Source organism: Bacillus sp. SRB_8 (assembly GCF_003264205.1).
Classification (GTDB): Bacteria; Bacillota; Bacilli; order Bacillales; family Bacillaceae_G; genus Bacillus_A; species Bacillus_A mycoides.
Genome location: NZ_NADT01000018.1, coordinates 884,297 through 996,430, shown reverse-complemented (window position 1 = coordinate 996,430; position 112,134 = coordinate 884,297). Strand labels below are relative to the sequence as shown.

Below are 112,134 nucleotides of genomic sequence, written 5' to 3'. Positions count from 1 at the left end.
ATTAATAATCGATTTGGTTATTATGATTGGGTATCAGAAACTCAAGTAGTAAAACAAAGTATAGGATCGTTTGTCGGTATGTTCGGTGGCTTAATTATGGCTGTTATACCAGCCGTATTAATCGGTACTGCTACAATCTCGAACTACAGAGTATTTACTTTTGGAGTTGTTATAGTACTTACGATTGTTACTATTTTCTTGTATAAGAACGAGTCGAGAAGAAGTATAAAATAAAGTTAATGTCATATTCGTATTTTGATTGTAAAGAAGAAGTTAAAATAAAAAAGCTACTGCTCCTTTCAAAGGAGCAGTAGCTTTTTTATTTTAGGGAAATTTGGATCTAGACATTATTTCTTCAAAACCGGTATCCAAATTTCACTTTTGAAGTTTGGAGAAGTTACATCTTTCTGTTCATTCCACAATATTTCCGGTCCTTCTGCTAGTTCGTAGTTCGAAGAAGGGAACCATTCGGAATAAATACGTCCCCACACATTTTGTAATGCATCAGGAAATGGACCGACAGCTTCAAATATAGCCCATGTTGAAGCAGCGACTTCAAGTTGCGCAAATTGCTCTGGGCAATCTTTCGTTGTGGCTACTCCAATATAGTGATCGAGTTCGCCTTTTTCTTCCATTCTTCCTTCAGAAAAGTTAGTGGAGGCACTAATGATTCCATTTGGGTTCACATTTGAAAGCATCTTTAATGTTTGAATGGACTGTGGGGTTAAACTTTTCCACATAGAAGCAATTTCTTCGTTTACACCGTTAAAAACAATCGGTACTCGTTTTTGTATGCCAATGATTTGAAATGGCTCTTTTTCTTCAATTCGATAGTTCATTTCATTTCCTCCTTGAATGGATAGTTGGAAGGTCATTGATGAATAAGCCTTCAAAGAACGAATTGTATTTCGAGCTTCTGAAGGCGTTATTCCGTGCAAATTTTGAAATGCACGTGTAAATGAATCTGGTGAGTTGTATCCATATTTTATAGCGACATCAATGACTTTTGCATTGCTATCTTTTAGTTCAAAGGCAGCAAGAGTAAGACGTCTACAGCGAATATATTCTGATAGTGATATGCCAGCTAAAAAAGAAAACATTCTTTTGAAATGATATTCGGAGCAGAAAGCTATTTTTGCGACTTCTTTAAAATCAATTTCGTGTGTAAGGTTGTCTTCAACATACTGCATTGCCGCATTCATATTTTTAAGTGAATCCATACTATGACCTCCTTCGTATATAGAATAGCAAGAATGAAATAGCTCCATCCGACATTTCATGCACAACTTTGTAGGGTGTATTTTTAACCTTACAAAAATGTAATGTTCCTGTAAGGAGAATGAATGGATGGCATGATATCCCAATGTTATAGTAACAAAGTACTTTAGCTCACTAGGTTAAATTCTGACTCCTCTGCTTATGTGCCTTACATAACTGTCATGTTTGTGTAAGAAACATCGATAGTGGCAAGAGTAGAGAGTGTATATAGTTGAAAATAGAGAATAGAAGAAATGAGGGATGTCGAGATGAAAACAGTGTTAGAAGCAAAAAATATTGAAAAAGTATATGACACAGGTGGTAATAAATTTGCAGCTTTAAAAGGTATTAACTTACAAGTAAAAGAAGGGGAGTTCGTTGGAATTATGGGACCTTCTGGTTCTGGTAAGACGACTCTTTTAAATGTCCTTTCTACAATTGATAATGCGACGAACGGTGAAATTTTAATTGATGGAAAAGATATCGTGAAGATGAATGATGATAAGTTGGCGTTATTCCGCCGTGATCATCTGGGATTCATTTTCCAAGATTATAACTTATTAGATACGTTAACGGTAAAAGAAAATATTGCTTTGCCACTTGCATTATCAAAGGTGAAGGCGAGTGAAATTGATCGCCGTGTTCTTGAAATCTCGAAGAAGTTCGGTATTGATCATATTTTAAGTCAGTTCCCATATCAAGTATCTGGTGGACAGAAGCAGCGCTGCGCAGCATCGCGTGCGATCGTTACAAGTCCTAGTATGATTTTCGGAGACGAGCCGACTGGAGCACTTGATTCAAAATCGGCAACAGACTTACTAGAAAGTATGAAGTCGTTAAATGAATATGATAACTCTACAATTTTAATGGTAACGCATGATGCGTTTGCCGCAAGTTACTGTAAACGAGTTATTTTCATTAAAGACGGTGAGTTATATAAAGAATTGCACCGCGGCGAATCAACACGTAAACAGTTCTTCCAAAAAGTCGTTGACGTAATGTCTTCCATTTCTGGAGGTATGGCCGATGACCTTATCTAGCATTGCCCTCCGCAACATACAGCGGAACTTTAAAGACTACTTTGTATATTTTGCATCTATGATATTTAGCATCGTCATTTATTTTACATTTAAGGCGTTGCAGTATAATTCACAAATGGAAAAAGCTGCGGAAGGTTCTAAAAAAATTAGCGGAGCGTTCCAAGTTTCCAGTGTAATGCTTATCATCTTCGTAGCGGTGTTCATTATATATTCAAACGGATTCTTTACACGTAAACGTAAAAAAGAAGTTGGATTATATTCGTTACTTGGTATTCGTAAAAGACAGATCGGTAAAATGCTCTTTTATGAAAATATGTTAATGGGATTAATGTCTTTAATTATAGGGATTGCGATTGGTAGCGTCCTTTCAAAATTATTCCTTGAGTTATTAGTAAGTATGATGGGATTAAACTTAAATGTTCATTTTGAAGTGCCGATGGCTGCAATTGTTGATACAGCAATTATTTTCTTTGTGATTATATTGTATACATCACTTCAAGGGTATCGTTTAATTTATCGATTTAAGCTAATTGAACTTTTCCGCGCAGAACGTGAAGGAGAAGAAATGCCAAAAGGATCAGTAATTATGGCATTAATTTCAGTTTTCTTAATCGGTTCAGGTTATTTCTTAGCATTAATGTATGTGAAAGCACTTAAGTATGCCGACTTTATGGTAGTCGCACTTTACATTTTACTGGCGACAGTAGTAGGTACGTACTTACTATTTATGTTCTTTACAGTATTCGTATTGAAACGTGCAAGAAATAATAAATCATCGTTTTATAACGGTATGAATATGGTAACGACGTCACAGTTACTATATCGTATTAAAGGAAATGCAAAGTCACTTGCGACAATTTCTATTTTAAGTGCAGTGACATTAACAGCGGTTGGTACGTCAGTTACGATGTATTACAACACATTTACGCAATCAAAAGTAGCTGCGCCGTACAGTTATTCTTATGAGAAAAAAGATGAAGAGCTTGATAAGAAAGTAAATGCGATTTTTGCTGAAGAGAAGGCGAATCACCCTGTCAAAGATCAATTTGAAATTGAGACGGTTCCTGTAAAAGGGAAGTTTGAAGGGGATAAAGTGGACTTCATTCTTAATCTAAACTACACGATTTCAGAGAAATATCAGTTTATGTCTCAGTCCGAATTTAATAAACTTGCAAAAAAAATCGATGCAGAAACAGTGAACGTAGCTACTGGTGAAGCATTTATATATGATAGCTCTTATATTGAAGGGTATGAGTTTAGCCCTCAATATAAAGGAAGTGAAGCAGTATTCCAAATTGGCAATGAAACGAACACATTAACGATTCAAGGTGCAAATAATACAGCAATTACGAACTTAGGTGAATTAGTGATTGTCGTTTCAGATGAAATGTATGAACAGGCGAAGCAAGCATTTGGAACACGTGCTGTAAAAAATATTGATGTAAAAGATGAAAGAAACAGTAAAGTATTAACAGAAAAGTTAGCAAAAGTGATGCCAGTTGGTGAATCAGAAATGGTACCACTATTTAGAGATTTCTATACTGGTTTCCAGACGGGGCTTGAAGGAACGGGACTCATGATGTTCATCGGAATGTTCTTAGGACTTGTATTCTTACTAGCAACAGGCTCTATTATTTACTTTAAGCAATTAACTGAAGCAAATGCAGATCGTGAGCGTTACGTTGTACTTCGTAAAGTTGGTGTAACGAAACAAGAAATGAAAAAAGCTATTGCAAAACAAGTAAGCTTTATCTTTGCGATTCCGTTAGTAATCGGAATTCTGCATAGCTTATTTGCACTAAAAGGTTTAGCAAACTTATTACCATTCGAAATTATGATTCCGCTCCTAATTAGTATCGGAGTATATGGCGTCATTTACATCGGATATTACTTCTTAACAGTTCGATCTTATTATAAGATTGTGAGCGCGAAGTAATAGACGGTAGCTGTAAGGAAATAAGAACTAAAAAATAGTGATTCACCTGATTTTTTAGTCAGGTGAATCACTATTTTTTGTTTTGATAAGCGCTAGTGAGAGATAAAGTTTCACTTTATATAATGAAGAAATTATGGCGAATTAGCTTAGCATTAAAAAAGTAACAAATTTATTAACTTATTTATAGTAATTTATTTGTCATTATTGTACTTTTTTGAAGGGGATAGAACTTTATTAAGATTAAGGAGAATAAAGTTCTAGCTCCTTGAGAGTAGTGTAAAAGGTTAGAACAAAAAGAAGGAGAGTTATTTTGTAGAATAACTCTCCTTCTTTTTAATGTAATAGTTTCTCATTAGATAAATCAGGCTTTGTTTGAAAAAAGATTATATAAATGGTTAATATAATTGTATCAACTAGATTGGCTAATATAGTTATTAAATCACTTGATGGCATGATGATAACAAAGGTTGAAAGTATGGCAGAAACAAGAGGAATGAACTTTTGTAGAGTAGTTACCTTTCCATCTTTATGAAGCTTTGAAGACATAAAGAAGCTAATTAAGAAAACAAAAGATGTAAATAATAATCCTAAATACCCCCAACCATCTTCAATATACCAAGGTAAAAAGCTCATTCGTGATGTGAAAATAAAAAGGTTTAATATTAACATGCTAATCATTAACGTATTTAATATAGTGGTAGTAGTCTGTTGTTTCATTTGAATTACACTCCGATGTTTATTTTTATTTTCGGATTATGAGTAAATGAAAATAGTGATAAAGTTTTTCAAAAAACGAAAGAGAGCATAGTGAAAATGATGTTCTCTTTCGCTTTTTTAGTTAAAATGAGGTGTACATAACAAGGATATTTTAAATGGAGTGTTATATTTGGGAATTCTTATTATAGTAGGATGTCTATTAATAGGCATCATTTTTATTGGTTTAAGTATGTATAGGTTTGTAAAAGAAATAAAAGAAAAAAATTCAAAAAAAGATAAATGGACAGTAGTGGCACAAAATATTCTAGAGCTAGTTTGTGATCCGCTGCACGGAGCACCGTTCTACTTTTTAGTTGGTGCGCTCTTTTTTGTAGTGGGGCTTTTATTGCTCTCTATGGGAATGGGCTGGGTTGAAATTGATTAGTTGGCGTTAGAGCATTAATTATATACAAGTATGTAAGAGGTATATTAGTGAAAATATTTTATAGTCGTAGTATTAAGAAGGAGAGAGTAAATGCCAATTATAAGAGATATCCAATTAAGTTTGCTAAAAAGAAAAGAGCATATAAGTAGTTTAGAGATATTAAAATTAACATCCTCAAGCAACTATGATGAGGAGCTATCTTTTTTAAAAGAAACGAGCTGTATTACTTCTTTATACGAGCGACATATGTCAAAGTTAAGAACAGACTATGAAAAAGTTATTTTGATTTACTGTGTGGATGATATTTCATTATTAAATCAGTGGGAGAAGAAATATCGAATTTTTCCTGGATATATGAATGTGTTTGTAGAGTATGGGAGTGTAAATGATTTTCCATATTTATCAGATAGAGAAAAAAAAGAATTAGCCCTTCAAATCGTTCATACTGAAATGAAGAGTTTAGCTGTGGAATGTGATTGGGATATAGAGATGTTAGAAAAAGCATACAATAAGGTACTGGATTTGGATTATAAAAATGAACTTGTATATATAAAGAAGAGTAGTCCGAATAAAAAATATGTATGTAGTATAATTTGGCAGTATGAAGTGGCTTATGCTGATATGTACTTAGAAATAAGGGAGTATAGAACGAGACGATTAATCAAAAAGGAAAAGCTTATGAGAGAAGAAGATATGTATAAAATGTCTAATTATGTTAGTGACGTGGCTTGGAAGTTAAACCATAAAGTGATGTTGATGAACGACAAAGGAAAAACTATGTGGATGTTAACCTTTTTAGAGAAAAACAATCCAGATAATTTAGTTTGGAAGATGGAAAGAATTGAGGAAAGTTGATAAAAAAGAGCTTGAAACCATTCAAGCTCTTTTTTATTACTATTTATGTCCTAAAATACGCTCAACCTCATGCACACTTAATTTACTTGCCTTAGTAATCGTTTCAAGTGGTATACCAAGATCATACATATTTTTAATCATTTGAATTTTCCCCTGCTGAACCCCTTCTTTTCGACCCTTTTCAATGCCTTGTTCAATCCCTTTTTTTATTCCTTGTTCCATTCCTCTTTTTATTCCTTCTGTCTCTGCGTGGGCGAATTTTGCTGCTTCATCCATTAAAACTTTCTCCCTTGCGTCATAGGCTTGTCGGAAAGAAGAATCTTGACTCATACGTTCCCATTTATTTATCGCTTTTTGTAAAATAGGATCTTGGTTCATAGCAATATCCTCCAATGTTTTAGTTAAGTGCTCATCCTCATTTGCTGAAAGTAATAAAAGCCAACGAACAAATGGATCTTTCCACGGATTTACTTTTTCTTCATGCCATTGTTCTGTTAACTTTGGGATTTCTACAATGTGAATTTCTATGTCGTCACTTAGGAGTTTCTGTTGTTGTGTATTCCATAATATACTCGTTGAATGGAAGGCGTTTTGTTCTGAAAACATTATGAAGTTTAATAAATTTATGGTGATGGTTTTATGCAGTGAGCTATATGGCATGCCCTTTTGTAATTGGGATGTGTATAATTTTCCCCAATAATATAAACTACGTTTTATCATATCGTGATTATTATTGAGGTCGGGTAAGTCGGAGTCCTCACGGACTCTTTCTCCCCTAAGAACCGGACTTGTCCGTTTCCAAACATCCGGCTCAAGCCTTCTTTTTATTCCAAACAGCTAGTCGTTCGTCATCCATCATACGCCATTCTATTACCTGAATTCTTTCTCGAGGCGTTAATGAAATATGCTTGTTCACTTTCTTGTAAATATATGCTCTCTCTCGGCAGATAGGATGCTTTTGATGGAGTTGAATATGACAAGATGTATGTAGAAGTTGAAGATTACTATATTCATTTGTCCCCCCATAAGCTTTAGGAACTTTATGATGTACTTCTAATGCTTCTCCGTTTTGTAAAGCCTCTTTACACATTGAACAGATATATTTCTGTTTCTTTGCGATTTTAATTCGAGTTAGCGTATTATTGTTATCAAAATCTTTTTTATCTCGTTTAGCAAAATAGTCAGAGAGTTCGGGATTGTCTGGGCTGTTCTTATATTTTATTCCAATATGTCTTGCAATAGGAGTCCAAATCATTTTATAGATTTGATACTGTGTCTTTGGACAGGTGAGAACCCACTTATCATGTCCTCCATGTTTGGGCTTTCGAAAATATTGTTTTACAATCCATTTCCAACTTTTCTTTGGATGCAAATGTTTTACATGTCGTACAACATTTCCCCATATAAAGTAGTCCATGGATGAGAACACCCTTTTCGATACTACATGCCTCCAGTAATACACATACCCCCGGATTACTGAATTTAGGTTTGTTAATAGCGTATAAACAGATTTTCCTTTCAATTTTTGGAAAGTTGTTTTTATTTTCTTTTTGGCTTTTTGAATACTTGTTTTTGACGGTTTAATTAACAATTTATTCTTGTCTTGCACATATTGTTTAATGTGAAAACCTAGAAAATCAAAACCTTCAGTAATGTGAGTAACACGGGTTTTATCTGTTGCTAATGTAATTCCGCGTTTCTCAAGATATGGTACTAATTCTTGATACAAAGCTTCCGCTTCTTCTTTTGTTTGACAAGTGATGATAAAATCATCTGCGTAACGAACCATTGCCTTTGTGCATTTGACATGAATATTATAGGTAGTACCTTGTCTTTTTGTGTTACTCTTACTGTATTTAATACCGAGCTCTTTCTCCATACCATGTAAAGCGATATTAGCCAAGAGAGGTGAAATCACTCCTCCTTGAGGAGAACCCGATGTTGTAGGATGAAACACTTCATTATCTACATACCCGGATGTTAACCATCTTCTAACAACCTCTTTTGCTGGGAAGTTTTGAATTTTCTCTAAGATATGGTCATGGTTTAAATTATCGAAACATCCGGCAAAATCTCCTTCAAATACCCAAACTTTTTTACTTTTGGAGTTTAGTTTGTTAAAGATATTCGCTATGGCATCATGTGCACTACGCTTCGGACGGAATCCGTACGAAATGGATTCGAATTCTGCCTCCCACTCTGGTTCCAGAGCGTTTTTGGCGATATTTTGCCAAATTCTATCCTTAACTGTTGGAATGCCCAACGGGCGTAATTTCCCATTTTTCTTTGGAATGTGTATGCGCTTTACTGCTCTTGGACGATGTGATGAAATATTTTGGTGGCTCATTTTCTGAAACAATGCCATCCTAGACCTAGGTGTCAATATACGTTCTCCATCGATACCCGCTGTGCGCTTCCCACGGTTTATTTGTGTAACTCTTTTAATTGATAACAATAGATTCGCTTTGCTTCGAAGTATAAGGCGTTGTAATTTTCTCACTCTTCTACTTTGATTTTGGTGTTTGGCACGAAAAATTCGTTGTCGTAACTTCCTTACATACCTTTCGATTTCTTTCCACTGGATTGTAAACCAATCTGTAAGTGAAGGAATAGCCGACGCCTTGTGAGCTGTATCCATAACTAGATTCCTTCCTTTCCGCAAAAGTTTCTTTCCGCTTTTTTTCGTGTTGAAGACCTGTTGGAAGTCTGCACCCTTTCGGGTTGCATCATTAAGGTTTTTTTTCCTTGAATGCTATTCGCACAGTTATGAGTTCCTGTTATCTTTCGACTTTGCGACTTTCGCTTTTTCCAACATCCCATACCCTCTATAACGTCATTCTGCCTTACGACATCCTTACTGTACAACGTACAGATTATATAGGGCTTACCAAGTTCCACTTCTAATAGATACGATGAGGGAAGGTATCTTCTACTACTCCGGCGGATATGTAGGTTGTCCCTCAGCGGCATACAAAGTCCACTTTTCTCATCCGCGATCCCAATGTATCAACGTCTTTCATTAGGTTCATAGTAACGAAGCTTAAGAAAATTCACTGTCGTTTACCTTTCTCATCTTTCCCTAGCACGGATTGAATGTACGTTCATCGCTTCCTTATGCATCCCCTCATGCAACCAACCCTGCCATTACTAGCAACGCTGTTTCGGGTGGAAATATTCTTGACAACTAGAATAGCGTATCCCTATGGATACGCACTATTATGAAGCGACTTCTTGTCGCGCCTGTATTTCTACATTTACTTTTGTTCCTGTGTTTAATGTCGCTGAAATGTCTAAAATAGATAACTTATCCTCTTCATATTCCCGATGTAAATGTGGATCTTCTAGTTGTAGAGAAGCAATGGGCGACTCTAAAGACTCTTGTAACATAGCGTTTAAAAATGCAATTAGAATATCTTCACTACCATTCGTACCAAACAATTGTTTAAATGCAAAATCAATGCGTAAATTAACTAACTGTTGGTTGAACACAGTTTTTTCTCTCCCTTGTATCAGGTTGCTTCTTTCCTTCATTGTATCTAAAAAGAACTGGGGCATGCAAACAGACCCTTCTGCTATTTTATTAGTAGTATTATTAGAAAATAAAAGGCAAGTATGTCTATGTTATACTCTAGTGAAATTGAATTTTTTCAATCAGTAGCTGCTACAATAGAGAAGAAAGATCCAAGTGTTATTGTGAATAAGGATTCTAATACACATTGGAAAAATTGGATGGATTTTGAGTGTGAATGAAATTTAAAGGATAGGAGAACTCATAATAGATGAAAAGAAGAAAAAAATCCGGAGAAAAGATACAAATGAACCGATTTACATTCCCTTTATGTTACGGAAGTGAAGCACCATCTTATTACTACGAGGTAGCGGCTCATGAAAGAGAGGGACGCTTCCATTTAACATCAGATCTTTGTGTAATGGACGATGAACATTATTTTATTAGAGGCTGTTTAGAGATTCCTATAATTGATTACCACGAAAATTTCATCTGGGCTGTGTGGGTCTCACTTAGTAAAGAAAGTTTATGATAAAGTACTAGAAAAGTGGGATGAAAGAGGGCGAGAAAATAGCGATCCTCATTTTGGCTGGTTATCTGTAGAAATACCAGTTTATCCAGAAACACTAAATTTAAAGAAAAATATACATATAAGAGAAGTTGGAATGGTGCCGTATGTTGAATTAGAGCCAACCAATCACCCTTTAGCGATAGAACAAAGAAATGGAATTACTTTGGAGAGAGTGAAAGAAATACAAGAAATTATACAACGATATAATTAGATTAGAAGAGAAAAAACGAGTGATATCACTCGTTTTTTTCATTACACAATATTAGGATTATAAATCATCGTAAAGTGTCCTTGTAACAATTCAATATGACACGGTGTATGAAGTGAGCTTTCTCCATCTGTATCTACTTCTTTTTCTTCTTCTGTTTCAATATGAATGGATTTCGCTTTTACATGGAAGATGTCATTTTCATTTGAGTCTTCAAATAGTTTTTTTCCGATATAATCTTTAAACGCTTGAATGCCTGTTGATTTGACTACGAAAATATCAAGTGTTCCGTCATCACATTTTACGTTCGGAATAAAGGATGGGATACCCCCGAGATATTCACCGTTTCCAACCATAACAAGGACAGCTTCGTCTTCATATACTTGTCCGTCGTAAGTTATTTTTACTGGGAATGTTTCAGCGTTTTTAACAGTTCGAATGGTGCTTAAATAGTAACCGATTTTACCAAGCTTTGCTTTCTCTTCTGCATCAATATTGTTTGATACTTCAGATACGAGTCCAATGCCCCAGAAGTTTAAGAAGTGCTGTCCGTTTGCTTTTGCGACATCAATTGGTTTTACATGTCCTTTTGTAATGAGTTTCGCTGCTTCTGCAATATTTTGCGGAACACCAAGTGTGCGAGAGAAGTCGTTGCAAGTTCCGCCTGGAATGATTGCAAGTGTAGGTCTAGTTTCAAGAGGGGCTAAGCCATTAGTGCATTCAAATACAGTTCCGTCACCACCAAAGACTATAATTAAATCTACTTTACTAGCAAACTCTTGGCAATATTTTGTTGCATCACCTTGTTTTTTCGTATGAAGGATATGCAGGTCAGGAAAAGCTGCCGCAAGAGGTGGTACGATTTTTGTTAAGTTCGTATGTAAATCGCCTTGTCCTGCTTTCGGATTTACGATGAGGAGTACTTTTTCAAATTTTGTCTTTGTCATTTTTATTCTCTCCCTTTGTCTTTTACGAATCGTGATAGAAAATAAACTTCCATCAATAATTGATGGAAGTTTACTCTATTTATATTACTCCGTTACAACTGAAGCGATAAATGGTAAGTTACGATATTTTTCTGCGCAGTCGATACCGTAGCCAACGATAAATTCGTCTGGAATTTGGAAGCCAACATACTCAGCTTTTAAGTCCACTTTACGGCGTTCAGGTTTATCAAGTAACGTACAGAACTTCAATGCTTTTGGTTTATGCATGAAGAAGTGATCTTTTAAGAAGTGAAGTGTTAAACCAGAATCGATAATGTCTTCTACGACAATTACGTTTTTTCCAGTAATGTTTACATCGATATCTTTTAATAGTTTTACTTTTCCAGTTGTTTCTGTTTGATTTCCGTAGCTAGATGCAGAGATAAAGTCGATAGTTACTTCGTTTTTAATATGGCGAATTAAATCAGCAGCGAATACGAAAGATCCTTTTAATACAGCGATTACAACGATTTCTTCTCCTTCAAAATCACGTTCGATTTGAAGCGCTAGTTCTTTTACTTTTTCTTGTAATTGTTCTTCAGAAATTAAAGTGTCTTTTATTTCAATTTTCATTTGAATCCTCCTACAGTGTAAAACTTGTGAACATTTCGACTGTAAAGGATAGAAAGAAAAAAGTCAAAGAAGATATAAGGTTTTTACAGAAATCCCCACAAAATAGTCAGATGATATGATATACTGATAATTTTAAGAAAACGCTTCCAAAAAGGGTGATTATGATGAAAAAGAAACAGTATACAAGTGTAACATTTATAAAAGCATTGTTTTTAACAATTGTTCTTGGTATGTTGGCTTACATAATTGATGTACCTGCAATTCGCATTTCACTAATTGGAATGACTTTAGTATTAGGCGCAATTTCCCACGGTATGATGTCGCAGCTGCAAGAGGCTGGACTTGATGATATGAAAGATTCTATAGATAAGAAATGAAAAACCTTCACGTATATAGAGTGAAGGTTTTTCGTTTCTTACAAAAATGTAAGGTGATTTGTAAGACAAATCGATAGTTGCATAGTAGTGTTTTGGATAAACTATAAGTGTAAGGTAAAAGGCAAGCATATTTTAGGTAAATTAAGTTTTAGGCACTCTATATGTGAAAAAGGAGTAGGAGGGCATGGAGAAACATTGGACGACCTTTTCTTTTTTAGCAACTAGTAACACCGTAATGCTAGCTGGAGAAATGGATTTTTTGCATACGTTTGATCGAGAAGACGATCATTCTTCTTCTAAATTTACAATGAAATGGAGTAAGTGGAGCGATAGTTGTAAATTGGAAGAAGAGGCCCCTAACGAAAGGCAAAAAATTATTTTAACAAATCCTATTAAAGCATGGGTCGTTCAATGTCGTAAGTGTAACGTCAAAAATCACTTCAAGAAAACTGAGCCGAGACAATTAGTTATCACTCCGGCCCTTTCTACTTCTCAATCACGCGAAAGTAACAAATAAATATCGAGACACACACCCGAAAAAACATCGTATATATTACGGTGTTTTTTTATTTTTCTAAAATGAAATCTTTAACAGAATTCCATTTCATCTGCATCTTATATTTACATCTCTTGTTTATTCTAGTAATACATCCGGTGCGACGTGATGTGTTACTAGAATAAAGTATAAAAGGAGAGAAATAAAATGAAAAAAAAACTATTACCAATTTGTGCAATGGCACTTTTAACAGTAGGATATTCTTCAGTAGCGAGCGCTTCTACTGGAACATTAACAAAAGAAGAATCAGCGCAAATGCAGCAAGATAAAGCTAAAAAAGAAGAAGCAATTAAGGAACAGCAAAAGAGCGAAGTAGAGAAAAAAGAAGCAGCACAAGTACAAGAAAAAAGTGATATGGCTAAAAAAGAGGAAGCAATAAAAGCAGGGCAAAAGAATGATACAGCGAAACAAGAAGTAGCGAAACAAGCTGTACAAGGTGAAAAATTACCAAACACAGCATCAAATAATGTAGCAATGATGGCATTAAGCGCATGTCTTGTAGCGATAGGGACATTATTTGGTTTGAACCGTCGTAATAAGATTAAGGCATAAATAAAATATTGTTCTATAAAGAATGGGATAATTTCATATATTAAAAATGGTAGGTTACTCCTACCATTTTTTGCATGGAGGGATTCACAGTGACAGTTCTAAATCGTATTGGATTTACGTTAATGATAGTAGGCTTATTAATGGGAGCCTATTACGCTTTTGAATGGTATAAAGGAAAAAGTTCTGCACAAGATTTAACGACAGAAGAAATTAAAAATTTTGAACAACAAACATCCAAGCAGCATTCTAGCGAAGTACCAGTAAATGCACAAGTACCTTCTTCTCAAATACAACATAAAGAAGGAGAAAAGATAGCTATGTTAAATATATCGAAAATAAAGAAGAAGTTTTCTATATATTGGGGAGCAAATGATGCTACATTGAAAAAAGGAGTCGGTATGTTTGTTAGTGATTTAACGACAACACCATCTGGAGGAGGGCATACTGTACTGAGCGGGCATAGGGATACTGTATTTACAGAATTAGGGGAGCTTAAAGAAAAAGACAATCTCATTGTAGAATATGACAATACAATGTACACATATGAAATTCAAAAGATGTGGATTACACACGCGGATGATCGCACTGTTATTGTAAAAAAAGAAGAACCGACATTAACACTGACGACTTGTTATCCATTTGATTATATAGGGGATGCACCGGATCGATATATTATCGAAGCAAAGTTAATTACGAGTAATTCAAAATAAATTATAGAGCTTTGAATAGTAATTTCTTAAAGCGAGAGGGGGAGACATAGATTATGTCAAAAAACATTTTGATTGTTGAAGATGAAGATATTTTACGCGAAATATTAAAGGATTACTTTTTGAGTGAACAATATAAAGTGCTTGAAGCGAGAGATGGAAAAGAAGCTTTAGTCTTATTTGAAGAAGAAGAGGTCGATTTAGTTATACTTGATATTATGTTGCCGGAACTTGATGGATGGTCTGTTTGCCGAAGGATTCGTAAGACGTCGGGGGTTCCAATTATTATGCTGACGGCACGTGTAGATGAAGATGATACATTACTTGGGTTTGAGCTTGGGGCAGATGATTATGTTGCGAAACCATATAGTCCGCCTATTTTATTAGCGAGAGCGAAACGATTATTAGAAAGCAGACAAGCATCAAAGAAACCTTTGGAAAATGAAGATGATACGTTATCAATTCATGGCATTCACGTCCATTTTCCGTCACGTACTGTTACTGTTGATGAGGCAGACATTACTTTAACACATACAGAATTTGAAATATTAGCTTATTTCATGAAAAATCAAGGGATTGTACTAACAAGAGAACAGTTAATTTCAAGAATTTGGGGGTACGAATTTGCTGGTGATGATCGAACGGTTAATAGCCATATTCGTAATTTGCGAAATAAATTAGGAGAGAAAGCAAAGTACATTACAACTGTAGTGCGAACCGGTTATAAATTCGAGGGGAACATATGAGAAAAGGGATTGTACTTAAATTATTTACCCTTACAACAGCTCTATGTATGTTGATTTTAGCGACGATATTTATTGGTCAAACGATATTTTTTAAACAATATTATGCGAACCGAAAAGTAGAAGATATTAAAGTGAATTTAAATTCCTTTGAGAAGAATTATTTGAATTATGTAGGAAATGCAGAAGGAATTCAGAAGCTGGAGCAAGATTTTTTAAGAGAAAATAATACGTGGATTACGATATTAGATCAGAATGGGAATTTAAAACATGTGGATGATTTTTATTTTGAAGTAACGATAGACCGTAGGCAACAAAAGAGCTTTGGACAACAAATATTCAAGATTCCCTTAGGTAATCTCGTCAATATAGAGGAGATTGATAATAAATTATCAGAGAAGTTTTCAGGACAAGAAATTTATTTTTCTGGAGTGAGAAAAGAAGAAAGTTTTATTCCATTCTCTTTCTCGTTAGGTAAGCAAAATTTAAGTGGATCTAATAAACCGTTAGAAAAAGCATTTAATGAGAAAATGATTAAATTAGATCAGGAGAAAAAGAAAGCAGCTGAGGAACAAGTTGTTAAGGAAAAGAAGCCGGCCGTTCAGGAGCAAGCTGCTCAGGAATTAGATGCTCCCATAGTAGGACGTGTTACGAAAGTACAGTTCCCCGATGTAAAAGGTCCTGTGAATCCAATTTATAAAAATAGTTTATTCTTAGATAGCATAAAGGAATTTCAAACTGATTTATTATTAAAAGAGAATAATCATATACAGTATTCAACACAAATAATGGACTATGAAAAAAATGATATAAAATATAAATTATTAATTAAACCAAAAAAAGAAAAAAACGGATCGGTAACATATATATATGCGATGGCTTCTTTACAGCCTGTAGATGAGGCTGTACAAATGGTGCAAGATTATTACATCTATATTGTTGCATTTGTAGTCGTTCTAATTTTTCTAGCTTCGTTTTATTACTCAAAACAAATTGCAAAACCGCTACTAAAAATAAATGATACAACGAAGAAAATAGCTCATTTGGATTTCACAGAAAAAATTCCGATTACTTCAAAAGATGAAATTGGTGATTTATCGCAAAATATTAATACATTATCTAATAAACTACATTCACATATTGGACAGTTAGAACAAGATATTGAAAAAGAAAGAAAGTTAGAAAACACAAGGAAAGAATTTATTGCGGGTGTATCGCATGAACTAAAAACGCCGCTGAGTATTATGAAAAGCTGTATTTTCATTTTAAAAGATGGGGTAGCTGAACATAAGAAAGACTACTATTTTCAGGCGATGGAAAAAGAAGTAGACAAGATGGATATACTAATTTTGGATATGCTTGAATTAGCTAAATTTGAGTCTGGCACATATAACATGAAGATGGATTCTTTCTATATAGATGGAGTGATTGAAGAAATATGTGAACAGCTTTCAGCGGAGATAGAGAAAAAAGAACTGAGTGTGCACAAACATATATGTCCAGCAGAAGTGATTGGGAATCAAAATAGAATTGAACAAGTAATTGTGAATTTTATTACGAATGCAATACGTTATACACCAGAAAAAGAAGATATTATTATTTCCACAATAGACGGGAAGGATCATATAAAAGTATGTATTGAAAATAAAGGTGCTCACATTGAAGAAGAACAATTAGATAAAATTTGGGATCGTTTTTATCGCGTGGATGCGGCAAGGAAACGTTCACAAGGTGGAACAGGGCTTGGTCTTGCAATTTCAAAGAATATTTTAGAATTGCACGATGCTGAATATGGGGTGAAGAATACCGAAGATGGTGTGTTATTTTACTTCTATTTACCGAAAAAAGCGTAGACAATACTATCTACGCTTTTTTAATTTATTTTCATATTATCTTTACCTAATCTTTATTTCTAAACAGTATACTTTGAATAGAAAATGAGGTTATGTAAGGAGTCGATGAACCGTGCATAGCAATTGGCTAAGTATAATGGTATTTATTTTCTTTTGTGCATTTATTGTATTTTTAATTGATATTACGATGTGAAAAAAGAGCGCTAAGTTAAGCGCCCTTTTTTTGTGAATTTATTTGATAAGCACTCATGCTTTTGAATAATCTTGGTGAAGTGATAAATAAAAATATAAGTAAAACGGTACATAGAATATAGGAACCAATCATTGTGCTACCGTTAAATATTAAAGAATATAGAATAGCTGATTGACCTTTCGGTGCATATTGTCCCCAGAAAATAATACCGGCAATAAAGTGACAGAAGTAACGAGCTAGACTACCGATAAAAGTAGCAATGATAATGTATCCAATTACTTTCTTTCCTTGGTTTTGTTTTGATGAAGGCTTATCTTTACGGCTACTTAAGTTTGATTGTTCGTTTCCATTCTTATTAGATGCTAGAAGTGCTTTTTGAATTGGACGATAGAATAAACCAGCAAATCCAATGAATGCGAAAGCAACGAAGTATTCAATGATTACTTGAATTGGTGTGACGATAATGGCATCGCCTACGACAATTTGTAATAATCTCCAAATTAAGCCTCCTAAGAAAGCTATTTTGAAGCCCCAGCGGTATGCGATAATAAAGATAGGAATCATAGCGAATGAGATGGAACCGCCTGTTGCTGATATTTTGATTGAAAGTGGTAAAATATCGATGACCAAGGCGAAGGCTGCAAGAATAGCAGATTCGATCATCGCTTGTAAATTGGTGTTACGCATGTTGTCTCCCCCTAAATCCAAGTTGCAAAAAAAGAATAGATATCATAGGAGGATACGAAATACGTAAATGAAAAAGAGGTATGTATTTCGGACGTTTGCACAATTCCTGCGTTAGCATTAACTAACAGGTTCAAAGGGTCGGAACGAATTGTTCCCTCTCAGCGGTAAGGCTCCCCCTGTGATAACGAGATTCTTTATTTGCTATTGTTCATTGTAAGCGAAATGGATGAGAATGGCAAATGAATACCGTATGACAATTATTGAAATAGAATTGTAGCGAAATGTTAATAAATATGAAGCAAAAGGGTATAGTCCAATTGAAATAGAGTATGATATAATTTTTCTGAAAATAATTATCATTCTCTTCTGAGGGGGAAGGTTATGAGCTTAGTAGATATTAAAATTGGCGAGAAAGTGTTAGTAAAAAGTATTCAGTCTTTAGATCAGTTATTAAAGCGTAGACTAGCTGCTTTCGGTCTCGCGGAAGGAAGCGAACTTCGCTTGAAACAGAAAGCGATGTTTAAAGGTCCTTGTACATTGGAGTGTCGTGGACAGTTAATTAGTATTCGTCATTGTGACGCGAAAATGATAAAGGTGGAATTAGCGTGAATAAGGTTGCTTTGCTAGGGAATCCGAATACAGGGAAAACATCATTATTTAATGCACTTACTGGTTCTTATGAATATGTAGGAAACTGGAGCGGTGTAACAGTAGAAAAGAAGGTTGGTAAATTAAAAGATAAGCAAGGAACATTAATTGATTTACCAGGCGTTTATGATTTGAATCCAGTTTCACGTGATGAAGGTGTCGTTACGAATTTTCTACTAACAGATGAATTTCATCATATGTTAAATATAGTGGATTCTTCTCAATTTGAGCGAAATATGCATTTAACATTGCAATTACTTGAATTTGGTAAGCCCGTTTCAATTGGTTTAAATATGATTGATGTGGCAAAGCAAAGAGGAATTGTGATTAATGTAAAAAGGCTATCAGAAATATTAGGTGTAACAGTCGTTCCTGTCATCGCAAGAACCGGAAAAGGCTGTGAAGAATTACTTACTACTCTTCATGAAGAGAAACAAAAAGAGAAAAAGCCATTCATTATTTCATATGGTGTACAAATGGATGAAGGAATTGGAGAGGTAATCGCTCTTTTAGAGACAGCGAATTATGAGCATCCGAGATGGTTAGCCCTTCAATTTTTAAGCAATAACGAAGTAGTAGAAAAAGAAATGAAAGCATTACCAATTTATAAGGAACTTATAGCCATTCGATCTCGTTTAGATGGAAAACTTGATTGTACGTTGGAAGAGCACATTTACAAGACTCGTGAAGCGTATATTGAAAAGTTAAAAACAAATGTTATGCAACATGAGAAAGAAGGAAAAATTCCTTTTTCAGAAAAAATTGATAGGTTAATTACACATAAAATTTTAGGACTTCCAATCTTTTTAGCAGTTATGTTTTTTATTTTTCAGGTTACGTTTACGTGGATTGGTACACCTTTATCTGATATGCTTGATGGATTTTTTGGCGGACAACTTACTGATTGGGTTACAGCTGGGCTCACAAGTGTTGGGGCTTCTGACTTTATTCAAGCACTCGTTACAGAAGGTATTATTGCTGGTGTTGGTGCGGTATTAGTATTCGTTCCACAAATCTTTGCACTATTCTTCTTCATTTCATTATTAGAAGACTCAGGATATATGGCACGAATTGCAGTTGTTATGGATAGAATTATGGAGTTTTTCGGTTTAAACGGAAAAGCATTTATTCCGATGATTATCGGCTTTGGATGTAACGTTCCAGGTATTATGGCAGCGAGAACGATTGAACAAGAAAAAGAAAGGTTACTTACAGTTCTTGTAACACCGTTTATGTCTTGTTCGGCACGTTTACCTGTATATGCACTATTTGCGGGAGTTTTCTTCCCTCATAGTCAGGCGACTGTTGTGTTCTCTTTATATATCGCAGGGATTGTTCTTGCATTACTCGTTACAAAAATTATGTCTCTTACTATTTTAAAAGCAGAAAAATCTATTTTTGTAATTGAGCTACCGCCTTACCGTGTGCCACAAGCAAAAACGTTATGGCTCAGCACGTGGGAGAAAGGTAAAGGATTTGTTCGTAAAGCAGGTACATTCATCTTCGGTGGTTCTGTTGTCATTTGGTTATTAAACTATGCAGGTCCATCAGGATTTGGTGTTGATATGGGAGACAGTTTCTTAGCGATGATTGGTGGATTTATTGCACCACTTTTTGCACCGCTCGGCTTTGGAACGTGGCAAGCTGCAGCATCCCTTTTAACAGGATTTTTAGCGAAAGAAGTTGTCGTTTCTACGATGGCAATTATTTATGCGGTTAAAGAAGATGTGCTAGGAAATGTAATGGGAGCACATTATACGGCGCTATCAGCATATGCATTTATGTTCTTTATTTTATTATATGTTCCATGCTTAGCGACAGTAGCTGTTATTAAACGTGAAACTGGATCGATGAAATGGACAGTTTTCTCTGTCGTTTATCCGCTCGTTGTTGCTTATGTATTAACGCTCATTATATACCAAGTTGGATCCTTACTCGGATTCTAGAAGGAGATGTATTGCAATGATGGTCAATATTATAATTGGAGCTATCATTTTTGGTTATGCAGCATATACGTTAGTTAATTTTGTAAAGAGAAGTAAAAAAGGCAAATGCGCAGCATGCTCTTTAAGTAAGTCATGTCAGTCGCAAACTTGTAGTCCGGATATGGAGCAAATTGCTCATAAATAGAAAAAAGCTTTGCGAATTTCGCAAAGCTTTTTTGTTTACTTTTTAATTTTTACAAGCTGAGAAGCTTCTACTCCGTTGTAACCAGGGAATTCTTTACTAGGGTCTTTATCGAATTTTAATACACCAACAGATTTTTCATCACCTTTTACATTTCCATAAGTTGCATCGTCAACAATTGCGAACATGTCTGCATATGCACGGCCACTTCCGATAATTGTGTTGCCTTCGTATTTTAATTTTGCCCCATCAAGTGTAGCATTTTCTACTTTCTCTTTTGCAAATAACACGCCTTCTTCTGTTGTTACAGCTGGTAATTTATCAAGTGGTTTTGTATCATCGTTTTTATCAACTTTGCTAAGTAATTCTTTTTTCACCAGTTCTTCACCAGTTTTCTTATCCATTACAAGAACTTTTTTACCCTCTAATGTTGTCATTTTCATTTTATAGAAGTCTTTTTCTTTCACTTCTTTTTTATTTTTATCTGTAACTTGTTGAATTTGCTCATCTGTTCCGTATAGTACAAAGCCGTTCGCTTTTTCTCCTAATAAAGAACAACCTGATAATGCTCCGAATGAAATTGCTGCTGCTAATCCGATTCCTACTAATTTTTTCATGATGATTGCTCCTTTTATATGTTTTATAGTAAATACATTTTTTGTATTAGTTCTGAAATTATGAGAAGCTTGTTTGTTGCTTCTGGTATTAGTGTATAAGAAATATTGAAACGTAACTATCGAGTTAGCTTACAGTAACATTACAATAATGTAATTTAGTGAAAGTGCATAAAAATATGTCAATTCTGAAGAGGATTAATGAGAATATATTAGGAATACAATGTTTTATCTAGAATGTCATATTATATTGGCTGTATTTTGGAAATAACATGTAAGGACATATTAGTTTTGTTATAATAAACACATAGGCTGTAAAAATGAATATTCTTTACTGTTAAGGGAGATTTTTCAGTTTTCCAAGTAGTGAATTTGAAATATGAGGTAAGTCATAGGAGGAATTAGAATGTCTGTATTTAAACGATTACGAGATTTAACAATGTCGAATGTATATTCATTAATTGAAAAAGCGGAAGATCCAGTTAAGATGACGGATCAATATTTACGCGATATGCAAGCGGATGTACAAGAAGCTGAGAAAAGTGTAGCAGCTCAAATTGCACTTGAGAAGAAATTCAAAATATTATTTGAAGAGCAAGAAGCACTTGTGAAAAAACGTGAAGAGCAAGCTCATATGGCTGTTCAAGCAAGCAATCTTGACCTTGCGCGTCGTGCTCTTGAAGAAAAACAAAATGCAGAGCAAAAGATGAATGAGTATAAAGCGAGCTATGAGCAAAACAAAGCAGCTGCTGATAACCTTCGTCTTAAGCTAGAAGAAATGCGTAAGCAATTAACAGAGCTGAAAAATAAACGTGAAACACTTGTTGCACGTGTAAATGCAGCGAAAGCACAAAAGAATATTAATCAGGCGATGTCTGGATTTGATTCAAATTCAGCAAAAGCTGGTTTAAGCCGTATGGAAGAGAAAGCACTTCAATTAGAGGCTGAAGCAGAAGCAAGCGGTGAAATTTACAAGAAAGAAAAGTCGTTAGATGATGAATTCGCAAGCTTAAACAAAAATTCTGTTGTTGACGATGAATTAGCTCGTATTATGAAGCAGTACGAGAAATAATATAGAATAGACAAAGAAACCGACATGTCTGAAGAGAATTCATGTCGGTTTTCTATTACCCCGCATTAACGGGCAGTAAGACTCCCACCTCAACATTTTGTGAAAGCAGAGAGGTTGGTGGGAGATCGACTGCCCGTAAATGCCCGATTGGTTCAACTAATAATCAGTAGGGGATGGAAAACTCCCCACTGATTAAAGTTTCACTTTACTTTTTTAGAGGAGGTTTTGTAATGACGTGGATGAATGTTTTAGCTATGCTTGTATGGACTGGAGCGAGTGCGGTACTTTTATTTGCAATTATGTGGGTTGATTCGATTTTTACAAAATACAATGATTTAAAAGAAATGAAAAATGGAAATACAGCAGTGACAACGCGTTTCGTTATGAAATTATTTGCGCAAGGGTACATTTTATCTCAATCTATAACGAAAGCGAATGACTTATGGCAAGCGCTTCTTGCCTCAGCAGTTTCATTCGTTATTTTATTAATTGTAGAAATGTTCATTGAGTTTGTGTTAAAGAAAATGTCTGGTTTAGATTTAGAAGAAGGAACGAAAGAAGGCAGCTTAGCACATGCGTTGTTAGCTGGTTCATTACATATCGTTGGTGCACTTATTTTAGGTGCTTGTTTATAAAGAGAAAAGGAGGGGTAGATTGTGAGTTTATTTAAACGTATTAAAAATATAATGAAGAGTCCGGAGCCGCCGAAGCCAGAAAAGAGTCTTTTAACGTTGGCTCCTGGCGATATGATTGAAGTCTCGTTAGTCATGTACGAATTAACTGGGAAAACGAGCATGCATTCTCGCAAGGAGATTATTTTAACTTTGCAGGATGGGAAAGATATTCGTTATTTGAAAATCGAAGACCGTGAAAATACGTATTACAAATTGTATACACCGATTGATGGTCGTTTAGATTCAATCGATGAAATTCCGACGACGATTGAAATGGATGATATAGAGTATCATATGGAAGAACAATATAATGGACGTGTTGTTGTTATGGGGAAAACACCATTCGCTGCTTCAGAAGAACAGTACGTATGGGAATTCCAATCTGATAACCGCAAATTATTACGTGTTGAATGGCAAAATGGTCGCACAATGATGTATGAGGGAGAAGTAATTATTCCTGCTGATGTACAAATCATAAGAGCAACATAAGGGGGGCGTAATCATGTCAAACCGATTGTTTACCATGATTAAATCGTTCGTGATCCCTATACTTGCTATCGTTACATTACTTGTTATTGCCGGTTATGCTTTATCGGGCTGTCAAAGTGGTCAGGCGAAGTCAATTCAGGACCGTTACCCACTAGAGTCTGTCGCAAAGGATGGTAAACAAGAATCTTACGTGTATAGGGCCGCCAATCGGTCAGTTCCTGAAGTTGCAAAGGAACTTATAGCCGAAAGGAAACCGAAGCAAGCATCTAAAGAAGACGAAAATCAAATGTTCCTCGTTTATTCTGATAAAATGTATAATTTACAAAAGGATAAAGAGAAACCATCTGATACGTTAATTGAAATAAGCAATGAAGAATTTGTCCGTCAAAATTACCAACCATCCTTCTTACAAGGATATATCATGGGGAGTATATTAAACGATATATTCGGTTCACGCAAATCATCATACGGTGATTATCGCGGATATAATGACAGACAAAATCATAAACCGGTGATCCCGGAAAGACCACCTACGAAAGAGGAAAAGAAAACCCCGCCTCCAATTACGAAGGAAGGGAAAGGATCTATTATTAAGCGAGGCGATAATGTAGATCCGAAATCATCTGTAGGTGATAAAGGAAGTATTACGGAAAAAGGAAGTAAAACGACGCCACCGCCTTCTACCGGAAGCAAAGGGAAAATTACGAAAAACCCGGGTGGCTCGAGTGGATCTGATGTGAAGCCGAAATCATCCATTAAAACCCCACCAAAGAATACGTCGCCCCCGAAAACAAGGGTTGGCGGTTCAGGGAAAATTATGAAGAGAAGATAGTATAGAGACCGAAAAGTGGAATTTGCTTTTCGGTCTTTTTATTATGGGAATTAATTCCTTATAGCTGGTACAATTAAGTTATAAGGAGGAGATTATTATGAGTATATATAAAAGGTTTAGTTTGATTATGTTCCTCGTCTTATTCCTCAGTTTGTTTATTAGCACAACGATGAAATTTCACTTTATAGTAGGTATTCTATGGATACTGTGTACATGTACTCTCTTTCTATATGTTCCGCTTCGCTTTCAGCATGAAGTGCCCGCCTTTCAAAAGTACGTCGATTGGATTAAAAGCGGGGGAAGATGGGGGGAGTAAAATATATCAACGGTTTTTCGATTATATCTATCGTAGCTCAAAATATATCAACGATTCGAAAAGGAATATCGATTTACCAACTTCATAATAAAAAGAGGCTGCACCAATATTTTGGCACACCCTCTTTTTTCATAATGATTAATGAATATCACGTTTCTTAAAGTTACCGCCTTTTACTTCAGCTACGTCATAAACTGTAATAAAGGCATTAGGATCGATTTCATTAATCAGGTCCTTCATTTTACTTTCTTCTAAACGGTTAATTACACAAGAAATTTCTTTGAATTTCTCTCTTGAATAACCACCATATACTTCGTTATACGTTGCGCTTCGGCCTAAACGATCGCGAATTGTTTCTACCATTAATTCAGGCTCTTTCGTGATGATTTTAAATGTTTTCGAACCACTTAAACCAACTTCAACGATATGAATCACTTTCGAAGCGATAAAGTAAGCAATTGCCGAAAGGATAGCCCCTTGAAGACCAAATACTGTTGAAACAAAAATAAAGACAAACATATTTAAGAATAAAATAAGGTCACTTGTTCCAAAAGGTAACTTACGAGAAAGTAATACAGCTAGCATATCGATTCCATCTAATGCGCCGCCGTTACGTAAGGCTAGTCCCATACCGAAACCGATAATAATACCACCAACAACTGTAACGAGTAGTGTATCGCCTTCAATAATAGTTGGTATTCCGTGCATGACAACGGTACCTATTGCTAATGAAGCAATCCCGATGATGGAATAAATTGCAAAGCTTTTACCGATTTGTTTATATCCTAACCAAACGAAAGGAATGTTAATAACTGCGATTAGAGCTCCTAATGGCAATCCAAATAATCTTGAACTAACGATACTTAAACCAGTCACACCACCGTCGGATACGTTATTTGGAATTAAGACAGCTTCTAATCCGTACGCTGTGATAAATGCCCCAATAATAATCATCAAAGCTTTTGAAGCAATTTTCAGCTTATTGGGCTTACTCTTGATCATTTTTTTCATATAATTTCCTCGTTTCAAACTAGTTTCTTTTTCTTACATGTTTGCTAATCAGTTCGATTCATGCCTAACAACCATTTTAACATTATATTTGAAAAAATTCTCCTTTAATGGATGTATGCAGGGAATATTATCACCATAGTACCATTAAAATATTTTTGAAATTCGTATAAGAAATCCCATCCTTTTAAAGGATGGGATGTTGTTAAGAAAGTATAAAACTAACGACTGTTAGGAATAAAGCGAAACCTAAAATAGTTCCACATATTTTCATATGGCGCTTACGCCCCATAACGACAATTGCGACATATTCGCGAATCATTGCATTAGGCCAGTAATAAAAGGCTGTTTTTGATCCGATTCCTTGGCTATTAAGGCCAGCTTGTCTTGCATATATGCCAGCACGGAAAAGATGGAAATTATTCGTTGTAAAAATACTTTTATACTTACCTTCTGGTTTTAAAGAATCCATAATTTCTTTAGAGAACGACATGTTTTGATATGTGTTTACAGAACGATTTTCTTGTACCGTATGTTCAAGCGGAATGCCTTTTTCAACAGCATAATTTTGCATCGCTTCTGCTTCCGGAAGACCTTCATCAGGCCCTTGCCCACCAGAGAAAATGATTGTTGGTGGTGTATTCACAGCGGCTTGCTTCCAATAAAAGTCGATTGCTTTATTAATGCGACTTGCAAGTAAGGGTGGCACTTTGTCATTAATTAAGCCGCTACCAAGAACGATGATGAAATCTTGATTACGTCTCGGTCTATTGAATTGGTATAGAAAATAAGCGCTTAAGAAGTTAGATAAATGTATAAAGAAATACATAGTTACAAGAGAAATAGCAGCAAAAATAAATTGAAAATGCTCTGAGAATAAACTTGCTGGATTTATGATAGGGATTAGTATACAGAATAAAATCCCTAAAGCAGCAATTAAAGTTAAAGAGTTTGTAAAGCGTCTTCCTTCACGCCTCATCAAGATTCTCGCATTAAGAAATAGTCCAAACATTAGAGCAACGATGCCAAAAGGTATCATGAAAAGTAGAGCTAACATGGGTAGCATAACGATGAAATGTAAAGTGTTACTACCAGATGCAAACGAGGCGATTGCACAAAATAATAGAAATGAACAGAAAAAGGCATTAAATAAAAAGCCATTTATTATTTTTCGTGGATCTTTTAAGTAAGAGATAAGAAAAATAATAAACAATATAAGAGGAATGATTCCGAAAAACATAAATATAGTACACCTCAATTTGTATAATGTTTTATTGCATCCTTAATATTACATGATTTTGAAGATGTTGATAAAAAAATAACGATTTCGAATTTTCTTAACAATCGATATGGTTAAATATGGTAAAATGTATTCAAAGTGATATATTAAAAGTAAAATGGTTGAAGAGGCACTCTGTGGAGTGTCTTTTTCTTTTTGGTATGTAATTATGCATATTATGTTTATTTTCAAGGGAAGAGGATTAAAATATAAGTTGTGGATACACGCTATAAAGCAGAATTTTATATTAATATTTACCTCTACTCTTTTTGTACCTAACAATCTTGTAACAATTCATGATTCTGTTTTCTAGTGTGTGTTTACAAAAAGCGGGATGGGGTATATATAAACAGGGGAAAGGACGTCTTCTTGAAAGGCGTCTTTTTGTTTCTTAGTATAGATAATTTCCACTATTAACGTAGTGCAAACTATCTATACTAAACATTAGCAATCTTCCGTATAAATATTATCAATTTACTATATATTCCAGTGGTGTTAAGTTAAATATGAAAGGCTTTCTTTTTCAAAATATTACCCCTAATAAAATTTTGAAGAAGTCAACTGTCTCCAAACTTGCCATTAATGCTTAGAGAAAAAGCACTCAATTTGAGTGCTTTTTCTTATTGAAACATGCTATTTTTGTAGGCGATGTTCATAAAATAAAAGTAACGAAATGAAAGTAGGTGATAAAATGCCAGCTATTGTGGAAGGGGTTATTATTGAGAATTGTAACGGGACAATTAACTTAGGTGATAAATATAACGTACATCCAATTGAAAAAACGAAAGCTTATAATGGATCGGGATCTTCAAATACCGGATTAAATGTGAGGACATTCAGTGGTATTAGTACGGCAGATGTAACGGATAACGATGTGTATGACCAAGTAATTCAATCTACGTTATAATTTTTATATGTAAAATTGCATAAAATGATGTGTTTGTCCTGTGATACAATTTAGTTGTGAGCTGTTAGTGATTCTTCTTTATCATAGTTGTTAGATTAGAAATGTAACATCTTATCGAAAATCATACGTAAAATAAAAAAGACACTTCGCTCGAAGTGTCTTTTTTATTTTAGTGATACCCTTTAGCAGAGTCTTTATGAATTTTATTTTTAAATATGCTGTAGCTCCAAAGTTGATATCCAATAACGATTGGTACCATGACCATTGCAACGAAGAACATAATTTTTAAATTTAATTGACTACCAGCTGCGTTGTATAACGTTGTACTATAAGCGTCGTTAATACGAGATGGTAACATTCTTGGGAACATACCTGCAAAACCAGTTGTCATAAACATTGCGATTGTTAAGCAAACGAATGTGAATGCAAGGCCGATTTTATGTTTGTACACCATAATAAGTGTGAGTACACTCATTAACATTGCAAGTACTGGAAGAATGAATAGTACAGGATATTCCGTGAAGTTTTGGAATAAATTTGTACGATTTGCAGTTGCGACATAGAAGATAGCTAAAATGATAGCAGCTGCCATTGAAAATGGTCTTGCAATTTTATAAGCACGATCAGATACTTCGCCAGTTGTTTTAATCATAATCCAAAGGGCACCAGATACGACGAATATAGCAGTGAAGAAAAGACCGCCTAAAATACCATAATGGTTTAGTAAGCTAAGTAAAGTTCCTTCATAACCATCTTTTCCGATTTGCAGCCCGTAATACAGGTTAGCGAATGTAACACCGAATAAGAAGGCGATTAGGAAACTACCACTTGTAAATGCCCATTTACAAGTTTTTTGCCAAATTGGTGAATCGTCTTTATGCATAAATTCAAGTCCAGCGGCACGAGCAAATAGTGCAAGTAATACTAAAAATAGTGGTGTATATAGGTAGCTAAACATATTTGCATATGTGACTGGAAAGGCAGCAAATGTTGCACCACCAGCTGTAATTAACCATACTTCATTACCACCCCAGAACGGGCCGATAGCTTCTTGTAATTGATTTCGTTCTTGTCGGTCTTTCGCAACGAATGGGAAAATCATTCCGTTACCGAGTGCGTAGCCATCAAGAATGAAGTACACTGTCCAAATTACGCCCCATAAACCGAACCAGATAATTGCAAGCATATCATGAGACATGAGCCGCACCTCCTTCAGTAGCAGGTTCTTCTAATGCAGCGGGTCCTTTTTTCGCGAACTTCAGCATTAAGTATACGTCTGCAATTAAGAGTAAAGTGTAGAACAATATTAAACTAATTAATGAGAACCAAATTTGTGGAACTGATATAGGTGACACGGATTCTGCTGTACGCATTAGTTTATAAACTGTCCACGGTTGACGACCTACTTCAGCGACAATCCAGCCAGCATTAATTGCGATATATGGAAGTAAAACAGACCACATTGTAATTTTTAAATAACGTTTTGAGTTTTCTAGTTTTCCTTTTCGGTTTAAATAGAAACCGTACCAAGTTAATGCCATAAAGAACATGCCAAGTGCAACCATTAAGCGGAAGCTATAGTACACGAGGTTAACATTTGGACGATCTTCTTTTGGAATATCTTTTAAACCAACAATTTCTCCATCAAATGAGTTTGTATAGAAGAAACTTCCGAGCTTTGGAATAGTAAGTAGTTCAAAGTTTTTTTCATTTTTCACATCAGGAATTTGAATGATTGAGAAGCCTTGTCCTTTTCCGGTTTCCCAAACAGCTTCCATCGCAGCTCCTTTTGCTGGTTGATATTTAGCAGCTGATACACCGGATTGATGGCCCATAAATGGTGTAATTGTTGCGGCGAATAAACCTAACATTAAACCAAATTTAAATGATTTTTTGAAGAATTCCACTTCGTTTTTACGTAGTAAGTGATATGCACTAATTGCCATAACGAAGAAAGCACCGACAATATAACAACCAATTACAGTGTGGAAGAACATATTCCATGCATATGGATTTGTAACAAGTGCCCAGAAGTCATTTAATTCAGCGCGGCCGTTACGTACTACGTACCCAACAGGATTTTGCATGAATCCGTTTGCAGTAATAATCCAAAGGGCAGAAATATTTGTTCCAAGTGCAACCATCCACATACAGAAAGCACGGAATTTTGGTGAGATTTTGTCTTTACCGAATAACCATATTCCCATGAAAGTAGATTCTAAGAAGAAGGCAACGAGTGCTTCGATTGCGAGAGGTGATCCGAAAATATCCCCCATATATTTGGAGTACTCAGACCAGTTTGTTCCAAATTGGAATTCCATCGTAATCCCAGTTATAATCCCCATTACGAAGTTAATTGTAAAAAGTTTTCCCCAGAAATTTGCCATTTTGCGGTATGTTGGATTCAATGTGCGGGCGTATTGAGTTTCCATACATGCTACTAAAATAACAAGTCCGATTGTCAAAGGTACAAATAAAAAGTGATAAAAAATAGTAATTGCAAATTGAAAACGACTTAGTAACAGAACGTCGGACATAATAAATATTCACTCCTTTTTTACATTATCTACAATCAGTTTATAGTGAAAAAACGTTTAAAGTATGTGAGACTTGTTACAAAGGTGTGTGTATATTTTGAAAGAATTATGTCGATTATCTGAAAATATCCTATTTTTACTATAAAGAAATATCCTTTTTGAGTTTTTCAAATTTTGGTACACTACATATGTAATGTAAATGAGAGAAAAGAGGGTTCTTTACTATGAAGTCATTAGAAGAGATTTTACAATACAATGAAAAATTCGTTGAAGAGAAAAAATACGAAGAGTATGAAACAGGAAAATTTCCAAATAAAAAAATGGTAATTATCTCTTGTATGGATACTCGTCTTGTTGAATTATTACCGAAAGCAATGAATATGCGTAACGGTGATGTGAAAATTATTAAAGTAGCAGGCGCTGTTATTTCACATCCATTCGGAAGTATTATGCGTAGTATTTTAGTCGCTGTATATGAGCTTGGAGCTGATGAAGTATGTGTTGTCGGTCATCATGATTGTGGTATGGCAAAAATTCAAGCAAGCAGTACAATTGAAAAAATGAAAGAGCGCGGCGTAACAGAAGAGAAATTAGATACACTTCGTTATTCTGGAATCGATTTAGAAAGATTCTTACAAGGGTTCTCTAGTGTAGAAGAAAGTGTAGAACATAGTGTGTCAATACTCCGCAACCATCCGTTACTTCCGGAAGAAGTACCTGTTCACGGTCTTGTTATAGATCCTGACACAGGAAAATTAGATTTAGTTGTAAATGGTTACGACAATTAAGAATTTACTTTGTCATCCTTTTTATCTGGGACAGGATCAAATCCTCCTGGATGGAAAGGGTGACATTTTAATATACGCTTACATGTAAGCCAAAATCCTTTGAAGGCACCGTGTTTTTGAAACGCTTCTAATCCATAATGAGAGCAAGTCGGATGAAAGCGGCACGTTGGCGGTGTCATCGGAGAAATGAACTTTTGATAAAAGCGTATAATACCGATAAAAATCTGTTTCATAATGGTCTCCTTTTCAGCATAGTCTTAAAGTATTATAGCACGACAGTACATAATACTTTACTAATGTGCATTTCCGTTATATCATATTGGATATAACGGAATTAAATTAAAAGCGGGAGAGATGTTGTATGCCATCAGTAGAAAGCTTTGAATTAGATCATACGATTGTAAAGGCACCTTATGTAAGACATTGCGGAGTTCACAACGTAGGTAGCGACGGTATTGTAAATAAATTCGATATTCGTTTTTGCCAACCGAATAAACAAGCAATGAAACCAGATGTTATTCATACGTTAGAACATTTATTAGCATTTAATTTACGTAAATATATTGATCGTTATCCGCATTTTGATATTATCGATATTTCACCAATGGGTTGCCAAACAGGATATTATCTTGTAGTAAGCGGAACACCGACGGTTCGAGAAATCATTGATTTATTAGAACTAACATTAAAAGATGCGGTTCAAATTACAGAAATTCCAGCTGCAAATGAAACACAATGTGGCCAAGCGAAGCTTCACGACTTAGAAGGAGCACAACGCTTAATGAACTTCTGGCTAAGCCAAGATAAAGATGAACTTGAAAAAGTATTTGGATAAAGAAAAACTGCCTGTGAAAGGGCAGCTTTTTTATTTGTAAAAGAGAAAGGTACAGATTTTATATAAAAACAATGAGTTTCACTTATGAGCATTTTTAAGAAATGAAAGGCAGTAGGTGAATATATTAATGAGAGCTCCTGTTTGAAAAACAGGAGTTTTTTGTGTGAATGGAGTATTGACTTTAACGTATACGTCAAAGTTTATAGTGAAGATAAATAAGGCGTGAGGAGGAAACGATGGATAAGTATAGCATTGGTGAAATTTCAAAAGAAACGAATGTAACGACGAGAACACTTAGATATTATGAGGAAATTGGATTATTAAAACCGTCGTACGTTGCCGAGTCAGGATATCGTTACTATTCAAAAGATGATGTAATTACATTGCAACAAATAACAACGTTTAAAAAGCTTGGTTTTAAGCTTTCGGAAATAAAAAAAGTGTTAAAAGAGGAAAAGGGAAATTCAGAAGAAAGATGGAAAAGTGCAATTCAAAATGAGATTCGAACAATACAAGCAGAAGTAAAAAGATTACAGGACTTAGAAAAACTATTATATACAACATTTCATTCCATTGAATTAACAGGGGAGCTTAAAACAGAGGATTTAATGTTATTTATAAAATCCGTACAGGGAATTGATCAGAGGGAGAAATTTTGGAAAAGGTATTTTAATGAGGAAGAGCAGCAGATTATTCAGGGCTTACCAACATTTGAAGAAAACGATAAAAGAACGAAAGAGTGGTTGCAAGTATTAAGAGAAATTCGTGAGCGTATAAATGAACCAGTAGATTCACCAGAAGTTCAACAATTGGCGGAAAAAGTAGTGGCTTTTTCCATGCATATATTTCAAGAAGATGAACAATTAATAAATAAGTATTGGGAATTAATTAGACCTGAAGAGGGGGAGATTGCAAAAGTATATGGACTTGATTCGGAAACAATGAAGTATATAGATGAAATGGTAGATTATTATTTGAAAAAGGAGGAAGATAAATGACAGCTATGCAAAAAGAGAAGCTATATGGAAAGGAGCACGCACGATTAGAGCGGCAATACTTTTATAAACATGCGAGCATTTTCATTCTTGCACAGCTTTTATTTATTTTTGTAATAGGGCTTGTACCAGCTCAAGAGTTACCAAGTGGATCTTATATTCTTCATATGAAAGAATGGATTTTGAATAAACAAATAGGCTTTTATAAAAATGAAACTATTAATACCATTGTCAGTGTTTGGACATCGGTACTTATGATTCATTTTATATGGGCGATGTCTTACATTCTTTTTCCGAAAAAGAAACGTAGCTCTTCAAAACAAGAAATGCGACAAGAGGTAAAAGAAGAAGTGAAAAAGAAAAAGGAGATTAGTACAAATAGGGCGTGGCTGTATTTAGTATTTGGAGGCTTAATCGAAATATATTGGGCAACAGGATTAAAAACAAATTCGATGAGTATTTTGACACTTATTGCAATTTTATCTAGCTTTCATCTATTAATTGAAGCAACTAAAAGAATCCCAATTGGAACGGCATATGCAGTATTTACTGGAATTGGGACAGTGGGAACGATAGTAGTAGATATTTTATATTTTAAAGAGCCATTTTCGTTTATTAAAATTTTCCTTGTTTGTTTATTAGCATTATTTATTATCGGATTGAAATTTAGTGGCGACAAGGAAGAGGTGAAATAAAATGGCATGGATGTATTTAATTATAGCTGGGCTCTTTGAAATTGTCGGTGTAATTGGGATAAAGAAAGTAGCAAAAAATAATAGTTGGACGAATAATATTATTTTAATAGGTGGTTTTATTATTAGTTTTCAATTTTTAACGATGGCGCTTCAAGAAATTCAGTTATCCATCGCATATGCAGTTTGGACTGGAATCGGAACGCTCGGGGCAGCAGTTGTCGGTATTTTATTCTTTCAAGAACCTAAAAACGCTTTTCGGATTATTTGTATCGTTGGGATTATGGGGACGATTATTGGATTGAAAGTAGTGAGTTAAAGAAGAGCAAAATCTGCTCTTCTTTTTTTATGAAAGTAGACTAGACACCCCAACATATAAAATAAAGGCAGAACCGAGTAAATAAACAAATGCTTTTGCTTTTTGCCGCTCTTTTATTTCATCAATTCCAAAAAGGATAAACATAATACTTAAAAGGATAAATACGAATGGTAAAAGCATAGAGAAGTTTGAAAAGAGGCTAAATAGGGCGAGAATAAGAGCGATAGTCGCTATTATAATTCGAATGTTTTTTAACATGAAATCCTCCTTTAGAAGAACAGTATAAATGGAATGACAAAAATAATGGTAAACATACTTAAACCGATGCTAATAGCTCCAATTTGCTTTTACTGCTTTTGAATCATCTCAATTCCTACTAAAATGCCATACAAATGGTAGGTGAAAAGATTTGAAAGTTCATTGTAAATGTACTGTATAAACATAGAATCAAAGTAATAAAAACGATGATTAGTTGTATTTGTTTTATGTGCATTTTAGCCCCTTTTAAGTAGCAAGAGTTAGTTACCTGGAGATAATAATTATAATAGCGACGATTAAAGTAAATACGCCAGAAAAGAAGGAGAGTGTACTATGTACTTTCTTTCCTTTCTGTTTTTCTTCTGCGCTCATGATGAAAGTCATAATAGATAAGGCAATAAGCATATAGGGCATCGTAACAAGCGGGTTTGTAGATATTCCATATAGAGCGAGAGAGATGACAATAAGAGCGGATATGATGCGAAATGTTTTTAGCATACTACCACCTATCTTCTTGTAGTTTTAAATTAGCCTTCAATGTAATAACAGTTCGTAGTTGGTATTTAAAGTTTCATTCTACATGTAACGAAGGTAGTTCGATATTACAATGAAGAGCATAAGAATAGAAACGAAAAAATGCGAGATACCCATTGATTTTCTTCCGGATTTCAGTTCATTAATTCCTAGAAGAATAAAGAAACAACTGAGAGCAAATTGCATGTATGGGAGAAGTGTGAAATTATCGGTAGCAAGAGAATAAGTGCAAAGAGAGATTGTGAGAAGCATGAAAAAATAGCGTATTCCAGTTAGCATCGAATTCCTCCTTTAAAGAGACTATTTATCGAAATATTTCTGAGAAGCCAAGAAATAAAGCAACAGCTCCTGTTAACAGAGCAAGTATGCTACCACCTTTTTGCTGTTTCAAGATTTCCTCTATACTAATAATGAAAGCCATCCCCCCTAAAAAGATGAACATATAAGGCATGATTTCCCTATTACCAGTAAAAAAGCTATAGATTGCTATAGATAAAGCAATAAGTGATAAAGTAATCCGTAATCCTTTCAGCATAAAAGACCCTCCTCTATTTTATGTAGGTAATGATAAAAACAAGCCAAATGAAAGCACCAGCAACAATGCAAATAAACCCGGTTCCTGAATCCTTCTTTTTTATTTGCTCAATTGCGATGAGAAACATTAAAGCTCCTAATAGAAATTGTGAAAGTGGTAGAAAGTTATTTTGACCTGTATAGAGCCCAATTGCCGACATAATTATCACAGTGAGTGCGATTGCGATGCGAAGTATACGAAGCATACTATGATTCCTCCTTATTATTTTTCGAGTAAGGGTTATCGTCGGGCTTATCAACAGAATGTTTATATGCGTAGCCTTTATTAATCGTCATAACGGAGAGTACTAATATGATCAGTACGATTATAATGCCGATAATTAATATTTTGAGCATGAAATCCCTCCTTTTCTTTATTTTACATAATTTTGTAATTGATGAAAACAATAGAAATTAAAAGGATGAAAGAAGGGTGTTACATGGAGAATAAAAAAACATATTATATATCAGTTGGAAATGGTCAAATTTCGCAAGTGAAGACGGCGGATACGTATAATTTTGAAATTTATGCAAATGACGAAGAGATTACGGAGTTAAGAGAGTATTTTGATCAAGCGTATGAAGAGGACTTAGGTTCATATGTACGCTCCCACGTTCCATTCGTTGAGTATCATCACGATTCGAATAATGATCGATATGATGAACAACTACAAAAAGCATATAAAATGATTTATGATCTAGGGAATCATGAAACGAAAGAATTAGTCGCACAAATGGGAATAATCAATGGATTGTAATTGGATAATATTATGCAGAAAAGCGAGAATATGCTACAATTTGTGGTAGGAAAAACTTGTAATCATCAATAGGGGAGTAATGGCATGTACAAATTTAAAGATTATTACCACAACACTGTACAATTATCGTTTGAACGTTACCCATTTTCTCCTGAGCCAAAGCATGTTTGGGTTGTATGCCGGTACGGGGATCAATGGTTATTAACGCATCATTTACGCCGTGGTCTTGAATTTCCAGGTGGTAAAGTAGAACTCGGGGAAACACCGGAAGAAGCGGCAGTTCGAGAAGTTCATGAGGAAACCGGCGGCATAGTTTCTGATTTAACTTACTTAGGGCAATACAAAGTATCCGGAAAAGACAAAATAATCATTAAAAACATTTATTTTGCAACAATTAGTGCGGTAGAGCAACATACGCATTACGAAGAAACGAAAGGGTCTGTTTTATTAAAAGACATTCCTGATAATATTAAAACTGATAGAAAATTTAGCTTTATTATGCGCGATGATGTATTAGCGCGTACGATGAAACATATAGAAGAAATCGGCTGTTTTACGAAGTAAAATGGCCGGTTTCTTTTTTTATGTTCAAAATGTAAATATATCTTTATATTACTTTGGGTATATTATACAATTTTGTAAAGATATATTTACATTTTAGGAGGTGAAAAGGTGGATAACAGAAAAGAAACAACTGTCTCTGTTTCAATGGTTAAATTAAATATTTATTCATTTTTTATAATATTTGCTCTGGCGATTGGAATTGGTTATTTACATGCGCTTTTTTCAGGCGAGTTTCAAATTGAAATTACATTGCCGATTATGTTTCTTTTGATTATTGGAATGATTATTCTCGTTTGTATTCATGAGGCAATACATTTAATTGGATTTCGTTATATCGGAGGTGTTCCGTGGAGTGAACTAAAATGGGGCGTCAATTGGAAATTAGGTGCTGCATATGCTCATTCTAAACAGGTGATTACAGTAAAGCAAATGAAGACAGTGTTAATGCTTCCGTTTTTACCAACTGGAATTTTACCAATTGTATTGGGATTAGCTATGAATCTGGAGCCACTCTCATTTTTAGGGATTCTACTAGCAGCAGGTTGTATCGGTGACATTGCTTTATATAAAAAAGTTTCAAAGTTTCCAGATGATGCGCTAGTTAAAGATCATCCGAGCAAACCGCAGTTTACAGTATATGAATAATAAAGGAAGAGGAGGCATTTTTGAAAAATGGCCTCTTTTTTGTTTGTCAGCTTTTGTCGGTAAGCCGATGTTTCTTGTTGAATCGCTGATAAAGTGAAATTTCATTTACTATCGTCTTGTTTTTACCTCCACCTCTAAAAACGAAAGCACCTCTAATAAATCATCCACCACACGTGAATGTTCAAAGTCACCCCAAAATAAATCTCTCTTCCAAACGCCACGAATCCCTACTTGTTCAGAAGCAAGCACATCATTTTCTGGATGGTCTCCAACGTAAAGGCATTCTTCTGCTTTTACGTTTAGCTTTTGCAAAGCTCGTTCGAAAATCTCAGGATGTGGTTTTTTAATTCCTTCTGCTTCTGAAATGAAAATTGTGTTTGTATACGTATGTATGTTTAGTGCTCGAAGGTTGCTCATCTGAAATTTAGTAAAGCCGTTTGTAATAATACCAATTTTAATGTTTCGCTGAGTTAGTTGTTGAAGTAATTCATGCATGTTTTGGAAAGGAATACAATGATGTTGGAAGTTTGTAATGTAGTCGTGTAGCAGTTGCTCTTGCGTTAAAGTGGTAATGTTGTATTCGCAAAGGAGAGTGGAATATACCTTATCTTTCCACGTGTAACCATTATTGTCGAGTTCGAGAAAACGAGAGCAATACTCGAATTTTTCTATGTTTATCAAATGAAAGGCGAAGCGATTATATTGATCGCGAATAAATTGCTCTAGAGATTGGCGACGATCTAATAGTGTTCCATCTAAGTCAAATAAGACTGCTCGAATCATGGGAAACCTCCATACAGCTTTTATAATTAATTATCGCATATTCGTTAAAAAATGATTATGATATTTTTGTAGAATGGAATAATGGAGGTGCGTATGAAGAAACTGTATGGCAAGTTAATGTGTTTTATGATTTCAACGGGCTTAGTAGCTGGATGTGATATGTCGGAGCAAACTTCGAAAAGAGAGAAAAAAGATGTGTGCGAAACGACAGAAAAATGCGTACAAGTAGGTGATAAAACACTTCAAAAAGTATATAAAAAGATAGATGGACTTTCAGAACTTGAAGTACTAGAGGATTATGATTTAGAAGGACATTCAAGTAACGATATGAAAGAAGCAGAAATGAAAAAAAAGGATGATGAAAATTATTTCTTTTTAGCTTCTTATTATATCGATGGTGATGAAATTGTAGATCCTTATTTCGATAAACTAGATCGCAAACGATTGAATAAGGCTTTTGCGGAGGATAAGGACGCGAAAGAAGAAGTATTAAAGCAACGTCAAGATAGGGATTATCATGAATCGTTATGGGAGATGTATAGCACGCTTATTCCTGCTAAGTATCGCACTGACATAAAAGAGTTTGATATGGTAACAGATGGATACGATGGAATTGTGGCTCATGTTATGCCAAGTATGGAGTATCCGAAAGAGTGGACCATTAGTTTAGATACGCTTGATTCTGCAGTAAATATCGATCAAGTGGTGAAAACATTAATACATGAGACGGCTCACGTATTGACGCTGGGACATAAACAAATACCAGTAAATGAAAAGTACTTAAAGGCTTTTGAAGAAGATAAAGATATTTCATCATACCAAAATAAATGTAAATCTCTTTTCTTACAAGAAGGATGTGCCAAGGAGAGCTCTTATATAAATCAATTTTATAATTCTTTCTGGAAACCAATTGACCAGGAGTGGACAGAAAAGAAAGTGGAAGAAAGCGAAGAAGCTCAAATTGAATTTTTTAAGGAAAAGCATGGTGAGTTTGTTTCATTGTATGGGACGACAAATGTAGCAGAGGATATTGCGGATACATTTACAGCGTTTATTTTACAAGATTCAAAAAAGGTGAAAGAAGGAACAGAATTAAAATATAAAAAAATTGCCTTCTTCTATCAATTCTCCGAGCTTGTAAAAATGAGAGCGGAAGTGTTAGCTGGGTTATATGATGTGTCGAAAACGATGGAACAACCAAGTGGACACTAATGCGAATTATGTGTTCGATATATTTTAGCCAAGGGAAAACGTGAAGAATTGTAGTTCTTTGCGTTTCTTCATGTTGATAAAATTGAAAATTCTGTCTTTTTTTAAAAAAAGAAGAAGGAACTGAATCATTAAAATAGAATTAGTATAAAAACGTCACAAAATAGACACAATTATAATGCGCATAGTATAGGGGCTATAAGTTTACTCTCGAGGAGGTAATGAAACGTATGAAAACGATTCTTGCTGTTGCTGGTCTCATTTGGGTAATGTCTCACGGTTTTCCGATTTTTGAAGGGGAGCAAATTCGTAGTGCATTAAATAAAGAGTTTAATGATTATCATATTATTGATCGAAAAGATAATGTCGTTACGGTGCGTGTGAAAGATTGTTTCCATACAGTTACGGTTGCTAATGGGAATATTGCAGACGATTCGAAAATGTGTGATAAAAGGTAAGAGAAAGAAGCTGACTCTAGCATATCGCTCTAAGTCAGCTTTTTTTTCGTTTTCCAATAAGGAGTTTTTCAAATGCCTCGACAAATACATACATAAGAGTTGCGAGGACGCAAGTGAGCAATACACTGAGCAAGACGAGTGTGAAGTTAAAGACTTGGAATCCGTAGCTAATTAAATAGCCAAGTCCTTGTTTAGAAACGAGGAGTTCCCCGAAAATAACACCGACCCATGATAAGCCAACATTCACTTTTAACGTTGAAATAATTGCAGGGAAAGATGAAGGGAGAATAACGTGCTTATAGCATTGCCATTTATTTGCGCCAAATGTGTCCATGACCTTAATATAGTTGGAATTGACTTCTTGAAATGCGCTGTAAATAACGAGAATGGTAATGATGATAGAGATGATTACCCCCATTGCGATAGAGGATGAAATATTTGGACCGAAAATAACAATGATGATTGGACCGAGTGCAACTTTTGGCATTGCATTTAGGACGACGAGATAAGGATCAAGTACGCGGGCCAAAAGTGGCATCCACCAAAGGAGAGTAGCAATAATAGCTCCAAGTACAGTTCCGAGAATAAAACCTACTCCTGTTTCAAGTAATGTCGTCCATATGTGGACCCAAAGTGAGCCGTCAATCCATTTCGTTAAAAAGAGATCCCAAATACTTGAAGGAGAACTAAAGAGTAAAGGATCAATCCATTCTTTTTTACTAGCTATTTCCCATAGTGCAAAGAAAAGAACAAGAAGTACAAGTTGTAAAGAGCGAGCTAACCATGCATGTTGTCTTTCTTTTTTTCGAAACTGTTCATGTAGTTGTTTTATATTATCCAATTCGTTCCAACTCCTTCCATATTTCTTGGAAGAGGGATGGGAAGTCATGGTGGTGGCGTGCTTCTAACGGCGATAAGGAACGGATACTTTCTGGGACGATGAATGTTTTTGCAATTTTTCCAGGGTTTGCCTGCAGCAAATAAATACGATCACTCATCGCAATTGCTTCTTCAATATCATGTGTCACAAGTAGGGAGGTTTTCTTATAGTTACGTAGTAATGTGAAGACGAGATCTTCTAGTTTTAATTTTGTTTGATAATCAAGAGCGGAAAATGGTTCATCTAACAATAAAATTTTTGGGTCGGTCGCTAATGTTCGAACGAGTGCAGCACGTTGGCGCATACCACCGGATAGTTCACGAGGGTATTGCTGTTCTATATCATATAGGCCGACTTGTTTTAAAAGCTTTAATGTATGTTCTTTCGTATTTTCATCATAAACCTTCCGAATATGAAGTCCGAGCATAATATTTTCTTCAATTGTTTTCCACGGAAACAAGTAATCTTGCTGGAGCATATAGCCCATAGAGGGGGTCTTACTTGTAATCGGTTCACCATCTAAAAATACGATACCTTCAATTGGATCGAGTAGACCTGCGATGATGGAGAGGAGCGTTGTTTTTCCGCAACCACTTGGACCAAGGATTGAAATAAATTCGCCTTCGTCTACTTGCAAACTCATATCTTCAAGAATAAGTTTGGCATTTTCTTTTGCAAAAAAGCAGTGAGAAACGTTACGTATTTGTAAAAAGCTCATACACTTCGCCTCTATTTCTTAATAACGCTTTCGGCAATTTTTGTATTGACGAGCGCTTCATGTGGAACTTCTTTTTGTAATTCACCAGATTCTTTCATAATCGTTTGGATTTGTTTCCATTCTGCATCATCTAATAATGGATTTGTCGCATATGAATGTTGTTTTTTGTAGCGCTCAATTACTTTTACTGAAATGTCTTTTGAAGTGTCTTTAAATAGTGGTGAAACGGCATCGGCAATCTCTTCTGGACTATGTGTATCAACCCATTGCTGCGCTTTATATAGTGCGCGCGTGAATTTTTCTGCAGCAGCTTTATCTTTCTTTAAGAAACTTTCTTTTGCCATAAACGTTGTATAAGGGACAGTACCAGATTCAGCTCCGAAAGACGCGACGATATAACCTTTTCCTTCTTTTTCAAGTATACTTGCAGTCGGTTCAAAGAGCTGTACAAATTCTCCCGTACCAGATGCAAAGGCATTTGCAATATTAGCAAACTCGATATTTTGAATTAAGTTCGTATCTTTGCGAGGGTCAATGCCATTTTTCTTTAAAACGTATTCACCAACCATTTGCGGCATGCCGCCTTTACGCTGTCCTAAAAACGTAACGCCTTTTACGTCGTTCCAATTAAAAGAGTCTAATTTTTTACGGGAAACTAAAAATGTGCCATCTGTTTGTGTAAGCTGTGCAAAATTAATGACAGGATCTTTTGCTCCTTGTTGATGAACATAAATAGACGTTTCTGAACCAACGAGAGCAATATCAATTCCGCCAGATAAAAGGGTGGTCATCGTTTTATCTCCGCCAGCTGTTGTTTGTAAGTCAATATTTAAGCCTTCATCTTTAAAAAATCCTTTTTCAATTCCAACATATAATGGTGCGTAGAAAAGAGAGTGTGTAACTTCGCCAACGCGAATTTTTTGAGCTTGTTCTTTCGTACTTTCCTTTGTACTACTACAAGCAGCGAATGTGAAAACAGCTAGTAACATGATGCAAAAAACGGTTATTAATTTTTTCACTATATGACACCTCCTAGAAGTCAATCTACAAGCATAATATGTAGGTAAGTGCCCATATGTGAGTATATATAGCAGGAATTTTTTGGGTAGTAAAGAAGTACAAATATAAGGGGTGATAAAATGGATTACGAATACGATGATAGCGTACATTTACATCTTGATTATTTCGGAACTGAATGTGATATGGAATCGATTGCTTATAAGAGGAAGCATGAAGACGTGTGGGATGTGTATTTTAATTTTGGAGTATACGGTATTCAAAAAGATGATGTAGGGGCAGGGGTGTTTATGGACGAATATGCCGGTTATTACGTTTTTTCTGTACATGCTCGTGATTTGAGCTGGGAATTTGGAAGTGCTCAGTTTGAGGAATGGGTTTTGAAGAACCATATAGTAGAAAGAACGCTTCAAAAATAGGGAGGAATTTTGTGTTTGAATTTCTCATCTTATTGCTTATTTGCGTAATTGGAATTTACATCATGCAAGTGCTTACTTACCGATTCGCAAAGAAAAATATTCATAAATATAAGGAAATGAAATGGATTTATATGTGGCTAGACATGACTATGAAAAAGGGTCCGAGATTAGATTTGTTTGATTTTGTACTTATAGTAATCGTAAGTATCATATGGAAAATATGGATGCTTCCTCTTGTATAGTAAACATGCTAATCATCGTATCCTAATAAATAACGAGAAGAACCTGTCACACGACAGGTTCTTCTCTATTTGGAGCATGTAGTGTTACATGGAAAATCCAATGTATACGACAAATTACGACAAAGGGGTTTATACATATTTGTTATTCTATTAAAGGTCATTATTTGTAATGTATATATAGGAGGATTTTTTAATGTTAAAGAAATTATTATTATTTTTGCTTATGAGCTTATGTGTAGTGGTTTTAACAGCTTGTAAAGATGAAGAGGAAAAGCTGAAAGCATCGGAAGAACAGAAAATAGATGAGAAGAAAGTTGAAGAAGATAAGAAGGTAGAAGAGCAGCAAAGAGTAGAAGAAGAAAAACGTAAGCAAGAAGAGCAGCAAAGAGTAGAAGAAGAAAAACGTAAGCAAGAAGAGCAACAAAGAGTAGAGCAAGAAAAACGTAAGCAAGAAGAGCAACAGAAGATTCAGCAACAACAGTCTGCACAACAAGAGAGAACACAAAAACAAGAAAAAACAACAGAAGCAACAGGTGGTAAACCGACAAGATCACAAATTTCGGTTGGTTCACATGTAGTTATTCAATTAGATAAAGATTATAGTAAAACAGTGAGCGGTGTTGTGAAAGATATTTTAACAAACACGGAAACACATACGTACGGAATTAAGGTTCGATTACAAGATGGACAAATTGGCCGTGTTCAAAGTGTTGGATAAATAAAAAAAGAGGTCGTCCATTTTTGGACGACCTCTTTTTTTATTATGCTTGGCTAGTGCGGAAAAATGGAAGCTTCTGCACAGCGTAAACTAACCCGTATGCAAGAATTAAGCACATAAGAGGGTTAATGAAAAATCCGTAGCGATTAATTGCTAAGAATAAGTTTGAGAAGATGATGTAAATAACAGAACTTGCTACTAGCATCATAACGCGCTTATGCTTAAATGAATTTAGCATGAAGCAGAAACTGCTCAAGAATGTACCGATGATAAAGACTCTATGACACATTTGTATAAAGTTATGAATACGGTATTGGTCTACAGCAGGAGCTGTTTTGAATAACTCAATTGTTTTACCGACAGTGAACCAAGAGAACCAATATGTGAAGTCCGTTTTAAATCCATTTTTGATTAAATCTTTTGCGTATGCATTTTTATCATCTAAGCCCTGGGCTTTCATTTGGTTAACTACATTTTCATAGCCAATTTTGTTAAATGGATCTGCACCGGCAATTAATGGGTCTGCACCTTGGGTTGAGAATAAGATAAATTGATTGAACGCTAAATAGTTACGAACAACCCAGGCACCGATAATAAAGAACGGGCCAATGAACCATAATAATCCAATTCGAATTGAGTCTTTAAATCCATATGTGAATAAGACGACAAGAACAGGAATGAGCATCATTGGAGCTGGATTTGGGCGGAACATAAGTAAAATGGAAACGACAATTCCAAACCATATATGGAATTTTGCTTTATTGTATTTCCATGCGAGAACAAATACATACACGCTTAACGATAATAAGAATATTGAAGGAACTTCTGTTAGTAATGTACGGAAGTATGTATAGTTACTTGGATAAATAGCATATAAAATACTCGCAACAATTCCGTAAATATTCTTTTCAAATAACTCTTTCCCTATTAAGAATACTAATAACACTGTGCAAAGGTTTAGTATCATATTAATAACAGTTGCTACGTAATAGTAAGGAAGTGATGTAACATCAGAAATAATCATAGCACCAGCTAATAATAGCGGCTGACCTGGTGTGATGTATGCATTTTTTCCAGGCACTTCACTAGGTTCTAAATAAACATAGCCAAATACACCATGTTTTAATAATTGTTCAGCTGTTAACGAATAGTTAAAGGCATCATTTGCACCATATGTTACTTTGACTAACTCTCCATCTAATCCTGGCTGTTTTACTAGACAAAAAACGTGCAGTAGGAAAGAAAGCGCCAAAATTACATATACCGCTTTAGGTAGATTTTTAAACTTATTTAGCAAAAATGAGCATCTCCTTTTTTATTGTTTCTTTCGTATTTTCATGATAAAACCCTATTAGTATTAAGGTTTTCCAAAACATAGTTATTATATCATAAAGTGGAATGAAGGAATTTAGTTTTTTAAGAATGAATAGTTGGTATTCCAAAAATTAACTGTTGATTAAGGGAGAATTAAGAAACTACAGTTATAGTAGAATCCAGTGTGAAGACGAAATGCGTGAAGTATGTTATCTTAATAGAAACTGTTTTTACGGTGCGGGGTGAAATTAATAAACAGAAAAGAGGGAATGAATTGAGGTGTGATTTTTCATTTCATCAGCCAAGAAGAAGTATATTAATTTCAGCGATGTTAAGTGGCCTAGTAACCCTATATGTAATACCCACACTTTTTTTGATTTTAAAATATTTTAGTTTAGATACGATGAAAGATATGTTAAATCAAAAAATTGTCTTAAGTATAATGACAATTTTGATGTGGATTGTACTATTGTATGTTGCGCATTTGAATAAAGATATTGTTAATAAATTTAAACCGATTATTCGGATTTATATTAGAATGTTTTTAGTAGCGCATGTGGTTACTTTGCTTTTTATTTTCACGCAAAATAATATGAATCTCGTAAATACACTGAATTGGATTTACAATTATAACGCACAGTTTATATTTAGTTTAATTGTAATTTATGCGATATATGTTTTGGTGTATAACGTGCTTGGGAAAGTTTTTTTGAGTACTATTTTGGCAAGCATTTTGCTAATCATTTTGGCTATTGTAAATCACTTCAAAATTGTTTTTAGGGGAGACCCACTATATCCTTCTGATTTTACACAGATTGGACATATGCAATCTGTTATACCAATGGTGATGGATTATTTTAGTTGGGGTTATATTCTTCTTGTTATTGTAAGTGTTGTTGTCTGTATTTTGGCGGGTATGTATGTGAGGAAGTATATTCAAAATGTAAAAGTTCATGCAGGCGTACGAGTTCTATTTATAATAGGATCCGTTTTTATTTTATATGTGTATGGTAATTTTACGAATACGTTTATAAATAAATGGTTTCAAAAGTCGGGTATAGAGTTCGTTTTGTGGGATCAAAATGAAAATTATGCTTCAAATGGTTTTGTGCTAGGATTTATAAGTAATTTAGATACGACAGTCATTGAAAAGCCGAAAGATTATTCAAAAGAAAATATGCTTCAAATAGCAAACGATATAAAGAAACAATATAGTAGCAATATAGGGGCGCAGAAGCAAAAAGAGAAACCGAATATTATTTTTGTAATGAGTGAATCGTTTTGGGATCCAACGAAGTTAACGAACCTGTCCTTTAGTGAAGATCCTTTACCTAATTTGCATCATTATATAGAAAGTTTTCCTGGTGGACAAACTATTTCTCCTGCATTTGGAGGAAATACTGCGAACGTTGAATTTGAGGTATTAACGAGTTATTCAATGAGTTTGTTAAAACCAGGATCTATACCGTATCAGCAAGTTGTTACAAATAAGAAAGAAATTCCATCAATTCCTCGAGCTTTGAAAAAAGAAGGGTATTATACAAGTGCAATTCATTCGTTCGGTCGCTCATTCTTTAAACGGGATGATGTATATAAAGTGTTAGGATTTGATAAGTTTAATGCACAAGATACGATGGAAAATGTAGAAGTTGATGGAGATTATATTAGCGATCTATCTATGAGTAAAGAGATAATAGCTGAATTAGAGAAGCAAAAGAAACCTACGTTTGTTCATGCAGTTACGATGCAAAATCATTTTCCATTTACAGAAGGAAGATTTGGTGAAAATCAAATAGAGATTAGTGGATTAGAAAATGAAGAGTCGAAGGCTGAATTAGAGACTTATACAGAAGGGTTAAGACGTTCAGATGAAGCTCTTCAATATTTAATAGAGGAGCTAGATAATTTAGATAGACCTACATTATTAGTATTCTTTGGGGATCATCTCCCATCACTAGGAACAAATAAATCTCTTTATAAAGAGACTGGTTATATAACAAATGAAAAAACGCCAAGTGAACGATTAGCGATGGCGCAAACGCCGTTATTAATGTATGCAAATTTTGATATGCCAAATGACAATTTAGGTTTAGTAAGTCCAATCTATTTTTCAAATCTTGTCTTTGATTATGCTGGATTAAATAAGGTACCGTTCTATCAATTTTTATCGAAGTTATATGAAGAAATTCCCGTACTTCGTGATGAATTGAAGATAGGAAAAGACGGAGAAGCAATAAAAAGTTTAACAGAAAAACAAAAAGAAATGTTAAAGCAATATGAGTTTATTCAATATGACTTACTCATCGGAAAGCAATATAGTAAGGATATATTATTTAAATAGGCGACAAAAAAGAACTTGTATACGATACAAGTTCTTTTTTCATAGTATTTAACGGGATAACCAGACAAGCTAGGTTTAGGGAGTATTACTTGTACATTTAGTATAAATTAAAATAGAGCCGTTTTAATAATTGATTTGTGAGAAGTGTGTGAATTTTCATCTAGTATATAATTGGACAATTTGTTTAATTTTAATAGAATCAGTTCCAGATTTATTATTAATTTTTAGTTTACAATTATTTGTTGTGTGGATTTATAAACAAACAGGATTTCGAGTTGTTAGTATTTATGCGTTTAACGATGAGCGTGTTTATTTTTTACCTATTCTTTGTATGACTATTGTTCCAACTTTTCATTTTTTCCGCATTATCGTTTTATTTTTAATGGAGGAGAAGAATAAGCCATATGTGGAATTTGCTCGTGCAAAAGGTAGTTAAGAAAAAAGAATTTGCCGTAAGGGCAAATTCTTTTTTTACTGTAAAGGAACTATGAATTTAAAAATTTTATCAGTTCCTTATTTAATTCATCCGCTTGATCGATTGGAGAGCCGTGGCCACTATTTGTAAGAGGATATAGTTCAGAGTTTTTAATTCGCTCTTTTGTTAGCTCAGCACTTTTATAAGGGATGAGTTGGTCGTGAACACCGTGGAATATTTTTGTTGGGACGTTAATTTTACTTAAGTCCTTCGTTACGTCTTCGTTTGCAGCGGCTTGCAAAATTTTGATGAGAGCATAAGAAGCGGACTGCATACCGAGATAAGAAAACCATTCTAACGTGGCAGCTCCTAAGTTTCTATTAAAAAATGATAAAGATACATCACTTAGAAACTTAGGTAAATTTACATACATTTGAGCAATCAGAGCATCTGCTTGTTCTTTCGGTACGCCGTAAGGGGATTCTTGGTTTTTCACGAAAGAAGGAGAGACAGCATCCACTAATGCAAGTTTGGAAATACGACGCCCATTATATCGTGACATATACCGAATAGAGAGAGCACCACCGACTGAGAAGCCGACTAACGTAGCATTTTCTATTTGAAGTGCATCTAATACAATTGCGATATCATCAGCTAAACGATCATAAGTGTAACCAGTCCATGGTTTATCAGACTGTCCGTTTCCTCGTATATCCATGGCGATGCAGCGGAAACCATGTTGTGGTAAGATATTAAATTGATATTGGTACATTTGATGATTTAAAGGCCAGCCATGAACGAAGAAGACAGGTTTACTTCCAGGGCCTGGGTTAATATCCTCAACAAAAATGTGTACATCTTTTTCCACTGTAACGAACATGATGTATCCTCCTCATGCATTTTAGTAGGCTCTCTCCCAAAATCGCTGTTTTGTCATTGCCTGAATAAATTCATTCGCAAGTAAGGTAGGATTTTGTTCTGTTATAACGCCAGGTTTTCCTTCGATGTTTAAAGATTGAACAATAGTAGTTCCATTTTGGAAAGCGCCAATTGGCTTAAAGTGATTATACGATTCTACGACGAATGAACTTGCCTTGTTAAGAAAATGATCATTAATATTTCCACCAATAAGAAGTAGCCCATCATAAAGAAGTGGTGATCCTGTTAAGAAAGTATCATTCACTTCCCACTGTCCATTTTGAGAGCCTTGCACAAAACCTAATCGTTCGGAAATAATAACGGGCTGAAGACCGGCTTGTTTGAATTGATTTATAATATATTGTGCGTTTTGACCGTCATATCCGTTTGCCACAATGACGCCTACTCGTAATGTATTTGGGCTGAATGTTGTATGTTCCATACTTAGTGCTGGTGAGGATTTTGTAACATTTGATTCTTGAACATTTGGTACTGTTGCCCCGACTGCTTCAGCTACTAAAGTAGCTAATTCCGTACTTATATGACCAATCATACCTACGACTTGTTGGCGAACTGATTTACTTTTTACTTTTCCTAATTCAAAGGAAAAGGCCTGCATAATATGGATTTTTTCGACGTGGCTCATACTATTCCAAAATAAACGGGCTTGTGAGAAATGGTCTTTAAAACTTGCGGCTGTCTCTCTTGTTTTATGTCCAGAAACAGTAGAAGGATATGTAACGAAACCGCCTTTCGTACCAGGTACAGTAAAGGGAGAGTTATTAGCTAAAGAGTTATTATGGTAAGCGACTTTTCCTTTATCAATTATATATTTAGACGCACCATCTCTTTGATTGTTATGAAAAGGACATACCGGACGATTAATCGGTAACTCTTGATAGTTTGTACCGACGCGGGCTAATTGTGTATCTGTATAAGAAAAGAGTCTACCTTGTAAGAGAGGATCATTTGTAAAATCGATACCGCGGACGATGCTTCCAGGGTGCAGTGCGACTTGTTCTGTTTCCGCAAATACGTTATCAACGTTTCGGTTTAACGTCATTTTTCCGATGATCTTAACAGGGAAGTCTTCTTCCGGCCAAATTTTTGTTGCATCTAATATATCGAAATCGTATTTAAATTCATCCTCTTCTTCTAAAATTTGAACGCCAAGTTCGTACTCAGGGTAGTTTCCGGCATTAATATTTTCCCATAAATCACGGCGATGATAATCTGGATCAGCGCCGCCTAGTTTTTGAGCTTCATCCCAAATTAACGAGTGAACGCCAAGCTTTGGCTTCCAGTGGAATTTTATGAATCGTGACTTCCCATGTTTATTAACTAAACGAAATGTATGAACGCCGAACCCTTGCATCATTCGAAAACTTCTCGGAATTGCGCGATCCGACATAATCCACATCATCATCGCAGCTGATTCTTGATTATTGGCGATAAAGTCCCAAAAAGTATCGTGTGCTGTTTGTCCTTGGGGAATCTCATTATGTGGCTCTGGTTTAAGAGCATGAATAAGATCCGGAAATTTAATACCATCTTGAATGAAGAAAATCGGAATGTTATTACCCACTAAATCGAAATTTCCTTCCTCTGTATAAAACTTAACAGCGAATCCTCGTACATCTCGGTTCGTTTCATTTGCACCTTTTGATCCAGCAACTTCAGAAAAACGAATAAAAATAGGTGTCTTTTTAGATGGGTCTTGTAAAAAATGAGCCATTGTTAAGTCTTCTAAAGAATTATATAGCTCAAAAACACCATGTGCTCCGTAACCGCGGGCATGAACGACTCTTTCAGGAATTCGTTCACGGTCAAAATGAGCGAGTTTTTCTCGCATCAGGAAATCTTCTAAAAGTGTAGGACCACGATCGCCGGCGGTTAAAGAGTTTTCATCATTTGAAATTTTGACACCCGTATTCGTTGTCATCTCTTTTCCTTCATTGTTTTTCGTAAAGGATTGTAACTGTTCTATCTTCTTATTTTCACGACCGTCCATATAAAGCACCTCCCATATTATACGTATTATTGTTCATGGTTTTTATGCTTACATATGGTGTGGGGAAGTATATTATCTATGGATTGATTTTCCTCATTTGTTCAATTTATCTTTGTTTGTCTATGAAAATCATTTATTATAATAAATGGTATTCTTTTGAAGGGGTGTTGAAGTGGAAGAGAGTTTTCTATCAGCTAAAGAAGAAAAGAAAAACGCTAAGATTTTCTTATGGGTAATACATGTTATTTTAATTGTATACGAGGTTGCATACGCGATTATATTAGAAGATACAATGCCTTTAGGAAATTGGCATAAAGGGATATGGAAGCTTGCATATATTATGGCTATATTAGGTATTAGTGTTTACTTATTTGAGAGAGAAAAAGCATATTTAGTTAAATATACATATTTATTTGCATACATGATCGCAGAGACTTTTAATATTGGATGGTATGCTTTTCATAATAGAATAGCATTTGATGAAGGGAATGTAATTGAATATATTTTCATTTTCTTCGTACCGATCTTTTTGAGCAAAAAATATTTATTTGTCTTAGCTCCATTCCTTATAGGGAAATATATGATATACCTATTTGTATTTGGAGAACTTAACCTGTTTATGTCTCTTGTTATAAATATGGTGTTACTTTTCGTGTCATTTATTATTTTAAATCGATTTTTACAATATCTTTCAGCAGTAAAGGGACGTATTGCAGAGGCAAGTCAGTCACAAAAATTGGCGGTTATCGGAAAAATGGCAGCGACAGTCGGACATGAAATTAAAAACCCACTTGCTTCACTAAAAGGGTTTACGCAATTACAAAAAGAGAAACACGAAAAAGATGCAACATATGAACAAATGATTCTCGAAATCGAAAATATGAATAATATGATTAGTGAATTAATGGAGGTTGCTGCATGTAAACCTTCTGTTTATGAAAAACACATTGTAAGTGATGTTTTAGTACAAGCGGTAGAAAACATGCGCGGAAAAATGAATGAGTTAAATATAAATTGCACCTTTAATGAAGAGCAAAATAGAAGTGAAATTGAATGTGATAAACGCAAATTAAAAGGAGTATTTTTGTATGTTATTAAAAATGCTTTAGAGGCAATGGAACATGGCGGAACATTAAAAATACAAGTTGAAAATAAAAAAAGAGATTATGTAATAGTAAGTATAGTAGATAGTGGTTTTGGGATAAAAAAGGATAATTTAGGACGAGTTAAGGATGCTTTTTATACAACGAAGCAAGATAGAATTGGATTAGGTCTTACGGTAGCAGAGCGAATTGTGACAGAGCATCTTGGAGAATTACACATTTCTAGTGAAGTAAAGAAAGGAACGAGAGTAGAAATACTGCTCCCGAAAAAATGTGAGCGCAATGTGACACAAGATTAAGAGGTGTTGTTAAAGGAGTTATCATATGGAAAAAGGCAATATATTTGAAAAAGAAGAGATAAAGGCATTAATAATATTTTTAAGCTTATTCTTCGTTATATTTTTTGCGTATGATTTTGCTGAAAAAGTTTTTGTCCTTTTATCAGATAAAAATCAAAAACTAGCAGATGCTTTTGGAGAAGGATTAGGTTTATGGCTATATAGTTTGATGGTTGGATTATTCTTTATAGGATTTTATTTTATGAAATGGAAAAAGCCGTATATTGTGAAGTATATTATTTTAATTGGCTATAATATATTGGATTTTATTAATAACTTCATTATTTATTACGGAAGTGATGCGGAATTTGATGGCGGGAATATAGTAGAAGGATTCTTTATTTTATTTGCACCAATATTTGTGAATAAGAGGTACTTTTGGTTAGTTGCCGGAACTATTGTTGGAAAATATGCACTTATGGGATTCGTTGTTCAATCCTTTATTGTTCTTATCCCAATAGCATTATATAGCGTGTTTGTTATTATATGTTGGATTATATTTTTAAGATTCCAATCTTACGTTCGTACACTTGAAATGATGGATAAAGAAATACGAAATGTAGAGAAATTAGCAATGGTTGGGAAAATGGCGACAGTAATTGGCGATAAGATTAGAAGACCGTTAGAAAAATTGAAAAAACTTGTGAATAAGCAAGCGAAAAAATATCCAGAAGATAAAATTTATAGTGAAATTATGAGACAGGAAGTAGAGCGAATTCATACAATTGCTACAGAACTAAATGGGTTTGAGAAATCTAAATCGGTAGAATCCGAAACGTATAATATTAAAGAAATCATCTCTTATGTTATCAGGGTTATGGAAAAGCCAGCTTTAGAACAAGGAATAAAAATGCATGCTATTTATAGTAAAGATATACCATCAATTACATGTGAGGAAAAACGATTGAAACAAGTATTTTTTAATTTAATAAAAAATGCGATTGAAGCAATGTCAGTTGGCGGAACTATTACTGTAAAAGTTATAGTGGAAGATGTGATCATTGTTCAAATTATAGATGAGGGATGCGGCATTCCGAAAGATAAAATTCCGAAGCTAAATGAAGCTTTTTACACAACGAAAGAAACTGGAACAGGATTAGGATTAGTAGTTACGGAAAAAATTATTAAAGATCACCACGGTAAATTGAACTTTGAAAGTGAAGTTGGAGTTGGAACGACTGTTGAGATTATGTTGCCGATTTAATTATAGTGGGATATTTTAAAAAGGGGAAATCACTTTCTTTAGAGTGATTTCCCTTTTCAGTGTGGAAGGAAGTACGGAATTTTAATAAACGGGATGTTTACAACATTGACAAACTGTACAAATTCACAATCCAAAATATGGGTGTTTTAAAGCGAGAGTATATAATAAATTTGTCTGTTATTTGTTTTAATTTATTTGCAATTTTTTTGGCCTCGGCATCGAGGTCCTTTTTGTAAATGAATGATTTGTAAGTGTGGATTATATATCAGTGATTAGAAAAATAGAATATACAGAACTTGCCGTAATCCCGGGGGTAATATAAAGAGATATCGCATCCCCCCTCGAAAACAGGTTTCCGGTTGTAATACTAGTCCAAGTTACAGTGGCAGGTCCAGGTGCTGGAGTAGGGTTATACACTTGAGGTTGTCTAGAGCCAATATCCGTAGGTTTAATTGAAAATGTCATAGTTCCCGTAATTTTATCTGTAGTAGTTAAAGTAATAGTAGATAGGATGTAACTAGAGGTAGGGGCAGAGAGGTTTGTTGGGACATTCCTGCAAATATCAATCGTATAAACAGCAGCGGGTAAGTTATTAATATTTATAGATGTAGCAAAACCAACTATATTTCCAGCTCCAGCAGTTACATACGGAATAACGTTAGAATCAATTCCTGGAGAACCTGCTATACGTTGAAACCCAGCATTCGTCCCTTGAAAAACAATACTTTTCGCTGTTGAACTACCAGCAGGTCCAGTAGTCCCGGTAGAACCAGTGGCACCAATAGTTCCGGTAGCTCCGGTAGAACCAGTGACTCCAGTAGAACCAGTAGCTCCGGTAGAACCAGTGACTCCAGTAGAACCAGTAGCTCCGGTAGAACCAGTGACTCCAGTAGTTCCGGTAGCTCCGGTAGCTCCGGTAGAACCAGTGACTCCGGTAGAACCAGTGGCACCAGTAGAACCGGTAGTTCCGGTAGAACCAGTAGGACCACCTTCTACCAATACGATATAATCTTGAGACACATTCGGAAATCCTTGAGGTGCATCTTTTTTTACAACATAGCCGCTACTCGTGTAAGTGACAACTTGTCCCTTTTTATAGTTAGGAGCGGCTGCTAGACTAAAAGCGGTAGTACTTTGCAAACCGGCCCCGGTAGGCCCGGCATTGCCAGTAGGTCCAGTAGCGCCGATAGAACCGCTGTTGCGTCTACCGTCACAACTAAAGCAATTGCGTTGGTACATATATTATCTCCTTTCTATATTTTTGAAAATCTAGTTTTAAAAGTAGAACTACTATATATATATTGTAGATTCTATATTTTGTGTGGTGGATCGTATTGTGTATATAGATTTTAAAAATAGGGGAGGTGTTATTAGTTTTATAACCACCAGGTCTCCTGCGGAATCAAAGTAACATCTACATCAAAATTCTCTTTAAACCAATCATACATCAATGTCTCTTTCACTAAATATTCAGAGGCAGAGTGTGACAAACCGATGAGTGACATATTTGTTTCTTTCGCATAATCCATAATGAGTGAGTATTTATGCCTACCATAATCATTGTCGATATGGCAATGGATTTCTCCTGTAATAAATGATTAAGTTATTGTTCTATTTCTTTTAAGGCTGGCATGTTTGGTAATCCTCCTTAAGATAGTTCTTACTTTGTTAGTTGTTTTTGTTTTTTTATGGAAAAATAAGAAGCGGATAGGAAACAAATAAAACCTAGAATCCAGCCAATAGAAGGAGAATAGGGAAGTATATGTTGTAATACCATTCCGCTAGAAATAAAAAAGCTACCTAATAGACCTAAGAAAATGAGATATCGCTGTAGTTTGAACATCAGTGATACAACCTCCTTTATCACGCATTAACTGCCCGTAACCTGATTGGCGAGGGCTAATAATCAGAGGGGGATGGATACCTCCCTGATTAAAGTTTCACTTTATCACATATATTTCATAGTAGTCTTAATTTTCTGCATATAAGATTCGAGAAAAATGGTGGTACAATATATAAATGATACGAGAAGAGAGGATGTAGGTTAACACATGTACGTTACTGTAACAGAGGCAGCATATAAAAAGATTATGGATACGATTCCAAGTGAAACGAAATATATAAAGTTATTTTATGATAATGAAGGTTGCGGTTGTGTTATGAGCGGGATTATCGATTTAGTAGCCGTTTCAGAGAAAGATGAGCGCGATGTAGATATCGAATCAAGCGTACTAAACTTTATTGCAGATCGCACAAAGCTTGTATTTATGGATGATAAATTAACAGTTGATTGGCATGAAGTTGGAGGGACTTTCCAGCTGAAGAGCCCAAGCCAGTTTTATAATCCGAATATGAAGTTACATGTTCGAGTATAATGAAGAGAGAAGGAGTATATAATATGCTCCTTTTTCTTATGGATTTTTTCACATAATGAAATGTACATATAGTTGAATTTTCTGTATAATTCTCTTTGCGAAGGGAGTTGCGCATGAAAAGATGGGGAATTGAGTTATTAATTTTAAGTGTCGTTATTATTTGGGGGATTAACTATACGATTGCGAAATATGGACTTTTAGAATTTACAGCAATTGAGTTTACTACAGTTCGAATGATGACAGCAGCACCACTACTGTTATTACTTACGTTCTTTATCGAAAAGTCACTTTATATGGAGCGAAAAGATATACCAAGATTAATCATCGTTAGCGTTGTAGGTATTGTACTGTATCAAACGTTATTTATGGAAACTGTAAAATACACATCCGCTACAAATGCTTCTTTACTCATATCTATTTCACCTATTTTTACAACTGTATTTGCGATTTTCTTGAAACAAGAAAAATTTTCTTCTCGAAAGTTAGTTGGTTCCATGATTGCCTTTATTGGTGCTACATTAGTTTTAGTAGCGGGGCATTCACTCGCTAGTTCTTTCTACGGAAATGGGATTGGACTTATTACATCAATATGTTGGGGACTTTACCCCGTTTTAGCAGGGCCGCTTATTAAAAAATACTCAGCATTACGTGTTACTGCATGGTCGACATTAGTTGGAGCGATTCCGCTCTTATTGTTAAGTGGCCCACATGTATTTGTCATGCCATTTCACATTACACACGGAATGACACTATTTGCTTTACTATATTCTGTTTTCTTTGTAACAGTATTCGGTTTAGTCATGTGGTATGTTGGTGTTCAAAAAATTGGTGCGTCACATACGATGGTATATATGTATATTACGCCGCTTGTAGCTGTTTTATTTGCAGCTGTATGGGCAAATGAATATGTATCGTTTCAACAAATAATCGGTGGAATCATCATTTTCTTCGGTCTATGGTTTGTGAAATCAGAGAAAGTAGAAGCTAATTCTATCGTGCAAGAACCTATATCAAAATAGGAAAACAGATCACCTATGATCTGCTTTCCTATTTTTTTATTTTTGGTAAAAATACGAGGAATAAAATGGCAGTAATAAGTGGGATTAAATTAAGAAAAGGAATGCGGAAGAGTGTAATAAGAATAATACCTGGAAGAAGAACACCGAGGACAGCATAGAAAATACTATGTTTTTTCGTGTACCAATACAAGGAAAGTCCAATAAGTGCAGGAACAATGAGATGAATGAGAGCCATTAAAAAATAAATCATTAGACGCCCCCTTTATTTATGTGCTTATTACATCATATCCGTATGTTCATAGATTGATATCAATTTTTTCATAATTGGACGAAAATGTTTTGAAAAACGTCACATTTATGAGGGATTCTATATTAGAAATCTTGTATAATATTATTTCCTGAAAGCATTTTAACAACATAAACATACCGTTTATGTTGTTTTTAATTTGAATGAAATAGATTTTAAGTAGTATGGACTCGAAAGAAATGAGTTATACAGCTTTTGTTGGATAAATAGAAAAAACATTGAAGGGGAGTACAGCATGATTAGTTTGTCATTAAAATCGTTTAAAGTTCAATCATATTATCTACTAGGTATTCTGTTATTAGGCTGGATGTTAACACCGTTTTCAGCACATTTTCTAGGTGCAGGAATTGGACTTATTGTAAGCATGTATTGTGTTTGGATTTTAGGAAGGCGTATCGAAAAGCTTGGAGATAGTATAGTAAAGAAGACGAAAGCGCCGACGCTTGGTATGTTTAATCGCTTTGCAGCTGCAATTTTGGGTGCTATTATCATGTACGAAATTGAGCATCATATGGTAATGTGGGCATTTGCAGTAGGTATTCTGGGTGGTTATTTCTTAATCGTTATTAATTTAGGGTATTATAGTATGAAGGATGAGGAAGAATTAACGAAGGGCTGAAAAAGATAAAAAGATGAAAAGCCTCTTTTTAGATGGAATAGAGGATCCAGCGGTGGATAGAAGCGGTCAGAGCCTTTTTTAGCCCCATGCGGTGTGAAACCAGAGCGAGGTAGTGAGCAGGAATATAATTTATATGTTCGAAGCCGTAATTTGTATATATGAAAATCTGGTTATTTAAATTGAAAATTGGCTTACTCTGGAATAAGGGATCCGGCGATGGATAGTACAACAGGAAGCGTAACTTTGTATAAAATATAGGTTTCCGCTTCCAATAAGTTAATATGAAATCACTTAGTAGTATGACTCTTAGGTTCTTTAAAAAAGTTGGATACAATACAACAAACTATTCCGGTAATTAGAATAATGTATTTTATCGTTTCACTTGTATGCTCAAATAAATTAACGTTAAGCATTACAAGTCCCCAAAACATTTGAAGCGCTCCATAACTGAATAAAATTTTTCCTGTACGAGAAAAATTTTTCATGGGTCTCACCCTTTCCTTTATATGTAAAATGTATCATAGGAAACTACAAACGAATGATTATAAAATGGATTTTCTGTAAGTTTATGGGTATTGGTATGCAATAGATGAAGAGATTAAAGTTTCACTTTATATAAGATATAGAAAGAAGCTTACGTTTTTATGTAAGTGTGTGTAACCGTTAAGCCGCATTGGGTTTTGTCGGTGAGTACGCGGAACTTTACGGTTACACGACACTTATTCATATGAGTAAAAGGGTTATTCCAACAGAAAATTTGTAATTAAGCGATTGGACCGCCTAAGTTAATAATAGCTTCAGAAACGCTGTCGAATTTTTTGAAGTTTTCTTTAAATTCGTTTGCAAGCTCAATTGCTTTCGCCTTGTAAGCATCTTTATCAGCCCAAGTTTGTTCAGGCATTAATACTTCATCAGGTACACCTGGAACATGACGAGGTACTTCAAGGCCAAAGATGTCGTGTTTTGCAGTTTCAGCTTTAGCAAGTTCACCGCTTAGTGCTGCTTGAATCATTGCACGAGTGTAACCTAAGTTCATACGTTTACCAACGCCGTATTCGCCACCAGTCCAGCCAGTGTTTACTAAGAATACTTTCGCATCATGTTTCTCGATTTTTTCACCAAGCATTTCAGCATAACGAGATGCATCAAGCGGTAAGAACGGTGAACCGAAGCAAGTAGAGAATGTAGCTTGCGGAGATGTAACACCGCGCTCTGTTCCTGCTAGCTTACTAGTGTAACCGCTTAAGAAATGGTACATAGCTTGCTCTTTTGATAACTTACTGATTGGAGGCAATACGCCAGATGCATCAGCAGTTAAGAAAATAATTGTATTTGGATGTCCTGCAACACTTGGCAGTACGATATTGTCAATCGCATGCATAGGGTATGCAGCACGTGTATTTTCTGTTAAAGTAGTATCGTTATAGTCAGCGATGCGTGTTTGACCATCAATGACAACGTTTTCTAAAACTGAACCAAATTTGATTGCATCGAAGATTTGTGGTTCTTTCTCATGAGAAAGGTTTACACATTTTGCATAGCAACCGCCTTCAATATTGAATACACCGTTATCAGACCAACCGTGCTCATCGTCACCGATTAATTTACGGTTTGGATCAGCAGATAATGTTGTTTTGCCTGTTCCAGATAAACCGAAGAATAGTGCTACGTCGCCTTCTTCGCCTACGTTTGAAGAGCAGTGCATAGAAAGAATGTCTTGTTCAGGTAGTAAGAAGTTCATAATAGAGAAGATTGATTTTTTCATTTCTCCAGCATATTCTGTACCACCGATTAGTACGATACGTTTTTCGAATGAAACCATAATGAATGCTTCAGAATTTGTACCGTCAATTGCTGGATCTGCTTTGAAGTTTGGTGCAGAAACAATTGTGAACTCTGATTCGTGAGTTGCTAATTCTTCTTCATTTGGACGAATAAATAATTGATGTACGAACAAATTATGCCATGCATATTCGTTAACAACTTGAATTGGTAGGCGATAGTTGCGATCAGCGCCAGCAAATCCTTTGAAGATGAATAACTCTTCTTTTTCTTTTAAGTATTCTAAAACTTTTATATATAATTTATTAAAATGTTCTTCAGAGATCGGTTGGTTCACGGCTCCCCAAGCAATTTTGTCAGCAACCGATGCTTCCTTCACAATAAATTTATCCTTAGGAGAACGTCCTGTGTATTTTCCTGTTGAAGCAGAAACGGCACCAGTAGAAGTTAATTTCCCTTCGTTTCGCATTAATACTTTTTCCACTAATTGCGGAACACTTAATTGAATCTGTGCATTGCTTCCGTTCAATAATTCATGTAAACCAATTTGGACATTCACAGTACTCATATTTATATACCATCCTTTTCATTTAATGAAATATTTCTCGTAATCCCCATAAATAGTATAACACAATTATATAAATAATGTATACTATTTATTTATTTTTGTTTGTGTGAATGTATCATTTCCCTATTAATATTTCATTCTATGGGTATTGAGAAAAACTTTCAGGAAAATGTGAATATTAATTGACAAATGAATATCATTTCTTTAGTATAGGTTGGGACGGATACTCTCTTATCCCGAGCTGGCGGAGGGACAGGCCCGATGAAGCCCAGCAACCTCATTTGTAGTGGTAAATACAGGTGAATAGGTGCTAAAACCTGTGCGAGGCTAACGGTCTCGAACGATAAGAGCAAAGGGCAAAAAGCAGTATGCAAGTAGCAAATTAAACCTTTCCTCTATGTTAAGTAGGAAAGGTTTTTCTGTATGCTTGTGTGGGAGAATAAATGTATGTCGCAGTTTGTGGCAAATTAAGGATGAGTTCCGTACAATATATACAATTACTGTAGGGAGGTTTACCACATGACAAAAAAACGTCATCTGTTCACATCTGAGTCTGTAACTGAAGGACATCCAGATAAAATTTGTGACCAAATTTCTGATTCAATTTTAGATGCGATCTTAGCAAAGGACGCAAACGCACGTGTAGCTTGTGAAACAACTGTAACAACTGGTTTAGTATTGGTAGCGGGGGAAATTACGACTTCTACTTACGTAGATATTCCAAAAATCGTTCGTGAAACAATTCAAGGCATTGGTTACACACGCGCAAAATACGGATTCGATGCAGAAACTTGTGCAGTTTTAACATCTATCGATGAGCAATCTGCTGACATCGCTATGGGTGTTGACCAAGCACTAGAAGCACGCGAAGGTCAAATGACTGACGCTGAGATTGAGGCAATTGGTGCGGGAGACCAAGGTTTAATGTTTGGCTTCGCATGTAATGAAACACAAGAATTAATGCCAATTCCAATCTCGCTTGCTCACAAATTAGCTCGTCGTTTAACTGAAGTACGTAAAGATGACACATTATCATACTTACGTCCGGATGGAAAAACGCAAGTTACAGTTGAGTATGATGAAAATGGTAAACCTGTACGTGTGGATACAATTGTAATTTCTACACAACATCATCCAGATGTTACGTGGGAAGAAATCGATCGCGATTTAAAAGAGCACGTAATTAAAGCTGTAGTTCCAGCAGAATTAATGGATGGAGAAACGAAATTCTTCATTAACCCAACTGGCCGCTTCGTAATTGGTGGACCACAAGGTGATGCTGGTTTAACAGGACGTAAAATCATCGTTGATACTTACGGTGGATACGCTCGCCATGGCGGTGGTGCATTCTCTGGTAAAGATGCAACGAAAGTTGACCGTTCTGCAGCATATGCAGCTCGTTATGTTGCGAAAAACATCGTAGCAGCTGGTCTTGCTGACAAAGCAGAAGTACAACTTGCATACGCAATCGGTGTAGCACAACCAGTATCAATTTCAGTTGATACATTCGGCACTGGTAAAGTATCTGAAGACGTACTAGTAGAACTAGTTCGTAACAACTTCGATCTTCGCCCAGCTGGTATTATTAAAATGCTAGACTTACGTCGCCCAATTTACAAACAAACAGCAGCTTACGGCCACTTCGGACGTACTGATGTAGATCTTACATGGGAACGTACAGACAAAGCAGCTACTTTAAAAGAGCAAGCTGGTCTATAATATATGAAAAAAAGCTTTGCGCTGTGTGCGCAAAGCTTTTTTTATTTGGTTTTATCCTGCATTAACGGGCAGTAAGCCTCCCACCTCAAAATTCGGCTGTAAAGCAAAAAAGTTAGGTAGGAGGCTAACTGCCCGTAAAAGCCCGATTGGTTCAACTAATAATCAGTGGGGAAGAACGAAATCCCCACTGATTAAAGTTTCACTTTATTTACTACTTGAATGCAAGAACTACAATAAACTTCCCCATCTAGCTCAATATACTTCTTCATATTTGTCATACCACTTGCGGGAAATGGCATATGAATCCACGCTTTTTCATACGTTTGTATTTCCTTTTCACATGATTTACAAAGGATTGGTTTCTTACGGAACATAGACGGTCACCCTTTCAGTTGGCGTGCTTTTCCTGCACAAAAAGCACTGCTCAGTAAAAATAGCGTTGCGAATATAATACTCACTAATGTAGCGTATGGAATTGCTCCTTTTAGAGAAAAACCGACAGTGATGGAAGCAACAAATAAGAGGATGAATGTTGTTGTTAATTTTTTGTATAGTTCCATAGTGAGTGAACCTCCAAATTATTTTGTAATTTAAAATGAAATCTACTATGTAGAAAATATAAGGGGATTTAAAGAGTAGCTAATGGTGTGTAGTCCAGGCGTATAAGAAAGTATATTTTCCTTTTTGTGGTCGTATATACTTATATTGTATCACGGTGCATCATTGGCTTCATACATAATTGTGTAAAGATATGTATGATAAAATGAAGAAAAGTCTTTAGGAAAGGAAAGATGAAAAATGAGTGTAACTGAACATAAAAAACAAGCTCCAAAAGAAGTGCGCTGCAAAATCGTGACGATTTCCGATACACGTACAGAAGAGACGGATAAGAGCGGACAACTATTACATGAATTATTAAAAGAAGCAGGACATAAAGTGACCTCTTATGAAATTGTGAAAGATGATAAAGAAAGTATCCAGCAAGCAGTGTTAGCAGGTTATCATAGGGAAGACGTTGATGTCGTGTTAACGAATGGCGGAACTGGTATTACGAAACGTGATGTAACGATTGAGGCAGTGTCAGTGTTATTAGATAAAGAAATTGTTGGATTTGGTGAGTTGTTCCGTATGATAAGTTACTTAGAAGATATCGGAAGTAGTGCGATGTTAAGTAGAGCAATTGGCGGTACAATTGGGCGTAAAGTTGTCTTTTCAATGCCAGGATCTAGCGGAGCGGTTCGTCTTGCGATGAATAAGTTAATTTTACCGGAATTAGGTCATATTACATTTGAGCTGCATCGTCAATGAGTAAGTGTGCTGGAATTGTATTAGCAGGAGGTATGTCGAGCCGATTCGGTGAGCCGAAAGCGTTAGTAGGCTGGAAAGAGAGTACTTTTATTGAGCATATTGTGAAAGTAATGGAAAGCGCTGTGCAAGAAATTGTAGTCATTAGTCATACTGATATAAAAGAGAGAGTAGAGCAATTAGTACAAGTTCCAGTTATAGAAGATATGTCGCACTATAAAGGAAATGGGCCACTTGCTGGAATATTGTCAGGAATGGAATACATAGATTCAGATTGGTATATTATCATGCCTTGTGATGCACCGAACGTTTCAAATGAATGGATTACCATTTTATTAGAGCAAACGAGCGATGAATATGATGCTGTTGTCCCTATTATTAATGGAAGAAAACAACCGTTACTTGCAGCGTATAATAACCGCGTGAAAGAAAAGATTTATGCTTTGCTTCAAGAAGAAAAAAGAAGTATGGGCCAGCTTTTATCACAATGTAATGTGAAATATATTGCTGGTGAAGATGTACAAGCGAATGTAGATTGGTTTATAAATGTGAATACGAAAGAAGAATATGTGCAGGCTCAAAAAGACCTTTCAAATGAATGAAAGGTTTTTTGGTATACAGAAATTGGAGAACAATTGCTGTATAAAGGTATGTGAGTAAGTTGATTTTAAGGGGATTTCGTGAACTACCCGCCACTTAACGTCCTAAAGGAGTGTTTGAAGTGAGGGCTTCTCGGTTAATCATTACTTCTGATAGCTAACGAATTCGTCCTAAGACAGCCGAGCTAACTCCCTTGTTCCAAAGGTTATTTTATTACAATTTATGCTGACGCTAAAAGACGTATTGCTTCATTTTTGATATTGATGGCTGAGTTATAATCTCTATCGAGATTTACACCGCATATACAAGAATAGATTCGTTCAGACAATGTCAGACTTTTCACATTTCCACAGCTACTACATGTTTTTGTTGATGGAAACCATTTGTCTATTTTCACAAGTTGTTTTCCTTGTTCGTTTAGTTTATAAGTTAAGAAAGAAGTGAACATACCCCACCCATTATCAGCGACACTTTTTCCAAAATGAAGTGCTTGCGATATTCCTTTCATGTTTAGATCTTCAATAGCTACAACATCAAAATTGGCAGCTAACTTTTTAGACTCATGATGAAGAAAATTCTTACGTTGGTTAGCTACTTTCTCATGTAACGTAGCTACACGAATACGTTGTTTATTCCAACGTTCAGAACCTTTATTGCGTCTTGATAATACTCGTTGCGCCTTTGTTAATCGGTCTAACATGTTACGATAGAACTTAGGATAATTGGCTTTCTCATCCTCAGAACTGACGTATAATCCATCCATTGCAAAGTCTAATCCAACAACTGTTTCTACTTCTTTTTGTACAATCTCTTTTTCGTATTCAGTCAAGATTGACACATAGTATTTACCAGTAGGTGTCATAGAAATCGTACAAGACTTGATCATATAATCTTGTGGTATCTCTCTATGTTTTTTGATACGTACCATTTTCAGTTTTGGCAATTTGATATGACCATTAAGCAACAGAATATTACCGTTTACTACATTCGTTGTATAAGACTTTCTGTCCTTTTTACTTTTGAATGTTGGGAAGTTATTTTGACCACTAAAGAAATTCTTATATGCAGTTTGCAAGTGTAGTTGAGCATTTGCCAAAGCTAATGAATCAACTTCTTTTAACCACTCAAATTCTGCTTTATATTTCGCAGGGGTTGGAGGCTTTTGTTTCTTTAGTTGTTCCTTATCATCTTTGTATTTTTCGTACGCTTCTTTTCGCTCAGCTAACATTCTATTGTACACGAAACGTACACAACCGAAGGTTTTACGTATAAGATTTGCTTGTTCTTCTGTTGGATACATCCGGAATTTATATGCTTTATTCTGCTTTGTCATATCATTTCACCTCACTTTTTACCTTGATTTTCAATATGTTTCTTTACTACGTCTATTGGCGAACTACCAGTAGTTAGTAAGCAAAAACTTCTTGACCAAAACATTTCTTTCTAAAGTTTTTTTCACTTGTGGAAAGTCTTTCTTGATTAGTTGAGAACTTGCACTTTTATAAGCATTAATAAATTTTGTCATTTCTTTTTAAGCGAGTAATTCTGATGCGGTGTGCTGAAGGACTGTTTCATATTGGTCAAGTAAGCCACGAAAGATTCCATCCCAGCTTTTTGATTGGGCATAAGACGAAGCCGCTATGCCCATTTGCATAAGTTGATCTTCATTTTGCAATAAAGAATTGATGGAGGATAGAAAGGAATCCGCATGTTTGGGTGGACAAAGAATTCCTGTTTTTCCATCTGTAATAATATTTTTAACCCCGCCACTATTTGCACCAATGACAGGTGTACCGCATGCAAATGATTCAAGTACGACATTTCCGAACGTTTCAGTAGCTGATGGAAATACCATCATATGAGAACAAGCATATGCTTCAGCTAAATCTGTGCCTTGTAAATATCCAGTAAAAGTGACATTTGTTTTCGGAACAGCTTCACGCAAATTTGTTGCTAAAGGCCCGTCTCCAGCGATGAGCCAATGAATGTCGTCACGTTCTTTGTTTGTCGTTTGAATAAGTGTTTGAAGAGTATCGATATCTTTTTCAGGAGCAAGGCGTCCGACGTAGGAAAGAATATATTTCGCTGTAATATTATATTTTTTTCGGAATAGGTCTTTATTGTAAGTTGGATGAAAGAGAGTACAATCTACACCACGTCCCCAAATATAGAGCTGTTGAAATCCTTTTTTCTTTAATTGATGTAATGTTTCAGGAGAAGGAACAAAGTTTTTTTGCATATGACTATGAAACCAGCTTAAATAGTTCCATAGCATATTGGAGAGAAATTCGATTTTGTAATAGCGTAAATAGGCGTCAAAATCAGTATGATAAGAACCGACAACTGGGATATTTAACTTTTTGGCATAATATAACCCACAAAGTCCCATATTGAAAGGCGTAGCGATGTGAATGATATCAGGTTTAAAGGCAAGAAGTTCCCGCTTAATGCGCGGAGTAGGAAAGGCAAAGCGACATTCTGGATATAATATTGTTAACGGGATACTTCTCATTTTGTTCACATTCGCTACGAAATTATCTTCTGCCGTATGCTGAGGGGCGAAAACAGAATAGGCGATATTTTCTTTTTGAAAATATTTAGTTAAACGTTCCAAAGTTTTCGCCACACCGTTGACTTGTGGTGTAAATGTATCGGTAAATATGGCGACTCTCATCATATCGCTCCTTTACATGAGTGGAATGAGTTGATAAAAAGAGATGATGCCAGAGCAAGTGCCAAGGCACATGCCTACAAATACATCTGACGGATAATGAAGCCCTAAATAAATACGGGAAATACCGACGCATAATGCTAACGGTAATAGAAAAGCAAGCAAGTTTGGATTATAGCAAATAAATGGAATGAGGACAGAGAAAACAGCCGTTGTATGTCCGGATGGAAAAGAATGATCTTTTAATGGATGAACTGGATATTTCGCATCCTGAATTGTTAAATAAGGGCGTTTTCGTGGATACCATCTTTTTAATATTTGCACAGGAATATGGCTAATTGTTAAAGAAATAGCAGTTGCAATTGCAGCTTGATGCAAATTCCCTGTTGCGAAAATTAAAAAGAATAGGGTAAGTGCAATGGAAAAACTTGCACCACCGATATGGGTAATATTGCTGAAAAAGATGTTTAATGTTTTTTGATCAAAGTAGCGATTAATTCCTTTGAAGATGTAACATTCTATTTTATATAGTCCACTGACCTTCATGAGATTTTTCCTCCCTCATTTACATATATATGGAGTTATTAACTTCTATTTTAATAAGATTTTATTGAGGGAATAATAATGTTTTGTAAAGAAAAAGTTAGATTTTTTCATAAAAAAAGCTGCCAGTCTTATGGCAGCGATAAAATCACTTTTGTAACGATTTATAATATTGTCCTTTTTCAACGTATTGTGTGCGGATACGTTCCATATCTTTACGGTCTTCTTCTGTTAATTCGCGAATGACCTTCGCAGGGCGACCGAAAGCTAACGTATTAGGAGGGATTTTCTTTCCTTGTGAAACGAGACTACCAGCACCGATGAAAGCTCCTTCACCAATTTCAGCGCCATCTAATATGATAGATCCCATTCCGATTAAAGCATCTTTTTCAATTTTGCAGCTATGTAAAATAACTTGATGCCCAACGGTAACGTCATCTTCTAAAATAAGAGGATACTGGGGGCTTTGGTGAAGTGTACATTGATCTTGTACATTTACTCTATTTCCAATTATCGTTGGTGATACATCACCGCGGATGACTGTATTAAACCAAATGCTAGATTCTTCGCCAATTGTCACATCGCCTGTAATGGTAACATAGTCAGCGATAAAAGCACTACTCGCAATTTTCGGATTTTTTTCTTTGTAAGGATATATCATGTAAAGCCTTCCTTTCCTAGAGACTAGTTTTAGTGTATCAAATTATGAGAAAGAGTGAAATGGAGGAGGTCCGTATGTGGAATTATGAAGCAGAGGAAGCGAAAGCTGTAGTCGTTATCGTGCACGGCGCAATGGAATATCACGGACGTTACGAAGCTATAGCAGAAATGTGGAATCATATCGGCTACCACGTTGTGATGGGAGACCTTCCATCACATGGAACGACTTCGAGAAATAGAGGACATATTGATTCATTTGATGAATACATAGAGGAAGTTAAATTATGGGTGAAAGAGGCAAGGAAGTATCGATTACCTATTTTTATATTTGGTCATAGTATGGGTGGTCTTATTGTCATTCGTATGATGCAAGAAACGAAGAGAGAAGATGTAGATGGTATTATTTTAAGTTCACCATGTTTAGGTGTATTAACTGGACCTTCTGCTCCGCTTCGAGCTGCCTCAAAAATATTAAATGTTGTTGCTCCAAAATTGCAATTTGCAACAAATCTCACTGTAGAAATGTCAACTCGTAATCATGAAGTGAGAGATGCGATGGAGAATGATTCATTGTTCTTGCGCAAAGTATCAGTACGTTGGTATAGTGAATTGATTAAGTCTATCGAAATTGCGCATAAAAAAATAGGCGATTTTCCAGACGTTCCACTCTTGCTAATGCAGGCTTGTGAGGATAAACTTGTAGATAAAACACGTGTCCGTACTTGGTTTGATAATGTTAAAATAAGTGATAAGGCTTTTAAAGAATGGCCGAATTGTTATCATGAGTTATTAAATGAGTATGAGCGTGATGAAATTTTGAATTATATTCAGTCATTTACTGAAATACGCATCAATAACATAATAGAAACAAATAAGTAAATTATTTGTACATTGAATAGAGGAGATGAAGGAAGAAGTGAACGTACCGAGTAATCCCATAACGCTCATGGCGAAAGTATACCGTGATGTGTTTCCGGTAGTACACCATGAGCTAGCGATGTGGAAAGAGCGTGCCTACCATATTCCGAATGACGAGCTTCATAGTCAGGCAATCGCAAGTATTGAGAATAAAACGTTTCATTGCGAGGGCGGTGGCATTTTAGCGCTACTAGCAAATGAACATCGTGAGGAATGTATTCGTTTTATCGTAGCTTATCAAACGATTAGCGACTATTTAGATAATTTATGTGATCGTAGTACATCACTTGACCCGAAAGACTTTGCGGCTCTTCATGAGTCGATGGTAATGGCATTAAGCCCTGAAGTTGAAGGGGGCGGTAACTATTATCGTTATCGTGATGATCAAGATGATGGTGGTTATTTAGATGAGCTTGTTGAAACATGTCAGGATGTTTTAAAGAAAACGAAGCATTATGATAAAATTGCTCCAATTCTTCATGAACTTGCTTGTTATTATTGTGATTTGCAAATTCATAAACACGTGAAGTTAGAAGAAAGAGAACCACGCTTAAAAACATGGTTTGAAGCGCATAAAGAAAATTTACCACCGATGAGTTGGTTTGAGTTTTCAGCATGTGCAGGTTCTACGCTTGGAATTTTCTGTCTTGTAGCATATGCATTTCATGATGAGTTACATGAAGAAGATATTGTGAAAATTAGACAAGGGTATTTTCCATACGTACAAGGACTTCACATTTTACTTGATTATTTCATCGATCAAGAAGAAGACCGTATCGGCGGAGATTTGAATTTCTGTAGTTATTATGAAAACGAGCAAGCTATATTAGATCGTATGAAACATTTTGTAGAAGAAGCAGAGAAGAGCATTGGTGATTTGCCTCATGCGAAGTTTCATCGTCTCATAAGCCGAGGATTACTTGGTATTTATTTATCAGATCAAAAAGTATCAGCGCAAAAGAATATGCACAAAATGGCACGGCGCATTGTAAAATACGGAGGGCTCACTTCACGATTCTTCTACTGGAACGGGAAGATGTACCGAAAGAAAATGGCGCAGTGATGAAGAGACCATCTCAAAAGGTATTTTGGGATGGTCTTTTCCTATTGTCGTATTTTGTAGTTAAGTCGATATAATTTCATGTGCTGTTGCAATCTTGCTCCATAATGAAAAAGGGACAGTCCAAAATTAGATTTTTTGGACTGTCCCTTTTTACTATGATCGTATTTTTAAAAATACATATATGAGAAGTTCAATCGCGAAAATAACTAAAACAGATAGTCCGAATAAAGGCATGACAGCGCCTAGTATAACCATCATGATAAAGAAAACGAATGTGCTTTTCTTATCTGTTTGCTTAGGAGGTGCTGCTAATTTTCCTTTCGGCTTTCTTGCTAACCACATTTTTATTCCGTAATAAATGAGAAGCAATAAAGATAATGTCGTTAGTAAGCATAATATTTTATTTGGCCATCCGAATAAATGTCCTTCGTGAAGTGGGATACCGTAAGTAAACCATTGTGCAAATAATCCATAATCACGATAGTCCGTTTTGGAAATAAGTTTTCCGCTATATTGATCAAAGTAAGCTGTTATCTCTTCATTTGGTGCCACGTGCATGCCCGTAATGCCAGAACCGCTTGATTTCGAAACAGTGAATACACTTTTCGGATCAGTCGGTAGTGAGATAACGTATGGCTTCTTTATTTCAATTCCTTTTTGTAATTCATCAACTGAAATTGCTTTTGGTTCATTTGAGTTTGATTCCGGAGGAGCTTCTTTTCTTGTTGCCCAGGGTAATTCTTTTACCTTTGATTCAGGTGGTGCCATATACAATTTCGGATATCCGATTGATTCATTCGACGCTGCGATTTTATAAATTTGGTTACCCATAAATCCTGACCAAGGTAAACCTGATGCAACTAAAAGAACGAGAGGAATTGTAAATATAATACCGATAATAGAATGACGTCGTTTTGCCTTTTCTCGCTTATTGGATGCTGGTGTGTTTTTGAATTGGCGTATACTCATATACAACCCGGTTACAATTAAAAAGATTGTCCAGCACGCTGCAAGTTCTACAATATAATTGACGACAGTGCCACCGACTAAAAGGGAACTATGTAATTCCCGCATTATATTGGCAAACGTTTCACTTGCATTTTGATCCCCAACAATTTGATTATTGCTATCTAAATACACAAATTTTTGTTGCCCAGTATATTCATTTGCAATAGTAAGTCTCGTATTATAATCCCCATTAAACTCACTAATTTTCGCCACACTATAATGTGGATATTTTTTCTCTGTTAAGAAAAGCGAATCAGCCATCGAAATAGACTCTGTTTGGGCGCTCTTCCCAAAATATAAATCTTTATAGATGAAATCTTCAACTTCCTCCCGAAATAAATACCCAATTCCGCTCAGTGACAATGTAATAAGAAGCGGCGTAATAAAAAGCCCGGCGTAAAAATGCCACCTCCAAAAAATATAATGAAGCGAACGATTTACTTTCATACTTCAGTTCCCCTAACCTTCCCTATATGAATAAACTACTTATTTAATATAGCGAGATTAAGTGTGATTACTTTGAAATAATTGTGAAAAAAGTTAAAAGTTTTGGTTATTTTTATCAAACATAAAACACATTTTAAAAAGGATGTGTTCTATGTTTATGAAGACTTTTTTATATTTGATGCATAGATCCTAACAACTGCTTTCGCAAGACATTGAGCGGAATCAACAAAGTCCTCACTCACCACCACATTCAAATCGGTACATGCGATAATAGCGGTATCTACTTCGTCTTTTAACTGTAAAACGAGCAGACTCCATAATTTACGAGCTTCCTCAATTTCTCCGCCTTTAATACAAGTAATAATTTGATTAATCATTTCTTGCCATTGTTCATTATGAATGTACTCTATATCACGTTTTGTAATTCCATCTTGGTAAATACTTGCTTGAACAGTCGCTTCTGTTGCAAGAAGAGCGACTCTTTTTGTATTTTCAGGAATTGCTTTTAACGTCTCATCGACTATATTCAAAATAGGAATGGTAATAGAACGCTGTAATTCCTCGAAATAAAGATGCGCTGTATTACATGGCATTGCGATGAAATCTACACCAGTACTTTCAAGTTTTTGCGCTCCTTCAATAATCGCTTTTTTCATCGCCGCATGATCAATAGGGCGATCCATATAAAACGGTGTTGGGCACGAATAAATCATCATATGAGGAAAGTCCATATCATGCTTTGCTCCATAAATTGTTTGGCACTCTGCTACAACTGTATCGACGAATGGTCCGGTTGATTTTGGACCCATTCCTGCTAGTATTCCAATCATTGTTTAGTCCCCTTTAATATGTAATCAAAAACGTTTTCTGCGAACGAGAAAAAGAAATAAAGTAAGTAATAAAAATGAATATACGATAGCCCAAGCTGTAAGCCATAGAGTATGAGTAAGTATATTATATTTGTATTGTCCAAGCATTATAAAGCTTTCGACAGGTGGTAAAAACCATAGTAACTCTTTTTTTAACCGGATTGAGGCAATCGTCATAAGTAATATAAATGTAAGACTAAGCCAAGCGGTGCTTGCTTTTTGAATAATATTTCTAGTAAATAATGTTGCGATTGAAATTCCTAGTATAGATAAAGACATGTGAGCGAGAAATCCGACTAGAAATAAAGAAGCTGTCATTTTTTCATTAAACATTTGCAAAATAATTGGATAGATTACGGATATAAAAGATAAAACAGTACAAATAAGAAGAGCCGTAATATATTTACCAACGTATAATGCCGAAATATTATTTGTATGTGAAATAGTGATTTGTTCTTGTACAGGATCTTCAGTATGAAAAATTGTGACTGTAATCCAGGCAGATAATAAATAAAGTGCGAGTGCTGTTTCTAAGTATGTTGGTACAATGGGAGTTGGTTTATATGTATATACAAAAAGTAAGCTTATGCAGTACATCGCAATAGGAGGAATGTACTTATACGATTTCGTGTAGTCGAGAAAATGGTAACGAATAAGCGCAAACATAATAAACCTTCTTTCGATTTAAAAATTAGGCTGTAGCAGTGTGATAGATGCTTTTTTATGTAATAAAAACTGAAGCATTTCGTTTGCATATTCCTTTTCGATTTGTAATTGAATGAGGTTTTGATTTGAATTGTGTGTAACTTGTATAAATCCTGATTGCTTTTGTAGTTCTATAGCTGAAAATGTTTCGTGAACAATTGCCTCAATATAGACCTGTTCTGTTGATTTTTGCACAGAGGTATCTTCCGCAATTGTATGATTTGCTAATGTCACAATTCTATCGGCGAAGTTTTCTAGTAGTTGTTTTTCGTGACATGTGAAGAGTATAGATATGCCTTGTTGTTTTAATGAGAGTAAAATATGCTCTAATTCTTGCTGAGAGTTAGGGTCGAGTCCAGAAAGAGGTTCATCTAGAATTAATAAATGGACGTCCGTAAGTAATGCTTGCATAATGCCTGTTTTTTGTTTCATACCTTTTGAAAAGTTTCGTACAACGTAATGCTTTGCATGATGTAGATGAAAAGATTCAAGGAGCATCGGAATTTTATTTCTTAAATATTTTGTTGATAAACCGTGAATGTGGCCGAGATGATATAAATAATCCTCTAATGTAAAACGAATTCCTTCAGGAAAATGTTCAGGGACATAACTGATTTGTATATGTTCTTTTCTTTGAAGTGTCCCTGCCGTAGGTGGAATAAAGCCTGCAATTATTTTGAGTAAAGTACTTTTTCCAGTCCCGTTCCCACCAATAATAGCGAGTGCTTCTCCTTCTGGAATGGATAAATCGATGTTGTCTAGTATAAGTGATTTGCCATACTTCTTTTGAATTCCCCTTAGTTCTACTAGCAAAGTTCTATCCTTCTTTCTTCAAATATTGTATACATCCATTATATAGGAGAATAAGAAAAAGACGTGCAATGAATGCACGTCTTTTTTTGTTATGTTTTGTCGAATGATCGATATATCTGAAAAATCGTTGATATAATTATCCTGCTATTTGCCGGACAGTAAACCTCACTGATTAAATTTTCACTTTATCGCTTCTCAATCGCCACAATAAATGGCGGGTTATTTTGCTGGTTAATGAAGCCGTATCGCAAAACGTGAGCTTCTTTTTGATCTAGTTCTTCTGCAAATTTAAGTACAGCGTCGCGTTCTACTTGTCCTTCTGGATGTCCGTGGTAAATGACAAGGACGATGATACCTTCAGGTGCCATTACTTCTAATAATTGCTCGATCGCCGAGATTGTTGAGTTCGGTTTTGTGACGATATGCTTGTCACCGCCTGGAAGGTAACCTAAGTTGAAAATTGCGCCTGTTACTTTTCCTTTTGCATCTTCTGGTAATACGGATAAGAGTGTTTCGTGACTGTCGTGAACTAAAACAGTACGTTCGAAAAGTTCTTTTTCTTTCAGGCGGATTGTAGAACTTTCGATTGCTTCTTTTTGAATATCAAATCCAAATACTTTGCCGTTATCCCCAATGATTTCAGCTAGGAAGCAAGTGTCATGTCCATTGCCAAGTGTTGTATCTACAGCGTAATCGCCTTCTTTTACTGCTGTTTGCAGCAGCGAGCGAGCAAACGGTAATACACGTTCTAATTTCATTTTTGTTTCTCCTCATTTGCATATTTTCCTTGCCAGCTTCCGCGGCGTACAAATTCTGCATCGATGGAATTTAATACTTCCCATTTATTTAAGCTCCACATTGGACCAATCATTAAATCAGGCGGACCGTCACCTGTGATGCGGTGCACAATTACATCTTCTGGAATAATTTCAAGTTGGTCAACAACGAGACTTACGTAATCTTCAAGAGAAAGGAACTCGAGTTGTCCTTTTTCATATTGCTTCACCATTGGCGTTCCTTTTAATAAATGAAGTAAATGAATTTTAATTCCTTGTACGTCAAGCTTCGCTACTTCACGAGTTGTTTCCATCATCATGTCGTAATCTTCAAGTGGAAGACCGTTAATAATATGAGAGCAAACTCTAATGCCATGTTTGCGTAATTTATTTACGCCTTCCACATAAGATGGATAATCGTGAGCACGGTTAATAAGATTTGCAGTACGTTCATGAACAGTTTGTAGTCCGAGTTCAACCCAAAGGTACGTACGTTTATTTAAGTCCGCTAAATATTCAACGACATCGTCTGGTAAACAATCTGGACGAGTTGCGATAGAAAGACCGACAACGTCTTTTTCTGCTAGAAGCGGTTCGAATTTTTCTTTTAACACTTCAAGTGGTGCATGTGTATTTGTGTAAGCCTGAAAATAAGCGATACATTTTCCGTCTTTCCACTTTGAGTGCATTTTTTCTTTCATTTCATGATATTGCGTTATAACATCATCGCGGCGATCGCCAGCGAAGTCACCAGATCCGGCAGCACTACAAAACGTGCAACCACCGTAAGCAACTGTACCGTCACGGTTCGGGCAATCGAAGCCAGCATCTAATGAAACTTTAAAGATTTTTTCACCAAATTCATTTCGTAAGTGGTAATTCCATGTATGATAACGTTTATTGTCATTTGTATATGGAAAAGGGTTTTGAACCTTCATTATTTTCCCTCCTAAGACGAGTCAAAATGAAACAAAATCCATTATAACATACTCATAAGGTTCATATGGAAGGGACACACTAAAGGGGAATTGAAGCAAGGAGGGACAATTATGGCAGAGCGTCAATCACTTGAAGAGTATATTACACAGGCAGAACAAGCGGTGGAATATGCGAAAGAACAATTAGACCAAGGCATGAGACAAGAGCATTACAATACGATGGAGTATTCGGATGCTCAGTTACAATTAGAACAAGCATATAACGACTTACAAACTATGCAGCAACATGCGAATGATGAGCAACGTGAGCAATTAAATAGAGCACGTATGGCAATTCGCCAATTGCAACATCAAATGATTATTACACCGCACTAATAAGGAGTGAATGTAATGGCGAAACGTTCAGATCAAAATAATCCAGAGCAAAAAACGCAAAATGGACATAACGCTGAATTTTCAAATGAACTTGATCCAGTTGTTCAAGTGAAACAGCGTAACAGTAAAAAAGGACAACCTCAAAGATCGAAGCAATCAGAGTAAACCAGGTCGAAATACGACCTGGTTTTATTTTATTACAAAAGTGTAAGGTAATTGTAATGTTAATAAATAGCAGTTCACCTCCAAAAGGCGCAAAATAGGTAATGGAAAAACAAGCGTAGGAGGATATATATGACGAAACCAGTTGTAGACGTGAAAAACGTTCAAAAAGTGTACGGTAAAAAAGGTGAGAACCAATCACACGCGTTAAAAGGTGTATCATTCTCAATTCAAGAGGGTGAATTTGTTGGTATTATGGGACCATCTGGTTCTGGTAAAACGACATTATTAAATGTAATTTCAACGCTTGATAAAGCAACGGGTGGCGTTGTTGAAATTGCGGGTACGGACATTACGAAAATGAAGCAAGGTGAGCTTTCTGATTTCCGTTCGCAAAAGTTAGGATTCATTTTCCAAGACTTCAACTTATTAGAGAACTTATCTATTTATGAGAACATTGCACTTCCACTTTCACTTCAAGGTGTTTCATCACGTAATATTGGACCGAAAGTAGAGAAAGTAGCGGATATGTTAGGGATTACAGAAATTCTTCAAAAGTATCCAACTGAAGTATCCGGTGGACAGAAACAACGTTCAGCAGCAGCACGTGCACTAGTGCATGAACCGGCAATTATTTTAGGAGACGAGCCAACAGGAGCTCTTGATTCGAAAAATGCAGCAAGTTTACTTGATGCGATGACAAACTTAAATGAAGAACAAGGCGTATCTATTATGATGGTTACGCATGATCCATATAGTGCAAGTTACTGTCAGCGTATTTTATTCATTCAAGATGGTGAGCTATATAAAGAAATTCACCGCGGTGGTACGCGTGAAGAATTTTATAAAGAAATTTTAGATGTGCTTGCGGACTTAGGCACACAAAAAGCGTAGGAAGGGAGGTCTAGGGCATGTTATTTAAACTTTCCATGTCAGGGCTAAAGAGTAAGCTGAAAGATTATATTGTTTTACTTGTTGGTCTTGTCATGTCGATTTCAATTTTTTATATGTTCCAAACGTTAGCGCTGAATAAAGCGTTTATCGAATCCAATTCTGTTATTAAGTCTATTGGTTTCGTATTCCAAGCAGGTTCATTTTTATTAGCAATTATAACGTTCTTCTACATTTTATATGCAAACTCTTTCTTATTATCTCTTCGTCAAAAAGAGTTTGGTATGTACATGATGTTAGGTGCAAAAAAGCATAAAGTTACATTACTTATGTTTATTGAAACGATTGTATTAGGAGCTGCGTCTCTTGCGATTGGACTTACAGTTGGTGTAGGACTTGCAGAAGGTATCGGACAGTTATTAATGAAACAATTAGAATTTGCTGGTGAAGGCTATAAGGCATTTTATCTACCATCTATGACTGTTACTTGCATTTTCTTCTTTGCATTATTTGTATTATCAGCAATTATGAACAGTATTAAGTTATCACGTATTTCAGTACTGCAACTTGTACATGCAGATGCACAAACAGAACGTGTTGCGGTAAAAGGAAAAATGACAGGTGTCGTTGCAATCCTTGCTGTTATTTTATTAGGAATTGGCTATGCATCAATGATTTACATGGAAAAACTAAGAGAAATGGGAATCCTTATTGCATTAATTACAACAACAGCTGGTACTTACATGCTATTTGGATCACTTCTCCCAGTTATTATTAAAAAGTTAAAGAGCAATAAAAAACGTAGTGAAAAAGGACTTAATGCTTTTACGTTTGCACAATTAAATTTCCGTATTAATAGCTTAACGAAAGTACTTGCAACGGTAGCGATGTTAGTTGCTCTTGGAGCAGGTGCAATTTCAGGTGGTATGGCGTTTAAAAATAACGTTATAAAAATGGTTGATGGTTTAGTAATATATGATTCAGTTATTCATAACCCAACAGCTGAAGAAAAGAAAATTTTAGATGGTATTACATTTAAAGAGAAAAATGAATATCGTTACAAAGTTGATAATAAATACGTTTATTATGTAAAAGAAGATTTAGAGAAAAATCCTCCTTTCGTACAAGATACAAAACAGATGGAAAGTATGAAGGATTTAGGAAAAATAAAGAAAGTTTCAGAGGAACTGCCAGTAGGTGCAGTTTCTAGAGAAATGAATGAAAAAGATGCGAGTGCTAAAGAACTTCCAGAAGAATGGAACGAGGCTTTCAGAACAATTCAGCCATTTTATCTATATGAAGATCATGCAATTAAAATTGTAGATCAGAAAATGTACGATACTGTAAATGGTAAAGAAGGAATCGTAGTTACTGGAAAAATAGACGATTTTGTAGCATACACAAAAGAATGGAAAAAACTTGACGAGTTGCAGCTAGTTAAATATAAAAATGTAAAAGCTGAAAGATTAGATAGTAAATATCAATCTTACAATGGATTCTACGGCATTGCGAGTGGAACAGTATTTATGGGATTCTTCCTTGGAATTGCGTTCTTAGCAATGATGGCAAGTTGTTTAATGTTTAAAATTCTTTCTGGTGCATCAAAAGATATTACGCGTTATCAAATGCTTCGTAAAATCGGTGTGCGCCGTGAATTATTAACGAAATCAATTTATAAAGAGTTATTCTTAGTATTCTTATTCCCGGCAATTGTGGGTATTGCTCACGTATTAGTTGGTATGAATATTTTCGGATTTATTTTAGTCGATCCGTACTTCCGCATTTGGGTTCCAATCGTAATTTTCGTAGTAATTTATGCGATTTATTACTTCATTACAGTTCAATTGTATAAAGGGATTGTTCTTCCGAAAGAAGATTAATGAAAAACCGAGCGAAACTGCTCGGTTTTTTATATTTTCAGAAAAAACACTTTAATGTTACTGAAATATATAATATAATGTAAATAAGTAACATAATATGTGAGTATCAGCAACTGGAAAAAGAAAGGAGGAATTCGATCTATAGAAAGAAGCTGAACTTGTATCCCCTATTTTTCTACCCACACCGTATTTGTACAATCATAACTTTCCAAATGAAAAATTGTCAGACCTAAGTCGTATATTGTGAAAATAATGGATAATACATGGAAATCTCATAGCATGATAAGGTAAAATGGACAGGATAATGAGAAAATTACCGTTCATAAGATGAGGAGATACATGTATGGAAGTTGTAGAGGCATTAAAAGATATAAACCAAATTGAGGCTATGAAAAAGTATTTAAAAGAGCACTCGCAGCGAGATTATCTTTTATTTGTTATTGGAATTAACACTGGATTAAAGATTACTGAGCTACTTAGTATGAAATTTGAAGAGGTATTAAATGAAGATAAGACTGTTAAAGAGTTTTATTCTCTTCCTGTGAAAGATGAAAAATTTAAACAAGATATTTATTTAAATACAAAAGTAAAAGAAGCCCTTTTAGAGTATGTAAAATCTATTGATGCTCAAAGAGAAAACTACGTATTTCAATCTAATAAAACGACAAATTCAATCTCACGCCAACAAGCATATCGTGTTATCCATAGCGCAGCTGAAGCGGTTGGGATTGTTGGAAAGATTGGAACGAATTCAATGCGAAAAACATTTGGATTTCATGCGTACAAAAGAGGAATAGCGATTGCGCTATTGCAAAAGCATTTTCATCACGCAACTCCATCAGAGACGCTCAAGTATTTAGGAATCTCAAAAGATGAGAAGTTTAAAACAGAGATTGATGTAGATTTGTAAAAGCCGTAACTAAAAACTTTAGGAGGCGGAAAATATGAATATTAGAGAGAGTGAACTACCGGGTATTGGTTGTAAGTTTGAAGTAATCACAAAAGGTAATGAAAAAATGGTTATCGTTATTCATGATGATGGCCGAAGAGAAATGTATCATTTTGATGCGGATCACGATGAGAGTATTTCAAGCATTTCTCTTCGTGATTCTGAAGCGAGACAAATTGCGGCTATATTAGGCGGAATGGTATATAGGCCGCAAGCGCTAGACACAATTGAGATGGCTTTTGAAGGATTATCAATTGAATGGTTTAAGGTGGAGAATAATGCACCAGTAGTACAACAAACAATTGGTAGCTTACATGTCAGAAAAACGTATAACGTAACGATTATTGCTATTTTGAAAAAGAATATGAAGAAATTCTTTAATCCAGGTCCAGACTCTATTATTGAAGCTGGCGATATGCTCGTATTGTCGGGTGAAAGACATGAAGTGAAAAGAATTATTAATGAATTGCTTTCAGCAGGAGGTGATTCCTAATCGATGGATACTTTAATTTTTGAAGTTGGAACTGCGTTAGTATTAGTAGCTTTTGCAGCTATCCTCGCTGCGAAGTTAAAGTTCTCGATTATTCCGTTTCTCATTATACTCGGTATGTTAGTGGGGCCTCATGCCCCAGATTTAGGACTTATCGATTTAAGGTTTATTGAAAGCGGAGAAGTTATTTCCTTCCTCGGCCGTGTAGGCGTCATATTCCTCCTATTCTATTTAGGCTTAGAATTCTCAATAAAAAAATTAATTAAATCAGGAAAGTCGATTGCTTTTGGGGGTAGTGTTCATATATCGCTTAATTTCATATTAGGTTTACTTTATGGATATATAATGGGCTTCCCCTTACTAGAAACATTAATTATTGCTGGAATTATTACAATCTCATCGAGTGCAATTGTAGCGAAAGTAATCGTTGATTTAAGAAGATCTGGTAATAAAGAGACAGAGCTAATTTTAGGAATCATTATGTTTGATGATATCTTTTTAGCTGTATATTTATCAGTTGTTTCAGGATTAGTACTCGGAGGTGCAACATCATTTGTAGGTGCTCTTACATCGGTGTTAATCGCAGTAGGGTATATGCTCCTATTCTTTGTAATCGCTAGAAAAGCTACGCCGTTCCTAAATAAAGTATTAGATATTTCGTCAAACGAAATTTTTATTATCGTAATATTCGCTATTTTATTCTTTGTAGCAGGATTTTCAGAAACAATTCATGTTGCGGAAGCGATTGGGGCTTTATTGTTAGGACTCGTCTTTTCAGAAACAGAGCATAGTGACCGGATCGAGCATCTCGTCGTCCCGTTTCGTGATTTCTTTGGAGCTATATTTTTCTTCAGCTTCGGTTTAAGTATAGATCCGTTTTCGCTTGGAGGAGCAGTATGGTTGGCATTAGGAGCAGTTTTCATTACTCTCATCGGTAATTTTACAGCTGGAATGATTGCAGGGCGTAAAGCCAGGTTATCGCATAAGGCTTCTACGAATATCGGTTTAACACTTATATCACGTGGGGAATTCTCCATTATTGTCGCGAATCTCGGAATAGCGGGTGGCTTAATGGCAACGATTAAACCATTCTCAGCTTTATATGTTTTAATATTGGCGTCGCTAGGGCCATTATTAACGAAGGAGTCTGGGAGAATATACTCTCTACTAGACAAAATATTTAAATGGAGTGCTAAAGAAAGTGCAAAACGTAAAAAGGAAGTTGGATAACCTTTCGCGAGGGAACGATTCCACTAGTTATAGATTAATATTTTACAAAGACGATTAGAATACATTCTAATCGTCTTTGTGCTATTATCTGAATTTCATCAACTATTAATCAGTTGCCTTCCTATTTAAAAACGACTACAATTTTACTGTTATATATATGAACGAAAAAAAGAGAATAGGAGGGGAGACTATGCCAAGGAAAGTATGGCTATTAGTAGCTGGGATGATTATTAATGTCACGGGTGCTTCTTTTTTATGGCCTTTTAATACAATTTACTTACATGATAGTTTAGGGAAATCTTTATCAGTAGCCGGAATGGTATTAATGATCAACTCGCTTACTGGTGTAATCGGAAACTTGCTCGGCGGTGTTTTATTTGATAAATGGGGCGGTTATAAATCAATTTTAGTAGGGATTGTCATTACACTTGTATCGATTTTAGGTCTTGTATTTTTCCATGGTTGGCCATTATATGTTGTGTGGCTAGCATTAATCGGATTCGGTTCTGGAATGGTGTTTCCATCGATGTATGCGATGGTCGGTACGGTTTGGCCAGAAGGCGGGAGACGAGCGTTCAATGCAATGTATGTTGGACAAAACGTTGGGATTGCGATTGGAACAGCGTGCGGTGGATTAGTTGCGTCTTATCGTTTTGATTATATTTTCTTAGCGAACTTTATTTTATATTTTATTTTCTTCTTAATTGCGTTTATTGGATTTCGTGGTATGGAAGCAAAAAAAGAGCAAGAGGTACAAAAAGAAGCCGAAACGAAAAAAGGTTGGTCACTTACACCTGGCTTCAAAGCGCTTCTAATCGTATGTGTAGCATATGCTTTATGCTGGGTTACATACGTACAGTGGCAAGGGGCAATTGCGACTCATATGCGAGAATTAGATATTAGCCTCCGCCATTATAGTTTATTATGGACGATAAACGGAGCGATGATTGTTTGTGCGCAGCCACTTGTTAGTATGTTAATTCGCTGGCTGAAGCGTTCTTTAAAACAACAAATTATGATTGGAATCGTCATTTTTGCGGCGTCGTTTATTGTTTTAAGCCAAGCGCAGCAATTTACGATGTTTCTCATTGCGATGGTGACATTAACAATTGGTGAATTATTCGTATGGCCGGCAGTTCCGACCATCGCAAATATACTTGCACCGAAAGATAAGCTAGGATTTTATCAAGGTGTTGTAAATAGCGCAGCGACTGTAGGGAAAATGTTCGGACCGGTCGTTGGCGGAGCGATTGTTGACTTATACAATATGGAAGTATTGTTTATTGCGATCATGGTAATGCTTGTAGTAGCGCTTATAGCAACGAGTATTTATGATAGACGAGTAAAAGTAGAAGAAACAGTTGAAGAAAAAATTGCAGTTTAGTTTGACGGAACATGCAACATGTTTTAGAATATATTTAAATAAATATTAATAAAATATCCTTTGGAACAAGGGAGTTAGCTCGGCTGTCCTAAGACGAATTCGTTAGTTAGCAAGAGTAACGATTAACCGAGAAGCCCTCGCTTCAAGTAAGCTCTTAAGAGATACTAAGTGGTGGGTAGTTCACATTAACTCATATTTGTAATAACAGTGAGAAGGAGTAGTAGTAATAGAAGCTGGTTTAGAGAGTTGACGGTCGGTGCAAGTCAATCCACGTTTCGTTATGAACTCGCCTTTGAGTTGCAGTTGTGAAATCATTAGTAGCAATTGCCGTTAATCCACGTTACGGATCTAAGCGAATGTATTTATTACATTAATTTAGGGTGGTACCGCGGGAATCTATAACCTCTCGTCCCTTTCTAGGGATGAGAGGTTTTTTGTATTTTGGGCGGTGAAAATAAATAGAATTTCAAGGAGGGTATCTCATGAGCTTTAATCATCAAGAAATTGAGAAGAAGTGGCAAGGGCATTGGGAAGAGAATAAAACATTCCGTACGCCAGATGAAACAGAAAAACCAAAATTTTATGCACTAGATATGTTCCCATATCCATCAGGTGCAGGCTTACACGTAGGTCATCCAGAAGGTTATACAGCGACAGATATTTTATCTCGTATGAAGCGTATGCAAGGATATAACGTTCTTCATCCAATGGGATGGGATGCATTCGGTCTTCCAGCAGAGCAATATGCACTTGATACTGGGAACAGCCCGGCTGAATTTACAGAGCTTAATATTAATACGTTCCGTAATCAAATTAAAGCATTAGGCTTCTCTTACGATTGGGATCGTGAAGTAAATACAACAGATCCAACCTACTACAAGTGGACACAATGGATCTTCCTAAAACTATTTGAAAAAGGTTTAGCTTACGTTGATGAAGTACCTGTAAACTGGTGCCCAGCACTTGGTACAGTACTTGCAAACGAAGAAATCATTGACGGTAAGAGTGAGCGCGGTGGACATCCAGTTGAGCGTCGTCCGATGAGACAGTGGATGTTAAAAATTACAGCTTACGGAGATCGTCTATTAGAAGATCTAGATGAGCTTAATTGGCCAGAAAGCTTAAAAGACATGCAACGTAACTGGATCGGTCGTTCTGAAGGTGCAGAAGTACACTTCAACATCGACGGTACAGATGAGAAGTTCACAGTTTTCACAACGCGTCCTGATACACTATTTGGAGCAAGCTACTGTGTACTGGCTCCAGAGCATGCACTTGTTGCTAACATTACAATACCAGAACAAAAAGAAGCTGTAGAAGCTTACATTAACTCTGTTAAAATGAAGAGCGATTTAGAGCGTACAGAACTTGCGAAAGAAAAAACTGGTGTATTTACTGGTGCTTACGCAGTTAACCCAGTAAACGGTGAGAAATTACCAATCTGGATCGCTGATTATGTTCTTGCAACTTACGGAACAGGTGCTGTAATGGCAGTTCCAGCTCACGATGAGCGTGACTATGAATTCGCATCAACGTTCAATGTTCCAATGAAGGAAGTTGTAAAAGGCGGAGACATTTCGAAAGAAGCATATACAGGTGATGGTGCGCACGTAAACTCAGCATTCCTTGATGGTTTAAATAAAGAAGAAGCAATTGTAAAAATGATTGAGTGGCTTGAAGTAACAAGCGCAGGAAATCAAAAAGTAACGTACCGTCTACGTGACTGGTTATTTAGTCGTCAACGTTACTGGGGTGAGCCAATTCCAGTAATCCATTGGGAAGATGGTACAATGACAGCTGTGAAAGAAGAAGAATTACCATTAGTTCTTCCGAAAACAGAGAACATTCGTCCTTCAGGTACAGGTGAGTCACCACTTGCAAACATTGAAGAGTGGGTAAATGTTGTTGATCCTGAAACTGGTAAAAAAGGTCGTCGTGAAACAAATACAATGCCACAATGGGCTGGTAGCTGCTGGTACTACCTACGCTACATCGATCCAAACAACAGCGAAGCACTTGTAGACCCTGAAAAAGCAAAACAATGGCTTCCAGTTGATATTTATATCGGTGGAGCAGAGCACGCTGTACTTCACTTACTATATGCTCGTTTCTGGCATAAAGTATTATATGATATCGGTGTAGTTCCAACGAAAGAACCGTTCCAACAATTATTCAACCAAGGTATGATCTTAGGTGAAAACAACGAGAAAATGAGTAAATCAAAAGGTAACGTTGTAAATCCTGATGATATCGTAGCAAGCCATGGTGCAGATACACTTCGTCTATACGAAATGTTCATGGGACCATTAGATGCTTCAATCGCTTGGTCTGAAAATGGTCTTGACGGAGCTCGTCGTTTCCTAGACCGCGTATGGCGCCTATTCATTCAAGATAACGGTGAATTAAGTGAGAAAATCACTGATGCACCAAACAAAGATCTTGAAAAAGCTTACCACCAAACAGTGAAGAAAGTAACAGAAGACTATGCAGAGCTTCGCTTCAACACAGCGATTTCTCAAATGATGGTATTCATCAACGATGCATACAAAGCTGAAACACTTCCGAAAGAATATGTAGAAGGTTTCGTAAAAATGATTGCACCAGTTGCACCTCACATCGGGGAAGAACTATGGAGCAAGCTTGGATACAATGAAACAATCACATATGCAAGCTGGCCAACATTTGATGAGTCTAAACTTGTAGAAGATGAAGTTGAAATCGTTGTTCAAATTATGGGAAAAGTTCGCGCAAAATTAACAATGAGTAAAGACGCATCAAAAGAAGAAATGGAACAACTTGCACTTGAGGAAATCAAAGAACAAATTGAAGGGAAAACAGTTCGTAAAGTAATTGTTGTTCCTGGAAAACTTGTTAACGTTGTTGCAAACTAATTAATTATTAATAAAAGCTCAGGGCGTTTATGCTCTGAGCTTTTTTATATAGAAAATAAGTTCTGGATCACCTTCATCTAAGTTTTCAATCATTCCACTATGCATAAATCCATTCGCTTTAAAAACTTTTTGCATATTTGCATTCGATTCGTTCGTTGAAGAAAATATTTTTTGAGTAGGAGAATTACTTAACATATATGAGATTAATGAGCTTGCATGACCTTGTCTTCTTTTAGTTGGCGAAACAATTATTAATGAGAGGAAAGTACAACCAAAGAAATTCGTATCGTATGTTAGAAAACCGGAAATAGAATTGTCCTCTTTTGCAATTATGCATTTTCCTTCATCAATAGCGTGTTTAATATAATTTCGTCTACTATCGTCTCCGATCACATCTATATCTATATGTACGATTGAATCTAAATCGTCGATTGAAGCTTTTGCTACGTTCTCCAATGGAAATGCCCCCTTTTTTATAAGGAAAGAATAATCAGTCAATTAATCCTATCACGAATGAAGAGCGAAGAAAAAGGTGCGGAATTCCCATATAGACAAACACCTATTCTTCTATAGAAAATATGATAAACAAGGTAGGCTAAATTGAGAAGAAGAGGTGAAAGGAATGAAAGGGATAGACAATAATGCACCACATGGCTTCTCCGGAGGTGGATCGGATGGTTATGGACAAATGATGTTCATGGGAGGAGATGGGCAACACGGGTATGGTGGAATCCCAAGTTGGATGGGGGGAACACAAGGAGGATTTCCAACATCAGTAGCTGGAGCACAAACAGGAATTCCAACATTAGTAGGAGGAGCACAAGGAGGAGTGCCTGTAGGTATGCCAACTACATTTCCATCTTTCGTGGGAGGAGCACAAGGAGGAGTACCTGTAGGTATGCCAACTACATTTCCATCCTTCGTGGGAGGCGTACAAACAGGATTTCCTGTACCTGGCGTCGGTGTTGTAGCTGGTGGAGTCGGTGGTTTCCCACAAGGTGTTCACGGTCATCATGAACACCACGGTCATCATCAGCACCATGGTCACCATCAGCACCATGGCCATCATCAGCACCACGGCCACCATCAGCACCATGGCCATCATCAGCACCACGGCCACCACCATCAACAGCAAGTACATCATCAGCACCACAGCCACCACCATCAACAACAAGTACATCATCAGCACCACGGTCATCACCAAATTCATCCGCAGGCTGTTCTTTTTCAAACACACCAAGGACAACACCATCACCAAGGACAACACCATCACCAAGGACAACACCATCATCAAGGGCAACACCATCATCAAGGGCAACATCACCACCAAGGGCAACATCACCACCAAGGGCAACATCACCATCAAGGGCAACATCACCACCAAGGGCAACATCACCACCAAGGGCAACATCACCACCAAGGGCAGCAACATCACCAAGGGCAACAACAAATTTGGTACGGTGGAGGAGCTGGAACTGCAGCGGGAACAGCTGGAATTACAGCTGGAGCAGCGGGTCATGCTGGACATGTGGGACATTAATGAATTACATGAAAAATTCTCTTGTGCACAAGGGGATTTTTTATTTTGAGGAAAAATATATTTGCAGTTCGAAATGCGGTATTGATTCATTAGTAAAATACGAAGTTCATGACCTGTGAATGATAGTACAAAAAAACTGCTAAGAATATTCCTAGCAGCTGATTCTTTATTATTTTCCTGCTTTTGCTAATGCCTCTTGGCGCTGACGTTCAATTTCCGCACGAAGTTGTGGTTCTGGTGCTTCCCAGCCTTCTGGTTTTAGAATTTTGCCGTCGCCTTCACGGAATCGAGGTTTCCCATCAGGGAATAGTTTTGCCATGTTAGCATTGTTTACAATTTCGAATCCTTTATCTGGACGTACGCCCATTTCTGCAAACGTTCCGAATGCAAAGTAAATAAGGTCAATAAGTGCATCATATTGATCTTCAACAGTTGTTGCTTCTAGAAATTCTTCTAGCTCTTCTTGCATAAAGCTAGCACGAATTTTTGCACGCTCTTCTGTTAGTTTTGTTGGAGTACTTGTCACAGGATGTCCGAATTCTTCATGCATTTTTGCAACAAGTTCGTATCCTTTATCTAAACCTTTTTCGTTTGTCATGTTGTTTCATCCTTTCTTACGTTATGCCGAATTTTATTGTAACATAAGGTAGTTATTAAATAAAAAGAACATCTTATGAGAAATAAGATGTTCGCTCGTTATTCTTCTTTCTTAATTAAAACGGATAAAATAAGATCGATGCCAAACATTCCGATGAGTAGCATTGGTATAACTACAAGTAAATAACGTGTGAAAGAAACATTTTTTAAGTATGTATGAGCAAATAAAAAGACGCCGAGAAATAAAATACCATTTAAAATAGGTTTTACTAATTTTTTAGACATAAGCTCCCCCGTAAATATCCCTTTTCTCTATTTAAAAATAAAAACTCCTCTTTCCGTTGTATCATGCTGGAGAGAGGAGTTCAATCATTATCATTCAATTACACCAGAATTTGTAATGTTGACAGTATATTTCACTTGAATTGGAACATCTTTATACATTCTTCGCCACTCTTCTAATTTGAATGAGCGATAATGTTGTCTATATTTTGCCCCCAGTCCAAGAGGATCAACATTTAGAGATTTAAATTGTTTAATAAGTTTTGTAGCTTTCACGTCTAATTGCTTTTCGACTGACTTAGCTATTTTTGTTGTATTTTTTTTGTTTTCTAAATTAAATTTTCTAGAGAGCTCCTGAATACGAGCTTCCATTTTCACATGAATATAGAAAGAAGGTTTTCCGTTTTTTATGTTTACTTCGTAGGTAGGGACGGAACGGATATTATTAATCATTGCATAGCCAGGATTGGTTTTAAATTCATGTGAGTCTAAGCGGTGCTTTTCTAGTAGTCCTTTGAAAACAAACATATCTTGGTACTTGATTGTTCCAACTAACTTATCCTTTTTTAAGAGACCGATACCAGTAATTTTTATTTTATCTCCATGTTTTTTCAGGATAGGCATATAAGAATCTTGTCCTTCACGGTAGTACCGAAAAGCACCTAAATATAAATTGTCAGTTGGTAAAGGGCCGGTTTCCATATTATGTTCTAACATTTTTTTTATATAAATTGCAACATTATAAGATGTACTGTATTTTCCTTTAAATAGTTCAGTACCACTTCCTTCTAATAGTCCCACATACAGTGAATTACCAATATTCACATCACGAATTAATGTGTCAAAGGAGGTGGATAATCCTTTTTTAGCAACCTTTGTTGTGAATAAGGCAACACGCATTTGACCGCTTGCGAACGGTTGCGAAGATTCTAAAGATGTATCTGCCTTTACTTGTTTTACTGCGTTTCCTGTTCCCTCATAAACTTGAACTTTATTGCCCTTTTTTTGTATAGGACAAACAAATGTAACTTTTACTTTATTATCTTTTGCTGTATCGAAGACAGTTCCTTGAATGAGTTGAACATCATCAATAATATTTTTTTGTAAGCAACCAGTTAGACTGAAGATACTGATGCAAATAAGAAGTATTAATTTTCTTTTGGTTTTTTCCATTTTCTTTTCACCCACACAATAATAAATAGAATTGGGATGTATACATATATAAGCCCAAAACTAACTTTAGATGTATTGCTAATAAAATCATTAATATCATGCCTGTTCGTTAAAAGTTGTGAAACAACTAAGGTGATAAGCATAAAGGCGATTAAAATGCTACGTTGCTTAACACGAAAGATTTCATGAGTTCCTCTAGTAGCAGCCCATAAAGGTAGAATAAAGCTCGTAACAATAACGAGAGCATAAGCGGAAATAGCAATATACTCAAGTCGCTCTATAAAAGGAAGCTTAATAACTTGTGTCATTGAAAGTTGAGACCAAATTGTTTTGAGTAGTTGTTTTTCACTAAAGAAAGTAAAAGCGAGAATAGTACTAAACAAATATAAGCAGTTAGAGAATAATGCCCCATATTGTGCGAATTTATGGGACTTCTCTGGCTCTTTAACAAACGGATAAACCATAAGAAAAATTTCAAACCCTGTCATACTATAAATAGATAGTTTGGCCGCTTTCAAAATATCGGTAAAAGAATGTGAAAACATCGGAAGTAAATTATCCCAATGTGCGAATTTCAAAATAAAAAGACTTAGAAAAAGATATCCTAAGGTCCCGCCAACAGAAATGACACAAATGCCTGTAATGACGCGGAAGCCTGATGAAATAATGTAATAACTTATTAAGCATAAAAAGAATGTGAGCATCCAGGTGGATGCACTAGGAAACATCCATACTTGAATAATTTCGACATATGTTCTAACTACAGAAATACTTACAATAAAAAAATAAGCCATAAAGATGATACTAATGCCGTTTCCTAGCCATTTCCCAAATGTTTGCCGATGTAAATCAATTAAATTTCCGTTTGTTTCTTTTAATAAGAAATACATCATCCATATAAGAATATGGATACCGATTCCTGTAATTAAAACTCCCATCCAGCCGTCGTATCCAGCTGCCTTTGCAATGATTCGAGCGAATCCGAGAACACCAGCACCAAATTGTGCACCGTGAATTAAAAAGAAAACGAAGACGGGTGATATTTGGTGTTCTGCTTTAATTTTACTCATCGATGCACCTCATTTCTTAATCATCAAAATCTGACGTATGTTTTGTAGAAATTCCATTAGTTGCTTTCTTTACGTGTTGCGGTCTTGCTTGAACATCTCGAGTATCAATCATTGTTAATGGAAAACGAATCCAAGAATCTTTAAAGGATTGTTGTCTCGTTGGATAAAAGAGAGCGTACGGCTTACGTAAAGAGGTAAGTCTAAACAAATGGGTAAATAAAAAGATAAATCCAAGAGATATACCGAAAAGCCCACCTATTTCTGCAAATGCGAGAAATGGGAAACGTAGTAAACGAACGGCGTTACCCATTTTATAAATGGGCGTAATAAAGGAAGCTAACGCTGATAAGGCAACGATAATTAATAAAATATTACTCGTTAAACCAGCTTGAACGGACGCTTGCCCGATTACGATACCGCCTACAATACCGAGCGTTTGTCCGACCTTCATAGGTAATCGCGCGCCAGCTTCTCTTAATAAATCAATCGCAAGTTCCAAGAAAAGTGCTTCTATTAAAGGGGGAAATGGTACTTGAGCCCTTGATAAAATCAATGTTTCAAGTAAGTCACTCGGAACCAATTCATAATGATAATTCAAAACTGCAACGTATAATGGAGTTGCACAAATTGAGAATAGAACAGCGATCAATCTTAAAATTCTTGAGAATGTAGCGTACAGCCAAGAAACGTTATAGTCTTCTGGTGAAATGAAAAAATCGAAATATGATACAGGCGTTAATAGGACACTTGGAGAACCATCAACAAAAATAGCGATTTTTCCATCAATGAGTGCCTTTGTAACTCTGTCAGTACGCTCTGTATTTATATAGAGCGGGAAAATGGACTTTTCACCCATTAATTCCTGTATATAAGCACTATCGTTAATTTGATCATATTCAAGAGCTCGAAGTGATTCTTCTAGAAAGTCTACATTATCTTTTTCGGCAAGGTTGTCTAAATACATCATGACAACCTTTGTTTTTGAAAACTCTCCAATAATCATCTCTTTTGTGTGTAAATCTAAAACAGGAAGACGTTTTCGTACTAAATTAATATTCGTATCAATATCTTCTACGAAGCCTTCTTGAGGTCCGATAACGGTTGATTCATTTAATGGAGGAGTTGGTGCACGATAATTATCAATTGCAATATTTGCAAGCATACACTTTTGATCTTGCTGATTTAATTGAATAATTGCATGGCCTTTTAAAACCATGTCCTCAATTTTTTGTAAGTCATTCGTAATTGTAATACCACTCATCGGAATATGTTCTTTTAATTCTTCTAATGGAGCGCAAGGACGTTCCATTAGAGTAGGCATTAAATACTTTTGCAATTTCTCACCATCAAGTGAAGGGCGATAGTAAGAAATCCAATAAGGCATCGTGTCATCGTCAGATGTATGGTAATTAACAAAGTCACTAGACTGTTTCATCTTCTCTATTAAATCTTGTAGAGAATGAATATGGTCACTTTCTGGTTTGCTAAAGTCATAAATGCTGTTACTTCCTGAGCTTTGCTGTTTGTTTTGAGAATTATCATCTTGCTTAGAATTTTGCTGTTTGTTTTGAGAAGTATCATCTTGCTTAGAATTTTGCTGTTTGTCTTGAGAAGAATCATCTTGCTTAGAGTTTTGCTGTTTGTCTTGTTGAGAATTATCATCTTGCTTAGAATTTTGCTGTTTGTCTTGTTGAGAATTATCATCTTGCTTAGAATTTTGCTGTTTGCTTTGAGAATTATCCTCTTGTTTAGAATTTTGCTGTTTGTCTTGAGAAGAATCATCTTGCTTAGAGTTTTGCTGCTTGTTTTGAGAATTATCATCTTGTTTAGAATTTTGCTGTTTGTTTTGAGAATTATCCTCTTGTTTAGAACTTTGCTGTTTGTTTTGAGAAGAATCATCTTGTTTAGAATTTTGCTGTTTGTTTTGAGAAGAATCATCTTGTTTAGAATTTTGCTGTTTGTTTTGAGAATTATCCTCTTGCTTAGAATTTTGCTGTTTGTTTTGAGAAGAGTCCTCTTGTTTAGAACTTTGCTGTTTGTTTTGAGAAAAATCATCTTGCTTAGAACTTTGCTGTTTGTCTTGAGAAGAGTCCTCTTGTTTAGAACCTTGTTGTTTGTTTTGAGAAGAATCATCTTGCTTAGAACTTTGTTGTTTGTTTTGAGAATTATCCTCTTGTTTAGAGTTTTGCTGTTTGTCTTGAGAAGAATCATCAGTTTGTTCCGTACTTTTTGGCTCGTCATTCTTATCTTTGTTATGTTCCTTTTGATCATCAGACTGTTGTTTCGAATCATTTGTCTCTTTTGTACTTGAATTTTTTTTCTTACGTAACCAATTCCAAATCATATGTATGCCCTCTTTGATCTTGTAATATAGTGCTATTTTGTGGCTATTTTTGTATATTATTCATTTATTTATGAAAAGAAGAAGGAGAATGCTTTCCGTAGAAAAAATCCTTTAGTAAGGAGTTTATAATATGAAGGGAAGAAGGCGAGTCTGTGCAAATTGTAAAAAAGGAGAAGTTTGTTTTAAAAGAATTTGTGTTTGAAAATGGTAGGGAAATTCCTGTTCAAATGGGGTATGAGACGTATGGCACTTTAAATAGAGAAAGATCAAATGCGATTTTGGTTTGTCACTATTTTAGTGCAACAAGTCATGCGGCAGGAAAATATACAGAGCATGATGAGGAAGCTGGTTGGTGGGATGGATTAATTGGACCTGGAAAAGCAATTGATACAAATAAATATTTCGTTATATGCACTGATAACCTTTGTAATGTACAGGTGAAGAATCCCTACGTAATTACAACGGGACCAAAATCGATAAATCCGATGACTGGTTTTGAGTATGCGATGGATTTTCCAGTTTTCACATTTTTAGATGTAGCACGTATGCAATATGAGTTAATAAAAGATATGGGGATTGCTAGGCTACATGCTGTAATGGGACCGTCGGCAGGTGGGATGATTGCGCAGCAATGGGCTGTTCACTATCCTCATATGGTAGAGCGAGTGATTGGAGTTATTACGAATCCACAAAATCCAATTATAACGTCGGGAAATGTAGCGCAAAATGCGATTGAAGCAATTCAGCTTGATCCAAACTGGAAAGGTGGAAAGTATGGAGAAGAGCAGCCAACGAAGGGTCTTCATTTAGCAAATCGAATGATGTTTATGAATGCGTTTGATGAACATTTTTATGAAATGGCATTCCCGCGGAACAGTATAGAAATGGCACCTTATCAGGAATTTTCTGCATTAACATCATTTGAGAAAGAGATTAATAAAGTGACATGCAAAAGTATAGATTTAGTAGATGCAAATTCGTGGATGTACACTGCGAAAGCAGTCTTATTACATGATATTGCGCATGGATTTTCTTCTTTAGAAGAGGCTCTTTCTAATATAGAAGCGAATGTACTCATGATTCCATGCAAACAAGATTTACTTCAGCCACCTCGTTATAATTATAAAATGGTAGACATTTTGCAAAAACAGGGGAAATATGCAGAAGTGTATGAGATAGAAAGTATAAATGGGCATATGGCTGGGGCATTAGATGTTCATTTGTTTGAAAAGAAAGTTTACGAGTTTTTAAATCGGAAAGTATCTAGTTTTGTGTAGGAAATAATTAATGTGGAAAGGTGCATGATTTATAGTAGGCACCTTTTTTTACATGATTTGCAGACGGAAAATATATGAAGCGACTGATAAACCGAAGAAAGCTATACTAAGTAATAGAAATAAGAATGACATTTCTTGAGGGGATTTTATCTTTTTATTATTTTTCATACTAAGAGCAATAACTGCAAAAACTAAGAAAATGATGCCCATAATGAAAAGAAAAAGTGTCATTTTAACTGGCTCCTTTCATCAAACAAGTATATTGAGGATACAATGGGCCAGTTATGTTTGTAAAGAATAAGTTTTGCGGGGAAATTGAGAAATAAATGTTCCATTCTTTGCGTTCCTTCCTTCGCATGCTAAAATTGATGAGAAATGATTGTTTAAAGAAGAAACTGAAGGTTTTATTGTATATAAGGAGGAACTACATATGACAGAAGTAAAAACAATTACTACAGAAGAAGTGCAAGAGCGTTTAGAAAATGGAGAAACATTATTTTTAGTAGATGTAAGGGAAGATGAAGAAGTAGCGGCAGGGAAAATTCCGGAAGCTGTACATATTAAAATGGGCGATATTCCAAATAAAGTAGATTTCTTTGAGAAAGAGAATGAATATATCTTTATTTGCCGTTCGGGAATGCGTAGTGAAAATGTATGCCATTATTTAAATGAGCAAGGATTTAAAACAGTGAATATGGTTGGCGGTATGCTTCAATATGAAGGCGAAACTAAATAAGTAGCTGCAAAAACTTGAAACGAGTCTGTTTCAAGTTTTTTTCTTTTGCATACAGTATACAAAAGGGGGAGGGGAAATGGGAATTAACATGCGTAAAGTAAAAATTATTAATAATACAGGAGCTGTTAATGTCGGCGACTGTTATGATATCTCACCTTTAGCTGTGGCAAAAATATATGCTGGTGCTGGAGGATCGAGTGCGGCTGTGTTTTTAAATGGGAAACGACAGCCAGAAGCTGTGATTAGAACATCAGTGTTTCTTCCACCATTGGCGACGAGTACACGTACATTAGGTGCATAAAGGAAAGGTAGAGTGTAAGTATGCCTGCACGTATTAAAGAATTTATTATCGTTAATAATACTGGGAATATATTCACGGGTGATAATTTGAGTGATAATTCGTTTACTGCTTCGAAATCGTATAGTGGTTCAATGGGGTGTACTTGGATTGATGTTGTTACAGTAATAGGAACAGAGACGAAGCTTTGTTTACAGCCGGGAGATTCGGTGACGACAACCTATACACGAGGTACCCCTGCTGGTACTGTAACGGGAACAAATATGGGGCAAGGTGCAAATGTATCGAGTATATCGCAAGCTGTCCCTAATACAGATAATATGGATTCAGTTGCTGGACTCCCTTAAGGAATTAAGGGAGTTTTTATTATTTAGAATAAAAATAGTCTTTGAGATTGTTTTTGTAAATACATATTAAGAAGAGGTTTGTTTAAAGTAAAAAAGATGGTGTGTAGGTGGTGAAAGTGTGAAAGAGCGCGATAGACAAAATTCATTAAACTCTAATTTCAGAATTTCACCGAATCTTATTGGACCTACTTTTCCTCCCGTTCCAACGGGATTTACTGGCATTGGGATTACTGGTCCAACCGGTCCACAAGGCCCGACTGGCCCACAAGGACCAAGGGGATTTCAAGGTCCGATGGGGGAGATGGGCCCAACAGGACCTCAAGGAGTGCAAGGGATTCAAGGACCAGCTGGACAAATGGGTGCAACAGGACCAGAAGGACAGCAGGGACCACAAGGATTAAGGGGACCACAGGGAGAAACTGGAGCGACAGGACCTCAAGGAGTGCAAGGGTTACAAGGTCCGATTGGTCCGACCGGAGCGACTGGGGCACAAGGAATACAGGGGATACAGGGATTACAGGGGCCGATTGGAGCTACCGGGCCAGAGGGACCTCAAGGAATTCAAGGAGTGCAAGGGGTACCGGGTGCAACAGGTTCACAAGGAATACAAGGAGCTCAAGGGATACAAGGCCCACAAGGACCGAGTGGAAATACGGGAGCAACAGGAGTGACTGGTCAGGGGATTAGTGGTCCGACAGGAGTAACTGGTGAACAAGGAATCCAAGGGGTTCAGGGAATTCAAGGGATAACGGGGGCAACCGGAGATCAAGGTCCGCAAGGTATACAAGGGGCCATAGGACCTCAAGGTATAACAGGAGCAACCGGAGATCAAGGCCCACAAGGAATACAAGGGGTACCTGGTCCAACCGGGGACACAGGCTCACAAGGAGTCCAAGGAATTCAAGGGCCAATGGGTGATATAGGACCAACAGGCCCAGAAGGCCCAGAAGGACTTCAGGGTCCGCAAGGAATACAAGGAGTGCCAGGACCAGCTGGAGCAACAGGTCCAGAGGGCCCACAAGGAATACAAGGAATTCAAGGACCAATAGGAGTAACAGGTCCAGAAGGTCCACAAGGAATTCAGGGAATACAAGGGGTTCAAGGTATAACAGGAGCAACCGGAGCACAAGGAGCAACTGGAGTTCAAGGTGTTCAAGGGAATATAGGAGCAACAGGTCCAGAGGGCCCGCAAGGAGTGCAAGGTACTCAAGGGGATATAGGTCCAACAGGTCCAATGGGTCCACAGGGAGTTCAAGGTATCCAAGGAATTCAAGGACCGACAGGTGCGCAAGGAGTGCAAGGCCCACAAGGAATTCAAGGAATCCAAGGGCCGACAGGAGTAACTGGAGATACGGGTACAACAGGGGTGACAGGGGAAGGGCCGACAGGAGCAACTGGAGTAACTGGTCCAACAGGTGTAACTGGTCCATCAGGTGGACCAGCCGGACCGACTGGCCCAACAGGTCCATCAGGTCCCACGGGAGTGACAGGTCCATCCGGTGGACCACCTGGTCCGACAGGAGCGACAGGTGTAACGGGAGGAGTAGGAGATACGGGAGCAACAGGGGCGACGGGTGTGACCGGAGCAACGGGGCTGCAGGGTCCACAAGGAATACAAGGAGTACAAGGAGACATAGGCCCAACCGGTCCGCAAGGTGTTCAAGGTCCACAAGGGATCCAAGGTATAACGGGAGCAACGGGAGATCAAGGGCCGCAAGGAATTCAAGGCCCGCAAGGAATCCAAGGTCCAACAGGTCCTCAAGGAATCCAAGGAGGTCAAGGCCCACAAGGGATACAAGGGGCAACAGGTGTAACCGGAGCACAAGGCCCACAGGGAATTCAAGGGATACAAGGAGTGCAAGGTCCGACTGGTCCACAAGGCCCAACCGGAATACAAGGTGTGCAAGGAGAAATAGGTCCAACTGGTCCGCAAGGTGTGCAAGGTTTACAAGGTCCACAAGGCCCAACCGGGGACACGGGTCCAACAGGAGCGCAAGGCCCACAAGGAATTCAAGGTCCAACGGGAGCAACAGGAGCGACAGGTTCACAAGGAATCCAAGGTCCAACGGGAGCAACAGGAGCGACAGGTTCACAAGGAATTCAAGGTCCAACGGGGGCAACAGGTTCACAAGGTCCAACCGGAGGCACGGGTCCAACAGGTTCACAAGGAATCCAAGGTCCAACGGGAGCAACAGGAGCAACCGGGGTGACTGGAGTTAGTACAACTGCAACGTATTCCTTTGCAAATAATACTTCAGGAAGTGCTATTTCCGTGTTGTTAGGCGGTACGAATATACCATTACCGAACAATCAAAATATTGGACCGGGAATAACAGTTAGTGGTGGAAATACTGTGTTTACCGTTACAAATGCAGGTAATTATTATATAGCCTACACAATTAATATAACGGCAGCTTTACTTGTAAGTTCGCGTATAACTGTAAATGGAAGTCCGCTAGCAGGAACAATAAATTCACCGGCAGTGGCTACAGGTTCATTTAATGCGACAATTATTAGTAATTTAGCTGCGGGCTCTGCTATTAGTTTACAGTTATTTGGATTACTTGCAGTGGCTACATTATCTACGACAACGCCAGGAGCTACTCTAACTATTATTAGATTAAGTTAATAAGCAAAAAAACCTTGGAACTTTTATGTTTCAAGGTTTTTTATCCCTCTATTTGTGGGCTAATAATCAGTGGGGATGGACAAAACCCCCACTGATTAAAGTTTCACTTTATTCACTTGAGCAAAAACATCGCGGTTCAAAAATATATTATAATAGAATGAAGAGAGGTATAAATTTGGCAGAAAGGGAGAGTGGCGATGCAGGAGAAGGTTAAAGATTTTTTCGGACGCCCACTTCAAGATTTACGCATCTCTGTCATTGATCGTTGTAATTTACGGTGTACGTATTGTATGCCAGCGGAAGTGTTTGGTCCTGATTATGCTTTTTTGAAAGATGAGTTTTTACTGACATTTGATGAAATAGAGCGATTAGCAAAAGTATTTGTTAGCATCGGTGTACGGAAAATTAGACTTACTGGTGGCGAACCCTTGCTCCGTAAGGACTTAACAAAACTTATCGAACGTCTCGTGAAAATTGACGGTTTAGTAGATATAGGATTAACGACAAATGCGATTCATTTAACGAAGCAAGCGAAGGCGTTAAAAGAAGCTGGGTTACACCGAGTAAATGTTAGTTTGGATGCGATAGATGATAATGTGTTCCGCGCAATTAATGGCCGGAATATGAATACGAAGCCAGTGTTAAAAGGAATTATGGCAGCGAAAGAAGCAGGCCTTGAAGTGAAAGTAAATATGGTTGTGAAAAAAGGAATGAATGATCATCAAGTACTTCCGGTTGCTACGTATTTTAAAGAACAAGGAATCACGCTTAGATTTATTGAGTTTATGGATGTTGGCAGTACGAATGGATGGAATTTTGATCAAGTTATTACGAAACGAGAATTAATTGATATGATTCATGGGGTGTATCCAATTGAGCCAGCTGAAGCTCATTATTTTGGTGAGGTTGCGAAGCGGTATCGATACGTTGGAACGAATGTAGAGGTTGGTTTTATTACCTCTGTTTCTGAGTCATTTTGTTCTTCTTGTACGAGAGCAAGAATTTCGGCAGATGGAAAGTTTTATACTTGCTTGTTTGCAACAGAAGGAATGGATTTAAGGAAACTTCTGAGGGAGAACCTTTCGGATAATGAGTTATTAAAAGCTATACAATATGTATGGGAGAATAGAAAAGATCGATATTCAGATGAACGGACAGAAGAAAGTGCGAAAAATCGTCCGAAAATTGAAATGTCTTATATAGGAGGATAAGAAAGGGGGATGTCGTATGCAAGAGCGATATTCAAGACAAATGTTATTTTCTGGTGTTGGGGAAGCAGGGCAACGGAAAATAAGAGGGAAGCACGTGCTCGTTATCGGTGCTGGTGCACTCGGAGCAGCGAATGCAGAAGCAATTGTTAGAGCAGGTGTTGGAAAAATAACAATTGCGGATCGTGATTATGTAGAATGGAGTAATTTACAAAGGCAACAATTATATACAGAAGAAGATGCAAAGCATTATAAACCGAAAGCAATAGCGGCAGCAGAACATTTAAAGGCAATTAATTCCGAAGTAGAAATTGTACCGGTTGTGACTGATGTAACGGTGCAAGAAATGGAAGAGTTAATTAAAGGTGTAGATTTAATATTAGATGCGACAGATAATTTTGAAACGCGCCTTCTTATTAATGATATATCGCAGATGTATAACGTTCCGTGGATATACGGAGGATGCGTTGGAAGCTACGGAGTAACTTATACAATCTTGCCAGGAAAAACGCCGTGTTTTCGATGTTTAATGGAACATCCGGCGAGCGGAGCGACATGTGATACGGCCGGTATTATACAGCCAGCAGTGCAATTAGTAGTTGCACATCAAATAACGGAAGCCTTGAAAATATTAGTAGAAGATTTTGAGGCACTTCGTGAAACGATGCTATCATTTGATCTTTGGAATAATCAACAGATGGCATTTAAAGTGAATAGGCAGAAAAAGGATACATGTTTATCCTGTGGAAAGTTACGTACATATCCGAGTTTAACATTTGAAGCACAAACGAAAACAGAAGTATTATGTGGGCGAAATACAGTTCAAATCCGTCCAGGTGTGCGTCAGGGTTTTAATTTAGAGGAAATTAAAAAGCGCTTACAAAAAAGTGTGGATGTAAAAGCAACGCCGTATTTATTATCATTTCCAGTGGAAGAATATCGTTTTGTTTTATTTACAGATGGCAGGGCGTTTATTCATGGTACGAATGATATGAATGTTGCGAAACGACTATATGCAAGATATATAGGTTGAACCTAAAGGGGAATCCTTTAGGTTCAAATGGAAAAGGTAGGATTAAGAATTTCTAATATAATCTCCATTTTTTCCGCCCGTTTTTTCAAGTAAGTACGTTTCGCCAATAATCATACCCTTATCAACGGCTTTACACATGTCATATACAGTAAGAGCGGTAGCGGAAGCAGCTGTTAAAGCTTCCATCTCAACGCCGGTACTACCTTCTGTTTTAACTTTTACTTCAATAAGTAGCCGATATTGTTCTTCTGACTGTTTCCAATCGAAAGAGACATCAACACCTTTTAATAATAAAGGATGGCACATTGGGATAATATCAGAAGTACGTTTTGCAGCCATAATACCTGCGATTTGTGCGACGGCTAATACGTCACCTTTACCAATTTCGTTGCGTGAGATTTTATCAAAAATTTCTTTTGTAACGAGAATGCTAGAGCATGCTATTGCTGTTCGAACGGTTATTTTTTTGTCACTTATATCAACCATTTTAGCGCGCCCTTGGTCGTTGAAATGTGTGAATGAAGACATGGAATTCCTCCTTGAAGTAATTGCGATTTAATATATAAAGTGTAATCGAGATTAGATATTTTGCAAATATGAGGTGAGAAACAATGGTAGAAAAACGAATTCCGATTCAAGTTGCTGAGGCTGTAGAGCGGGTTATGAAATATGCTAAGCATGGTGAAGTAGAAGAAGTTTCTATTACAGAAAGTTATGGGAGGATTCTTGGAGAGGATGTTGTCTCAGATCACGACGTTCCTCACTTTGATCGTTCTCCTTACGATGGTTTCGCAATTCGAGCAGAAGACACGAAGGAAGCGAGTCAAGAGCAGCCGATTGAATTTGAAGTAATAGGAGAGATCGGAGCAGGATCTGTTTTTACAGAAGAAGTAGGGGCTTTTCAGGCGATTCGTATTATGACAGGAGCAGCTATTCCAGAAGATTGCAATGCAGTCGTAATGCTAGAACTGACGGAAGGATTCGAGAGGAACGAAAGTACATATATGAAGTTAAAACGTCCTTTCCAAGACGGTGACAATGTGTCATTTAAAGGAGAAGATATAAAACAAAATCAAGTCCTCGTTAAGAAAGGTGTCGTAATCAATCCAGGTGTTGCCGCATTATTAGCGACGTTTGGATATAGCACTGTGAAAGTTGTAAAACAGCCTGTTGTCGGTATTGTAACGACAGGAAGTGAATTACTAGAAGTGCATGAGGCGTTAGAGCCAGGGAAAATTAGAAATAGTAACTCTTACATGATTGCCGCTCAAATTATGAAAGCTGGCGGGAAAGTGCGTTACTATGGGCAACTTGCCGATGAGTTAGATGCATGTTTTACAGCTGTTAAATCAGCGATGGATGAGGTTGATATTTTAATTACAACGGGCGGTGTTTCAGTAGGGGATTACGACTATTTGCCAGCTATTTATGAAAGGTTACAGGCGAATGTACTCTTTAATAAAATAGCGATGAGACCTGGAAGTGTAACGACAGTAGCTGAAGTTGATGGAAAGCTACTCTTTGGTTTATCAGGTAATCCATCAGCTTGTTATGTAGGTTTCGAATTATTTGTGCATCCAATTATGAAAACGTATTTGCATGTGAAGGAGCCTCACGTATATAGAACTGATGCTATTTTACAAAAAGATTTTCCGAAACCAAATCCGTTTACTCGTTTTGTAAGAGCGAAAGCGAGTATTGTTAATGGGGCACTACAAGCGATGCCAGTCGGTTTAGATAAATCGAGTGCGGTCTCTTCACTTGCGGATGCAAATGCTTTTATCGTGCTGCCTGGAGGAACGAGAGGATTTGAAGCAGGAATGAAAGTGTCTGTATTATTGTTAGAATGCTCTGAGGGAAGTGATTGGCCGTGGGCAAAGCCTCTTCAATCTTACAAATAGTAGGGTATCAAAATAGCGGGAAAACAACACTTGTAGAGAAGATGGTACATGCATTAGCTGAAAGAGAAATGAAGGTTGCTACAATTAAACATCATGGTCACGGGGGCTTTCCTGAAGTAGCGCAAAAAGATAGTGAAAGACACCGAAAAGCTGGTGCTGTAGTAAGTAGTGTAGAAGGTGCTGGATTACTATCTTTGTCCTCTTTGCGAGATGAATGGTCCTTGCAAGAAATTATCCGCTTGTACGAATTTTTTGAAGTAGATACGATTTTAATAGAGGGCTATAAAGCTGAGAACTATCCGAAAGTAGTGTTACTTCGTTCTGCGGAAGACGCTGAACTTTTACATAAAGTAGAAAATATAGCGGCAGTTATTACGTGGTATGATGCTTCGTCAAATGTACGAGAAGAATATAAAGTATTTCATATAACAGAAGAAAAATTGTATATAGACTGGTTTTTACAAACAGCTAGGGGTGCAAAATGATAAATACGTATTATGAAGTAATTGATACAGAAATCTCGATTGAAGAGGTGACAAAGAAAGTAGTTCGCCGTGAATGTGGTGCTGTTACAACATTTATCGGGACAATTAGGGAGTTTACGAAAGGGCGTCGTACACTATACTTAGAGTATGTAGCTTATAAGACGATGGCAGAAAAGATGCTACAGAAAATTGGATCAGAAGTGAAGGAGAAGTGGCCCGGTACACATGTTGCGATTACGCATCGCATCGGCACGCTGCAAATTTCTGATATAGCGGTTGTTGTTGCTGTATCAACGCCTCATCGCAAAGAGGCTTATGAAGCGAATGAATATATTATGGAGCGTATTAAGAAAATTGTTCCAATTTGGAAAAAGGAGTTTTGGGAAGATGGTGACTCATGGATTGGTGACCAATTAGAAAAAACACCATATCCAGCAGGAGAGCCTGGGAAGGAGTTATAAATATGATTCGAGTATTGTTATTTGCGAACTTGCAAGAAGAAGCAGGAACGAGTGAATTACAAATAGAGAAAGAAGATATTACTGTTGCAGAGTTAAAAGATATTGTTGCGAAAGAATATAATGTACCAGTTTCAGCGCCAATTATGGTTGCGATTAATGAAGAGTACGCAAATGAAGATGACACGATACACACTGGTGATGTAGTTGCACTAATACCACCAGTGAGTGGTGGTTAATATTGGATTTATGCTATGAAAAACGACTTTCCTAAATAGGGAAAGTCGTTTTTTTATGGCATTTTGGAGAACACTATCTTATAGGAAAAGGAGGAAGTTATGAAAAAGATATGTGTAATGATTGCAATGATATGTTCTGTTTTTTTCTTTTCTCCAAGCAATTCTTTGGCAAAAGAATCGACGGAACAGCTTTTAGAAAGTGCGTTACTGAATCGATATTACTCGGTTATAAGGCAAGTGACAGAAGATCAGTATGAATGTGACTCAGTTACAAATATAAAGCGTCTAGGCAAGAAAGATGAGTTTGTTCCTAGGTTTGAAGTTACGATACAATTTCTTACATTTCAAGGGGCACATAATCCGCCGAATGATAAAGTTACACTTACTTTGGAAGAAAATTTAGATCACATAAAGATAAAGAAAGTGGAGCGAGAAAAGAATGTTTCTGGTGCTATTGTAGAAAAGATTTGTGCACGAAAAAACGAAAAAATAAAAGCTCACTCTAATGATTTAGAGCGATAACCTATGACATTTTGTAGAGAAAGGTAATGAGCGATGGATATACTTTTAGCGATTTTACCAGCTATATTTTGGGGGAGTATTGTGCTATTTAACGTGAAACTGGGCGGGGGACCGTATAGTCAAACGCTCGGTACAACGTTCGGTGCACTTATCTTCTCAATTGTTGTTTATATTTTTATGAAGCCGGTATTAACTCCGACCGTTATTGGAGTTGGAATTGTATCTGGCTTATTTTGGGCACTTGGTCAAGCGAATCAATTAAAAAGTATTGATTTAATGGGTGTTTCTAGGACGATGCCGATTTCAACAGGGCTTCAATTAGTCGCGACAACATTATTTGGGGTTATCGTGTTTCATGAATGGTCAACGACGATATCGGTCGTTCTTGGAGTTTTGGCGCTCGTTTGTATTATTATCGGGGTTATTTTAACATCGCTGCAAAGTAAAGAAGAGAAGAATGCAGAGCAAGCAGGAAATTTTAAAAAAGGAATTATTATTTTATTAATTTCAACAGTCGGTTATTTAGTTTACGTAGTAGTTATCCGGTTATTTAACGTGAACGGTTGGTCGGCTTTATTACCACAAGCGGTCGGTATGGTATTAGGCGGGATTTTACTCACATTTAAACATCATCCATTCAATAAATATGCGATTCGAAATATTCTTCCAGGATTGATTTGGGCAGCTGGAAATATGTTTTTATTCATTTCGCAGCCAAGAGTTGGGGTCGCAACAAGCTTTTCCCTTTCACAAATGGGAATTATTATTTCGACGCTTGGCGGGATCTTTATATTAGGTGAAAGGAAAACGAAGCGTCAATTAATTGGGATTGTTATTGGTATCGTTTTTATCATTGCAGCTGGAATTATGCTGGGGATTGCGAAAAGTTAAGGAGGTATTAAAATGTATAGTGATTTAGAAGGGAAAGTCGTCGTTATTACAGGATCAGCAACTGGTCTTGGAAGAGCCATGGGAGTAAGATTTGCTAAAGAGAAGGCGAAAGTTGTTATTAACTATCGCTCAAGAGAGTCAGAAGCGAACGATGTATTAGAAGAAATAAAAAAGGTAGGTGGAGAAGCGATTGCTGTCAAAGGTGATGTGACGGTCGAGGCAGATGTTGTGAATCTCATTCAATCTGCTGTGAAAGAGTTTGGTACGCTCGACGTTATGATTAATAATGCAGGGATAGAAAACGCGGTACCGTCGCATGAAATGCCGTTAGAGGATTGGAATAAAGTAATTCATACAAATTTAACAGGTGCTTTTTTAGGAAGTCGTGAAGCGATTAAATATTTTGTGGAACACGATATTAAAGGTTCGGTTATTAATATGTCTAGTGTTCATGAGAAAATCCCGTGGCCATTATTTGTGCATTATGCGGCTAGTAAGGGGGGGATTAAGCTTATGACAGAAACGTTAGCGTTAGAATATGCACCAAAAGGTATTCGGGTAAATAATATTGGGCCTGGTGCAATTAATACGCCAATTAATGCTGAAAAATTTGCTGACCCGAAAAAACGTGACGACGTAGAAAGTATGATTCCAATGGGTTACATTGGAAAACCTGAAGAAATCGCAGCAGTAGCAACGTGGCTTGCTTCAGCAGAGGCAAGTTACGTAACTGGAATTACGTTATTTGCAGATGGTGGAATGACTTTATATCCATCGTTTCAAGCGGGGCGTGGGTAATATGAAAGGCCAAAGAGATTTAACTCTTTGGCCTTTTTTACGCAAAAAAAAATAGCGGTCGGCTATTTTTAAAATTAATGATTGATTGTATCTTGAAGAAATTCTGTTGCTTGATGTTCTGAAACATTCTGTACGAGCGCAACTTCACTAATAACCATTTTACGCGCATTATCTAGCATTTGTTTTTCGCTCGCATTTAATGCTCTTTCTTTATTGCGACGAAGTAAATCACGAACAACTTCTGCACTATCTTGAAGATTGCCGTTCTTCATTTTTTCCATATTCATTGTATATCTTTGTTTCCAAGAGAGTGAGGGGTCTGATTCCCCATGATGAAATTCAAGAAGTATACCATCTAAAGTACCTTTATCGACGATATAACGTATACCTGATTTTTGTAATTGATTTATCGGAAGCATTACTTGCATATCTTTACTAATGATGCGTATAACACAATATTGACGCGTAGTGCCTAATATTTCTTTCTCTTCAATTGCTTCGATGATTCCTGCACCGTGCATTGGATAAACGATTTTATCACCAATTTGAAACAAATCATCCACCTCCGTATGTGGTAACTACTTTTAATGATAACATACTAGGATAAAAATGTAAAATTTTATATGATATCACATCTGATATGCTGTAGTCAATATATAAAAGTCGTTTTTTTGTTTGTTTTTTTGCTCTTATAAGTTGAATAAATAGGGGGGATTTTTTTAGAAAAATAGTACAGGCGCAGAAAGAGGGCATATCCACTTATTTTTAAGCATAAAATATAAAATCGCTAATACAATATACCTAAATCCGTTCTTTGCAAGGGAGGGAGAGAAGGTGGGGCGCACAATTAGAATTGATATTACAAATAAAGTTGTAGCTAAATTTAGGCAAGATTATTTGGAATTATATACGAGTAAGTTTATGATAGGTAAGTTTTATGTCTATACTGAAGATAAACAATATGTGTTAGAAGACGGATATATATATGAAGATGGAAAGTTTTATCGCATCATAGATACGCACCGTGGCAATAAACAAGCGGCGGAGGGCTGCGATCTAGGATGGTGTTAACATGATTCGTGTGAAAGTGTTTGATGAAAGTCATGAAAAAGACTTAGAAGACGCTGTAAATGTATTTTTGAAAAAAATTGATGATAGTAACTTTGTAGATATTAAGTACCAAGTCGGTGTTTCTATTAACGATGACGAAAACCAAATTTATTGTTTTTCAGCAATGATCGTTTATAAAGCATAAAAAAGAGCTGGGTGAGCCAGCTCTTTTTTATGTTTTATGTTGGGACAACATGTGTCGGTAATACGTTCATAATAGATTGAGTTGTGCCTAATTTCTTTGTCGCTAAAAGAGGCGCCCCTGTTTCATGGTTTTGGACATCTGTACACATACCAAGGTGATAACGATCACCTAAAAATGGATCAATATAAAAACCGTTTTTAAAAACTTTATCATTCGGGTGTTTTTCATGGTGAATTTCAGAACAGTTAATGCAATAGAACATAGCTTTCATCTCCTTTTTATTTTTGTTTGAAAAAGTGGGTCGGTAGTCATTTCGCTCCTAAGGAAATGTTGAGGAGAAGAGAAATAACTACCTACCCAAATGGCGGGCATACTCCTTCTGATTTTTACATATCTCGCGTATTGTCCCCGAGGGAAGGAGGAGAGACGAAGTACAGATGAGATAAGTTAGGCGCTTCTCTCAATAGGAGTGATAGAGCTTCATATTGAGGGAATTTTCTATTTTTCATTGCCTTTGTGAGTATATTATGAAGGAATGGTGAGAGGGTGTTTGTCCTGTTGAAAAAATGTTGAGAATTTCTCAACAGTGAAAAAGAGTCTTTCTTGACATGAAACCAAAAGGTGTTATATTGTTAATGTGAAACTAAAAGGTGTTATATTTTAATGCCGAATAAAGGAGATATAAAATGGAACAACAAAATACATTAAATGATATTAAACAAACAATCGTTTTTAACGCGCCTATTCAAAAAGTATGGAATGTAGTATCGACTGCAGAAGGAATTGCGTCATGGTTTATGCCAAATGATTTCGAATTGGCGGTAGGACATGAGTTTCATGTGCAATCACCTTTCGGACCATCACCATGTAAAGTGTTAGAGATTGATGAGCCGAATTATTTATCTTTCTCATGGGACACAGATGGCTGGGTTGTTTCATTTAAATTGAAAGACCTAGGAGATAATAAAACAGAATTTACGTTAATTCACGGCGGCTGGAAACATCCTGATGAAATCCTTCCGAAAGCGAATGCGAAGAGCTCTATTATTCGCGATAGAATGAATGGTGGCTGGGTAGCGATTGTAAATGAAAAACTGAAAAAGGTTGTCGAAGGTTAAGTGTCCTCGTCAGCAGCGAAATATGATGTGTTTCAAGCAATTGCTGATCCAACCCGCCGAGAAGTGTTACGGTTATTAAGTGATAAAGAGTTACCAATTTCAAAAATAACGGATCATTTTCCGATGAGCCGTACTGCAGTTGTAAAGCACCTTTATATTCTTTCAGAAGCGAATTTAGTGAGTGGAAGAAAGAGCGGAAGAGAGAAGATATATCGTTTGCATCCAGAACCATTAGAGGAATTACAGCAGTGGCTCTCGTACTATGAACGATTTTGGGATAATAAATTGTCCGTGCTTAAACATATTGTGGAGAATGAAGAGTAGATTTTATGCAAAAAGGATGACCAAAATGGTCATCCTTTTTTTATTGTTCACTTGTTTGTTTAGCTGGCTTTAATAGGATCCAAGCGATAATTAATGTGAATACCGCTAATACGAAAGTGCTCATATAAATGACGTGTACACTTGATGCTAATGCGGATTGTGACTCGTTTGCTACGTTTGCTGTAGCCCCTCCATGTCCGCCAGAAGAAACAAGATCAAGGTTTTTAATGCCACGTGCATGAATCATCGTATTGAAGATCGTTCCGAAGATTGCAGCTCCTAGTGTTTGACTAAATGTATTAATAAATGTATTTAAACCAACTGCCGTTCCGCGCGTATGGGCCGGTACAGCTGCTTGAATTGTTACCATGTAAATTGGTGTAACAAGCCCCATTCCTAAGCCGAATAATCCGACTGCAACATAAATAAGGAATGATGGTGAATCTGTTGATAATGTAAATAATAAGAAAGTAGCAACTGATAAAATGCTAGCTCCAAGTAAAATAATTTGTTTCGTTTGTAACTTGCCAACTAAGTTGCCGGAGAACATAGCACCGAATGTCCACATAACAGGAATCGGCATTAAAATGAGTCCAGCCTCTGTCGCATTTTTTCCTAAAACACCTTGGCTCCAAATTGGAAGATACACTGTAATACTAATAATCATTGCGCCAGCAATAAGTGTTAGTATGTTTATTGTAGATAATGTACGGTTAGAGAAAAGTGCTAGCGGAATTAATGGTTCCGGAGACTTTTTCTCGATGTATAAGAAAATACTGAATGAAACAGCGGCAAAGATTAATAGGCCGATAATTGAAATGTCTCCCCAGTTTTGCTTACTGCTACCTGTTAATAATGCGTATAGTAAAGCAATTGTACTTAATGAGAAAACTGTCGCACCAAGATAGTCGATATGTTGCTTAGCGGCGGACTTAACAGATTCCTTATAAGAAGTGGCAAACATTAAGCAAGCGATAATTCCAAAAGGAACGTTTAAGAAGAAAATATAGCGCCAAGAAAGAGAATCAACTAAAAATCCACCTACTAACGGCCCAATAACACCAGATACACCCCAAACGGCACTCATCCAGCCTTGTGCTTTCGCGCGGTCTTTAGCTTCGCTATATAGATCTCCAATAATCGTCATTGTGATCGGCATAACAGCACCAGCCCCTATACCTTGAAGAGCACGGAAGAAGATTAATTGTTCCATTGATGTAACGACTCCGCAAAGTGCAGAACCGATTAAGAAGATTGTTGCTCCGATGAGCAGAACTTTTTTACGGCCGAATAAATCAGCTAGCTTTCCGTATATTGGAGTCGAAACAGCTGTTGCAAGCATATAGATTGCATATACCCAACTAACAAGTTCGACACCTGACAAATCACTCGTTATACGAGGGATCGCTGTACTAACAATCGTTCCTTCTACCGCAGAAAGAAACGTCATTAGCATTAAAGACATCATGACTTTTTTTCTCATTTGTTTTCCCCTTACCCTTTTTCGAATATTCAACAATATAAAATATAAAGGTACTAAGGTATATAAAGCAACAAAAAAGAAATGGGAAGTTAGGAGGAAGGGATATTTTTGAAGAAACGGTCGATATATTTAAAGTATCGCCAATATAATTTCGTGTACTGCTTTGCTATTTCAACATACTAAAAAAAGAAACAGGAGTCCCTGTTTCTTTTTTTAGTATTGCATTTTCGCATTTTGTCCTGCTGTTGTTCCGGCAATTCGGCCAGTAACAAGGGCAGATGTAATGTTATAGCCGCCAGTATAACCGTGAATATCAAGAACTTCTCCGCAGAAGTATAAACCATTCGTGAATTTCGAAGCCATTTCTTTCGGGTTAATTTCTTTAACGGATACCCCTCCGCCAGTAACGAATGCTTTTTCAATTGACTGCGTACCATTTACATGGACGGTAAATTCTTTAAAGTCTTTCACAAGTGCGCGAATCTTCTCATGAGAAACTTGCCCAGCTTGTTCGCTACCGTCAATTTCATTTTTTTCTAATAAGAATAGGAAGTAACGTTCAGGAACATAGCCTTTTAAAACGTTTTTAATTCCTTTTTTCGGATCTTCTTTCATTTGTTTCAGCATGCGCTGGAACAGTTGCTCACTATTTTCTTCTGGCAATGCATCGATACTCATGTGCACTGTGTTCGTTTTAAACTTTTTCATCGCTTTCACAACGAATTGGCTACAGCGAAGAGCAGCAGGACCAGATAGGCCGAAGTGAGTGAAAAGCATATCCATTTTATGAGAAATGATAACTTTTCCTTTCGGGTTTAATACACTTAAGTTTACATCTCGTAAAGCAAGACCTTGTAATGTGCGGTCACGAATAAACGGTTCGTTTGAAAGAATTGGTACTTCTGTTGGGAAAAGTTCTGTAATTGTATGCCCAGCTTTTTCAGCCCAAGCGTATCCGTCTCCAGTAGAACCAGTTTGAGGAACAGATTTTCCGCCAACAGCGATAACGACGTGATTCGTTTCTAACACTTCACCTGTTTGCAGAATAACAGCCTTCGTTTGACCGTTTTCATACTCAATCGTTTCGACAGGCGTATTCGTACGTATTTTCACACCTAAGTCTTTTAATCGTGTTAACAGTGCATCTACAACAGATTGCGCTTTATTTGATACTGGGAACATGCGGCCATGATCCTCTTCTTTCAGTTGTACACCGAGATTTTCGAAGAATGTAATAATATCTTCATTACTGAAAATAGAAAAAGCACTGTATAAGAAGCGACCATTTCCAGGTATATGTTTAACGATTTCATCAAGTGGTAGACGGTTTGTTACGTTACAACGACCACCACCAGAAATCGCAAGTTTACGTCCTAGTTTATTTCCTTTATCAAGAAGTAAGACGCTTGCGCCTTCTTCAGCAGCACCGATTGCAGCCATTAGCCCTGAAGGACCGCCGCCGATGACAATAACATCATAATGCATAATATATCGACCTCATTTTCTACATTTCCTGCCTAAAAGAATAGCATGTTTTCCCTTAAAAGAAAAATAGAGTGAAGTACTGCTTAAGAGGAGAATTGTGGTACAATACAAAAGTTAGAGTTCAGCATTATCCTGCTATTTATGGGCAATAAGACTACTATCTTAAGATTTATGAGAAGTAAAGAGGGAGTTAAAAAGGTCCGTAAATGCTCGAATGATTAGTAGGAGGGGAGTCTCCCACTAATTATAGTTTCACTTTATGTAGATGTAGGAGGATTTTCGTATGTCCGATTCAAAATTTCTGCGCGGAACGCTTATTGTGACGTTAGGGACATTTTTAGTAAAGTTCTTAGGCATGATTTACGTTTTTCCGTTTCATGCATTAGTAGGCACAGAAGGCGGAACGCTCTATACATATGGATACATTCCATATACGATATTTTTAAGTATCGCAACGGCAGGAGTGCCGCTTGCTGTTTCTAAGTTTGTTTCCAAATATAATGCACTTGGAGATTATAAAACGAGCCGGAGAATGTTCCGCTCGGGAATGGTTATGATGATAGTAACAGGAGTTCTTTCCTTCTTAGTACTGTACATGACCGCACCATTATTTGCAGAAGCAATGCTTGGTAAACAAAGTTTACAAAATAAGATAGAAGAAGTTACGACGATTATTCGCCTCGTAAGTTTTGCGCTTATTGTTGTGCCGGCAGCAAGTTTGATTCGTGGTTATTTCCAAGGCCACCAATCGATGGGACCGACTACGGTTTCACAAATTATTGAGCAAATTATTCGTATCGTCTTTTTATTAGCGGGTAGTTTCATCGTTATTAAAGTACTTGGCGGTACAGTAGCAACGGCAGTTGGGGTTGCGACATTCGCTGCGTTCGTTTCAGCAGTTGGAGCACTTGGCGTATTAATTTGGTACTGGTTAAAACGTAAAAAATATTTGGATCAATATTTAATTGAGCAAACTGTACCAGAATCGACGGTAAGTACCGCTCAATTGTTTAAAGAGTTGTTTGCATATGCAATCCCTTACGTTGTAATTGGATTAACAATTCCTTTATATCAACAAATTGATACATTGACATTTAACTCTATTATGCAGGCGATTGGTCAAGGAGATATCGCAGAGCGAGCACTCGGTATTTTCACGATGTGGACGCATAAATTAATTATGATTCCAGTATCACTTGCAACAGCGTTTAGTTTAACGCTCGTGCCAGCGATTACAAAGTCGTTTACTGAAAAGCAATACCGTTATTTGAAATTACAAATTACACAAACATTCCAGGCGAATATGTTTTTAACATTGCCAGCAGTTGTAGGTATTTCTACACTTGCATATCCGATTTACACTGCTTTCTACGATTCAGACCCACTAGG

Annotated in this window: 128 protein-coding genes, 6 pseudogenes, 2 riboswitches and 1 other annotated feature (2 of these 137 only partly in view); of the genes and pseudogenes, 76 read left to right on the top strand and 58 right to left on the bottom strand. The window is 36.3% G+C overall.

Going from position 1 to position 112,134, the window contains the following annotated elements; genetic code table 11:
* Positions 1-234 carry the end of a putative ABC transporter permease subunit gene (locus B5P40_RS15435; protein WP_113709392.1) on the top strand. It extends 1,341 nt beyond the left edge of the window, so only the last 234 of its 1,575 coding nucleotides appear in the window; its start codon lies beyond the left edge, outside the window; the stop codon is at positions 232-234.
* A 113-nt stretch (positions 235-347) separates the two neighbouring features.
* On the opposite strand, the gene B5P40_RS15430 is transcribed toward B5P40_RS15435, so the two are convergent.
* Complete coding sequence (locus B5P40_RS15430) at positions 348-1,220, bottom strand: AraC family transcriptional regulator (protein WP_113709391.1); 873 nt, start codon at positions 1,218-1,220, stop codon at positions 348-350.
* Between the two features lie 306 nt (positions 1,221-1,526).
* Here B5P40_RS15430 and B5P40_RS15425 point away from each other — a divergent pair, with 306 nt between their 5' ends.
* The gene (locus tag B5P40_RS15425; protein ID WP_000859659.1) at positions 1,527-2,297 is read left to right on the top strand and encodes an ABC transporter ATP-binding protein; all 771 of its coding nucleotides are present in this window, start codon (positions 1,527-1,529) and stop codon (positions 2,295-2,297) included.
* Positions 2,284-4,233, top strand: coding sequence for an ABC transporter permease (locus tag B5P40_RS15420; RefSeq protein ID WP_113709390.1), 1,950 nt, complete (start codon positions 2,284-2,286; stop codon positions 4,231-4,233). The genes B5P40_RS15425 and B5P40_RS15420 overlap by 14 nt, the downstream gene beginning before the upstream one ends.
* A 333-nt stretch (positions 4,234-4,566) precedes the next feature.
* Here B5P40_RS15420 and B5P40_RS15415 read toward each other — a convergent pair whose 3' ends face one another.
* A complete protein-coding gene (locus B5P40_RS15415; RefSeq protein WP_113709389.1) occupies positions 4,567-4,950 on the bottom strand; it encodes a hypothetical protein in 384 nt (127 codons plus the stop codon).
* 169 nt (positions 4,951-5,119) lie between these two features.
* On the opposite strand from B5P40_RS15415, the gene B5P40_RS15410 reads away from it, so the two are divergent.
* Together B5P40_RS15410 and B5P40_RS15405 are read left to right on the top strand one after the other, a co-directional pair.
* Positions 5,120-5,374, top strand: a complete 255-nt coding sequence (locus B5P40_RS15410; protein ID WP_113709388.1) for a hypothetical protein — start codon at positions 5,120-5,122, stop codon at positions 5,372-5,374.
* Between the two features lie 90 nt (positions 5,375-5,464).
* Positions 5,465-6,229 carry a hypothetical protein gene (locus B5P40_RS15405; RefSeq protein ID WP_113709387.1) on the top strand — a complete coding sequence of 255 codons (765 nt, stop codon included), beginning with the start codon at positions 5,465-5,467 and terminating at the stop codon, positions 6,227-6,229.
* A gap of 39 nt (positions 6,230-6,268) precedes the next feature.
* On the opposite strand, the pseudogene B5P40_RS15400 reads toward B5P40_RS15405, so the two are convergent.
* The 3 genes and pseudogenes from B5P40_RS15400 to B5P40_RS15385 all read right to left on the bottom strand — a co-directional run.
* Positions 6,269-6,967 (bottom strand): annotated as a pseudogene (locus B5P40_RS15400) (Rpn family recombination-promoting nuclease/putative transposase); the annotation flags it as partial.
* Positions 6,968-7,040: 73 nt separating this feature from the next.
* A complete protein-coding gene (gene ltrA, locus B5P40_RS15395; RefSeq protein ID WP_078177370.1) occupies positions 7,041-8,867 on the bottom strand; it encodes a group II intron reverse transcriptase/maturase in 1,827 nt (608 codons plus the stop codon).
* A 602-nt stretch (positions 8,868-9,469) separates the two neighbouring features.
* A pseudogene (locus B5P40_RS15385) lies at positions 9,470-9,718 on the bottom strand (Rpn family recombination-promoting nuclease/putative transposase); the annotation flags it as partial.
* Between the two features lie 123 nt (positions 9,719-9,841).
* On the opposite strand from B5P40_RS15385, the gene B5P40_RS32790 reads away from it, so the two are divergent.
* A complete protein-coding gene (locus B5P40_RS32790) occupies positions 9,842-9,979 on the top strand; it encodes a DUF7003 family protein (protein ID WP_002167499.1) in 138 nt (45 codons plus the stop codon).
* Positions 9,980-10,008: 29 nt separating this feature from the next.
* Positions 10,009-10,519 (top strand): annotated as a pseudogene (locus tag B5P40_RS15380) (DUF2199 domain-containing protein).
* 41 nt (positions 10,520-10,560) lie between these two features.
* Here B5P40_RS15380 and B5P40_RS15375 read toward each other — a convergent pair.
* Both B5P40_RS15375 and hpt read right to left on the bottom strand, forming a co-directional pair.
* Positions 10,561-11,463: a diacylglycerol/lipid kinase family protein gene (locus tag B5P40_RS15375; protein WP_061688364.1), complete on the bottom strand. Its 903-nt coding sequence runs from the start codon at positions 11,461-11,463 to the stop codon at positions 10,561-10,563.
* Positions 11,464-11,547: 84 nt separating this feature from the next.
* The gene (gene hpt, locus B5P40_RS15370) at positions 11,548-12,075 is read right to left on the bottom strand and encodes a hypoxanthine phosphoribosyltransferase (protein ID WP_000687586.1); all 528 of its coding nucleotides are present in this window, start codon (positions 12,073-12,075) and stop codon (positions 11,548-11,550) included.
* A gap of 161 nt (positions 12,076-12,236) precedes the next feature.
* Between hpt and B5P40_RS15365 the strand changes: the two genes are divergently transcribed.
* The 6 genes from B5P40_RS15365 to B5P40_RS15340 all read left to right on the top strand — a co-directional run bounded on the left by B5P40_RS15365 (position 12,237) and on the right by B5P40_RS15340 (position 16,863).
* Positions 12,237-12,452 carry a hypothetical protein gene (locus tag B5P40_RS15365; RefSeq protein WP_002143519.1) on the top strand — a complete coding sequence of 72 codons (216 nt, stop codon included), beginning with the start codon at positions 12,237-12,239 and terminating at the stop codon, positions 12,450-12,452.
* 184 nt (positions 12,453-12,636) lie between these two features.
* On the top strand, positions 12,637-12,969 hold the full coding sequence (locus B5P40_RS15360) for a hypothetical protein (RefSeq protein ID WP_000410949.1): 333 nt from the start codon (positions 12,637-12,639) through the stop codon (positions 12,967-12,969).
* A 186-nt stretch (positions 12,970-13,155) separates the two neighbouring features.
* Positions 13,156-13,560, top strand: a complete 405-nt coding sequence (locus B5P40_RS15355) for an LPXTG cell wall anchor domain-containing protein (protein WP_113709386.1) — start codon at positions 13,156-13,158, stop codon at positions 13,558-13,560.
* Positions 13,561-13,649: 89 nt separating this feature from the next.
* A complete protein-coding gene (locus B5P40_RS15350) occupies positions 13,650-14,270 on the top strand; it encodes a class D sortase (RefSeq protein ID WP_113709385.1) in 621 nt (206 codons plus the stop codon).
* 53 nt (positions 14,271-14,323) lie between these two features.
* The gene (locus B5P40_RS15345) at positions 14,324-15,013 is read left to right on the top strand and encodes a response regulator transcription factor (protein ID WP_000041840.1); all 690 of its coding nucleotides are present in this window, start codon (positions 14,324-14,326) and stop codon (positions 15,011-15,013) included.
* The gene (locus B5P40_RS15340) at positions 15,010-16,863 is read left to right on the top strand and encodes a sensor histidine kinase (protein ID WP_078176444.1); all 1,854 of its coding nucleotides are present in this window, start codon (positions 15,010-15,012) and stop codon (positions 16,861-16,863) included. Before B5P40_RS15345 ends, B5P40_RS15340 begins: the two co-directional genes overlap by 4 nt.
* A 208-nt stretch (positions 16,864-17,071) precedes the next feature.
* Here the strand turns inward: B5P40_RS15340 and B5P40_RS15335 are convergent, their stop codons facing one another.
* Complete coding sequence (locus B5P40_RS15335; protein WP_113709384.1) at positions 17,072-17,743, bottom strand: energy-coupled thiamine transporter ThiT; 672 nt, start codon at positions 17,741-17,743, stop codon at positions 17,072-17,074.
* An 85-nt stretch (positions 17,744-17,828) separates the two neighbouring features.
* A riboswitch (TPP riboswitch) is annotated at positions 17,829-17,930 on the bottom strand.
* Between the two features lie 194 nt (positions 17,931-18,124).
* Here B5P40_RS15335 and B5P40_RS15330 point away from each other — a divergent pair.
* The 3 genes from B5P40_RS15330 to B5P40_RS15320 are packed head-to-tail and all read left to right on the top strand — an operon-like array spanning position 18,125 to position 20,521.
* On the top strand, positions 18,125-18,352 hold the full coding sequence (locus B5P40_RS15330; protein WP_000060512.1) for a FeoA family protein: 228 nt from the start codon (positions 18,125-18,127) through the stop codon (positions 18,350-18,352).
* Positions 18,349-20,337: a ferrous iron transport protein B gene (feoB, locus tag B5P40_RS15325; protein ID WP_002129597.1), complete on the top strand. Its 1,989-nt coding sequence runs from the start codon at positions 18,349-18,351 to the stop codon at positions 20,335-20,337. The genes B5P40_RS15330 and feoB overlap by 4 nt, the downstream gene beginning before the upstream one ends.
* A gap of 16 nt (positions 20,338-20,353) precedes the next feature.
* Positions 20,354-20,521 (top strand): FeoB-associated Cys-rich membrane protein, encoded by a 168-nt coding sequence (locus B5P40_RS15320; protein WP_000989601.1) that lies wholly within the window; start codon positions 20,354-20,356, stop codon positions 20,519-20,521.
* A gap of 35 nt (positions 20,522-20,556) precedes the next feature.
* On the opposite strand, the gene B5P40_RS15315 is transcribed toward B5P40_RS15320, so the two are convergent.
* A complete protein-coding gene (locus tag B5P40_RS15315) occupies positions 20,557-21,135 on the bottom strand; it encodes a lipoprotein BA_5634 family protein (RefSeq protein ID WP_002129594.1) in 579 nt (192 codons plus the stop codon).
* A 403-nt stretch (positions 21,136-21,538) separates the two neighbouring features.
* Between B5P40_RS15315 and B5P40_RS15310 the strand changes: the two genes are divergently transcribed.
* From B5P40_RS15310 to B5P40_RS15290, 5 genes are all read left to right on the top strand, one after another.
* On the top strand, positions 21,539-22,204 hold the full coding sequence (locus tag B5P40_RS15310; protein WP_002015754.1) for a PspA/IM30 family protein: 666 nt from the start codon (positions 21,539-21,541) through the stop codon (positions 22,202-22,204).
* A gap of 230 nt (positions 22,205-22,434) precedes the next feature.
* Positions 22,435-22,839, top strand: coding sequence for a DUF350 domain-containing protein (locus B5P40_RS15305; protein WP_002015753.1), 405 nt, complete (start codon positions 22,435-22,437; stop codon positions 22,837-22,839).
* A gap of 21 nt (positions 22,840-22,860) precedes the next feature.
* Positions 22,861-23,367: a DUF4178 domain-containing protein gene (locus B5P40_RS15300; protein ID WP_002015752.1), complete on the top strand. Its 507-nt coding sequence runs from the start codon at positions 22,861-22,863 to the stop codon at positions 23,365-23,367.
* 13 nt (positions 23,368-23,380) lie between these two features.
* Positions 23,381-24,199, top strand: coding sequence for a DUF4247 domain-containing protein (locus B5P40_RS15295; protein ID WP_002129590.1), 819 nt, complete (start codon positions 23,381-23,383; stop codon positions 24,197-24,199).
* A 97-nt stretch (positions 24,200-24,296) separates the two neighbouring features.
* Positions 24,297-24,515, top strand: coding sequence for a hypothetical protein (locus B5P40_RS15290; RefSeq protein WP_002167505.1), 219 nt, complete (start codon positions 24,297-24,299; stop codon positions 24,513-24,515).
* A gap of 138 nt (positions 24,516-24,653) precedes the next feature.
* On the opposite strand, the gene B5P40_RS15285 is transcribed toward B5P40_RS15290, so the two are convergent.
* Positions 24,654-25,526: a YitT family protein gene (locus tag B5P40_RS15285; protein ID WP_000738210.1), complete on the bottom strand. Its 873-nt coding sequence runs from the start codon at positions 25,524-25,526 to the stop codon at positions 24,654-24,656.
* A 202-nt stretch (positions 25,527-25,728) separates the two neighbouring features.
* The gene (locus tag B5P40_RS15280) at positions 25,729-26,763 is read right to left on the bottom strand and encodes a YdcF family protein (RefSeq protein WP_113709383.1); all 1,035 of its coding nucleotides are present in this window, start codon (positions 26,761-26,763) and stop codon (positions 25,729-25,731) included.
* A 712-nt stretch (positions 26,764-27,475) separates the two neighbouring features.
* Between B5P40_RS15280 and B5P40_RS15275 the strand changes: the two genes are divergently transcribed.
* Positions 27,476-27,709: a spore germination protein gene (locus B5P40_RS15275; RefSeq protein ID WP_002015747.1), complete on the top strand. Its 234-nt coding sequence runs from the start codon at positions 27,476-27,478 to the stop codon at positions 27,707-27,709.
* Positions 27,710-27,878: 169 nt separating this feature from the next.
* Here B5P40_RS15275 and cydB read toward each other — a convergent pair whose 3' ends face one another.
* Together cydB and cydA are read right to left on the bottom strand one after the other, a co-directional pair.
* Positions 27,879-28,907 (bottom strand): cytochrome d ubiquinol oxidase subunit II, encoded by a 1,029-nt coding sequence (gene cydB / locus B5P40_RS15270; protein WP_002190996.1) that lies wholly within the window; start codon positions 28,905-28,907, stop codon positions 27,879-27,881.
* Positions 28,897-30,246 carry a cytochrome ubiquinol oxidase subunit I gene (gene cydA, locus B5P40_RS15265; protein WP_002129584.1) on the bottom strand — a complete coding sequence of 450 codons (1,350 nt, stop codon included), beginning with the start codon at positions 30,244-30,246 and terminating at the stop codon, positions 28,897-28,899. Before cydA ends, cydB begins: the two co-directional genes overlap by 11 nt.
* 224 nt (positions 30,247-30,470) lie before the next feature.
* On the opposite strand from cydA, the gene B5P40_RS15260 reads away from it, so the two are divergent.
* A complete protein-coding gene (locus B5P40_RS15260) occupies positions 30,471-31,034 on the top strand; it encodes a beta-class carbonic anhydrase (RefSeq protein WP_002015742.1) in 564 nt (187 codons plus the stop codon).
* Here B5P40_RS15260 and yidD read toward each other — a convergent pair.
* Positions 31,031-31,267, bottom strand: coding sequence for a membrane protein insertion efficiency factor YidD (gene yidD / locus B5P40_RS15255; RefSeq protein ID WP_002112460.1), 237 nt, complete (start codon positions 31,265-31,267; stop codon positions 31,031-31,033). The genes B5P40_RS15260 and yidD overlap by 4 nt on opposite strands.
* A gap of 128 nt (positions 31,268-31,395) precedes the next feature.
* On the opposite strand from yidD, the gene luxS reads away from it, so the two are divergent.
* The 4 genes from luxS (at position 31,396) to B5P40_RS15235 (ending at position 33,875) form a co-directional block, all read left to right on the top strand.
* Positions 31,396-31,869 (top strand): S-ribosylhomocysteine lyase LuxS, encoded by a 474-nt coding sequence (luxS, locus tag B5P40_RS15250; protein ID WP_001141371.1) that lies wholly within the window; start codon positions 31,396-31,398, stop codon positions 31,867-31,869.
* 236 nt (positions 31,870-32,105) lie between these two features.
* Complete coding sequence (locus tag B5P40_RS15245) at positions 32,106-32,867, top strand: MerR family transcriptional regulator (protein ID WP_078176448.1); 762 nt, start codon at positions 32,106-32,108, stop codon at positions 32,865-32,867.
* Positions 32,864-33,559 (top strand): DMT family transporter, encoded by a 696-nt coding sequence (locus B5P40_RS15240; RefSeq protein WP_113709382.1) that lies wholly within the window; start codon positions 32,864-32,866, stop codon positions 33,557-33,559. Before B5P40_RS15245 ends, B5P40_RS15240 begins: the two co-directional genes overlap by 4 nt.
* A gap of 1 nt (position 33,560) precedes the next feature.
* A complete protein-coding gene (locus tag B5P40_RS15235; RefSeq protein WP_002129581.1) occupies positions 33,561-33,875 on the top strand; it encodes a DMT family transporter in 315 nt (104 codons plus the stop codon).
* 27 nt (positions 33,876-33,902) lie between these two features.
* On the opposite strand, the gene B5P40_RS15230 is transcribed toward B5P40_RS15235, so the two are convergent.
* The 6 genes and pseudogenes from B5P40_RS15230 to ytzI all read right to left on the bottom strand — a co-directional run bounded on the left by B5P40_RS15230 (position 33,903) and on the right by ytzI (position 35,597).
* Positions 33,903-34,133, bottom strand: a complete 231-nt coding sequence (locus tag B5P40_RS15230; RefSeq protein ID WP_002034460.1) for a YczI family protein — start codon at positions 34,131-34,133, stop codon at positions 33,903-33,905.
* A gap of 11 nt (positions 34,134-34,144) precedes the next feature.
* A pseudogene (locus B5P40_RS34015) lies at positions 34,145-34,368 on the bottom strand (hypothetical protein).
* Positions 34,369-34,397: 29 nt separating this feature from the next.
* Positions 34,398-34,631 (bottom strand): hypothetical protein, encoded by a 234-nt coding sequence (locus tag B5P40_RS15220; RefSeq protein WP_002129577.1) that lies wholly within the window; start codon positions 34,629-34,631, stop codon positions 34,398-34,400.
* 340 nt (positions 34,632-34,971) lie between these two features.
* Positions 34,972-35,202: a YczI family protein gene (locus B5P40_RS15210; protein ID WP_078176449.1), complete on the bottom strand. Its 231-nt coding sequence runs from the start codon at positions 35,200-35,202 to the stop codon at positions 34,972-34,974.
* Between the two features lie 13 nt (positions 35,203-35,215).
* Positions 35,216-35,446 (bottom strand): DUF3953 domain-containing protein, encoded by a 231-nt coding sequence (locus B5P40_RS15205; protein WP_002190991.1) that lies wholly within the window; start codon positions 35,444-35,446, stop codon positions 35,216-35,218.
* Position 35,447: 1 nt separating this feature from the next.
* On the bottom strand, positions 35,448-35,597 hold the full coding sequence (gene ytzI / locus B5P40_RS15200) for a YtzI protein (RefSeq protein WP_002143497.1): 150 nt from the start codon (positions 35,595-35,597) through the stop codon (positions 35,448-35,450).
* A gap of 83 nt (positions 35,598-35,680) precedes the next feature.
* On the opposite strand from ytzI, the gene B5P40_RS15195 reads away from it, so the two are divergent.
* The 3 genes from B5P40_RS15195 to B5P40_RS15185 all read left to right on the top strand — a co-directional run bounded on the left by B5P40_RS15195 (position 35,681) and on the right by B5P40_RS15185 (position 37,207).
* The gene (locus B5P40_RS15195) at positions 35,681-35,998 is read left to right on the top strand and encodes a hypothetical protein (protein WP_002089150.1); all 318 of its coding nucleotides are present in this window, start codon (positions 35,681-35,683) and stop codon (positions 35,996-35,998) included.
* 84 nt (positions 35,999-36,082) lie between these two features.
* Positions 36,083-36,562, top strand: coding sequence for an antimutator 8-oxo-(dGTP/GTP)ase (gene mutTA / locus B5P40_RS15190; protein ID WP_002015736.1), 480 nt, complete (start codon positions 36,083-36,085; stop codon positions 36,560-36,562).
* Between the two features lie 108 nt (positions 36,563-36,670).
* A complete protein-coding gene (locus tag B5P40_RS15185) occupies positions 36,671-37,207 on the top strand; it encodes a DUF3267 domain-containing protein (RefSeq protein WP_002190990.1) in 537 nt (178 codons plus the stop codon).
* Between the two features lie 108 nt (positions 37,208-37,315).
* On the opposite strand, the gene B5P40_RS15180 is transcribed toward B5P40_RS15185, so the two are convergent.
* Complete coding sequence (locus B5P40_RS15180) at positions 37,316-37,990, bottom strand: HAD family hydrolase (protein WP_078176450.1); 675 nt, start codon at positions 37,988-37,990, stop codon at positions 37,316-37,318.
* Positions 37,991-38,083: 93 nt separating this feature from the next.
* Here B5P40_RS15180 and B5P40_RS15175 point away from each other — a divergent pair, with 93 nt between their 5' ends.
* Both B5P40_RS15175 and B5P40_RS15170 read left to right on the top strand, forming a co-directional pair.
* Positions 38,084-39,202 carry a recombinase family protein gene (locus tag B5P40_RS15175; protein WP_113709381.1) on the top strand — a complete coding sequence of 373 codons (1,119 nt, stop codon included), beginning with the start codon at positions 38,084-38,086 and terminating at the stop codon, positions 39,200-39,202.
* A 227-nt stretch (positions 39,203-39,429) separates the two neighbouring features.
* Positions 39,430-39,657: a hypothetical protein gene (locus B5P40_RS15170; protein WP_002129567.1), complete on the top strand. Its 228-nt coding sequence runs from the start codon at positions 39,430-39,432 to the stop codon at positions 39,655-39,657.
* 34 nt (positions 39,658-39,691) lie between these two features.
* Here the strand turns inward: B5P40_RS15170 and B5P40_RS15165 are convergent, their stop codons facing one another.
* From B5P40_RS15165 to B5P40_RS15155, 3 genes are read right to left on the bottom strand one after another with little or no spacing between them, the layout of a single operon-like run.
* The gene (locus B5P40_RS15165; protein ID WP_113709380.1) at positions 39,692-40,498 is read right to left on the bottom strand and encodes an ABC transporter permease; all 807 of its coding nucleotides are present in this window, start codon (positions 40,496-40,498) and stop codon (positions 39,692-39,694) included.
* Positions 40,491-41,255: an ABC transporter ATP-binding protein gene (locus tag B5P40_RS15160; protein ID WP_113709379.1), complete on the bottom strand. Its 765-nt coding sequence runs from the start codon at positions 41,253-41,255 to the stop codon at positions 40,491-40,493. Before B5P40_RS15160 ends, B5P40_RS15165 begins: the two co-directional genes overlap by 8 nt.
* 11 nt (positions 41,256-41,266) lie before the next feature.
* Positions 41,267-42,274, bottom strand: coding sequence for an ABC transporter substrate-binding protein (locus B5P40_RS15155; protein WP_113709378.1), 1,008 nt, complete (start codon positions 42,272-42,274; stop codon positions 41,267-41,269).
* A gap of 120 nt (positions 42,275-42,394) precedes the next feature.
* Between B5P40_RS15155 and B5P40_RS15150 the strand changes: the two genes are divergently transcribed.
* The 3 genes from B5P40_RS15150 (at position 42,395) to B5P40_RS15140 (ending at position 43,651) form a co-directional block, all read left to right on the top strand.
* Positions 42,395-42,691 carry a DUF3986 family protein gene (locus tag B5P40_RS15150; protein WP_002015724.1) on the top strand — a complete coding sequence of 99 codons (297 nt, stop codon included), beginning with the start codon at positions 42,395-42,397 and terminating at the stop codon, positions 42,689-42,691.
* 11 nt (positions 42,692-42,702) lie between these two features.
* Positions 42,703-42,933, top strand: coding sequence for a hypothetical protein (locus tag B5P40_RS15145; protein ID WP_002143493.1), 231 nt, complete (start codon positions 42,703-42,705; stop codon positions 42,931-42,933).
* 193 nt (positions 42,934-43,126) lie between these two features.
* A complete protein-coding gene (locus tag B5P40_RS15140; protein ID WP_113709377.1) occupies positions 43,127-43,651 on the top strand; it encodes a YwbE family protein in 525 nt (174 codons plus the stop codon).
* Positions 43,652-43,694: 43 nt separating this feature from the next.
* Here the strand turns inward: B5P40_RS15140 and B5P40_RS15135 are convergent, their stop codons facing one another.
* Positions 43,695-44,948 (bottom strand): glycosyltransferase family 39 protein, encoded by a 1,254-nt coding sequence (locus B5P40_RS15135; protein WP_002190978.1) that lies wholly within the window; start codon positions 44,946-44,948, stop codon positions 43,695-43,697.
* A 291-nt stretch (positions 44,949-45,239) separates the two neighbouring features.
* On the opposite strand from B5P40_RS15135, the gene B5P40_RS15130 reads away from it, so the two are divergent.
* Together B5P40_RS15130 and B5P40_RS15125 are read left to right on the top strand one after the other, a co-directional pair.
* Positions 45,240-47,306 (top strand): LTA synthase family protein, encoded by a 2,067-nt coding sequence (locus B5P40_RS15130; protein ID WP_078176455.1) that lies wholly within the window; start codon positions 45,240-45,242, stop codon positions 47,304-47,306.
* A 148-nt stretch (positions 47,307-47,454) separates the two neighbouring features.
* Positions 47,455-47,742, top strand: a complete 288-nt coding sequence (locus B5P40_RS15125) for an ABC transporter permease subunit (RefSeq protein WP_002190974.1) — start codon at positions 47,455-47,457, stop codon at positions 47,740-47,742.
* A gap of 49 nt (positions 47,743-47,791) precedes the next feature.
* Here B5P40_RS15125 and B5P40_RS15120 read toward each other — a convergent pair whose 3' ends face one another.
* Complete coding sequence (locus B5P40_RS15120; RefSeq protein ID WP_002129555.1) at positions 47,792-48,601, bottom strand: alpha/beta fold hydrolase; 810 nt, start codon at positions 48,599-48,601, stop codon at positions 47,792-47,794.
* A gap of 21 nt (positions 48,602-48,622) precedes the next feature.
* Positions 48,623-50,650 (bottom strand): catalase, encoded by a 2,028-nt coding sequence (locus B5P40_RS15115; RefSeq protein ID WP_113709376.1) that lies wholly within the window; start codon positions 50,648-50,650, stop codon positions 48,623-48,625.
* Positions 50,651-50,822: 172 nt separating this feature from the next.
* Between B5P40_RS15115 and B5P40_RS15110 the strand changes: the two genes are divergently transcribed.
* Both B5P40_RS15110 and B5P40_RS15105 read left to right on the top strand, forming a co-directional pair.
* Entirely contained in the window at positions 50,823-52,052 is a 1,230-nt protein-coding gene (locus B5P40_RS15110; protein WP_113709375.1) for an ATP-binding protein, read from the top strand.
* Positions 52,053-52,077: 25 nt separating this feature from the next.
* Positions 52,078-53,295 carry an ATP-binding protein gene (locus tag B5P40_RS15105; protein WP_113709374.1) on the top strand — a complete coding sequence of 406 codons (1,218 nt, stop codon included), beginning with the start codon at positions 52,078-52,080 and terminating at the stop codon, positions 53,293-53,295.
* Positions 53,296-53,553: 258 nt separating this feature from the next.
* On the opposite strand, the gene B5P40_RS15100 is transcribed toward B5P40_RS15105, so the two are convergent.
* The 3 genes and pseudogenes from B5P40_RS15100 to B5P40_RS15090 all read right to left on the bottom strand — a co-directional run bounded on the left by B5P40_RS15100 (position 53,554) and on the right by B5P40_RS15090 (position 55,138).
* Positions 53,554-54,534 carry a collagen-like protein gene (locus B5P40_RS15100; RefSeq protein WP_113709373.1) on the bottom strand — a complete coding sequence of 327 codons (981 nt, stop codon included), beginning with the start codon at positions 54,532-54,534 and terminating at the stop codon, positions 53,554-53,556.
* 137 nt (positions 54,535-54,671) lie between these two features.
* A pseudogene (locus tag B5P40_RS15095) lies at positions 54,672-54,893 on the bottom strand (Nif3-like dinuclear metal center hexameric protein); the annotation flags it as partial.
* A gap of 62 nt (positions 54,894-54,955) precedes the next feature.
* A complete protein-coding gene (locus B5P40_RS15090; RefSeq protein WP_002034443.1) occupies positions 54,956-55,138 on the bottom strand; it encodes a hypothetical protein in 183 nt (60 codons plus the stop codon).
* A 208-nt stretch (positions 55,139-55,346) separates the two neighbouring features.
* On the opposite strand from B5P40_RS15090, the gene B5P40_RS15085 reads away from it, so the two are divergent.
* Together B5P40_RS15085 and B5P40_RS15080 are read left to right on the top strand one after the other, a co-directional pair.
* Entirely contained in the window at positions 55,347-55,670 is a 324-nt protein-coding gene (locus B5P40_RS15085) for an iron-sulfur cluster biosynthesis family protein (protein ID WP_002089124.1), read from the top strand.
* 113 nt (positions 55,671-55,783) lie between these two features.
* The gene (locus tag B5P40_RS15080; RefSeq protein ID WP_113709372.1) at positions 55,784-56,689 is read left to right on the top strand and encodes a DMT family transporter; all 906 of its coding nucleotides are present in this window, start codon (positions 55,784-55,786) and stop codon (positions 56,687-56,689) included.
* A 28-nt stretch (positions 56,690-56,717) separates the two neighbouring features.
* On the opposite strand, the gene B5P40_RS15075 is transcribed toward B5P40_RS15080, so the two are convergent.
* Positions 56,718-56,939 (bottom strand): hypothetical protein, encoded by a 222-nt coding sequence (locus B5P40_RS15075; RefSeq protein ID WP_002034446.1) that lies wholly within the window; start codon positions 56,937-56,939, stop codon positions 56,718-56,720.
* A 292-nt stretch (positions 56,940-57,231) separates the two neighbouring features.
* On the opposite strand from B5P40_RS15075, the gene B5P40_RS15070 reads away from it, so the two are divergent.
* A complete protein-coding gene (locus B5P40_RS15070) occupies positions 57,232-57,615 on the top strand; it encodes an ATP synthase subunit I (protein WP_002129542.1) in 384 nt (127 codons plus the stop codon).
* A 287-nt stretch (positions 57,616-57,902) separates the two neighbouring features.
* Here B5P40_RS15070 and B5P40_RS15065 read toward each other — a convergent pair whose 3' ends face one another.
* Positions 57,903-58,100: a hypothetical protein gene (locus B5P40_RS15065; RefSeq protein ID WP_113709371.1), complete on the bottom strand. Its 198-nt coding sequence runs from the start codon at positions 58,098-58,100 to the stop codon at positions 57,903-57,905.
* 278 nt (positions 58,101-58,378) lie between these two features.
* The gene (pckA, locus tag B5P40_RS15060) at positions 58,379-59,965 is read right to left on the bottom strand and encodes a phosphoenolpyruvate carboxykinase (ATP) (protein WP_002089118.1); all 1,587 of its coding nucleotides are present in this window, start codon (positions 59,963-59,965) and stop codon (positions 58,379-58,381) included.
* A gap of 228 nt (positions 59,966-60,193) precedes the next feature.
* Positions 60,194-60,315: riboswitch (SAM riboswitch) on the top strand.
* A gap of 169 nt (positions 60,316-60,484) precedes the next feature.
* Here pckA and metK point away from each other — a divergent pair.
* Positions 60,485-61,684, top strand: a complete 1,200-nt coding sequence (gene metK / locus B5P40_RS15055; RefSeq protein WP_113709370.1) for a methionine adenosyltransferase — start codon at positions 60,485-60,487, stop codon at positions 61,682-61,684.
* Positions 61,685-61,875: 191 nt separating this feature from the next.
* Here the strand turns inward: metK and B5P40_RS15050 are convergent, their stop codons facing one another.
* Together B5P40_RS15050 and B5P40_RS15045 are read right to left on the bottom strand one after the other, a co-directional pair.
* Positions 61,876-62,058 carry a hypothetical protein gene (locus B5P40_RS15050; RefSeq protein WP_002067721.1) on the bottom strand — a complete coding sequence of 61 codons (183 nt, stop codon included), beginning with the start codon at positions 62,056-62,058 and terminating at the stop codon, positions 61,876-61,878.
* 6 nt (positions 62,059-62,064) lie between these two features.
* A complete protein-coding gene (locus B5P40_RS15045; RefSeq protein ID WP_002067722.1) occupies positions 62,065-62,244 on the bottom strand; it encodes a hypothetical protein in 180 nt (59 codons plus the stop codon).
* 238 nt (positions 62,245-62,482) lie between these two features.
* Between B5P40_RS15045 and B5P40_RS15040 the strand changes: the two genes are divergently transcribed.
* Together B5P40_RS15040 and B5P40_RS15035 are read left to right on the top strand one after the other, a co-directional pair.
* Complete coding sequence (locus tag B5P40_RS15040) at positions 62,483-62,992, top strand: MogA/MoaB family molybdenum cofactor biosynthesis protein (protein ID WP_002034407.1); 510 nt, start codon at positions 62,483-62,485, stop codon at positions 62,990-62,992.
* The gene (locus tag B5P40_RS15035; RefSeq protein ID WP_113709369.1) at positions 62,989-63,591 is read left to right on the top strand and encodes a molybdenum cofactor guanylyltransferase; all 603 of its coding nucleotides are present in this window, start codon (positions 62,989-62,991) and stop codon (positions 63,589-63,591) included. The genes B5P40_RS15040 and B5P40_RS15035 overlap by 4 nt, the downstream gene beginning before the upstream one ends.
* 218 nt (positions 63,592-63,809) lie before the next feature.
* On the opposite strand, the gene B5P40_RS15030 is transcribed toward B5P40_RS15035, so the two are convergent.
* The 5 genes and pseudogenes from B5P40_RS15030 to B5P40_RS15010 form a co-directional block, all read right to left on the bottom strand.
* Positions 63,810-64,922, bottom strand: coding sequence for an RNA-guided endonuclease TnpB family protein (locus B5P40_RS15030; RefSeq protein WP_113709368.1), 1,113 nt, complete (start codon positions 64,920-64,922; stop codon positions 63,810-63,812).
* Between the two features lie 11 nt (positions 64,923-64,933).
* A pseudogene (locus tag B5P40_RS15025) lies at positions 64,934-65,117 on the bottom strand (IS200/IS605 family transposase); the annotation flags it as partial.
* A 3-nt stretch (positions 65,118-65,120) separates the two neighbouring features.
* Positions 65,121-66,263 (bottom strand): glycosyltransferase family 4 protein, encoded by a 1,143-nt coding sequence (locus B5P40_RS15020; protein WP_113709367.1) that lies wholly within the window; start codon positions 66,261-66,263, stop codon positions 65,121-65,123.
* A gap of 12 nt (positions 66,264-66,275) precedes the next feature.
* Positions 66,276-66,806, bottom strand: coding sequence for a phosphatase PAP2 family protein (locus tag B5P40_RS15015; RefSeq protein ID WP_002034412.1), 531 nt, complete (start codon positions 66,804-66,806; stop codon positions 66,276-66,278).
* 145 nt (positions 66,807-66,951) lie between these two features.
* Positions 66,952-67,464 (bottom strand): gamma carbonic anhydrase, encoded by a 513-nt coding sequence (locus B5P40_RS15010; protein ID WP_002015678.1) that lies wholly within the window; start codon positions 67,462-67,464, stop codon positions 66,952-66,954.
* Between the two features lie 74 nt (positions 67,465-67,538).
* Between B5P40_RS15010 and B5P40_RS15005 the strand changes: the two genes are divergently transcribed.
* Positions 67,539-68,342: an alpha/beta hydrolase gene (locus tag B5P40_RS15005; protein ID WP_002129529.1), complete on the top strand. Its 804-nt coding sequence runs from the start codon at positions 67,539-67,541 to the stop codon at positions 68,340-68,342.
* 37 nt (positions 68,343-68,379) lie between these two features.
* Complete coding sequence (locus tag B5P40_RS15000) at positions 68,380-69,444, top strand: tetraprenyl-beta-curcumene synthase family protein (protein ID WP_002089107.1); 1,065 nt, start codon at positions 68,380-68,382, stop codon at positions 69,442-69,444.
* Between the two features lie 153 nt (positions 69,445-69,597).
* Here the strand turns inward: B5P40_RS15000 and B5P40_RS14995 are convergent, their stop codons facing one another.
* The 6 genes from B5P40_RS14995 to mnmL form a co-directional block, all read right to left on the bottom strand.
* Positions 69,598-70,899 (bottom strand): PepSY-associated TM helix domain-containing protein, encoded by a 1,302-nt coding sequence (locus B5P40_RS14995; RefSeq protein ID WP_113709366.1) that lies wholly within the window; start codon positions 70,897-70,899, stop codon positions 69,598-69,600.
* Positions 70,900-71,054: 155 nt separating this feature from the next.
* Positions 71,055-71,729, bottom strand: coding sequence for an aspartate/glutamate racemase family protein (locus B5P40_RS14985; RefSeq protein WP_002184795.1), 675 nt, complete (start codon positions 71,727-71,729; stop codon positions 71,055-71,057).
* A gap of 24 nt (positions 71,730-71,753) precedes the next feature.
* Entirely contained in the window at positions 71,754-72,434 is a 681-nt protein-coding gene (locus B5P40_RS14980) for a hypothetical protein (protein WP_002067629.1), read from the bottom strand.
* Between the two features lie 18 nt (positions 72,435-72,452).
* Positions 72,453-73,286 carry an ABC transporter ATP-binding protein gene (locus B5P40_RS14975; protein WP_002034419.1) on the bottom strand — a complete coding sequence of 278 codons (834 nt, stop codon included), beginning with the start codon at positions 73,284-73,286 and terminating at the stop codon, positions 72,453-72,455.
* A gap of 185 nt (positions 73,287-73,471) precedes the next feature.
* Positions 73,472-74,044: a tRNA 5-(aminomethyl)-2-thiouridylate-methyltransferase MnmM gene (gene mnmM, locus B5P40_RS14965; protein ID WP_078176466.1), complete on the bottom strand. Its 573-nt coding sequence runs from the start codon at positions 74,042-74,044 to the stop codon at positions 73,472-73,474.
* Complete coding sequence (gene mnmL / locus B5P40_RS14960) at positions 74,041-75,000, bottom strand: tRNA modification radical SAM protein MnmL/YtqA (protein ID WP_002167527.1); 960 nt, start codon at positions 74,998-75,000, stop codon at positions 74,041-74,043. Before mnmL ends, mnmM begins: the two co-directional genes overlap by 4 nt.
* Positions 75,001-75,111: 111 nt before the next feature.
* Here mnmL and B5P40_RS14955 point away from each other — a divergent pair, with 111 nt between their 5' ends.
* From B5P40_RS14955 to leuS, 9 genes are all read left to right on the top strand, one after another.
* A complete protein-coding gene (locus B5P40_RS14955) occupies positions 75,112-75,375 on the top strand; it encodes a YtzC family protein (protein WP_002089099.1) in 264 nt (87 codons plus the stop codon).
* 15 nt (positions 75,376-75,390) lie between these two features.
* Complete coding sequence (locus tag B5P40_RS14950; RefSeq protein ID WP_001129345.1) at positions 75,391-75,540, top strand: hypothetical protein; 150 nt, start codon at positions 75,391-75,393, stop codon at positions 75,538-75,540.
* 129 nt (positions 75,541-75,669) lie between these two features.
* Positions 75,670-76,431: an ABC transporter ATP-binding protein gene (locus tag B5P40_RS14945; protein ID WP_002129519.1), complete on the top strand. Its 762-nt coding sequence runs from the start codon at positions 75,670-75,672 to the stop codon at positions 76,429-76,431.
* A 17-nt stretch (positions 76,432-76,448) separates the two neighbouring features.
* The gene (locus B5P40_RS14940) at positions 76,449-78,308 is read left to right on the top strand and encodes an FtsX-like permease family protein (protein WP_113709365.1); all 1,860 of its coding nucleotides are present in this window, start codon (positions 76,449-76,451) and stop codon (positions 78,306-78,308) included.
* A 343-nt stretch (positions 78,309-78,651) separates the two neighbouring features.
* Positions 78,652-79,218, top strand: a complete 567-nt coding sequence (locus tag B5P40_RS14935) for a tyrosine-type recombinase/integrase (RefSeq protein ID WP_002034425.1) — start codon at positions 78,652-78,654, stop codon at positions 79,216-79,218.
* 34 nt (positions 79,219-79,252) lie between these two features.
* Complete coding sequence (locus B5P40_RS14930; RefSeq protein WP_001026048.1) at positions 79,253-79,750, top strand: cation:proton antiporter regulatory subunit; 498 nt, start codon at positions 79,253-79,255, stop codon at positions 79,748-79,750.
* 3 nt (positions 79,751-79,753) lie between these two features.
* Positions 79,754-80,977, top strand: a complete 1,224-nt coding sequence (locus B5P40_RS14925) for a cation:proton antiporter (protein WP_113709364.1) — start codon at positions 79,754-79,756, stop codon at positions 80,975-80,977.
* A 190-nt stretch (positions 80,978-81,167) separates the two neighbouring features.
* Positions 81,168-82,361 carry an MDR family MFS transporter gene (locus tag B5P40_RS14920; RefSeq protein ID WP_002143464.1) on the top strand — a complete coding sequence of 398 codons (1,194 nt, stop codon included), beginning with the start codon at positions 81,168-81,170 and terminating at the stop codon, positions 82,359-82,361.
* Positions 82,362-82,559: 198 nt separating this feature from the next.
* Positions 82,560-82,778, top strand: a binding site (T-box leader).
* A gap of 65 nt (positions 82,779-82,843) precedes the next feature.
* The gene (leuS, locus tag B5P40_RS14915; protein WP_113709363.1) at positions 82,844-85,252 is read left to right on the top strand and encodes a leucine--tRNA ligase; all 2,409 of its coding nucleotides are present in this window, start codon (positions 82,844-82,846) and stop codon (positions 85,250-85,252) included.
* A 27-nt stretch (positions 85,253-85,279) separates the two neighbouring features.
* Here leuS and B5P40_RS14910 read toward each other — a convergent pair whose 3' ends face one another.
* Positions 85,280-85,708, bottom strand: coding sequence for a GNAT family N-acetyltransferase (locus B5P40_RS14910; RefSeq protein WP_078176469.1), 429 nt, complete (start codon positions 85,706-85,708; stop codon positions 85,280-85,282).
* Between the two features lie 166 nt (positions 85,709-85,874).
* Between B5P40_RS14910 and B5P40_RS14905 the strand changes: the two genes are divergently transcribed.
* Entirely contained in the window at positions 85,875-86,792 is a 918-nt protein-coding gene (locus B5P40_RS14905) for a VrrB protein (protein ID WP_113709362.1), read from the top strand.
* A 169-nt stretch (positions 86,793-86,961) separates the two neighbouring features.
* Here B5P40_RS14905 and B5P40_RS14900 read toward each other — a convergent pair whose 3' ends face one another.
* The 5 genes from B5P40_RS14900 to B5P40_RS14880 form a co-directional block, all read right to left on the bottom strand.
* Positions 86,962-87,390 carry a pyrophosphohydrolase domain-containing protein gene (locus B5P40_RS14900; RefSeq protein ID WP_113709361.1) on the bottom strand — a complete coding sequence of 143 codons (429 nt, stop codon included), beginning with the start codon at positions 87,388-87,390 and terminating at the stop codon, positions 86,962-86,964.
* Positions 87,391-87,488: 98 nt separating this feature from the next.
* Positions 87,489-87,674 carry a hypothetical protein gene (locus B5P40_RS14895; RefSeq protein WP_002129504.1) on the bottom strand — a complete coding sequence of 62 codons (186 nt, stop codon included), beginning with the start codon at positions 87,672-87,674 and terminating at the stop codon, positions 87,489-87,491.
* Positions 87,675-87,764: 90 nt separating this feature from the next.
* Entirely contained in the window at positions 87,765-88,844 is a 1,080-nt protein-coding gene (locus B5P40_RS14890; RefSeq protein WP_016095960.1) for a Ger(x)C family spore germination protein, read from the bottom strand.
* On the bottom strand, positions 88,820-89,914 hold the full coding sequence (locus tag B5P40_RS14885) for a spore germination protein (protein WP_113709360.1): 1,095 nt from the start codon (positions 89,912-89,914) through the stop codon (positions 88,820-88,822). The genes B5P40_RS14890 and B5P40_RS14885 overlap by 25 nt, the downstream gene beginning before the upstream one ends.
* A 16-nt stretch (positions 89,915-89,930) precedes the next feature.
* Entirely contained in the window at positions 89,931-92,258 is a 2,328-nt protein-coding gene (locus B5P40_RS14880) for a spore germination protein (protein ID WP_113709359.1), read from the bottom strand.
* A gap of 152 nt (positions 92,259-92,410) precedes the next feature.
* Between B5P40_RS14880 and B5P40_RS14875 the strand changes: the two genes are divergently transcribed.
* Positions 92,411-93,535, top strand: coding sequence for a homoserine O-acetyltransferase family protein (locus B5P40_RS14875; protein WP_098167614.1), 1,125 nt, complete (start codon positions 92,411-92,413; stop codon positions 93,533-93,535).
* A gap of 48 nt (positions 93,536-93,583) precedes the next feature.
* Here the strand turns inward: B5P40_RS14875 and B5P40_RS14870 are convergent, their stop codons facing one another.
* Entirely contained in the window at positions 93,584-93,766 is a 183-nt protein-coding gene (locus B5P40_RS14870) for a hypothetical protein (RefSeq protein WP_002015640.1), read from the bottom strand.
* A 199-nt stretch (positions 93,767-93,965) separates the two neighbouring features.
* Here B5P40_RS14870 and B5P40_RS14865 point away from each other — a divergent pair, with 199 nt between their 5' ends.
* The 6 genes from B5P40_RS14865 to B5P40_RS14835 all read left to right on the top strand — a co-directional run bounded on the left by B5P40_RS14865 (position 93,966) and on the right by B5P40_RS14835 (position 99,786).
* Positions 93,966-94,271: a rhodanese-like domain-containing protein gene (locus B5P40_RS14865; protein ID WP_000141214.1), complete on the top strand. Its 306-nt coding sequence runs from the start codon at positions 93,966-93,968 to the stop codon at positions 94,269-94,271.
* 76 nt (positions 94,272-94,347) lie between these two features.
* Complete coding sequence (locus B5P40_RS14860) at positions 94,348-94,572, top strand: spore germination protein (RefSeq protein WP_000512595.1); 225 nt, start codon at positions 94,348-94,350, stop codon at positions 94,570-94,572.
* Between the two features lie 20 nt (positions 94,573-94,592).
* Positions 94,593-94,916 (top strand): hypothetical protein, encoded by a 324-nt coding sequence (locus B5P40_RS14855; protein WP_002190941.1) that lies wholly within the window; start codon positions 94,593-94,595, stop codon positions 94,914-94,916.
* A 118-nt stretch (positions 94,917-95,034) separates the two neighbouring features.
* Positions 95,035-97,545, top strand: a complete 2,511-nt coding sequence (locus B5P40_RS14850; protein ID WP_113709358.1) for a BclA C-terminal domain-containing protein — start codon at positions 95,035-95,037, stop codon at positions 97,543-97,545.
* Positions 97,546-97,742: 197 nt separating this feature from the next.
* Entirely contained in the window at positions 97,743-98,756 is a 1,014-nt protein-coding gene (moaA, locus tag B5P40_RS14840; protein ID WP_002138702.1) for a GTP 3',8-cyclase MoaA, read from the top strand.
* 16 nt (positions 98,757-98,772) lie between these two features.
* Positions 98,773-99,786, top strand: a complete 1,014-nt coding sequence (locus B5P40_RS14835; protein ID WP_002190938.1) for a molybdopterin-synthase adenylyltransferase MoeB — start codon at positions 98,773-98,775, stop codon at positions 99,784-99,786.
* Between the two features lie 42 nt (positions 99,787-99,828).
* On the opposite strand, the gene moaC is transcribed toward B5P40_RS14835, so the two are convergent.
* A complete protein-coding gene (gene moaC, locus B5P40_RS14830) occupies positions 99,829-100,314 on the bottom strand; it encodes a cyclic pyranopterin monophosphate synthase MoaC (protein ID WP_002129484.1) in 486 nt (161 codons plus the stop codon).
* An 83-nt stretch (positions 100,315-100,397) separates the two neighbouring features.
* Between moaC and B5P40_RS14825 the strand changes: the two genes are divergently transcribed.
* The 7 genes from B5P40_RS14825 (at position 100,398) to B5P40_RS14795 (ending at position 105,080) form a co-directional block, all read left to right on the top strand.
* Positions 100,398-101,687 (top strand): molybdopterin molybdotransferase MoeA, encoded by a 1,290-nt coding sequence (locus tag B5P40_RS14825; protein ID WP_113709357.1) that lies wholly within the window; start codon positions 100,398-100,400, stop codon positions 101,685-101,687.
* Positions 101,651-102,172: a molybdopterin-guanine dinucleotide biosynthesis protein B gene (gene mobB / locus B5P40_RS14820; protein ID WP_002143449.1), complete on the top strand. Its 522-nt coding sequence runs from the start codon at positions 101,651-101,653 to the stop codon at positions 102,170-102,172. The genes B5P40_RS14825 and mobB overlap by 37 nt, the downstream gene beginning before the upstream one ends.
* The gene (gene moaE, locus B5P40_RS14815; protein WP_113709356.1) at positions 102,169-102,633 is read left to right on the top strand and encodes a molybdopterin synthase catalytic subunit MoaE; all 465 of its coding nucleotides are present in this window, start codon (positions 102,169-102,171) and stop codon (positions 102,631-102,633) included. The genes mobB and moaE overlap by 4 nt, the downstream gene beginning before the upstream one ends.
* A 2-nt stretch (positions 102,634-102,635) precedes the next feature.
* A complete protein-coding gene (moaD, locus tag B5P40_RS14810; RefSeq protein WP_002015653.1) occupies positions 102,636-102,869 on the top strand; it encodes a molybdopterin converting factor subunit 1 in 234 nt (77 codons plus the stop codon).
* A gap of 99 nt (positions 102,870-102,968) precedes the next feature.
* The gene (locus B5P40_RS14805; RefSeq protein ID WP_113709355.1) at positions 102,969-103,391 is read left to right on the top strand and encodes a DUF3888 domain-containing protein; all 423 of its coding nucleotides are present in this window, start codon (positions 102,969-102,971) and stop codon (positions 103,389-103,391) included.
* A 33-nt stretch (positions 103,392-103,424) separates the two neighbouring features.
* Positions 103,425-104,282, top strand: coding sequence for a glucose uptake protein GlcU (gene glcU / locus B5P40_RS14800; RefSeq protein WP_002015656.1), 858 nt, complete (start codon positions 103,425-103,427; stop codon positions 104,280-104,282).
* A 12-nt stretch (positions 104,283-104,294) separates the two neighbouring features.
* On the top strand, positions 104,295-105,080 hold the full coding sequence (locus B5P40_RS14795) for a glucose 1-dehydrogenase (RefSeq protein ID WP_002015659.1): 786 nt from the start codon (positions 104,295-104,297) through the stop codon (positions 105,078-105,080).
* Between the two features lie 74 nt (positions 105,081-105,154).
* Here B5P40_RS14795 and B5P40_RS14790 read toward each other — a convergent pair whose 3' ends face one another.
* Positions 105,155-105,634, bottom strand: a complete 480-nt coding sequence (locus B5P40_RS14790) for a CarD family transcriptional regulator (protein WP_002143447.1) — start codon at positions 105,632-105,634, stop codon at positions 105,155-105,157.
* A 280-nt stretch (positions 105,635-105,914) separates the two neighbouring features.
* Between B5P40_RS14790 and B5P40_RS14785 the strand changes: the two genes are divergently transcribed.
* Together B5P40_RS14785 and B5P40_RS14780 are read left to right on the top strand one after the other, a co-directional pair.
* Positions 105,915-106,151 (top strand): DUF2553 family protein, encoded by a 237-nt coding sequence (locus B5P40_RS14785; RefSeq protein ID WP_002089059.1) that lies wholly within the window; start codon positions 105,915-105,917, stop codon positions 106,149-106,151.
* Between the two features lies 1 nt (position 106,152).
* Positions 106,153-106,335: a sporulation protein Cse60 gene (locus B5P40_RS14780; RefSeq protein ID WP_000621751.1), complete on the top strand. Its 183-nt coding sequence runs from the start codon at positions 106,153-106,155 to the stop codon at positions 106,333-106,335.
* 34 nt (positions 106,336-106,369) lie between these two features.
* Here the strand turns inward: B5P40_RS14780 and B5P40_RS14775 are convergent, their stop codons facing one another.
* A complete protein-coding gene (locus tag B5P40_RS14775) occupies positions 106,370-106,597 on the bottom strand; it encodes a DUF3973 domain-containing protein (protein ID WP_113709354.1) in 228 nt (75 codons plus the stop codon).
* Positions 106,598-107,021: 424 nt separating this feature from the next.
* On the opposite strand from B5P40_RS14775, the gene B5P40_RS14770 reads away from it, so the two are divergent.
* Together B5P40_RS14770 and B5P40_RS14765 are read left to right on the top strand one after the other, a co-directional pair.
* Complete coding sequence (locus B5P40_RS14770; RefSeq protein ID WP_113709353.1) at positions 107,022-107,453, top strand: SRPBCC family protein; 432 nt, start codon at positions 107,022-107,024, stop codon at positions 107,451-107,453.
* Entirely contained in the window at positions 107,454-107,777 is a 324-nt protein-coding gene (locus tag B5P40_RS14765; protein ID WP_002190933.1) for an ArsR/SmtB family transcription factor, read from the top strand.
* A 40-nt stretch (positions 107,778-107,817) separates the two neighbouring features.
* Here B5P40_RS14765 and B5P40_RS14760 read toward each other — a convergent pair whose 3' ends face one another.
* Together B5P40_RS14760 and B5P40_RS14755 are read right to left on the bottom strand one after the other, a co-directional pair.
* On the bottom strand, positions 107,818-109,260 hold the full coding sequence (locus tag B5P40_RS14760) for an MDR family MFS transporter (protein ID WP_113709352.1): 1,443 nt from the start codon (positions 109,258-109,260) through the stop codon (positions 107,818-107,820).
* A 213-nt stretch (positions 109,261-109,473) separates the two neighbouring features.
* Positions 109,474-110,745, bottom strand: a complete 1,272-nt coding sequence (locus B5P40_RS14755; RefSeq protein ID WP_002034390.1) for a BaiN/RdsA family NAD(P)/FAD-dependent oxidoreductase — start codon at positions 110,743-110,745, stop codon at positions 109,474-109,476.
* 283 nt (positions 110,746-111,028) lie between these two features.
* On the opposite strand from B5P40_RS14755, the gene B5P40_RS14750 reads away from it, so the two are divergent.
* Positions 111,029-112,134, top strand: the 5' portion of a protein-coding gene (locus B5P40_RS14750; protein WP_002089053.1) for a putative polysaccharide biosynthesis protein. Its footprint extends 547 nt past the window's final position; the window shows 1,106 of its 1,653 coding nt (coding positions 1-1,106); its start codon is at positions 111,029-111,031; its stop codon lies beyond the right edge, outside the window.

What these genes read in the sequence shown, in the direction of transcription:
- B5P40_RS15430 (WP_113709391.1), bottom strand. Translation starts at nt 1,220, where the DNA reads ATGGATTCACTTAAAAATATGAATGCGGCAATGCAGTATGTTGAAGAC.
- B5P40_RS15425 (WP_000859659.1), top strand. Translation starts at nt 1,527, where the DNA reads ATGAAAACAGTGTTAGAAGCAAAAAATATTGAAAAAGTATATGACACA.
- B5P40_RS15420 (WP_113709390.1), top strand. Translation starts at nt 2,284, where the DNA reads ATGACCTTATCTAGCATTGCCCTCCGCAACATACAGCGGAACTTTAAA.
- B5P40_RS15415 (WP_113709389.1), bottom strand. Translation starts at nt 4,950, where the DNA reads ATGAAACAACAGACTACTACCACTATATTAAATACGTTAATGATTAGC.
- B5P40_RS15405 (WP_113709387.1), top strand. Translation starts at nt 5,465, where the DNA reads ATGCCAATTATAAGAGATATCCAATTAAGTTTGCTAAAAAGAAAAGAG.
- ltrA (WP_078177370.1), bottom strand. Translation starts at nt 8,867, where the DNA reads ATGGATACAGCTCACAAGGCGTCGGCTATTCCTTCACTTACAGATTGG.
- B5P40_RS32790 (WP_002167499.1), top strand. Translation starts at nt 9,842, where the DNA reads ATGTCTATGTTATACTCTAGTGAAATTGAATTTTTTCAATCAGTAGCT.
- B5P40_RS15375 (WP_061688364.1), bottom strand. Translation starts at nt 11,463, where the DNA reads ATGACAAAGACAAAATTTGAAAAAGTACTCCTCATCGTAAATCCGAAA.
- hpt (WP_000687586.1), bottom strand. Translation starts at nt 12,075, where the DNA reads ATGAAAATTGAAATAAAAGACACTTTAATTTCTGAAGAACAATTACAA.
- B5P40_RS15365 (WP_002143519.1), top strand. Translation starts at nt 12,237, where the DNA reads ATGATGAAAAAGAAACAGTATACAAGTGTAACATTTATAAAAGCATTG.
- B5P40_RS15360 (WP_000410949.1), top strand. Translation starts at nt 12,637, where the DNA reads ATGGAGAAACATTGGACGACCTTTTCTTTTTTAGCAACTAGTAACACC.
- B5P40_RS15355 (WP_113709386.1), top strand. Translation starts at nt 13,156, where the DNA reads ATGAAAAAAAAACTATTACCAATTTGTGCAATGGCACTTTTAACAGTA.
- B5P40_RS15345 (WP_000041840.1), top strand. Translation starts at nt 14,324, where the DNA reads ATGTCAAAAAACATTTTGATTGTTGAAGATGAAGATATTTTACGCGAA.
- B5P40_RS15340 (WP_078176444.1), top strand. Translation starts at nt 15,010, where the DNA reads ATGAGAAAAGGGATTGTACTTAAATTATTTACCCTTACAACAGCTCTA.
- B5P40_RS15335 (WP_113709384.1), bottom strand. Translation starts at nt 17,743, where the DNA reads ATGCGTAACACCAATTTACAAGCGATGATCGAATCTGCTATTCTTGCA.
- B5P40_RS15330 (WP_000060512.1), top strand. Translation starts at nt 18,125, where the DNA reads ATGAGCTTAGTAGATATTAAAATTGGCGAGAAAGTGTTAGTAAAAAGT.
- B5P40_RS15320 (WP_000989601.1), top strand. Translation starts at nt 20,354, where the DNA reads ATGATGGTCAATATTATAATTGGAGCTATCATTTTTGGTTATGCAGCA.
- B5P40_RS15315 (WP_002129594.1), bottom strand. Translation starts at nt 21,135, where the DNA reads ATGAAAAAATTAGTAGGAATCGGATTAGCAGCAGCAATTTCATTCGGA.
- B5P40_RS15310 (WP_002015754.1), top strand. Translation starts at nt 21,539, where the DNA reads ATGTCTGTATTTAAACGATTACGAGATTTAACAATGTCGAATGTATAT.
- B5P40_RS15305 (WP_002015753.1), top strand. Translation starts at nt 22,435, where the DNA reads ATGACGTGGATGAATGTTTTAGCTATGCTTGTATGGACTGGAGCGAGT.
- B5P40_RS15295 (WP_002129590.1), top strand. Translation starts at nt 23,381, where the DNA reads ATGTCAAACCGATTGTTTACCATGATTAAATCGTTCGTGATCCCTATA.
- B5P40_RS15290 (WP_002167505.1), top strand. Translation starts at nt 24,297, where the DNA reads ATGAGTATATATAAAAGGTTTAGTTTGATTATGTTCCTCGTCTTATTC.
- B5P40_RS15285 (WP_000738210.1), bottom strand. Translation starts at nt 25,526, where the DNA reads ATGAAAAAAATGATCAAGAGTAAGCCCAATAAGCTGAAAATTGCTTCA.
- B5P40_RS15280 (WP_113709383.1), bottom strand. Translation starts at nt 26,763, where the DNA reads ATGTTTTTCGGAATCATTCCTCTTATATTGTTTATTATTTTTCTTATC.
- B5P40_RS15275 (WP_002015747.1), top strand. Translation starts at nt 27,476, where the DNA reads ATGAAAGTAGGTGATAAAATGCCAGCTATTGTGGAAGGGGTTATTATT.
- cydB (WP_002190996.1), bottom strand. Translation starts at nt 28,907, where the DNA reads ATGTCTCATGATATGCTTGCAATTATCTGGTTCGGTTTATGGGGCGTA.
- cydA (WP_002129584.1), bottom strand. Translation starts at nt 30,246, where the DNA reads ATGTCCGACGTTCTGTTACTAAGTCGTTTTCAATTTGCAATTACTATT.
- B5P40_RS15260 (WP_002015742.1), top strand. Translation starts at nt 30,471, where the DNA reads ATGAAGTCATTAGAAGAGATTTTACAATACAATGAAAAATTCGTTGAA.
- yidD (WP_002112460.1), bottom strand. Translation starts at nt 31,267, where the DNA reads ATGAAACAGATTTTTATCGGTATTATACGCTTTTATCAAAAGTTCATT.
- luxS (WP_001141371.1), top strand. Translation starts at nt 31,396, where the DNA reads ATGCCATCAGTAGAAAGCTTTGAATTAGATCATACGATTGTAAAGGCA.
- B5P40_RS15245 (WP_078176448.1), top strand. Translation starts at nt 32,106, where the DNA reads ATGGATAAGTATAGCATTGGTGAAATTTCAAAAGAAACGAATGTAACG.
- B5P40_RS15240 (WP_113709382.1), top strand. Translation starts at nt 32,864, where the DNA reads ATGACAGCTATGCAAAAAGAGAAGCTATATGGAAAGGAGCACGCACGA.
- B5P40_RS15235 (WP_002129581.1), top strand. Translation starts at nt 33,561, where the DNA reads ATGGCATGGATGTATTTAATTATAGCTGGGCTCTTTGAAATTGTCGGT.
- B5P40_RS15230 (WP_002034460.1), bottom strand. Translation starts at nt 34,133, where the DNA reads ATGTTAAAAAACATTCGAATTATAATAGCGACTATCGCTCTTATTCTC.
- B5P40_RS15220 (WP_002129577.1), bottom strand. Translation starts at nt 34,631, where the DNA reads ATGCTAAAAACATTTCGCATCATATCCGCTCTTATTGTCATCTCTCTC.
- B5P40_RS15210 (WP_078176449.1), bottom strand. Translation starts at nt 35,202, where the DNA reads ATGCTGAAAGGATTACGGATTACTTTATCACTTATTGCTTTATCTATA.
- B5P40_RS15205 (WP_002190991.1), bottom strand. Translation starts at nt 35,446, where the DNA reads ATGCTTCGTATACTTCGCATCGCAATCGCACTCACTGTGATAATTATG.
- ytzI (WP_002143497.1), bottom strand. Translation starts at nt 35,597, where the DNA reads ATGCTCAAAATATTAATTATCGGCATTATAATCGTACTGATCATATTA.
- B5P40_RS15195 (WP_002089150.1), top strand. Translation starts at nt 35,681, where the DNA reads ATGGAGAATAAAAAAACATATTATATATCAGTTGGAAATGGTCAAATT.
- mutTA (WP_002015736.1), top strand. Translation starts at nt 36,083, where the DNA reads ATGTACAAATTTAAAGATTATTACCACAACACTGTACAATTATCGTTT.
- B5P40_RS15180 (WP_078176450.1), bottom strand. Translation starts at nt 37,990, where the DNA reads ATGATTCGAGCAGTCTTATTTGACTTAGATGGAACACTATTAGATCGT.
- B5P40_RS15175 (WP_113709381.1), top strand. Translation starts at nt 38,084, where the DNA reads ATGAAGAAACTGTATGGCAAGTTAATGTGTTTTATGATTTCAACGGGC.
- B5P40_RS15170 (WP_002129567.1), top strand. Translation starts at nt 39,430, where the DNA reads ATGAAAACGATTCTTGCTGTTGCTGGTCTCATTTGGGTAATGTCTCAC.
- B5P40_RS15160 (WP_113709379.1), bottom strand. Translation starts at nt 41,255, where the DNA reads ATGAGCTTTTTACAAATACGTAACGTTTCTCACTGCTTTTTTGCAAAA.
- B5P40_RS15150 (WP_002015724.1), top strand. Translation starts at nt 42,395, where the DNA reads ATGGATTACGAATACGATGATAGCGTACATTTACATCTTGATTATTTC.
- B5P40_RS15140 (WP_113709377.1), top strand. Translation starts at nt 43,127, where the DNA reads ATGTTAAAGAAATTATTATTATTTTTGCTTATGAGCTTATGTGTAGTG.
- B5P40_RS15120 (WP_002129555.1), bottom strand. Translation starts at nt 48,601, where the DNA reads ATGTTCGTTACAGTGGAAAAAGATGTACACATTTTTGTTGAGGATATT.
- B5P40_RS15115 (WP_113709376.1), bottom strand. Translation starts at nt 50,650, where the DNA reads ATGGACGGTCGTGAAAATAAGAAGATAGAACAGTTACAATCCTTTACG.
- B5P40_RS15105 (WP_113709374.1), top strand. Translation starts at nt 52,078, where the DNA reads ATGGAAAAAGGCAATATATTTGAAAAAGAAGAGATAAAGGCATTAATA.
- B5P40_RS15100 (WP_113709373.1), bottom strand. Translation starts at nt 54,534, where the DNA reads ATGTACCAACGCAATTGCTTTAGTTGTGACGGTAGACGCAACAGCGGT.
- B5P40_RS15090 (WP_002034443.1), bottom strand. Translation starts at nt 55,138, where the DNA reads ATGTTCAAACTACAGCGATATCTCATTTTCTTAGGTCTATTAGGTAGC.
- B5P40_RS15085 (WP_002089124.1), top strand. Translation starts at nt 55,347, where the DNA reads ATGTACGTTACTGTAACAGAGGCAGCATATAAAAAGATTATGGATACG.
- B5P40_RS15080 (WP_113709372.1), top strand. Translation starts at nt 55,784, where the DNA reads ATGAAAAGATGGGGAATTGAGTTATTAATTTTAAGTGTCGTTATTATT.
- B5P40_RS15075 (WP_002034446.1), bottom strand. Translation starts at nt 56,939, where the DNA reads ATGATTTATTTTTTAATGGCTCTCATTCATCTCATTGTTCCTGCACTT.
- B5P40_RS15070 (WP_002129542.1), top strand. Translation starts at nt 57,232, where the DNA reads ATGATTAGTTTGTCATTAAAATCGTTTAAAGTTCAATCATATTATCTA.
- B5P40_RS15065 (WP_113709371.1), bottom strand. Translation starts at nt 58,100, where the DNA reads ATGAAAAATTTTTCTCGTACAGGAAAAATTTTATTCAGTTATGGAGCG.
- pckA (WP_002089118.1), bottom strand. Translation starts at nt 59,965, where the DNA reads ATGAGTACTGTGAATGTCCAAATTGGTTTACATGAATTATTGAACGGA.
- metK (WP_113709370.1), top strand. Translation starts at nt 60,485, where the DNA reads ATGACAAAAAAACGTCATCTGTTCACATCTGAGTCTGTAACTGAAGGA.
- B5P40_RS15050 (WP_002067721.1), bottom strand. Translation starts at nt 62,058, where the DNA reads ATGTTCCGTAAGAAACCAATCCTTTGTAAATCATGTGAAAAGGAAATA.
- B5P40_RS15045 (WP_002067722.1), bottom strand. Translation starts at nt 62,244, where the DNA reads ATGGAACTATACAAAAAATTAACAACAACATTCATCCTCTTATTTGTT.
- B5P40_RS15040 (WP_002034407.1), top strand. Translation starts at nt 62,483, where the DNA reads ATGAGTGTAACTGAACATAAAAAACAAGCTCCAAAAGAAGTGCGCTGC.
- B5P40_RS15035 (WP_113709369.1), top strand. Translation starts at nt 62,989, where the DNA reads ATGAGTAAGTGTGCTGGAATTGTATTAGCAGGAGGTATGTCGAGCCGA.
- B5P40_RS15030 (WP_113709368.1), bottom strand. Translation starts at nt 64,922, where the DNA reads ATGACAAAGCAGAATAAAGCATATAAATTCCGGATGTATCCAACAGAA.
- B5P40_RS15020 (WP_113709367.1), bottom strand. Translation starts at nt 66,263, where the DNA reads ATGAGAGTCGCCATATTTACCGATACATTTACACCACAAGTCAACGGT.
- B5P40_RS15015 (WP_002034412.1), bottom strand. Translation starts at nt 66,806, where the DNA reads ATGAAGGTCAGTGGACTATATAAAATAGAATGTTACATCTTCAAAGGA.
- B5P40_RS15010 (WP_002015678.1), bottom strand. Translation starts at nt 67,464, where the DNA reads ATGATATATCCTTACAAAGAAAAAAATCCGAAAATTGCGAGTAGTGCT.
- B5P40_RS15005 (WP_002129529.1), top strand. Translation starts at nt 67,539, where the DNA reads ATGTGGAATTATGAAGCAGAGGAAGCGAAAGCTGTAGTCGTTATCGTG.
- B5P40_RS14995 (WP_113709366.1), bottom strand. Translation starts at nt 70,899, where the DNA reads ATGAAAGTAAATCGTTCGCTTCATTATATTTTTTGGAGGTGGCATTTT.
- B5P40_RS14985 (WP_002184795.1), bottom strand. Translation starts at nt 71,729, where the DNA reads ATGATTGGAATACTAGCAGGAATGGGTCCAAAATCAACCGGACCATTC.
- B5P40_RS14980 (WP_002067629.1), bottom strand. Translation starts at nt 72,434, where the DNA reads ATGTTTGCGCTTATTCGTTACCATTTTCTCGACTACACGAAATCGTAT.
- mnmM (WP_078176466.1), bottom strand. Translation starts at nt 74,044, where the DNA reads ATGAAATTAGAACGTGTATTACCGTTTGCTCGCTCGCTGCTGCAAACA.
- mnmL (WP_002167527.1), bottom strand. Translation starts at nt 75,000, where the DNA reads ATGAAGGTTCAAAACCCTTTTCCATATACAAATGACAATAAACGTTAT.
- B5P40_RS14955 (WP_002089099.1), top strand. Translation starts at nt 75,112, where the DNA reads ATGGCAGAGCGTCAATCACTTGAAGAGTATATTACACAGGCAGAACAA.
- B5P40_RS14950 (WP_001129345.1), top strand. Translation starts at nt 75,391, where the DNA reads ATGGCGAAACGTTCAGATCAAAATAATCCAGAGCAAAAAACGCAAAAT.
- B5P40_RS14945 (WP_002129519.1), top strand. Translation starts at nt 75,670, where the DNA reads ATGACGAAACCAGTTGTAGACGTGAAAAACGTTCAAAAAGTGTACGGT.
- B5P40_RS14940 (WP_113709365.1), top strand. Translation starts at nt 76,449, where the DNA reads ATGTTATTTAAACTTTCCATGTCAGGGCTAAAGAGTAAGCTGAAAGAT.
- B5P40_RS14935 (WP_002034425.1), top strand. Translation starts at nt 78,652, where the DNA reads ATGGAAGTTGTAGAGGCATTAAAAGATATAAACCAAATTGAGGCTATG.
- B5P40_RS14930 (WP_001026048.1), top strand. Translation starts at nt 79,253, where the DNA reads ATGAATATTAGAGAGAGTGAACTACCGGGTATTGGTTGTAAGTTTGAA.
- B5P40_RS14925 (WP_113709364.1), top strand. Translation starts at nt 79,754, where the DNA reads ATGGATACTTTAATTTTTGAAGTTGGAACTGCGTTAGTATTAGTAGCT.
- B5P40_RS14920 (WP_002143464.1), top strand. Translation starts at nt 81,168, where the DNA reads ATGCCAAGGAAAGTATGGCTATTAGTAGCTGGGATGATTATTAATGTC.
- leuS (WP_113709363.1), top strand. Translation starts at nt 82,844, where the DNA reads ATGAGCTTTAATCATCAAGAAATTGAGAAGAAGTGGCAAGGGCATTGG.
- B5P40_RS14905 (WP_113709362.1), top strand. Translation starts at nt 85,875, where the DNA reads ATGAAAGGGATAGACAATAATGCACCACATGGCTTCTCCGGAGGTGGA.
- B5P40_RS14900 (WP_113709361.1), bottom strand. Translation starts at nt 87,390, where the DNA reads ATGACAAACGAAAAAGGTTTAGATAAAGGATACGAACTTGTTGCAAAA.
- B5P40_RS14895 (WP_002129504.1), bottom strand. Translation starts at nt 87,674, where the DNA reads ATGTCTAAAAAATTAGTAAAACCTATTTTAAATGGTATTTTATTTCTC.
- B5P40_RS14890 (WP_016095960.1), bottom strand. Translation starts at nt 88,844, where the DNA reads ATGGAAAAAACCAAAAGAAAATTAATACTTCTTATTTGCATCAGTATC.
- B5P40_RS14885 (WP_113709360.1), bottom strand. Translation starts at nt 89,914, where the DNA reads ATGAGTAAAATTAAAGCAGAACACCAAATATCACCCGTCTTCGTTTTC.
- B5P40_RS14880 (WP_113709359.1), bottom strand. Translation starts at nt 92,258, where the DNA reads ATGATTTGGAATTGGTTACGTAAGAAAAAAAATTCAAGTACAAAAGAG.
- B5P40_RS14870 (WP_002015640.1), bottom strand. Translation starts at nt 93,766, where the DNA reads ATGACACTTTTTCTTTTCATTATGGGCATCATTTTCTTAGTTTTTGCA.
- B5P40_RS14865 (WP_000141214.1), top strand. Translation starts at nt 93,966, where the DNA reads ATGACAGAAGTAAAAACAATTACTACAGAAGAAGTGCAAGAGCGTTTA.
- B5P40_RS14860 (WP_000512595.1), top strand. Translation starts at nt 94,348, where the DNA reads ATGGGAATTAACATGCGTAAAGTAAAAATTATTAATAATACAGGAGCT.
- B5P40_RS14855 (WP_002190941.1), top strand. Translation starts at nt 94,593, where the DNA reads ATGCCTGCACGTATTAAAGAATTTATTATCGTTAATAATACTGGGAAT.
- moaA (WP_002138702.1), top strand. Translation starts at nt 97,743, where the DNA reads ATGCAGGAGAAGGTTAAAGATTTTTTCGGACGCCCACTTCAAGATTTA.
- B5P40_RS14835 (WP_002190938.1), top strand. Translation starts at nt 98,773, where the DNA reads ATGCAAGAGCGATATTCAAGACAAATGTTATTTTCTGGTGTTGGGGAA.
- moaC (WP_002129484.1), bottom strand. Translation starts at nt 100,314, where the DNA reads ATGTCTTCATTCACACATTTCAACGACCAAGGGCGCGCTAAAATGGTT.
- B5P40_RS14825 (WP_113709357.1), top strand. Translation starts at nt 100,398, where the DNA reads ATGGTAGAAAAACGAATTCCGATTCAAGTTGCTGAGGCTGTAGAGCGG.
- moaE (WP_113709356.1), top strand. Translation starts at nt 102,169, where the DNA reads ATGATAAATACGTATTATGAAGTAATTGATACAGAAATCTCGATTGAA.
- moaD (WP_002015653.1), top strand. Translation starts at nt 102,636, where the DNA reads ATGATTCGAGTATTGTTATTTGCGAACTTGCAAGAAGAAGCAGGAACG.
- B5P40_RS14805 (WP_113709355.1), top strand. Translation starts at nt 102,969, where the DNA reads ATGAAAAAGATATGTGTAATGATTGCAATGATATGTTCTGTTTTTTTC.
- glcU (WP_002015656.1), top strand. Translation starts at nt 103,425, where the DNA reads ATGGATATACTTTTAGCGATTTTACCAGCTATATTTTGGGGGAGTATT.
- B5P40_RS14795 (WP_002015659.1), top strand. Translation starts at nt 104,295, where the DNA reads ATGTATAGTGATTTAGAAGGGAAAGTCGTCGTTATTACAGGATCAGCA.
- B5P40_RS14780 (WP_000621751.1), top strand. Translation starts at nt 106,153, where the DNA reads ATGATTCGTGTGAAAGTGTTTGATGAAAGTCATGAAAAAGACTTAGAA.
- B5P40_RS14775 (WP_113709354.1), bottom strand. Translation starts at nt 106,597, where the DNA reads ATGTTCTATTGCATTAACTGTTCTGAAATTCACCATGAAAAACACCCG.
- B5P40_RS14770 (WP_113709353.1), top strand. Translation starts at nt 107,022, where the DNA reads ATGGAACAACAAAATACATTAAATGATATTAAACAAACAATCGTTTTT.
- B5P40_RS14760 (WP_113709352.1), bottom strand. Translation starts at nt 109,260, where the DNA reads ATGAGAAAAAAAGTCATGATGTCTTTAATGCTAATGACGTTTCTTTCT.
- B5P40_RS14755 (WP_002034390.1), bottom strand. Translation starts at nt 110,745, where the DNA reads ATGCATTATGATGTTATTGTCATCGGCGGCGGTCCTTCAGGGCTAATG.